This is a genomic window from Streptomyces sp. NBC_00503, from assembly GCF_036346895.1.
GTDB lineage: Bacteria > Actinomycetota > Actinomycetes > Streptomycetales > Streptomycetaceae > Streptomyces.
This window is the reverse complement of record NZ_CP107855.1, coordinates 684,778-799,112: the sequence shown is the minus strand read 5'-3', so window position 1 is coordinate 799,112 and position 114,335 is coordinate 684,778. Positions and strand designations below refer to the sequence as shown.

Annotated in this window: 97 protein-coding genes and 5 pseudogenes (2 of these 102 only partly in view); 52 read left to right on the top strand and 50 right to left on the bottom strand. The window is 70.7% G+C overall.

The genetic code is table 11. The features are described 5' to 3' along the window. From OG490_RS03710 to OG490_RS39105, 3 genes are all read left to right on the top strand, one after another. On the top strand, nt 1–727 hold the 3' portion of the coding sequence (locus OG490_RS03710) for a VOC family protein (RefSeq protein ID WP_330294835.1). It extends 62 nt beyond the left edge of the window; the window shows 727 of its 789 coding nt (coding positions 63–789); its start codon lies beyond the left edge, outside the window; it ends in the stop codon at nt 725–727. Nucleotides 728–1,591: 864 nt separating this feature from the next. Next, nucleotides 1,592–2,230 (top strand): hypothetical protein, encoded by a 639-nt coding sequence (locus tag OG490_RS03705; RefSeq protein ID WP_330294834.1) that lies wholly within the window; start codon nt 1,592–1,594, stop codon nt 2,228–2,230. Nucleotides 2,231–2,655: 425 nt separating this feature from the next. Then, on the top strand, nt 2,656–2,967 hold the full coding sequence (locus tag OG490_RS39105; RefSeq protein ID WP_443065744.1) for a DUF6296 family protein: 312 nt from the start codon (nt 2,656–2,658) through the stop codon (nt 2,965–2,967). A gap of 133 nt (nt 2,968–3,100) precedes the next feature. On the opposite strand, the gene OG490_RS03695 is transcribed toward OG490_RS39105, so the two are convergent. Continuing rightward, the gene (locus OG490_RS03695; protein WP_330294833.1) at nt 3,101–4,132 is read right to left on the bottom strand and encodes a chitinase; all 1,032 of its coding nucleotides are present in this window, start codon (nt 4,130–4,132) and stop codon (nt 3,101–3,103) included. Nucleotides 4,133–4,837: 705 nt separating this feature from the next. On the opposite strand from OG490_RS03695, the gene OG490_RS03690 reads away from it, so the two are divergent. Together OG490_RS03690 and OG490_RS03685 are read left to right on the top strand one after the other, a co-directional pair. Beyond that, complete coding sequence (locus tag OG490_RS03690) at nt 4,838–7,144, top strand: bifunctional polysaccharide deacetylase/glycosyltransferase family 2 protein (protein WP_330294832.1); 2,307 nt, start codon at nt 4,838–4,840, stop codon at nt 7,142–7,144. Beyond that, nucleotides 7,141–8,379 (top strand): acyltransferase family protein, encoded by a 1,239-nt coding sequence (locus OG490_RS03685; protein WP_330294831.1) that lies wholly within the window; start codon nt 7,141–7,143, stop codon nt 8,377–8,379. Before OG490_RS03690 ends, OG490_RS03685 begins: the two co-directional genes overlap by 4 nt. A gap of 92 nt (nt 8,380–8,471) precedes the next feature. Here OG490_RS03685 and OG490_RS03680 read toward each other — a convergent pair whose 3' ends face one another. The 11 genes and pseudogenes from OG490_RS03680 to OG490_RS03625 form a co-directional block, all read right to left on the bottom strand. Further along, entirely contained in the window at nt 8,472–9,344 is an 873-nt protein-coding gene (locus OG490_RS03680) for an intradiol ring-cleavage dioxygenase (protein ID WP_330294830.1), read from the bottom strand. A 116-nt stretch (nt 9,345–9,460) separates the two neighbouring features. Further along, nucleotides 9,461–9,775 (bottom strand): annotated as a pseudogene (locus OG490_RS03675) (hypothetical protein); the annotation flags it as partial. A 258-nt stretch (nt 9,776–10,033) separates the two neighbouring features. Beyond that, complete coding sequence (locus OG490_RS03665; RefSeq protein ID WP_330294829.1) at nt 10,034–10,627, bottom strand: MmyB family transcriptional regulator; 594 nt, start codon at nt 10,625–10,627, stop codon at nt 10,034–10,036. Nucleotides 10,628–10,647: 20 nt separating this feature from the next. After that, a complete protein-coding gene (locus OG490_RS03660; RefSeq protein ID WP_330294828.1) occupies nt 10,648–11,028 on the bottom strand; it encodes a hypothetical protein in 381 nt (126 codons plus the stop codon). 231 nt (nt 11,029–11,259) lie between these two features. Further along, on the bottom strand, nt 11,260–11,601 hold the full coding sequence (locus tag OG490_RS03655; protein ID WP_330294827.1) for a MerR family transcriptional regulator: 342 nt from the start codon (nt 11,599–11,601) through the stop codon (nt 11,260–11,262). Nucleotides 11,602–12,354: 753 nt separating this feature from the next. Then, nucleotides 12,355–12,600: a hypothetical protein gene (locus OG490_RS03650; protein WP_330294826.1), complete on the bottom strand. Its 246-nt coding sequence runs from the start codon at nt 12,598–12,600 to the stop codon at nt 12,355–12,357. Between the two features lie 216 nt (nt 12,601–12,816). Then, nucleotides 12,817–13,128: an SCO5918 family protein gene (locus OG490_RS03645; RefSeq protein WP_330294825.1), complete on the bottom strand. Its 312-nt coding sequence runs from the start codon at nt 13,126–13,128 to the stop codon at nt 12,817–12,819. 57 nt (nt 13,129–13,185) lie between these two features. Beyond that, nucleotides 13,186–13,590 (bottom strand): CBS domain-containing protein, encoded by a 405-nt coding sequence (locus OG490_RS03640; protein WP_330294824.1) that lies wholly within the window; start codon nt 13,588–13,590, stop codon nt 13,186–13,188. Nucleotides 13,591–13,636: 46 nt separating this feature from the next. Next, nucleotides 13,637–15,151 carry a DEAD/DEAH box helicase gene (locus OG490_RS03635; RefSeq protein ID WP_330294823.1) on the bottom strand — a complete coding sequence of 505 codons (1,515 nt, stop codon included), beginning with the start codon at nt 15,149–15,151 and terminating at the stop codon, nt 13,637–13,639. 313 nt (nt 15,152–15,464) lie between these two features. Then, on the bottom strand, nt 15,465–15,668 hold the full coding sequence (locus OG490_RS03630; RefSeq protein ID WP_330294822.1) for a cold-shock protein: 204 nt from the start codon (nt 15,666–15,668) through the stop codon (nt 15,465–15,467). Nucleotides 15,669–16,095: 427 nt separating this feature from the next. Beyond that, nucleotides 16,096–16,560, bottom strand: a pseudogene (locus OG490_RS03625) (CBS domain-containing protein); the annotation flags it as partial. Between the two features lie 799 nt (nt 16,561–17,359). Here OG490_RS03625 and OG490_RS39100 point away from each other — a divergent pair. Next, on the top strand, nt 17,360–18,010 hold the full coding sequence (locus OG490_RS39100; RefSeq protein ID WP_443065743.1) for an Rv1733c family protein: 651 nt from the start codon (nt 17,360–17,362) through the stop codon (nt 18,008–18,010). A gap of 9 nt (nt 18,011–18,019) precedes the next feature. Further along, nucleotides 18,020–18,244, top strand: a complete 225-nt coding sequence (locus OG490_RS03615; RefSeq protein ID WP_330300758.1) for a dsRBD fold-containing protein — start codon at nt 18,020–18,022, stop codon at nt 18,242–18,244. Nucleotides 18,245–18,411: 167 nt separating this feature from the next. Here OG490_RS03615 and OG490_RS03610 read toward each other — a convergent pair whose 3' ends face one another. Continuing rightward, nucleotides 18,412–19,404: an Acg family FMN-binding oxidoreductase gene (locus tag OG490_RS03610; protein WP_330294820.1), complete on the bottom strand. Its 993-nt coding sequence runs from the start codon at nt 19,402–19,404 to the stop codon at nt 18,412–18,414. A gap of 232 nt (nt 19,405–19,636) precedes the next feature. Continuing rightward, nucleotides 19,637–20,287: a CBS domain-containing protein gene (locus tag OG490_RS03605; protein ID WP_330294819.1), complete on the bottom strand. Its 651-nt coding sequence runs from the start codon at nt 20,285–20,287 to the stop codon at nt 19,637–19,639. A gap of 281 nt (nt 20,288–20,568) precedes the next feature. On the opposite strand from OG490_RS03605, the gene OG490_RS03600 reads away from it, so the two are divergent. The 3 genes from OG490_RS03600 (at nt 20,569) to OG490_RS03590 (ending at nt 23,403) form a co-directional block, all read left to right on the top strand. Then, complete coding sequence (locus OG490_RS03600) at nt 20,569–21,474, top strand: universal stress protein (RefSeq protein ID WP_330294818.1); 906 nt, start codon at nt 20,569–20,571, stop codon at nt 21,472–21,474. 352 nt (nt 21,475–21,826) lie between these two features. Beyond that, nucleotides 21,827–22,732: a universal stress protein gene (locus OG490_RS03595; RefSeq protein WP_330294817.1), complete on the top strand. Its 906-nt coding sequence runs from the start codon at nt 21,827–21,829 to the stop codon at nt 22,730–22,732. Next, nucleotides 22,729–23,403, top strand: a complete 675-nt coding sequence (locus OG490_RS03590; RefSeq protein ID WP_330294816.1) for a universal stress protein — start codon at nt 22,729–22,731, stop codon at nt 23,401–23,403. The genes OG490_RS03595 and OG490_RS03590 overlap by 4 nt, the downstream gene beginning before the upstream one ends. A 362-nt stretch (nt 23,404–23,765) precedes the next feature. Here the strand turns inward: OG490_RS03590 and OG490_RS03585 are convergent, their stop codons facing one another. Next, a complete protein-coding gene (locus tag OG490_RS03585) occupies nt 23,766–24,689 on the bottom strand; it encodes a universal stress protein (RefSeq protein ID WP_330294815.1) in 924 nt (307 codons plus the stop codon). 288 nt (nt 24,690–24,977) lie between these two features. Beyond that, entirely contained in the window at nt 24,978–25,562 is a 585-nt protein-coding gene (locus OG490_RS03580) for a DinB family protein (protein WP_330294814.1), read from the bottom strand. 367 nt (nt 25,563–25,929) lie between these two features. On the opposite strand from OG490_RS03580, the gene OG490_RS03575 reads away from it, so the two are divergent. The 7 genes from OG490_RS03575 (at nt 25,930) to OG490_RS03545 (ending at nt 30,061) form a co-directional block, all read left to right on the top strand. Further along, nucleotides 25,930–26,271: an ArsR/SmtB family transcription factor gene (locus OG490_RS03575; RefSeq protein WP_330294813.1), complete on the top strand. Its 342-nt coding sequence runs from the start codon at nt 25,930–25,932 to the stop codon at nt 26,269–26,271. Nucleotides 26,272–26,345: 74 nt separating this feature from the next. Beyond that, nucleotides 26,346–27,998 (top strand): SulP family inorganic anion transporter, encoded by a 1,653-nt coding sequence (locus tag OG490_RS03570; protein WP_330300757.1) that lies wholly within the window; start codon nt 26,346–26,348, stop codon nt 27,996–27,998. Next, the gene (locus OG490_RS03565) at nt 27,995–28,417 is read left to right on the top strand and encodes a pyridoxamine 5'-phosphate oxidase family protein (RefSeq protein WP_330294812.1); all 423 of its coding nucleotides are present in this window, start codon (nt 27,995–27,997) and stop codon (nt 28,415–28,417) included. The genes OG490_RS03570 and OG490_RS03565 overlap by 4 nt, the downstream gene beginning before the upstream one ends. Then, the gene (locus tag OG490_RS03560) at nt 28,414–28,839 is read left to right on the top strand and encodes an ATP-binding protein (RefSeq protein ID WP_330294811.1); all 426 of its coding nucleotides are present in this window, start codon (nt 28,414–28,416) and stop codon (nt 28,837–28,839) included. The genes OG490_RS03565 and OG490_RS03560 overlap by 4 nt, the downstream gene beginning before the upstream one ends. A gap of 22 nt (nt 28,840–28,861) precedes the next feature. Next, nucleotides 28,862–29,272, top strand: a complete 411-nt coding sequence (locus OG490_RS03555; protein WP_330294810.1) for an STAS domain-containing protein — start codon at nt 28,862–28,864, stop codon at nt 29,270–29,272. Nucleotides 29,273–29,327: 55 nt separating this feature from the next. After that, on the top strand, nt 29,328–29,549 hold the full coding sequence (locus tag OG490_RS03550) for an alkylphosphonate utilization protein (RefSeq protein WP_330294809.1): 222 nt from the start codon (nt 29,328–29,330) through the stop codon (nt 29,547–29,549). 176 nt (nt 29,550–29,725) lie between these two features. Further along, complete coding sequence (locus OG490_RS03545) at nt 29,726–30,061, top strand: ArsR/SmtB family transcription factor (RefSeq protein WP_330294808.1); 336 nt, start codon at nt 29,726–29,728, stop codon at nt 30,059–30,061. Nucleotides 30,062–30,197: 136 nt separating this feature from the next. On the opposite strand, the gene OG490_RS03540 is transcribed toward OG490_RS03545, so the two are convergent. The 3 genes from OG490_RS03540 to OG490_RS03530 are packed head-to-tail and all read right to left on the bottom strand — an operon-like array spanning nt 30,198 to nt 30,930. Next, a complete protein-coding gene (locus OG490_RS03540) occupies nt 30,198–30,356 on the bottom strand; it encodes a DUF6126 family protein (RefSeq protein WP_167745551.1) in 159 nt (52 codons plus the stop codon). Continuing rightward, entirely contained in the window at nt 30,356–30,553 is a 198-nt protein-coding gene (locus tag OG490_RS03535; RefSeq protein WP_330294807.1) for a hypothetical protein, read from the bottom strand. Before OG490_RS03535 ends, OG490_RS03540 begins: the two co-directional genes overlap by 1 nt. After that, nucleotides 30,550–30,930, bottom strand: coding sequence for an ATP-binding protein (locus tag OG490_RS03530; protein ID WP_330294806.1), 381 nt, complete (start codon nt 30,928–30,930; stop codon nt 30,550–30,552). Before OG490_RS03530 ends, OG490_RS03535 begins: the two co-directional genes overlap by 4 nt. On the opposite strand from OG490_RS03530, the gene OG490_RS03525 reads away from it, so the two are divergent. Next, nucleotides 30,896–31,243, top strand: a complete 348-nt coding sequence (locus OG490_RS03525; RefSeq protein ID WP_330294805.1) for a hypothetical protein — start codon at nt 30,896–30,898, stop codon at nt 31,241–31,243. The two genes, OG490_RS03530 and OG490_RS03525, sit on opposite strands and share 35 nt — an antisense overlap. A gap of 92 nt (nt 31,244–31,335) precedes the next feature. On the opposite strand, the pseudogene OG490_RS03520 reads toward OG490_RS03525, so the two are convergent. From OG490_RS03520 to OG490_RS03510, 3 genes and pseudogenes are all read right to left on the bottom strand, one after another. Next, nucleotides 31,336–31,594, bottom strand: a pseudogene (locus OG490_RS03520) (arginine deiminase family protein); the annotation flags it as partial. Between the two features lie 313 nt (nt 31,595–31,907). Next, the gene (locus OG490_RS03515) at nt 31,908–32,789 is read right to left on the bottom strand and encodes a universal stress protein (RefSeq protein ID WP_330294804.1); all 882 of its coding nucleotides are present in this window, start codon (nt 32,787–32,789) and stop codon (nt 31,908–31,910) included. A gap of 57 nt (nt 32,790–32,846) precedes the next feature. Next, entirely contained in the window at nt 32,847–34,439 is a 1,593-nt protein-coding gene (locus OG490_RS03510) for an oleate hydratase (RefSeq protein ID WP_330294803.1), read from the bottom strand. 389 nt (nt 34,440–34,828) lie between these two features. On the opposite strand from OG490_RS03510, the gene OG490_RS03505 reads away from it, so the two are divergent. Further along, nucleotides 34,829–35,449 carry a hypothetical protein gene (locus tag OG490_RS03505; RefSeq protein ID WP_330294802.1) on the top strand — a complete coding sequence of 207 codons (621 nt, stop codon included), beginning with the start codon at nt 34,829–34,831 and terminating at the stop codon, nt 35,447–35,449. Nucleotides 35,450–35,703: 254 nt separating this feature from the next. On the opposite strand, the pseudogene OG490_RS03500 reads toward OG490_RS03505, so the two are convergent. Further along, nucleotides 35,704–35,993, bottom strand: a pseudogene (locus tag OG490_RS03500) (CBS domain-containing protein); the annotation flags it as partial. A gap of 44 nt (nt 35,994–36,037) precedes the next feature. Continuing rightward, nucleotides 36,038–36,238: a hypothetical protein gene (locus tag OG490_RS39095; RefSeq protein WP_443065742.1), complete on the bottom strand. Its 201-nt coding sequence runs from the start codon at nt 36,236–36,238 to the stop codon at nt 36,038–36,040. Nucleotides 36,239–36,616: 378 nt separating this feature from the next. On the opposite strand from OG490_RS39095, the gene OG490_RS03490 reads away from it, so the two are divergent. Further along, nucleotides 36,617–37,156, top strand: coding sequence for a hypothetical protein (locus tag OG490_RS03490; protein ID WP_330294801.1), 540 nt, complete (start codon nt 36,617–36,619; stop codon nt 37,154–37,156). Between the two features lie 9 nt (nt 37,157–37,165). On the opposite strand, the pseudogene OG490_RS03485 reads toward OG490_RS03490, so the two are convergent. Further along, a pseudogene (locus OG490_RS03485) lies at nt 37,166–37,824 on the bottom strand (hypothetical protein); the annotation flags it as partial. Nucleotides 37,825–38,061: 237 nt separating this feature from the next. On the opposite strand from OG490_RS03485, the gene OG490_RS03480 reads away from it, so the two are divergent. Continuing rightward, entirely contained in the window at nt 38,062–38,937 is an 876-nt protein-coding gene (locus OG490_RS03480) for a universal stress protein (protein ID WP_330294800.1), read from the top strand. Nucleotides 38,938–39,000: 63 nt separating this feature from the next. Here the strand turns inward: OG490_RS03480 and OG490_RS03475 are convergent, their stop codons facing one another. Further along, a complete protein-coding gene (locus OG490_RS03475) occupies nt 39,001–39,708 on the bottom strand; it encodes a response regulator transcription factor (protein ID WP_330294799.1) in 708 nt (235 codons plus the stop codon). A 261-nt stretch (nt 39,709–39,969) separates the two neighbouring features. Here OG490_RS03475 and OG490_RS03470 point away from each other — a divergent pair, with 261 nt between their 5' ends. Then, nucleotides 39,970–40,296: an STAS domain-containing protein gene (locus tag OG490_RS03470; protein WP_330294798.1), complete on the top strand. Its 327-nt coding sequence runs from the start codon at nt 39,970–39,972 to the stop codon at nt 40,294–40,296. Between the two features lie 126 nt (nt 40,297–40,422). Further along, on the top strand, nt 40,423–40,923 hold the full coding sequence (locus OG490_RS03465) for a pyridoxamine 5'-phosphate oxidase family protein (RefSeq protein WP_330300756.1): 501 nt from the start codon (nt 40,423–40,425) through the stop codon (nt 40,921–40,923). An 8-nt stretch (nt 40,924–40,931) separates the two neighbouring features. Here the strand turns inward: OG490_RS03465 and OG490_RS03460 are convergent, their stop codons facing one another. Continuing rightward, a complete protein-coding gene (locus OG490_RS03460) occupies nt 40,932–42,614 on the bottom strand; it encodes a sensor histidine kinase (RefSeq protein WP_330294797.1) in 1,683 nt (560 codons plus the stop codon). A gap of 173 nt (nt 42,615–42,787) precedes the next feature. Between OG490_RS03460 and ppk2 the strand changes: the two genes are divergently transcribed. Further along, entirely contained in the window at nt 42,788–43,582 is a 795-nt protein-coding gene (gene ppk2 / locus OG490_RS03455) for a polyphosphate kinase 2 (RefSeq protein WP_330294796.1), read from the top strand. Nucleotides 43,583–43,636: 54 nt separating this feature from the next. Then, the gene (locus tag OG490_RS03450) at nt 43,637–45,334 is read left to right on the top strand and encodes a SulP family inorganic anion transporter (RefSeq protein ID WP_330294795.1); all 1,698 of its coding nucleotides are present in this window, start codon (nt 43,637–43,639) and stop codon (nt 45,332–45,334) included. Nucleotides 45,335–45,340: 6 nt separating this feature from the next. On the opposite strand, the gene OG490_RS03445 is transcribed toward OG490_RS03450, so the two are convergent. After that, entirely contained in the window at nt 45,341–45,538 is a 198-nt protein-coding gene (locus OG490_RS03445) for a hypothetical protein (protein ID WP_330294794.1), read from the bottom strand. Here OG490_RS03445 and ppdK point away from each other — a divergent pair. Beyond that, complete coding sequence (gene ppdK / locus OG490_RS03440; RefSeq protein WP_330294793.1) at nt 45,537–48,245, top strand: pyruvate, phosphate dikinase; 2,709 nt, start codon at nt 45,537–45,539, stop codon at nt 48,243–48,245. The two genes, OG490_RS03445 and ppdK, sit on opposite strands and share 2 nt — an antisense overlap. A 513-nt stretch (nt 48,246–48,758) precedes the next feature. Then, nucleotides 48,759–49,769 (top strand): quinone oxidoreductase family protein, encoded by a 1,011-nt coding sequence (locus OG490_RS03435; RefSeq protein ID WP_330294792.1) that lies wholly within the window; start codon nt 48,759–48,761, stop codon nt 49,767–49,769. 507 nt (nt 49,770–50,276) lie between these two features. On the opposite strand, the gene OG490_RS03430 is transcribed toward OG490_RS03435, so the two are convergent. Both OG490_RS03430 and OG490_RS03425 read right to left on the bottom strand, forming a co-directional pair. Then, a complete protein-coding gene (locus OG490_RS03430) occupies nt 50,277–51,944 on the bottom strand; it encodes a peptidase M23 (RefSeq protein ID WP_330294791.1) in 1,668 nt (555 codons plus the stop codon). Nucleotides 51,945–51,981: 37 nt separating this feature from the next. After that, nucleotides 51,982–53,499 (bottom strand): hypothetical protein, encoded by a 1,518-nt coding sequence (locus tag OG490_RS03425; RefSeq protein ID WP_443065741.1) that lies wholly within the window; start codon nt 53,497–53,499, stop codon nt 51,982–51,984. A 302-nt stretch (nt 53,500–53,801) separates the two neighbouring features. Here OG490_RS03425 and OG490_RS03420 point away from each other — a divergent pair, with 302 nt between their 5' ends. Next, nucleotides 53,802–54,875, top strand: coding sequence for a BTAD domain-containing putative transcriptional regulator (locus OG490_RS03420; protein ID WP_330294790.1), 1,074 nt, complete (start codon nt 53,802–53,804; stop codon nt 54,873–54,875). A gap of 91 nt (nt 54,876–54,966) precedes the next feature. On the opposite strand, the gene OG490_RS03415 is transcribed toward OG490_RS03420, so the two are convergent. Beyond that, nucleotides 54,967–55,986, bottom strand: a complete 1,020-nt coding sequence (locus tag OG490_RS03415; RefSeq protein ID WP_330294789.1) for an alpha/beta hydrolase — start codon at nt 55,984–55,986, stop codon at nt 54,967–54,969. An 80-nt stretch (nt 55,987–56,066) separates the two neighbouring features. Beyond that, complete coding sequence (locus tag OG490_RS03410; protein WP_330294788.1) at nt 56,067–58,526, bottom strand: penicillin acylase family protein; 2,460 nt, start codon at nt 58,524–58,526, stop codon at nt 56,067–56,069. 299 nt (nt 58,527–58,825) lie between these two features. Between OG490_RS03410 and OG490_RS03405 the strand changes: the two genes are divergently transcribed. The 5 genes from OG490_RS03405 to OG490_RS03385 all read left to right on the top strand — a co-directional run bounded on the left by OG490_RS03405 (nt 58,826) and on the right by OG490_RS03385 (nt 66,208). Beyond that, nucleotides 58,826–59,812, top strand: a complete 987-nt coding sequence (locus OG490_RS03405) for an alpha/beta hydrolase-fold protein (RefSeq protein WP_330294787.1) — start codon at nt 58,826–58,828, stop codon at nt 59,810–59,812. Further along, nucleotides 59,809–61,317 (top strand): peptidoglycan DD-metalloendopeptidase family protein, encoded by a 1,509-nt coding sequence (locus OG490_RS03400; RefSeq protein WP_330294786.1) that lies wholly within the window; start codon nt 59,809–59,811, stop codon nt 61,315–61,317. The genes OG490_RS03405 and OG490_RS03400 overlap by 4 nt, the downstream gene beginning before the upstream one ends. 87 nt (nt 61,318–61,404) lie before the next feature. Continuing rightward, complete coding sequence (locus OG490_RS03395) at nt 61,405–63,462, top strand: family 43 glycosylhydrolase (RefSeq protein ID WP_330294785.1); 2,058 nt, start codon at nt 61,405–61,407, stop codon at nt 63,460–63,462. 488 nt (nt 63,463–63,950) lie between these two features. Continuing rightward, nucleotides 63,951–64,760, top strand: coding sequence for a serine/threonine protein kinase (locus tag OG490_RS03390; RefSeq protein WP_330294784.1), 810 nt, complete (start codon nt 63,951–63,953; stop codon nt 64,758–64,760). Then, on the top strand, nt 64,757–66,208 hold the full coding sequence (locus OG490_RS03385; RefSeq protein WP_330294783.1) for a serine/threonine-protein kinase: 1,452 nt from the start codon (nt 64,757–64,759) through the stop codon (nt 66,206–66,208). The genes OG490_RS03390 and OG490_RS03385 overlap by 4 nt, the downstream gene beginning before the upstream one ends. Before the next feature lie 318 nt (nt 66,209–66,526). On the opposite strand, the gene OG490_RS03380 is transcribed toward OG490_RS03385, so the two are convergent. After that, nucleotides 66,527–66,946 (bottom strand): MarR family winged helix-turn-helix transcriptional regulator, encoded by a 420-nt coding sequence (locus OG490_RS03380; RefSeq protein ID WP_330294782.1) that lies wholly within the window; start codon nt 66,944–66,946, stop codon nt 66,527–66,529. Between the two features lie 62 nt (nt 66,947–67,008). On the opposite strand from OG490_RS03380, the gene OG490_RS03375 reads away from it, so the two are divergent. Beyond that, nucleotides 67,009–67,809: an alpha/beta fold hydrolase gene (locus OG490_RS03375; protein WP_330294781.1), complete on the top strand. Its 801-nt coding sequence runs from the start codon at nt 67,009–67,011 to the stop codon at nt 67,807–67,809. Between the two features lie 148 nt (nt 67,810–67,957). On the opposite strand, the gene OG490_RS03370 is transcribed toward OG490_RS03375, so the two are convergent. From OG490_RS03370 to OG490_RS03355, 4 genes are all read right to left on the bottom strand, one after another. Continuing rightward, nucleotides 67,958–68,788, bottom strand: coding sequence for a hypothetical protein (locus tag OG490_RS03370; protein ID WP_330294780.1), 831 nt, complete (start codon nt 68,786–68,788; stop codon nt 67,958–67,960). A gap of 124 nt (nt 68,789–68,912) precedes the next feature. After that, on the bottom strand, nt 68,913–69,503 hold the full coding sequence (locus OG490_RS03365) for a DUF5994 family protein (RefSeq protein ID WP_330294779.1): 591 nt from the start codon (nt 69,501–69,503) through the stop codon (nt 68,913–68,915). Nucleotides 69,504–70,040: 537 nt separating this feature from the next. Further along, entirely contained in the window at nt 70,041–70,904 is an 864-nt protein-coding gene (locus tag OG490_RS03360; RefSeq protein WP_330294778.1) for a slipin family protein, read from the bottom strand. A 159-nt stretch (nt 70,905–71,063) separates the two neighbouring features. Continuing rightward, nucleotides 71,064–71,678: a CBS domain-containing protein gene (locus OG490_RS03355; protein WP_330294777.1), complete on the bottom strand. Its 615-nt coding sequence runs from the start codon at nt 71,676–71,678 to the stop codon at nt 71,064–71,066. A 384-nt stretch (nt 71,679–72,062) separates the two neighbouring features. Between OG490_RS03355 and OG490_RS03350 the strand changes: the two genes are divergently transcribed. Continuing rightward, a complete protein-coding gene (locus OG490_RS03350; RefSeq protein WP_330294776.1) occupies nt 72,063–73,799 on the top strand; it encodes a sensor histidine kinase in 1,737 nt (578 codons plus the stop codon). Between the two features lie 34 nt (nt 73,800–73,833). Here OG490_RS03350 and OG490_RS03345 read toward each other — a convergent pair whose 3' ends face one another. The 3 genes from OG490_RS03345 to OG490_RS03335 all read right to left on the bottom strand — a co-directional run bounded on the left by OG490_RS03345 (nt 73,834) and on the right by OG490_RS03335 (nt 77,534). Next, the gene (locus OG490_RS03345; protein ID WP_330294775.1) at nt 73,834–74,523 is read right to left on the bottom strand and encodes a response regulator transcription factor; all 690 of its coding nucleotides are present in this window, start codon (nt 74,521–74,523) and stop codon (nt 73,834–73,836) included. A 44-nt stretch (nt 74,524–74,567) separates the two neighbouring features. Further along, nucleotides 74,568–75,053: a Crp/Fnr family transcriptional regulator gene (locus OG490_RS03340; RefSeq protein ID WP_330294774.1), complete on the bottom strand. Its 486-nt coding sequence runs from the start codon at nt 75,051–75,053 to the stop codon at nt 74,568–74,570. Nucleotides 75,054–75,170: 117 nt separating this feature from the next. After that, the gene (locus tag OG490_RS03335) at nt 75,171–77,534 is read right to left on the bottom strand and encodes a phosphoketolase family protein (RefSeq protein ID WP_330294773.1); all 2,364 of its coding nucleotides are present in this window, start codon (nt 77,532–77,534) and stop codon (nt 75,171–75,173) included. A gap of 428 nt (nt 77,535–77,962) precedes the next feature. Between OG490_RS03335 and OG490_RS03330 the strand changes: the two genes are divergently transcribed. From OG490_RS03330 to OG490_RS03315, 4 genes are all read left to right on the top strand, one after another. Next, complete coding sequence (locus OG490_RS03330) at nt 77,963–78,643, top strand: helix-turn-helix domain-containing protein (protein WP_330294772.1); 681 nt, start codon at nt 77,963–77,965, stop codon at nt 78,641–78,643. Then, nucleotides 78,640–79,395 carry an HAD-IA family hydrolase gene (locus OG490_RS03325; protein WP_330294771.1) on the top strand — a complete coding sequence of 252 codons (756 nt, stop codon included), beginning with the start codon at nt 78,640–78,642 and terminating at the stop codon, nt 79,393–79,395. Before OG490_RS03330 ends, OG490_RS03325 begins: the two co-directional genes overlap by 4 nt. A gap of 796 nt (nt 79,396–80,191) precedes the next feature. Beyond that, nucleotides 80,192–80,779 (top strand): pentapeptide repeat-containing protein, encoded by a 588-nt coding sequence (locus tag OG490_RS03320; RefSeq protein ID WP_330294770.1) that lies wholly within the window; start codon nt 80,192–80,194, stop codon nt 80,777–80,779. Nucleotides 80,780–80,899: 120 nt separating this feature from the next. Then, a complete protein-coding gene (locus OG490_RS03315; RefSeq protein ID WP_330294769.1) occupies nt 80,900–81,187 on the top strand; it encodes a hypothetical protein in 288 nt (95 codons plus the stop codon). Between the two features lie 507 nt (nt 81,188–81,694). Here the strand turns inward: OG490_RS03315 and OG490_RS03310 are convergent. Further along, complete coding sequence (locus OG490_RS03310; RefSeq protein ID WP_330300754.1) at nt 81,695–82,210, bottom strand: SDR family NAD(P)-dependent oxidoreductase; 516 nt, start codon at nt 82,208–82,210, stop codon at nt 81,695–81,697. Nucleotides 82,211–82,935: 725 nt separating this feature from the next. On the opposite strand from OG490_RS03310, the gene OG490_RS03305 reads away from it, so the two are divergent. From OG490_RS03305 to OG490_RS03280, 6 genes are read left to right on the top strand one after another with little or no spacing between them, the layout of a single operon-like run. Then, nucleotides 82,936–83,622, top strand: coding sequence for a 2OG-Fe dioxygenase family protein (locus OG490_RS03305; protein ID WP_330294768.1), 687 nt, complete (start codon nt 82,936–82,938; stop codon nt 83,620–83,622). Beyond that, the gene (locus OG490_RS03300) at nt 83,619–84,485 is read left to right on the top strand and encodes a class I SAM-dependent methyltransferase (RefSeq protein ID WP_330294767.1); all 867 of its coding nucleotides are present in this window, start codon (nt 83,619–83,621) and stop codon (nt 84,483–84,485) included. The genes OG490_RS03305 and OG490_RS03300 overlap by 4 nt, the downstream gene beginning before the upstream one ends. Next, nucleotides 84,482–85,867, top strand: coding sequence for a diaminopimelate decarboxylase family protein (locus tag OG490_RS03295; RefSeq protein WP_330294766.1), 1,386 nt, complete (start codon nt 84,482–84,484; stop codon nt 85,865–85,867). The genes OG490_RS03300 and OG490_RS03295 overlap by 4 nt, the downstream gene beginning before the upstream one ends. Further along, nucleotides 85,864–87,189 carry an MFS transporter gene (locus OG490_RS03290; protein WP_330294765.1) on the top strand — a complete coding sequence of 442 codons (1,326 nt, stop codon included), beginning with the start codon at nt 85,864–85,866 and terminating at the stop codon, nt 87,187–87,189. Before OG490_RS03295 ends, OG490_RS03290 begins: the two co-directional genes overlap by 4 nt. After that, nucleotides 87,186–88,466, top strand: a complete 1,281-nt coding sequence (locus tag OG490_RS03285; protein WP_330294764.1) for an ATP-grasp domain-containing protein — start codon at nt 87,186–87,188, stop codon at nt 88,464–88,466. Before OG490_RS03290 ends, OG490_RS03285 begins: the two co-directional genes overlap by 4 nt. Beyond that, complete coding sequence (locus OG490_RS03280) at nt 88,463–89,656, top strand: GNAT family N-acetyltransferase (RefSeq protein ID WP_330294763.1); 1,194 nt, start codon at nt 88,463–88,465, stop codon at nt 89,654–89,656. Before OG490_RS03285 ends, OG490_RS03280 begins: the two co-directional genes overlap by 4 nt. Nucleotides 89,657–89,782: 126 nt before the next feature. Here the strand turns inward: OG490_RS03280 and OG490_RS03275 are convergent, their stop codons facing one another. From OG490_RS03275 to OG490_RS03250, 6 genes are all read right to left on the bottom strand, one after another. Next, nucleotides 89,783–91,960 (bottom strand): protein kinase domain-containing protein, encoded by a 2,178-nt coding sequence (locus OG490_RS03275; RefSeq protein WP_330294762.1) that lies wholly within the window; start codon nt 91,958–91,960, stop codon nt 89,783–89,785. An 88-nt stretch (nt 91,961–92,048) separates the two neighbouring features. Then, on the bottom strand, nt 92,049–94,421 hold the full coding sequence (locus OG490_RS03270; RefSeq protein ID WP_330294761.1) for an outer membrane protein assembly factor BamB family protein: 2,373 nt from the start codon (nt 94,419–94,421) through the stop codon (nt 92,049–92,051). A 38-nt stretch (nt 94,422–94,459) separates the two neighbouring features. After that, nucleotides 94,460–96,487: a serine/threonine-protein kinase gene (locus OG490_RS03265; protein ID WP_330294760.1), complete on the bottom strand. Its 2,028-nt coding sequence runs from the start codon at nt 96,485–96,487 to the stop codon at nt 94,460–94,462. A 94-nt stretch (nt 96,488–96,581) separates the two neighbouring features. Next, the gene (locus tag OG490_RS03260; RefSeq protein WP_330294759.1) at nt 96,582–97,673 is read right to left on the bottom strand and encodes a PP2C family protein-serine/threonine phosphatase; all 1,092 of its coding nucleotides are present in this window, start codon (nt 97,671–97,673) and stop codon (nt 96,582–96,584) included. Between the two features lie 74 nt (nt 97,674–97,747). Then, entirely contained in the window at nt 97,748–100,228 is a 2,481-nt protein-coding gene (locus OG490_RS03255) for an ATP-binding SpoIIE family protein phosphatase (protein ID WP_330294758.1), read from the bottom strand. A 146-nt stretch (nt 100,229–100,374) separates the two neighbouring features. Beyond that, entirely contained in the window at nt 100,375–102,351 is a 1,977-nt protein-coding gene (locus tag OG490_RS03250; protein ID WP_330294757.1) for a hypothetical protein, read from the bottom strand. Between the two features lie 200 nt (nt 102,352–102,551). Between OG490_RS03250 and OG490_RS03245 the strand changes: the two genes are divergently transcribed. The 5 genes from OG490_RS03245 to OG490_RS03225 are packed head-to-tail and all read left to right on the top strand — an operon-like array spanning nt 102,552 to nt 108,451. After that, nucleotides 102,552–103,907: an ABC transporter substrate-binding protein gene (locus tag OG490_RS03245; RefSeq protein ID WP_330294756.1), complete on the top strand. Its 1,356-nt coding sequence runs from the start codon at nt 102,552–102,554 to the stop codon at nt 103,905–103,907. Continuing rightward, complete coding sequence (locus OG490_RS03240) at nt 103,904–104,827, top strand: carbohydrate ABC transporter permease (protein WP_330294755.1); 924 nt, start codon at nt 103,904–103,906, stop codon at nt 104,825–104,827. The genes OG490_RS03245 and OG490_RS03240 overlap by 4 nt, the downstream gene beginning before the upstream one ends. Further along, entirely contained in the window at nt 104,824–105,654 is an 831-nt protein-coding gene (locus OG490_RS03235) for a carbohydrate ABC transporter permease (RefSeq protein WP_330294754.1), read from the top strand. Before OG490_RS03240 ends, OG490_RS03235 begins: the two co-directional genes overlap by 4 nt. A 2-nt stretch (nt 105,655–105,656) precedes the next feature. Then, on the top strand, nt 105,657–107,441 hold the full coding sequence (locus OG490_RS03230; RefSeq protein ID WP_330294753.1) for a glycoside hydrolase family 36 protein: 1,785 nt from the start codon (nt 105,657–105,659) through the stop codon (nt 107,439–107,441). Next, nucleotides 107,438–108,451 (top strand): LacI family DNA-binding transcriptional regulator, encoded by a 1,014-nt coding sequence (locus tag OG490_RS03225; RefSeq protein ID WP_330294752.1) that lies wholly within the window; start codon nt 107,438–107,440, stop codon nt 108,449–108,451. Before OG490_RS03230 ends, OG490_RS03225 begins: the two co-directional genes overlap by 4 nt. 54 nt (nt 108,452–108,505) lie before the next feature. On the opposite strand, the gene OG490_RS03220 is transcribed toward OG490_RS03225, so the two are convergent. Continuing rightward, nucleotides 108,506–109,315: a DeoR/GlpR family DNA-binding transcription regulator gene (locus OG490_RS03220; protein ID WP_330294751.1), complete on the bottom strand. Its 810-nt coding sequence runs from the start codon at nt 109,313–109,315 to the stop codon at nt 108,506–108,508. Between the two features lie 125 nt (nt 109,316–109,440). Between OG490_RS03220 and galT the strand changes: the two genes are divergently transcribed. Both galT and galK read left to right on the top strand, forming a co-directional pair. Then, nucleotides 109,441–110,490, top strand: a complete 1,050-nt coding sequence (gene galT / locus OG490_RS03215; protein WP_330294750.1) for a galactose-1-phosphate uridylyltransferase — start codon at nt 109,441–109,443, stop codon at nt 110,488–110,490. Beyond that, entirely contained in the window at nt 110,487–111,695 is a 1,209-nt protein-coding gene (gene galK / locus OG490_RS03210) for a galactokinase (RefSeq protein ID WP_330294749.1), read from the top strand. The genes galT and galK overlap by 4 nt, the downstream gene beginning before the upstream one ends. A 39-nt stretch (nt 111,696–111,734) precedes the next feature. On the opposite strand, the gene OG490_RS03205 is transcribed toward galK, so the two are convergent. Both OG490_RS03205 and OG490_RS03200 read right to left on the bottom strand, forming a co-directional pair. Next, nucleotides 111,735–113,285, bottom strand: a complete 1,551-nt coding sequence (locus OG490_RS03205) for a glycoside hydrolase family 31 protein (RefSeq protein WP_330294748.1) — start codon at nt 113,283–113,285, stop codon at nt 111,735–111,737. A gap of 67 nt (nt 113,286–113,352) precedes the next feature. Continuing rightward, nucleotides 113,353–114,335, bottom strand: partial view of an ABC transporter substrate-binding protein gene (locus OG490_RS03200; protein WP_330294747.1) — the 3' portion only. It continues 367 nt past the right edge of the window; the window shows 983 of its 1,350 coding nt (coding positions 368–1,350); its start codon lies beyond the right edge, outside the window; it ends in the stop codon at nt 113,353–113,355.

Below are 114,335 nucleotides of genomic sequence, written 5' to 3'. Positions count from 1 at the left end.
CCCCGTCTCGGCCCAGCGGTTCTACGGGGCAGTGATGGGCTGGGATTTTCGCAACACCCCGCTCAGGGAGGGGTTCGCCGTGGCCTTCCGCGAGGGGACGCCGGTCGCCGGCATCGGCCCGCTGGCCCATCGCCCGGCCCTGCCGGTGGCGTGGACGCCGTACTTCGCCGTCGACGACGCGGACGTGACCGCCGCAAGAATCCGCGAGCGCGGGGCCACCGTGGCGGTCGGCCCTCTCACCTTCGGCACGGGACGCGCGGCGCTGGCGGCCGACCCGGACGGAGCGGTCTTCGGATTCTGGCAAGGGGAGGTGATCCCCGACTGGACGGTCGGCCGAGGCGGGGCCGCCGCATGGCTTGAGCTCCGCACCCGCGACGCCTTCACCGCCGCCATCTTCTACGGTGAAGTCCTCGACTGGGCCGGCGAACGCCCCGGCTGCTGCGACGTCGCCTACGAACACGACCACGTCGTCATCCGCCACGGCAACGACACCGTCGCACAACTCAGCGGCGGAGCACTCGAATCCGACCCCGACCCACAAGTCCGGCCACGCTGGCACGTCCACTTCCATGTACCCGATCTCGAGACGGCCATAGAGACAGCCACTCGACTCGGAGGGAAGGTCGTCTCACCCGTCCAAACCTCGCCAGTCAGCCGCTGGATCGCTCTGAGCGACCCCGACGGCGCGCTGTTCACCATCCTCGCGCCCCAAGACGCACCGCGCTGAGGTCGGCATCGACGTCTCCGGGAAGAGATCGCTACCCCGGCCGTCGTACCGAGGAGAGCGGAATGCCATCGGCCAGGTCCGTGAGCGGCAGCGTACGGGCAGCCGAGCCTGTCCCACAGTGCCGCGGCGCCGGCCCAGTCGCCGGCCAGCTCCGAGTAGGCAGTCGAAGACCTCATCGGTACGGCAGGCGCCAGCCAAGGCCACCGGTCAGGGCAGTGCGTACGGGGCCCGGGCCCAGGCCCGCGGGCCAGGTCCATCAGGGGGCCGAGGGGGCGAATGTGGGAATCGGCCAACTGTGCGTCCAGGGCCACTCTCGGCCGCTTGCAGGTGACCGACGAGGGCCTGGAGCGCGGCCGCTCGCTCTAGCAGGTCCGTCACCGTGGCCGGAGCCGCGCAAAAGATCCAGACCGAGCGGGACGGGTTGGCTACGGGGGGTGTTACGGGAGCCCACAGGGGGATGTGGGGCGTTACGGCGGGGAATCTGGGGTGTGCTGGGGTGAAATTTGGGGTGTTTGCCCGATGTGTCGCCCGCTAGTGCGGTGCATCCTGGCGGAAGAGTTCCAGAACCCGGGCCTCTCTGGTTCGTATGTCCAGCGGCCCCCGAGCGGGGCATGCCGTTTGGCATGCCGTCGAACCCGCCTGCGAGATGACTTCGGCATTGAATCCGGTGTCCGAGCGCCGCGGGCGGGGCTTGCGAAGCCGAAGTCGGGCTGCTAACCGACAGGGTTCATACGGAAAGGAATCGTCATGCTCAACAAGTGCGCAAAGCGTGCGGTGATGCTGGCGGCATCGGCCGCTCTGGCCGTGGGGGGCGCCGCGGTGCCCACTGTCGCCTTTGCTGCTACGACGCCCACAGTGGCTCACGTGGCGGTGCCGAATGACGACGGCCCGAACAACAACAACAACAATAATAACGGTGGCGGTGGAGCGAACAACAATAACAATAACAACGGTGGCGGCGGAGGAGCGAACAACAACAATAACAACAACGGCGGTGGCGGGGCGAACAACAATAACAACAACAATGGCGGTGGCGGAGGGGCGAACAACAATAACAACAACAACGGTGGCGGCGGAGGGGCGAACAACAACAACAACAATAACAACAACGGCGGCAAGGGTGGGAACAACAACAACAATAACAACAACAACAAGTGCAAGAACAACAACAATAACAATAACAACAACAACAAGTGCAGGAACAACAATAACAACAATAACAACAACGGCGGTGGCGGGGCGAACAACAATAACAACAACAACAATGGCGGTGGCGGAGGGGCGAACAACAACAACAATAACAACAACGGCGGTGGCGGGGCGAACAACAACAACAATAACAACAACGGCGGTGGCGGGGCGAACAACAATAACAACAACAATGGCGGTGGCGGAGGAGCGAACAACAACAACAATAACAACGGTGGCGGCGGAGGAGCGAACAACAACAATAACAACAACAATGGCGGTGGCGGGGCGAATAATAACAACAATAACAACTGAACTTCAGAGTCCGGCGGCCGACGCTTCGAGTCACCTGGCCGCCGGATTTTCACGTGCGCGCCCTGCGATGCGGTGCAAAGGGCGGCGAAGGCAGTTGGTGCTCCCAAGGTATGGCCGTACCGGGCACCATCAGCCTCTGGAATCAGTGGGTCCGCAGGGGCGGATCCAGTAGTGGATCGACAGGGAGCGGCCGCCCGGGACCGGGATCCCCGTGCCTGAACCCGCCGATATGTGTTCGGTGGTCGCCGGGAGTCACGGCAGGGCAGGGCTGTGGGCCGCAGGTCGAGATAGGCCTGGACCGTAGTTCCCGGGGGACCGGTGTGGATGCGCACCAGCGTGGCGCACTCGTTGACTAGGAGCAGTCCGCGGCCTCTCGGCCGCCGATCGACCAGGAGCGCGTACGCAGAGCCAACATGGGAGACCGGATGCCGCGAAGGTACGAGCTGGTGTTCCCCGGCGGCCTTGAAGGCGGCCAGGACACCGTCGAGGTGACCGTCACCGGCCGGACGGGACCAGGAGGCCACCCCATCTACGAGGACGCCACTGGCATTGTTCAGGCGGAGATCAGCGACCGGTCGGAAGTGCGCGTTCTGGCCGGGACCCTTGCCGACCCGTTGAGAGCGGACACGGCCAGTTCTGGATTCCGGCGAGTGCCTTGGTGCCCGGGGAGAGCAGGACTGCGAGGGCGAAGACGGTGCTGGATGGGCCCAAAGAGAGCCAGAAGCCGATGGAGGTAGTCCTCGCCGTGGAAATGGACGCTCCTGCCGTTTCGGTAGGTGCGGGCTTCACCCCGTTATGTAGACGGCGGATTCAATTGGTCGTCGCAACATCGGCATTGACCGTCCGGCCGGCCAGGCCCACTGCAGGGCCTCAGCCGGAGAATACCTCCGAGAAGGCCCCGGCGCTCTGCGGTACCCCACTGCAGTTCGTTGCCGCGTCGTCCGACGAGGTGTCACCGTCTTCGCACTGCTGGTCGCGGAAGGTTGACCACATCGACACCCAGGCGATGCCCTTGTCTTCGGCGAAGGAGCGGACCCGGGCCGCGTCGGCAAGGGTGAACGTCTCGCCGGTGATGTCGTTGTCGCCGATCATCGAGGTGAGGGCGAGGCCGTGCCAGGCGCCGTCGGAGGAGAGGCCGAAGACCTCCTGCAGTTGGTTGTGGGCGGCCTGGGCGGAGGCAATTGCATAGTCGCCCATATCGCCGGTGTACGTGGAGCCGTAGTTCATCGTCATGATGTTGACGGTGGCCACTTTCACGCCGTTGTCGTTGGCGGACCGCAGTAGCGCCAGGCTGTCGTCGTCGAGCCCGGAGGGCATGACGGGCAGGGTGAAGGAGACCGCCAAGTCGGTGCGCTCCTGCTGGAGCAGTGCGATGGCCTCGGAGCGCATCGCGACCGCGTCGGAGTCGGTGAGGTCGTCGCCCTCGATGTCGAAGTCGGCCTGTGTCGACCCGGCGGCGTCGAGCGCTGCTGCGTAGGCACCGGCAAGCGCGGACACGTCGGCGCAGACCGATGCGAGCTCCGTGCCGGAGGCGCCGCCGAACGATACGCGCACGCTGCTGCCGGACGATGTCAGTGCCGAGATACGGGACTTCACTGCGGGGTCGTCGATGGCATGGCTCCCGTCCCATTTCGGTGCGCAGCTGCTGCGGTCCGAGATGACGAAGGACAGGTTGTACGCGGACGGGGAGCCGGCGGTGTCGTTGGCGGAGGCCGTGGTAGCGCTGACGTAGGGGGCGTAGGACGTGCCGGGTGCGGCGGCCGTCGAGGGCGACGCATCCGGCGGGGACGGGCTCGACGCAGCGGCTGCGTCAGTTGACGCGGTCCTGCCCGAGGAACATCCGGTACAAGTCAAAGCCACCAGGCAGACGAGCCCGGCGAACGGCCCCAGAAAATTCCGCATTGCACACGCTCCTGCTCTCGTAATTTCTGCCTCAGGTCGAAAACTAGCCGTGTTTTCGGAGTGCAAATGTCTCATGCGCGGCTGGCCCTCATCGCGGCAGAAGGTGTGCAGGTGATTCATGAAGCCTGGCGAAAGTTGGATTTCCGAAGGTGGATATTCGGGCAATCTACCCCTTTCTACCCTCTTGGCCTGGGCAGACGAGTATGGATTCACTCAGGGAATTCACAGGTTGAGCCGTTTCTCATAGGCACCTCATAGGAGTCTCTTGGTTTTGTCTCAAGAAGCAGCCTTAATCTGCAGTAATGCATTCTGAGTCTCGCTCTGAAAGACGTTCCGCATCCCACGGTCGACGCAAGTCCCGCAACGAACAGGCGGAGGGGCCTGTATTCGTCGACAACTCCGGGCGCAGGGCGAGATGGCTGCGCCGGATCGGTCTCGCCGTCGGTGTCGTCTGCGTCGGCTACACCGTCGTCCTCGGCATGGCCTTCATGGGCTGGGGTACATCCCTCGCCCCGTCATCGCTCCTGCCCTTCGGAGGCGGTGGTCGGGCTCCCGGCGCCCAGGATCCGGGACTCGGTTACGGCGGGCCGCAGGGCGGCATGGGCACGCCGCCCGCGAAGCCTGCCGGCGCCCCGCAGGCAACCGCCCCCGCCCCGACTTCCCCTGCCTCCCCAAGCGCCAACTGACCGGAGCTCGAAGAGACCCATGACGACCACCACCTCATCGCGCGGCCGCAGGCGCGCCCCCTCCCGCATGACGCGGGCCGCCGGCAAGGCGGCGAACCTGCAGAAACCGCGGGTGATCCTTGCTCTGCTGCTCCTCGGCGTGCTCACCAGCGTGATGTTGCTCGACGGCTATCTCCGCGCCGAGGTGGGGGGCGACGAGCGCATCCGTACCGGGGCCGGCTCCGACGACGTCTCCGAGGAGGTCCTCGGCGGTGGGCCGATCCTGACCTTCCGGGACGGTCAGGCACGGTCCGCGTCCGTGCCGGACAAGACCATCGTCCTGACCTTCGATGACGGTCCGGACCCTACGTGGACCCCCCAGGTCCTCAAGGTCCTTGAGGAGAACGGCGTCCCGGGCACCTTCTTCCTGGTGGGCTCGATGGTCGCCCGGAATCCGAGCATCGTGAAGGACTTGGTGGATCAGGGCAGCGAGGTGGGCATCCACACCTTCACGCACGTCGATCTCTCGTATCAGAGCAGTGCCCGGGTCACCCGCGAGGTGGAGCAGACCCAGCTCGCGCTGGCGGGCGCGGCGGGTATCACGACGACACTGTTCCGTGCTCCGTATTCCTCTCAGCCGGACGCCATCGACGACTACAGCTGGCCCGTCTACAAGCAGCTCGGCGAGCAGGGCTACACCAGCGTCTTCGTGGACACCGACAGCGACGACTGGAAGACCCCGGGTGTTACGAAGATCATCGAATCGGCCACGCCGTCGTCGGGCAAGGGTGCTTCCGTCCTCTTCCATGACGCGGGCGGTGACCGCAGTCAGACGGTCAAGGCTCTTCCCGAGTACATCAAGAAGATGAAGGCGCTGGGCTACACGTTCACCACCGTCAGCGGTGCGACCCAGGAGGCGAGGAGCGGCACCCAGGCGGCGGACGTCGGGGCTGCGGGGGCGGAGCGGCAGGCTAACAGTCAGCAGCCTGGCGGCGAGCAGACGGGAAGCCCGCCCTCGGGGGCCGTGCGCCCCGGGGCGGCGAACAGCCTCCAGGCCGCCCATCGCACCGCCACGGGTGCGACCCTGTACGAGGGCAAGGCCCTCGTCGCGGCCGTCGCGGTTGCCGAGTGGACCGTGCCGGGGCTCGCGATCGGGCTGGCGGTCGTCGGTGTGGCCGTCATCGGCCGGTTCGGAATGATGCTGATCCTTGCCCGGCGCCACTACAGACTCCGTAACAGGCGCCGGTTCAGCTGGGGGCCGACGGTCACCGGGCCGGTGAGCGTGATCGTGCCCGCGTACAACGAGAAGGAATGCATCGCCAACACCCTCAAGTCGCTGGCGCAGAGCACCCATCCGATCGAGATCATCGTCGTGGACGACGGATCGACCGACAACACGAGCGAGATCGCCGAGTCGCTCGGCATGGCGAACGTCCGTGTCATCCGCCAGGAGAACGCGGGGAAGCCGGCCGCACTCAACAACGGGGTGCGCAATGCCCGTTACGACATCGTCGTGATGATGGACGGCGACACGGTCTTCGAAGCGGACACCGTGGAGCAGCTGGTACAGCCCTTCGCCGACCCGAAGATCGGCGCGGTCGCGGGCAACGCCAAGGTCGGCAACCGCGACACGGTCATCGGTGCCTGGCAGCACATCGAGTACGTCATGGGCTTCAACCTCGACCGCCGCATGTACGACCTGCTGCGCTGCATGCCCACGATTCCGGGCGCGATCGGCGCGTTCCGCCGCGAGGCGGTGCTGGAGGTCGGCGGCATGAGCGAAGACACCCTCGCCGAGGACACGGACATCACCATCGCCATGCACCGCGCGGGCTGGAAGGTCGTTTACCAGGAGCACGCCAAGGCCTGGACGGAGGCGCCCGGTTCGCTGAAGCAGCTGTGGAGCCAGCGCTACCGCTGGAGCTACGGCACCATGCAGGCGCTCTGGAAGCACCGCAAGTCCCTTACGGACAAGGGCCCATCGGGGCGCTTCGGCCGGGTCGGCATGCCGCTGGTCGTGATCTTCCAGATCATCACGCCCGTGTTCGCCCCGCTCATCGACGTGTTCACCGCCTACTCGATGATCTTCGTCGACTTCAAGTCCGCTCTGATCGCCTGGCTGGCGGTGCTTGCCGTTCAACTCGTCTGTGCGGCCTACGCGTTCCGGCTCGACCGCGAGCGTTACCGGTACCTCCTGATGATGCCGCTGCAGCAGCTCGCGTACCGCCAGATGATGTACCTCGTCCTCATCCACTCCTGCGTCACCGCACTCACCGGCGGCCGCCTGCGCTGGCAGAAACTCAAGCGCACGGGCGAAGTCGGCACGCCTGCGGGGGCCGGCCGATGAGCTGGGAGGCCGAGCGGCAGGGGTACGGGCCCGAGTGGCCGGCTGCGCCGAACGACCCTCAAAGCCCGTACCGACAGCAACTCCGTCAGGATGCCCCGGCGGAGCCCGGAACGGACGTGCACACACTCCGGCTGGCCCGGGTGCCGGCGGCGCCGTCCGAGCCGGACCCCGAACCGCTGGAAGCGCAGAGCCGGCGGCCTGCCGGAGGACGTGACCGTTACTTCGACGTGCTGCGCGCCGTTGCTCTCGTACGCGTGGTGACCTATCACGCCTTCGGATGGGCCTGGGCGGGCATGGTCTTCCCGTCCATGGGGGTGATGTTCGCACTCGCAGGCACGCTCATGGCGAAGTCCCTTGAGCGTCCGGCGCTACAGGTGATCAAGGGTCGGATGCGCAGGCTGCTCCTGCCGTTCTGGTTCTGGGGCTTCTTCGTCGTGGCCGCGATGGTGGTCCACGGCTGGGTGCCGGGCCCGGACGCTCTCTACTGGGTGCTGCCCGTCGGTGACCCCCGGGGCGACGAGTGGGGTATCCAGGCGTGGGAGGTCCTCTGGTACCTGCGTGCGTACCTGTGGTTCGTGCTCCTCTCTCCGCTCCTGATCCGAGTGTTCCGCAAGGCGCCGATCCCGGTGCTGCTGCTCTCCCTGGCTCCGATCCTGATCTTCCAGTTCCTTTGGGAGCCACCCGACAGCCGCTTCGGCGGCGGCCTCATCGACCTCGCCACCTTCCTCTTCTGCTGGCTCCTCGGCTTCGCGCACCACGACGGGGTCCTGCGGAGGATGAAGCCGGGCCCCGTGGCCACCGGGTCGCTCGCGGCGCTGGCGTTCGGCGCCTGGTATGCGCTCACACACCAGGCGGAGACGGGTAGTTACGACCTCGACGACATCCCCCTCGCCCAGACCTTCTACTGCGCCGGCTTCGTGACGCTGCTGATGTACTTCAAGGCGTACTACAAGGTCGACTTCGCGGGCCTTGCGCGTTTCAAGCGACTCGACCGGATCGTGACGGTCTTCAATCGCCGTGCCGTGACCGTCTACCTATGGCACGAGATCGCGCTGATACTCGCGGTCCCCCTGATCGACCGTCTCTGGGACGTTCCCGCCCTGGAGGCCCACCTGCCGCTGGAGAGCCAGTGGTTCCTGTTCGGCATCGGGTGGCTCCTGCTCGCGGTGGCCGTCCTGCTGTGCGGCTGGGTCGAGGACGTGGCGGCGAGGAAGAGGCCGCGGCTGTTGCCGTAGCGGGAATTGCGTATGGCCAGGGAGCGGATGGTTCCGCTCCCTGGCCATGTCACATGCTCGGCGCACCACGGGCGTAGTTCACGGCGTCGCCGCTACGGGGCGTGCCCTTCGCCGGGAGCTCCGCTCGGCGGTTGGCCTCCTCCTCCCGGCGCTCCGCCGCCCCCGTTCTCGGCGTCGGGGTCGATGCCGAGGGTGAGGGTTCCGGTGTACCCCTGGGTGGTGTCGCCGGTGACGGTCATCAGCCCGTCCCGGGCGCCGCCTCCGGGGTAGACCATGTCGTCGGCGAGTTTGGTGGGGGTGCCGGTGTGCTGCGTGTACGGGGACAGCGCGTATACGGCTTCCCCGTACTTGTCGTCGAAGAAGAGTTGGCCGGTGTAGTTGACCTTGCCGCCCTCGTAGGAGCCGTCGGCCGTCTGGCCTCCGGTGTGGACCTTGAGGTGGATATGTGTGACGCGCGGGGTGTACCAGCCGGGGAATATGGTGGTGAACTCGACGACTCCGTCCTCGTCGGCGATCTGGTAGCCGCGCAGATAGGTCTTGTCGTCGGCGCCGCTCTTGTCCTCACTCTCCGCCGGCGCCTTGCCGCCCGGATTGGCGGTGGTCCACCCGGAGTAGTAGCCCCAGGCGTCGCAGTGCCAGATCTCCACAGCCGCGCCCGGAACCGGGGCGCACGACTCCGTGGTGTCCTGCACCGTAAGTCGCACGGTGAGCGGAACGCCCTTCTTGCCCTCCGCGATGTTCTTGCGTACCAGGGCGCCATCGAGGTAATACGGCCCCTGCGTCACATTGGACATGAGCACGCACTGCCCCGTCCCCGTGGACACAGCACCCGACGAGGACGCGGAGGAGGGAGCCGCAGCGCTGCCGCCGGAAGTCCCGCAGCCGACCATCGCCGCTCCCGCCACCCCTACGGCCGCGCCGCCGAGGATCAGTACTCTTCGCCTGTCAATGCTCTTTTCACCCATGTCCGGCACGCTAGGCGGGATCCCCAGGCGCGGACTGTCCTGTGCCTGTGGCACGGCTGTGAGACCCGCTGTCGGCTTCTTCGCACCGGCAGCCCCGTGCCACCCGGAGCGCTGATCGGCAGCCGGAACCGGAAGGCGCCGCCGCCGTGGGGTGCTTCGTGCACGGTCAGGGTGTCGCCATGGCGACAGGCCGCGTTCCGGGCGATGGCCAGGCCGAGACCCGCGCATGCCGCTGCGCGTTGTTGCGGAGGTTGGCGAGCAGCCGGGCCAGTCGCCACGGTGATCCCTCGATTTCCGGGGCTTTGGCAACCTCAGTCGTACGGTCTCGTCCACGGCGCCTGGCAGGTCGAGCAGTTGCGGGTGTGCGGGGCGACTTCGAGCTGCATCCGGAGGCTGGCGATCGGACTGCGCAGTTCGTGGGAGGCATCCGCGAACGCCGTCGCCGTGGGGGCGACCGGGCCGAACACCTCGTGCTGGTTCCGCAGAACGACCAGTTCCGTGAGCGTATCGCCGCCGTCGGCGAGCATCACCGCGAGATCGACGGCGATCCGGCCCGGTGCCGCGTGGCCGAGGCGGTCTGAGCGCGGTGGAGTACGCGGTGGTCAGCCCGGTGGCATCGGCAAGATCCACCAGCGACCGTGCCCCGGCGTGACCAGGAAATCGACACCACGCCAAGTGAAATGGCGAGGCTAGGGTGTCGAGGGCGGGGGCGTGGTGCCAGGGGGCTTGCCACCGGGGGCGGCTGTCGTGACCGTGAGGCCGTCCGGCCGAGGGCCCAGTTCGTGGCGTCCCCGGTCGAGGAGGGTCAGTTTGTCGTGGTCGGGACTGCCCGGCTCGGCGAAGAACACGACGAAGCGCTGCCTCATGCTGTGCTCCAGTGGCATCGACTCGTAGCCGAGGTGGAGGTCGCCGACGTCGGGGTGGTGGAAGGTCTTGGGGTCCGGGGCGTGCGGTTTGACGTCGAAGCGGTCCCATAGGGCGACGAAGTCCCGGCTCTTGGCCAGGAGTTCGTCGACCAGGTCGGCCAAGTCCGGTGCGTCAGGCTCGGTGCCGGCCAGCGCGCGGAGCCTGCCTACACAGGCTCGGGCCTGCTCGTCCCAGTCGTCGAGTACGGCGCGGGCGAGCGGATGGAGGAAGGCGTACCGGGCGAAGTTCCGCTGCTGCGCGGGCCATTCGTCCAGGCCGGCGAAGAGTCGGAGCGCACCTGGGTTGAAGGCGAGCAGGTCCAGGGTGCGGCTGACGACGTAGGCCGCGTTCGGGCGCACGGACTCGAGCAGCAGCATCAGCCGGGATGCTCGCGGAGTCAGGTGGTGATGGTCGCGGCCCGCGGGTCGGGCAACACCTCGACCCGCTCGCCAGTCTCGGCATCGATGATGATCGTGGTGTAGCGGCCGCCGTTGAGCAGAGCGAACTCGTCAATCCCGGCAACCCCGGGCACTGGCCGGTCCGGCAGCGTGATCCGCATCAGGCAGTTCGGCACCGTTGCCCCGGACAGTCCGTGATGCAGGACGGTGAGCAGCAGGTCGCCGGCCGAGCCCGCCAGAGCCACCGCCTCGACCACCCGCCGCGGCGCCGGGGTACGCCGCTGGTAGGGCTCCGTCGGACCGTCGGCCTGCTCGACGAAGGTCGGCTTCGGGCAGTCCGGGTTCTCGCAGTCCAACCGCCGCACGGACAGGTCGATCACCAGCGGACGCCCGCCCGGTCGCGGCGGTGATCCGCAGCACCTCCGGGCCGGTCTCCACCCGCTCGATCCGTAACCCGGCCAGCTGCGGCAGTGCCTACGAAGATCTTGGAAGAGCCAACTTCCGGACGGCCCCGGAAGAGGTCGAGCGTGGCCCAGGTGCGGCACACGGCCTCTGGCGCTCCACCATGGGAGGCCCCGGCCCGCCTGACCGTTGCCGCGCAGATGCAGTTGTCACACTGCGGCCGACGGAGCGGATGATCCGGCGGCGCGGCGGTATTCGGCGTTGATGCGCTGGGCTTCTTCGAGTTGGTCTTCGAGGATGATGATGCGGCAGGCGGACTCGATGGGGGTGCCTTGGTCGACGAGTTCGCGGGCGCGGGCGGCGATGCGCAGTTGATAGCGCGAGTAGCGGCGGTGTCCACCGTCCGAGCGGAGTGGTGTGATGAGGCGGGCTTCGCCGAGGGCGCGGAGGAAGGCTTGGGTGGTGCCGAGCATTTCTGCGGCTCGGCCCATGGTGTAGGCGGGGTAGTCGTCGTCGTCGAGACGGCCGTCGAACGAGTTGTGTGCGGTCATGGAACCTCTCTGTGGAACGCGTGGAGGGGCCCTGGTGCCGTATGGCACCAGGGCCCCGAAGGAACTACTACACCATCTGCCGACCCTGGTACTGCGTCGGCCTACTGTTTCCGCGGACCTGACCTGAACTCGGCCTGGGGCGCGGGGATCGCGGTTGCTTGACCGGAGACCACCTCACTATCGATGTCCTGCGGTACCCGGGCTCAGCCTTTCGACCCGGGCGATCCTGATGGCGCTCGGCTCCTCCGTTCTTCCCTCGGTGATCAACTACTTACCCAGCGGGGGACTGCGTACTGCTGGTACTGCTGGTACTGCTCTCCTGCGTACTGCTGGTGATGCGAACTGCTCAGTGGCCTGGAGTAGCGCCACTCTTCGGCAGCCAGCCCCGTCGCCCGTCCTGCGTCTGCTCTGGCTTGGAACCCCACTGCCGAACCTCCCGGTACGCGCGCCCGCAGCCGACGCCTTCACCGAGGTACCACTCACTGACTTCACTGCTGGTACTGCGCACTGCGTTATCTGCGGTACTGCTGCCCGGCAGTTCGTCTCTGCCGGGCCCTGCTGTCTCTCTGGGCTACGAGAGAAACCATACCTACGTCACCATCCAATGTCTACTCTGACCGTCGTAGATTTTCGGGTGTTCGACGTTGAGGTAATCGACCTCGAACGGCACCGGGGTGAGGGGGCGAGGCCACAGCGGGCGCTGGACGCCCGCCACGGCTCGGCGCCGTGGCCGATAGGGGGATCCGCGCGTGATCAGCCGGACAGGATGAGCGCCAACGCCGCAATCGGCGTCCCGTTGAACGGCGCGATCGTGGGGCCGAGCCGGTCAAGGTCGACTACGGCCGGTCGCTGGTGAAGAAGTGCCCGGGGATCGGGACGGGCGATGTCCTGCCAGTCGAAGACGCCGAAGGGCTGTTCCACCTGCTGATCATCGGCATCGTGGTGTTCGTCGCCGCCCTGGTGCACCTGGTCCTGCACATCCGGCGCTCCGGTCGGCATCACCGCACACTGCGCTGAGACCTCGCCTTGGGGAGCGGGCGGGATGTACCGCGTCTCGATCGCCGATGTCAGCGCCTGGACCGTAGGCGATTTCAGCTACTCCGACCACTGACACAGCGTCGCGAAGAGAAACCCGTAACTACGCGGGATGGCCCGACCGGCGTGCCGGTCGGGCCATCCTTCATGTTCGGGTGCCGGCTCGCACCGGTCCGTCGGTCAGACGGCCATCGGGACCCCGAGCATCGCGGATGCGTGCTGGAGCGGACTGAGGACGCCCGCGGGCGCGGCGGCCCGGGGAAGGCCGCGGCAGGTGAAGCCGAGCTGGGTCATGGCCCGGAGGACCTCGCCGACGCTGAAGTCGCGCCTGTCCTGGCGGGTGATGACCTGGCCGACCTGCTTCACGGGGTAGACGCGGCGGCCGATGATCACGGAGTCGCCGACGACCTCCTCGGGCTTGATGCCCTTCATCGATTCCAGGACGCCGCTCTTGGTCAGGTCGAACGGGAAACGGGCGATGACGCAGCGCATGATGCCTCGCAAGAAGAAGGAGAAGGGGCGGTCGTGCCGCGGTGAGGCGGTTCAGGGTCAGCGTGCGAGGGCGAGGACGCCCAGAGCGCTGCCTTGTTCGTCGACGACGGGCAGGGCGTCGAGCCGGCGGTAGCTCATCGCGTGTTCGGCCTCTGCCATGGTGGTCATCGGCGAGGTGAACGGCCCGCGGTCGCCGAGGGCGTCACGCAGCCGGACCCGGTCCGTGTACGCGCTGCCGTCTCGGATGGCGGTGAGCTGGGCCTGGGTGACCAGCCCGGTGCACAGGCCGTCCTCGTCGCAGACGAGCAGATGACCCGCGCGGGCACTGGTCATGACGGACAGGGCCACTTCGACCGTCATGTCGTCACACACCTGCGGGCCGGCCGCCTCCATGGCATCGTCCACCGTCCGGTGCAGGAGATTGGCACGTACCGAGCGGGGCTGCATCTGGACCAGCGTCAAAACGTGCCTCCTGCAGAGATGGGTCAGTTTCCTGATCACGTGGTTCTCAGGCCGCCGCATCAAAGGCGGACTGCCGCACGTTCACGCGCCGAGTGGCCGAAGCGGGACTGCGCCGGCCGCGGGAGGCCGTTCTGCGCTTGGGCCGCTCGGACACCGGTGCGGCGATGGTGACGGGGATGCCGGAGGGGGCCTGGGCACCGGTGATCCGGCTCAGTGCCTCCTCACCCGAGTGGACCTGAGTGGTCTGGGGAACGATGCCGGCGGCGGACATGAGCCGGGTCATGTCGCGGCGCTGGTTGGGGGTGACCAGGGTGACGACGCTGCCGGACTCGCCGGCGCGGGCGGTGCGGCCGCCGCGGTGGAGGTAGTCCTTGTGGTCGGTCGGCGGGTCCACGTTGACGACGAGGTCGAGGTTGTCCACGTGGATGCCGCGGGCGGCGACGTTCGTGGCGACCAGGACGGTGACGTGTCCGGTCTTGAACTGGGCCAGTGTCCGGGTCCGCTGCGGCTGGGACTTCCCGCCGTGCAGGGCCGCGGCGCGGACCCCGCTGTCGAGGAGGTCCTGGGTGAGTCGGTCCACGGCGTGCTTGGTGTCGAGGAACATGATCACGCGGCCGTCGCGGGCGGCGATCTCCGTCGTCGTCCGCTGCTTGTCGGCGCCGTGGACGTACAGGACATGGTGCTCCATCGTGGTCACCGCGCCTTGCGAGGGATCGACGGAGTGCACGACCGGGTCCGTCAGGTAGCGGCGCACCAGCAGGTCGACGTTGCGGTCCAGGGTGGCGGAGAACAGCATCCGCTGGCCCTCGGGGCGCACCTGGTCGAGCAGGGCGGTGACCTGCGGCATGAAGCCCATGTCGGCCATCTGGTCGGCTTCGTCGAGGACGGTGATCGCGACCTGGTTCAGGCGGCAGTCACCACGGTCGATGAGGTCCTTCAGACGTCCGGGGGTGGCAACCACGACTTCGGCGCCGCCGCGCAGGGCGCCCGCCTGGCGGCCGATGGGCATGCCGCCGACGACGGTGGCAAGGCGGAGCCTGACCGCACGGGCGTACGGGGTGAGGGCGTCGGTCACCTGCTGGGCCAGTTCGCGGGTGGGTACGAGGATCAGCGCGAGCGGCTGGTGGGGCTCGGCGCGCTGCCCGGCGGTGCGGGCCAGCAGGGCGAGGCCGAACGCCAGGGTCTTTCCCGAGCCGGTCCGGCCACGCCCGAGGACGTCCCGGCCCGCGAGGGTGTTGGGCAGGGTGGCGCCCTGGATCGGGAAGGGCACCCTCACGCCCTGCGCGCCGAGGGCGGCCAGCAGCTCGGCCGGCATGTCGAGATCGGCGAAGGCTTCGACGGCGGGCAGCGCGGGAGTGATCGTCTTCGGCGGCGCGAACTCGCCCTGTACCGCGGCGGGCCGGCGGCCCGAGCCGCCCGAGCGGCTCGGACCTGCGGAACGGCTCCGGGCCGGGGAGCCGAATCGGTTGCCCCGCTCCGAACCCGCGCCGTTGCCGAAAGCAGGGCCGCCGGTGCGGCTGCGGGTACGGGAGGATCGGTCGTGCGTACGTGTGGGGTTCATGTAGAACCTTCCTTGATACGGCGCGTATCAAGGAATTCCCGCAGTGGAAGTGCAGTGCGGGGATCGCGAGAACGGGCCGAATGGAACGTGAATGCGAAGCTGGTGAGCGCACAGGAAATCCGTACAGGCTCAGTCGCCGAAATGGGTGATGTCGTATGGATGCGAAATCCAGTACATCAACCTGGGTGCGGCTCCGAGGGAGCTGCACGCCTGAAGAATGTGGTCCCGCAGGTGAAACCACTACGGGAGATGTGCGCAGCTGGGGCCCGCACCCCGAGGGATGCGGGCCCCAGCTACAAAATGTGCGTCAGCGTCAGACCGGAACGATGTTCTCGGCCGTCGGGCCCTTCTGGCCCTGCGCGATGTCGAAGGTGACCCTCTGGCCTTCGAGCAGCTCCCGGAAGCCCTGAGCGGCAATGTTCGAGAAGTGGGCGAAGACGTCGTCGCCGCCACCCTCCTGCTCGATGAAGCCGAAACCCTTTGCCGCGTTGAACCACTTCACGGTGCCAGCAGCCATGTCGTATCTCCTTTGGGGCAGTACACCAGCATCCGCACTGTGCGGACACCGTGTCGCCGCGATGATGCCCGGCCCGGAGAATGGCCCGGAAATGTAAAGCGCTTCACCGTGGCGCGGAGGCCGACTGAAAGCGCTTGGAGTTTTTGGGTATCAAAACTGCAACCGAGATCGACAGTAGCACGCTGCAGTGGCTTGTGTACGTAAAATAATTCCACCCTAGGCGCTGCGGTAAAAACTCTCGATGCGGGACCCATTAAACTCTCGAGTCGCGGGCATAGATATTGATTCACCCCGAGTGCAGCCTTCCGGAAGGCTGCACTCGGCGGAAAGGTGCGGTGGGTCGGCCGTGGCCCAGATGTGGACGGCGGGATCATCCGTGTCCGGCCGCTCGGCCGGAGTGTCCTGCCCAAGGCCACTGACTTCATCCGGCGAGCGGGAAGAGGCGTTCGACGACTTCGCGACGGACTTCGGTGGCGAGGTCGTCGTCCGTGCGGAGGAAGACCTTGAGGAGGTCAGCGCGGCTGACGATGCCCTTGAGGGTGCCGTCGGTGTCGACGACCGGGAGGCGCTTGATGCGGCGCTCGGCCATGAGGCGGGCGGCTTGGGGGAGCGTGGCGTCGGGGCGGATGGTGACGGCGGGGCAGGTCATCAGTTCCTCGGCGCGGACCGAGCCCGCCTTCGAGGTGTCGCCGAGGCGGCGCATCTGCTCGATGAGGCCCGGGCGGTGTGCGTGGAACTCCTCCTTCGGGAGGAGGTCGGCCTCGGAGACGACGCCGACGACACGACCTTCCCCCTCGATGACGGGGACCGCGGTGACCTTCCAGCGCTCCATCGCAGCGACGATCTCTTTGAACTCGGTGGCGGGCGTGACGGTGGTGACGGGCTTCGTCATGACATCGCTGACGGTGCAAGGGGTGGGGGTCACGGCTGGTCCTTGGGTGCTTCGGGTTTCGTCTCGGCCTGGAGCGGGTTTATGGGGTCCTTCCAGCCTTTCCCTCCCGGGCTCCCGCCGCATCCCCGGACTCAGGTGGGGACTCGCGGTCCGCGAAAGCCTGGAACGGGCCGCAGCCCACCAGGACGCGGGCGTGGTCGCTCCCGATCAGGAGTCCGCTTCCGGGGAGCGTGTGCAGGCCTCCCAGGAAGTGCAGGAGCCTTCGGAGCCGGTATTCACCATCGCATGGGGAGAGGCCCGGCCGGATGGGCCTGACAGGCCCTGTGGGGGACCGACCGGCCCATGTACGAGGGGCGGCACCGGCCGCGGCCTTCACAGCCTGGGCCGAACGGCCCCAGCCGGGGCCCGATGGCCCCAAGCGGAGTGGCCGTCCCCCTCGCGACAGTGAAGGCAGACAGCAGCAAACCGACACCAGGGGAGATCGTCATCACTGCCAAGCGGGTCATGGTCGCCTACGGAACCAAACACGGTGCGACCGCCGGTATCGCGACGGAGATCGGCAAGGCCCTGCGGGAAGGGCCAGGGAAATGCAGAGGCTCGGCGCACGCGAGCACAGCACCTTCGGCGGCAGCGTCAGCGTCGGCACGCCGGGGTTCATCGCCCGGGCGATGGTGCGCGCGGGCAAGGGCGGCGACTTCCGCAACCCCGAGCGGATCCAGGCCTGGGCCCACCGCATCAGTGCCGAACTCGGCACCCCCCCGCTGAGAGCCCGCCCGACGACACGAAGTGGAGGTGCGCGATGTCCGAGGCGAGTACGCCCCGTCCTCGACGGTCCGGGGCCGGCACTATGGGACGGCTGCGCCGCCTGCCCCGCCGTCGCCCGAATGAGCTGCGGCGCCCCGCCGACCACGTGCGGGCCCATTGGCTCGCAGCCTTTGCGTTCTCCCTGCTCGTAGCCGCGTTCCTCGGAACCCTCATCGGCCTCAGTACCTGGGAGACGGAGCACCGTAGCGTCGAGAAGGAGGATGCGCACCGCCACCGAGTGACGGTGACAACCGTGGCGCGGGCCGAACCCGCGGCCCCCTCCCGCTTCGCCAACCACCCGGAGGCAACGGCGCGGGCGGCCTGGGAGTATCCGGTCGGCCACCGCCGCACCGGGACCGTCGGAGTCCCCCTCCGGACCCCCCTGGGCGCCACGGTCACGATCTGGGTCGAAGACACGGGCGCCGAGACGACGCCCCCACCGTCCGGCGACGAGGCCGCCTCGACCGCCGTCGCTGCCGGATTCGGTTCCTTCGCCCTACTGGCCCTGTCCGCCGGCGGCATCGTCCACGTCCGGCTACGCCGCGTCGAGGCGCGCAGCCTGGGGCAATGGGGCCGTGAGTGGGAGCGCCTGGAACCCCACTGGTCTGGTCGGCTGCGCAAGGAACACGGAGTCGATGGGGACTGAACCGTCCCCCTGGACACCGATACGAACAAGCTCACCGGCCGGGGGACCGTCGGCTCTGCGCCGCGGGACACCGGGATTGCGGAGATCGGCGCCGAACTCGCCGCGGCCCGCGCCATGGAAGACCTGGCCCTCCAGCTGAAGCGGGCTGCCTACGGGGACAAGGAGACCGTCGGTGGAGATCGGGACCTGGACACGAGGCAGGTAACCGGCGTGCGTCCTACGCTTGGCACCTGACCGGCTGGGAGCGGCGTACGGGCGGGATCGAGAGGGCACGTACCGAGCTGCGGCAGGGTGCCTGCGGTCCGGCTGAGGACCTCGCCGGCGCCATCATCACCTGCCGGACGGCGGAGATCGCGGAGATGCGCACCATGCTCGGCATCCGGTGACGGAGCGGCGGGCCGTCACCGGACATCGAGGACTTCGGCGACCGGGCGGCGAGGTGTAGCCGGCCCCTGGGGGCCGTAGCCGAGTCGGATGACCATCTGGACATGGCCCATGCCGGCGAGGGGATCGCGGGCCGTCCAGCGCAGCTCGGGCCATTCGAGGGGCTGTGAGGTCATGGAGGTGGCCAGGCCGTCCGCGGTGGCCTGGAGCAGGATCCGTTCCAGGGCCTGTCCGGCCCGCAGCCAGTCCTCCGGGGTGTCGCCCGACGTGCCCAGCAGCCCGATCTGCGGCCGCTGCTCGAAGGCGGCCCAGGCCCGGCCGGGTACCGGCTTGTCGCGGCCGAAGTCACGCACGGTGGCTCCCGGGCCGGAGGGGAGGGGGCCGAACGCCTCGGCCGGGATGCCGTCGGGCCGGGGCTCCTCGGCCGGTGCGCCGGTGTGGGTCCAGGCCGTGGTCTCCGCCCGCGCGGCGGGGTCCATGTCCTCCCGGTGCTCCGAGTCGTGCACCAGGCCGAGGAGCGTTTCCGTGTGCCAGGCGTCCGGGACGACGAGGCGGCAGCCTTCGAGGAGGGCGGCGGACCGGAGGCCGTCGAGCAGCGCGGTCGGAATCGCCTCGTCCGTGAACGGGAAGCGGCTCGTGTGACGGCGCCGCAGGGCCGGGTGCAGGGTGGCGAGTCCCTCGTCGGTGGCCGCGGCGGGTCCGAGCCGGACGGCGGCGAGGAACCACGGGTCACCGTCGGCGGGCAGCGTCTGCACGAGGGTCTCCCAGCCTGCCTGGGCGGCGGACACGCGCAGGTTGAACAGTGCGGCGGCGCAGCCCAGGTGGAGGGCCCGGCGGTCAGGGTCGGTGTGCGGCATGGCCCGGCCGGGATCCCCGTGGAGTTCGATCGTCCCGGAGTCGGAGCGGTGGACGAACCGCCAGGGCTGGGCGTTGTGCATGGAGGGTGCGGTGACGGCGTCTTCGACGAGGCGGGTGACGGTTGCGCTGTCCGGGTGCGGGGTGGTGGCCATGGGACTTCCTGACTGCGAGGTCGGCCTCGGCCGTGGGCGACGACCGCGACCGGTGCGGCCGCGTGGTGCATGGCGGCGTGGCTGACGGGGCCGATGTGGGTGCCGAGCGCCGACCAGCCGGGGCGCCCGGGGTGATCCGGATCGAGGTGAACTGTTCCCGCCCGCCGTGACGCTCTGTGCTGGTCCGTCGAAGCCGATGACGGCACGACCGTTCACGGGACCTCCCCCACGCCTATGCCGAGTCGTCGATGGCACAGCCGAGGTGCTGAGTCACGGAGACAACGCCGTCCACGGTCCGGCAGAGCCGCTCGATCACCTGGATGAGGCTCTTGAACTGCACCGTTCCGTGTACCTCGACCTTCCCGTCGGTCACGTCCACGGTCACGGCGGCCGGGTCCAGATGCAGTGTGCGGTCGAGGATGTCCCCGGCGATCTCGTGGCGGACGGCGTCATCGTCCCGCAGGAAGATCCGCAGCAGATCCCGTCGGCTGACGATGCCCACCAACGCGTCCGCCCCGTCGACGACGAGCAGCCGCTTGACTCCCTGGGCCTCCATCAGCCTGGCGGCCTCGGCCACGGTCCAGTCGGGGCCGGCGCACACCGCGGGGGCCGACATCAGCTCCTCGGCCCGCTGCCCCGCCGCCTTGTCCTCCTGCAAGGACTCCCGCTCCGGCAGCGACCGGAAGTAGTCGCCCTGGCCCTCGGATTTCGGAAGCAGATCACCTTCCGAGATCACGCCGAGTGGACGGCTGGCCGGGTCGATGACTGCAACTGCCGACACCTGGTGCTCGACGAGGATCCGGACGATGTCCTTGAACGGGGCGTTCGCGGCGACGGTGACGACTTCGCGGGTCATCAGCTCGCGCAGTTCTCGATGTCTCACGGTCTTCTCCTACCGCTCGCGGCGAAACCGAGTGTCTGGTCGACGCCATTCCCCCCCGTACGGAGACGGGGCGGCGCGGTGCAGGTGCACCGGGCCAGCCACTTGGTGCTTCATCGCGGAAACCTCTTGCGTGCTGTGGTCCGCCTCCAGGTTTGCCGACTGGCGGACGGTGGAGGGAGGGGCCATGTGGTCCCTATCCGGTCCTGAGCGGCCCTCTTCGTGTCGGGGCCGAAGTGCCAGCGTGAGAGTCGTCCCCCAGTGGTTCTGGGCGAGGAGGAATCATGGAAGGCGCCATCAGCCGTTCGGAGCTCGGCACCGTCATCGTCGGAGTCGACGGCTCCCAGTCGGCCCGAGGGGCGGCGCTGTGGGCGGCGGCCGAGGCCGTACGCCGTGAGTGCCCCTTGCGCATCGTGTACGCGGCCGACACCGACGGTCGGGCCCCGTACCTCTCGGCGCAAGCCATCGAGCGCGTCCGCGGTGCGGGCCGCGAACTGCTCCAGGACACGGCCGACGCCCTCGCGCAGCGGTATCCGGCGCTGCAGGTCACATCGGAGTTCAGCCGCAGTGGCCCCGCCACGAGCCTGCACCGGGCCGCCGGTCGCCACGGCACGATCGTGGTCGGCAATCGCGGCCTCGGCGGGTTCAACTCCCTCATGCTCGGCTCCGTCGGCCTGAAGGTCGCGGCAGACGCCAAGACACCCGTCATCGTGGTCAGAGGAACCGACCAAGACCGGGAGGAGACCGGTGTGGTGCTCGTCGCCGTCCGTGACGAGCACGACCTGGGCGTTGCCCGGGTCGCGGCGCGCGAGGCCGAGATCCGCAAGGGCTCGTTGCGGCTGCTGCACGTGTGGAACGTCCTGCAGTCCGTCGGCAGCGTCGTGAGCATGCTCGACGACATCGAGGAGATCGCGGGCGACCACTCCCAGCGCCTGACCGCCGTCGCGGACCGGATCCGCGACGAGTTCCCGGACCTGGCCGTCGTGGCCGACGCCGAGAAGAGCGTGTCCGTGGCCGGGGTCCTCGTAGAGGCGTCCCGCCATGCGGACCTGCTGGTCATGGGCGGCCGACGCGCGCCCGCCTACCTCGGCCCCACCCTGGGACGGGCCACCCACAGCCTCGTCCACCACGCGCACTGCCCGGTCCAGCTCATCCCGCGCGAAGCCCGGGCACCCGGGGACGAGGAGTGATGAGCAGCGCCGAGCACCGCGGCATGACGCACACCAGCCCGCGGGCTTCCGCAGCATGCGCGTGCAAGGCCGTGGGCTACTGCTGTGAGCAGCCAGAGCGGATGGTGAAGGGTTTTGGGGCGGGCGCCCCCACCGTGCCGAGCTGGTCCGCCCCGGGCGGACCAGCGGACGAACGGGCCCGATGCGGGACCGGTCGACCGCCTTTCGGGGACCGACGGGCTGCCTGAGCCTTCGGCAGGGACCTTCGGCAGGGACCTTCGGCCCCCTACGAGGTCCACAGGGACCCTCTCCTGCCGGGAGCCGCGCTGTCAGCGTGGAGCTGTCCCCAAGTGGTGCTCGGCAAGGAGGAATCGTGGAAAGCAACAGGAGTGGTCCGGAACTGGGATCGGTCGTCGTCGGCGTCGACGGGTCCGAGCCGGCCCGGCGGGCGGCGCTCTGGGCCTCGGACGAGGCCGCAAGGCGCCGACGCCCCCTGCGCATCGTGTACGGGTCCGACGTCGACGGCCGTGTCCTGGACCTCTCGGCCGCGGATGCCGAGCGGGTCCGCTCCGAAGCCCGGGAACTGCTGGAGGGCACCGCCACAGCCGTGCAGGAGCGCCATCCCGCGCTCTCCGTCTCGACGGAGTTCAGCCGCAGCGGGCCCGCGATGAGCCTGCGCCGGGCAGCCGGCACCAGCGGGACCCTTGTCGTCGGCAATCGGGGTCCGGGCGGCTTGAGCTCCCTGGCGCTGGGCTCGGTCGGCCTCAAGGTCGCCGCGGAGGCCCGTACGCCCATGATCGTCGTGCGGGGGAGCGAGGACGAGGCCGACCACGGGGTCGTCCTGGCCGCCGTACGGGACGAGCACGACCTCGGCTGCGTCCGCCACGCCGCCCGTGCGGCGGAGCTGCGCAAGGCCACGTTGCGGCTGCTGCACGTGCGGAACCTGCTCGAGGCCGTCGGCTCGGTGGCGAGAACCCTCAACAAGTCGGACGAGGTGGCCGACAGCCACGAGCAGAGCCTGGCGGCCGTCGCCGAGCAGATCAGGGACGAGTACCCCTCGCTGATCGTCCAGACGGACGCACTGGAGGGCGTGTCGGTCGCCGGCGTCCTGGTGGAGGCATCGCGCCACGCGGACCTGTTGGTCATGGGCGGGCGCCGGTCGCCCGGCTACATCGGCCGCACCCTGGGGCGTGCGACCCACAGCCTCGTGCACCACGCGTACTGCCCCGTCGAACTCATCCCGCGCCATGGCGACGAACACCGGAACGAGGCGTCATGACCACCACCGAAGGCCGCGAAATCCTCGTAGGAATCGACCCCGGAAGGAATTGGTACCCGTCCCTCGCCCAGGCAGCCGACGAGGCCGGGCGGCGCGGTCTGGGGCTCCGGATCGTCGTGGCAGTGCCCTCGCGGCAGGAGGCACCCCAAACGGACGGGGCTCCAGGCGGGACCGTCTCGCGCCAGGTGGAAGGGAAGACCGGTCCGGAGTCTGCGCACTCGGCCCGCGACGACGCGCACGCCCCCGGGCAGCCGCCCTACCTGGTCGTCGGCATCGACGGCAGCGAGTCCTCGAAGGCGGCGCTGGCGTTCGCGTTGGAGGAGGCCGACGTGCGAGGAGCAAGGCTGCGGGCCCTGTCGGTCCGGCAGCCGCCGGCCGTCGTGACCCAGGGCGAGGAGGCCGCTCTCCAGGAGCAGCGGCGGATGCTGTTCGAGACGACGGCCGACTGGTCGCAGAAGTACCCGGAGGTCGTGCTGACCCACGAACTCCCGGTCGGGCAGCCGGTGGAGGAGCTCGCCAAGGCCTCCGAAGAGGCCCTCGCACTCGTCGTCGGCCGCCGTGCCACCGGAGCGCACGCGGACATGCGGCTCGGCTCCGTGGCCGATGGTCTGCTGCACCGGGCGCACTGCCCGGTGATCATCGTTCCGCAAGGTGAGCCTGCGGGACGGTGATTGATCCGAAGGCGTCCGGCGACACCGTCGCCGCCACCCCCGCGGTTTGTTTCTTGGCCCCCGGTGTCCCTCGCCGGGGGCCACTTCGGGTTACGGCCCTCGGGTGGATGGGCGTCCGTGCCTCGCGACGGCGTGGTCTGGACGCGTCGTTCGGGGATCCGGGCCTCCCTGCCAACGGCGGAACGGGCAGGGACCAACCGCCTGGCGGCCGATCCCCGCCCCGTAGGCATCGGGGAGCGTGCGGGCCGCGGCCATGACGAAGGGCGCCCGTTGGCTCGTCTGTGAGGACGAACCCGGACGCCTTTCGGGGGAACGGATGTTGGCCGTCCGGTCCGGTGACACCGGTCCGGAGCGGCACCGTCTCAGGGGTGCGGAACGACCGCGACCGGGGCGGCCGAGTGGTGGAGCACGGCGTGGGCGACCGGGCCGAGGTGGGTGCCGATCGCCGAGCGGCGGATCCGTCGGCCGACGACCACGAGGGAGGCATCGTCCGAGGCCTCGACGAGGTGGCCGGCGGCCTGCCCCACCGATGATTCCTCCTCGACCCGGACCTCGGGGTACTTGCCCCGCCAGGGCCGCAGCGCGTCCCCGAGCGCGGTGGCCGTGTCGGCCGCCATGCCGTCCCGTACCTCGGGGGCGATCAGCGCCGGGTCGAAGTTGTAGGCGGGCGGCATGCTCCAGCCGTGGACCACGCGCAGTGGGGCCCGTCGCGCGACTGCCGCGCCGAAGGCGTAATCGAGGAGCTCGTCACACGGGCGCGAGAGGTCCAGCCCGAGAACGACCGGCCGGTAGGCGCCTTCCTGCGGCCCGCTGCCGTCGGGCGCCGACAGGTAGGCGCTCTCCATCCAGGAGCCCGTCCGCACGACGACCACCGGGCGCTCGGCGTGGGCGAGCACGGCCTGGGAAACGGATCCGACGAGGAATCCCGTCATCGCCCCCAGCCCGCGGGAACCGAGGACCAGCACCTCGGCCTCCTGCGCGGCCCCGGCCAGGACCGTGAGGGGCTGCCCGTCCACCTGCTCCGTGGTGATCTCCAGGCCGGGGTGACGCTCGGTCAACTGCTGGAAGACGTCCCGCGGGATGCGCTCGCCCCAGTACTCGGTCGGGGCCGAGGCCGGGGCGGAAGCCCCGGCGAGTGACGCGTACCCGTAGGGCGGCGTCCAATACTCCACGGCGTGCAGCAGCTTGAGCGGGAGTCGGCGGATCCGTGCCTCGCGGGCGGCCCACTCGGCGGCGGCCAGCGATGCGGGGGATCCGTCCAGGCCCACGACGACCGTACGTGACATGGCGTTCCTCCAGGAAGGTGTGCGAGAGCGCGACCGCTGACGGCGGTGCGTGTCCCACCTTCCCGCTCCGTGCAGTGGAGGGAGGACGGGCCGGGCGGCCCTGGGCGGGGGCCGAACGTCCCCCTGGTGCGTGGTCCGGCCAGGAATCCGCCGAACGCCAGGAGCGAACGACGGCAGCAACGGGGCGGCCAGCTCCCAGAGTTCGTCAGGAACCAGTCGCTTCGATGGATCAGCACCCACGACCGGCATCGTGCCGCAGCACGAACATCACGTCACGTGAGGCAGTCTCTAAGCTTTGATTGGTGCGGCCGACCTGGCGGCCTGCTCGATCTTCGCGCAGTGGGCTGCACGGGCTTCCTCGTCGATCTGCTTCTCGTGTTCGGCGCGCAACCCGGTCCGGCCGTCGAGGCCCTCGCGCAGGATATCGGCGTGCCCGGCATGCCGGATGGACTCGCTGAGGACATGGACCATGACGGCGAACAGGTTGGTGTCGGCATGAGGCTCCGGCCACCACGGCACGTGGCCGGGGGCGTCGAGGGGAAGCTCGTTGATCGTCGCGTCCGAGTGTTCCCACGTGCGCCGGTAGAACCCGATGATCTGATCGCGGGTCTCGTCCTCGGCCGCCCACTGATCGCTGCCGTCGGAGTCCTGCCACCGGGGCAGCGGTTGCGGGGAAGGGCGGTCGAAGACTTCGCCGAAATACCTGGCCTCGACGGTCGCCACGTGTTTGACCAGGCCGAGGAGGTTGGTCCCGGTCGCTGTCAAAGGCCGGCGGGCGTCGTATTCGGACAAGCCGTCGAGTTTCCAGAGCAGCGCCTTGCGGTCCCGCCGCAGTCTCCCGTGCAGGTCGTCTTTCGCGAATTCGTCGATCATGGGGCACGAGCCTGCCATGGGCTGCTCGTGGTCTCAAGATCCCGTACGTGGTCCGCAACGACCGGCAGAGCCAGGACCTGGCCATGGCCGCCGCCCTGACCTGCTGCAAGAGGCTCGCGGAACCTGCCACGTGAGACGACTCCAAGTCAGCGATCGGCCGCCGGAGGCCGGGTGGGCCTCGCCGACGGGGGTTGCGGCGAGGCCCGCGCCAACCGTACCGCCACGCTCGGCCAGCGGGACGCAGAATCATTGAATTGCAGAAGTCTGCAATTTCATAGATGCTGTGGGTGCTGTGCTCGTAGGTAGCCGCAGGCACAGCACCAGCCGTTCGCCCCGGAGCCCGGGGTGGTGAGAAGGGTGCGCGACCGTGCCGGTACCGCTGTATCAGGCCAAGGCCGAGTTCTTCCGGATGCTCGGGCACCCGGTGCGGATAAGGGTTCTGGAGCTGCTGCAGGACGGTCCGATGCCCGTGCGGGCCCTGCTGGCCGCGATCGAGGTCGAGCCCTCCGCGTTGTCCCAGCAGCTCGCGGTGCTGCGCCGCTCGGGGATCGTCACCTCGGTCCGTGACGGCTCGACCGTGGTGTACGAGCTGGCGGGCGGTGACGTCGCGCAGCTGATGAGGGCGGCGCGGCGGATCCTGACCGAGGTGCTGGCCGGGCAGAGGGAGCTCCTGGAGGAGCTGCGCGAGTCCGAGGTTCCGGCGCCGTGACCGTGAAAACCTTCCCGACGTCCGTACTCGGCCGGATCCGCTCCGTGCTGCCGGCCCGGGCCGACTTCGCGGTCATGGGCCGCAGCCCCCGCCGGGATCTGCTGGCCGGCCTGACCGTCGCGATCGTGGCCCTGCCGCTGGCGCTCGGGTTCGGGGTCTCCTCCGGGCTGGGCGCCGAGGCGGGACTGGCCACCGCCGTGGTCGCGGGCGCGCTCGCCGCGCTGTTCGGCGGTTCGAACCTCCAGGTGTCCGGCCCGACCGGCGCGATGACTGTGGTGCTGGTGCCGATCGTCGCCCAGTACGGGCCCGGAGGCGTCCTGACGGTCGGGCTGATGGCCGGCGTCTTGCTGATCGGTCTGGCTCTGCTGAGGGCCGGGCAGTACATGCGGTACGTGCCGGCGCCGGTGGTGGAGGGCTTCACCTTGGGGATCGCGTGCGTGATCGGCCTCCAGCAGATACCCAACGCGCTCGGCGTCGACAAGCCCGAGGGTGAGAAGGTCCTGCTGGTGGCCTGGCGGGCGCTCGTGGAGTTCGTGGCCTTCCCGAACTGGACCGCGATCGGCCTCTCCCTGTCCGTGGCGGCGGTGATGCTGACCGGGGCCCGGTGGAAGCCGACGATCCCGTTCTCCATCGTCGCCGTGATCGCAGCGACTGTGATCGCGCAGGTCTTCCACCTGGACGCGGCGGCCCCGATCGGTGACCTGCCCTCCGGGCTCCCCGCCCCCTCCCTCGCCTTCCTGGACGCTTCGGCGTTCGGTTCACTGCTGGCCCCGGCGGTCGCCGTGGCCGCCCTGGCCGCGCTGGAATCTCTGCTTTCGGCGACCGTGGCGGACGGGATGACGGTCGGGCAGCGACACGACCCGGACAAGGAGCTGTTCGGGCAGGGCATCGCCAACCTCGCGGCCCCCCTGTTCGGAGGCGTCCCGGCCACGGCCGCGATCGCCCGTACGGCAGTCAATGTCCGTACCGGCGCCACCTCCCGGCTGGCCGCGCTCACCCACGCCGCAGTGCTCGCGGCAATCGTGTTTGCCGCCGCCCCTCTCGTCTCCAAGATCCCGCTCGCCGCGCTGGCCGGTGTACTGCTGGCGACCGCGATCCGCATGGTCGAGGTCGGCTCGTTGCGTGCGATGGCGAAGGCGACCCGCTCGGACGCGGTCGTACTCGTCCTGACCGCAGCCGCCACCCTGGTCCTCGACCTCGTCTACGCGGTGATCATCGGCCTGGTCGTCGCGGGAGCCCTGGCTTTGAAGGCGGTGGCGAGTCAGGCTCGGATGGAGCAGGTCGACTTCCGCCCGGACCTGCCCGGAGAACACAGCGAAGAGGAACACGCCCTGCTGGCGGAGCACATCGTCGCCTATCGCATCGACGGACCCCTCTTTTTCGCCGGCGCCCACCGCTTCCTCCTGGAGCTGTCCGAGGTCGCCGACGTGAAGGTGGTGATCCTGCGCATGGCGAGGGTGACCACCCTCGACGCCACCGGCGCACTCGTCCTCAAAGACGCGGTCGAGAAGCTGAACCGGCGCGGCATCGCCGTCCTCACCTCCGGCATCCGGCCCGGCCAGCGCCAGGCCCTGGACGCCGTCGGCGCCCTGGACCTGCTGCGCCTGGAGGGCCGCGAGTACACCACCACTCCGGAGGCGATTGCCGGGGCCCGCAAGTACCTGGAGCAGGCGGGCCTGCTGCCGCTCAAGCACCGACCGCACCGTATCCGGAAGGCCGCACGATGACCGTCCCCGCCGACCGCCGCATGATCGAGGTCTCCGGCACCGAGGCCCTGTGGCTCCTCGAAGGCTCTGCCCAGGGCCGGCTCGTCTACATCCAGCGGGAGCTGGCCGTCGTCCGCCCCGCCGCGCACGTGATGGAGTACGGGCGCCTCGTCGTCCGCTCGCCCGTCCAGGCGGCCACCGTCCCCGGGCGCGCGCTGCTGACCTATCAGGTCGACGAGATCCGAACCCCTGCCGGTACCGGCTGGACGGTGAGCGCGCACGGCCCGGCCGATGTCATCGCCGACCCGGACGAGGCTGCCCACTACCGGCGCACCCTGCCCGGCTGGGCGCACGGCCCCCACGACACCCTGTTGCGGCTTCACCCGCAGCAGGTGTCCGGGTTCCGCCTGGCCCGCACGGTTTCGGAGGCGGGCCGATGAGTGTCCGGGTCGAGACGATGCCCTACCGGCACGTGCTGGACGTACCCGCCATGGGCTCGGCCGTGCGCATCGCCCGCGAGACCACTGAACTCGTCCTGGTGGAGTGCGGAGTAGGGCTTCGCCATCCGAGTGTGGGTCCGGCGCTGCTGATCCTGGCCGAGCTGGTCACCAACGCCGTCCGCCACGCAGCCGTCCTGTCCCCGACCATCACGGTCACCTACGCGCACGGGCCGGGTGCGTTCGCGTTCGCCGTCCACGACCGCCACCCCTACCAGCCCCCACTGTTCGGGGCGCTCGGCACAGCCCCGGGCAGCGGCCTGGCCATGGTGGTCGCGATGACGATGGAGCTGGGCGGCACGGCCCTTGTAAGGCCGGACGCGGACGGGCGCGGCAAGGCCATCTGGATCACCCTTCCCCTGTGATGAGCGAGCCGAGGAACTGACGATGACGATCGAATGGCGCTACACCACCCGCCAGGACCTGGGTGTGCTGTCCCTGGCCGGGTATCTCGGCGCGGACGCGACCGACCGGTTCGCCGGCGCGATCGGTTGGGCGCTCGCCCGGGGCGCCGGCCCAGTCATCCTCGACCTGACCGGGCTGCTGGGCTGGTCGGCCGGCGGGCAGATCGCCGTCGCCCAGGCCGCCCGCCGCCTCGCCGAAAGCGGACGAGGACTCGAGCTCGCGGCGATACCCGCGGACGGCTCCCTGGTCCCCGACGCCACGTGCCCGCCCGTCGCCGTCCACTGCGACCTCGCCGCCGCGCTGGCCGCCCACGGAGCCCACGGGACGGTCAAGCAGTGGCACACCGATGACTGGCCCACCCCGCAGTACCCCGAGGAACCCGCCCTCACCTGAAACCAGCAACAGCACCAGTACGAGCACCTACGAGAACGGCAAGGACACCGGCACCATGAGCGACATCATCGTCAAGGACTCCAACGGCACCCCGCTGGAGGACGGCGACTCGGTCACCCTGACCAAGGACCTGAAGGTCAAGGGGACCTCCGAGACCCTCAAGCGCGGAACCCTGGTCAAGAATATCCGCCTCACCTCCCGCCCCGGCGAGGTCGAGTGCAACACGAAGCAGGTCAAGGGCCTGGTCCTGAAGACCGAGTTCCTCAAGAAGGCCTGACCGGCAAAGGGCCCGCTCTCAGGGCCCGAACGTCATGAAAGTGACCCGCCGGGTCCCAGGAGTTGCAGGGATCTGCAATTGTGGAGGTCGCAAGGTGTGGAGAGGGGCGGATGGATGCCCCTGTGAAGGAACGGTTCCGGGTGGATGAGATGGGCAGTCGAAGCAGGGGTACCCAGGTGAGCACGCCGCTGTACCAGCTGAAGGCGGAGTTCTTCAAAACGTTGGGGCACCCCGTCCGCATCCGAGTCCTGGAACTCCTGTCCGTACGCGAACACGCGGTCGCCGAGATGCTGCCCGAGGTCGGGGTCGAGGCCGCGAGCCTCTCACAGCAGCTCGCCGTCCTGCGCAAGGCCAACCTGGTGATCACCCGCCGCGAAGGCTCCAACGTGTACTACAGCCTCACCCACCCCCAGATCGCCGAACTCCTGAAGGTCGCCCGCGGCATCCTCTCCGGCGTCCTTCAAGGACAGGCCGAACTCCTCGCCGACCTCCAGGCCACCAGCCACACCTAGTGCTGTGACCTTTCCGGCCACAGCACTGGGCAACGCCGACGGCGCCGGCCCCGCCAGGGCCGCGCCTCACACACGGCGGCCGTCTTCCGTTAGTGCGGGTTCACCTGCGCTTCTGACACCGGAAGACGGCCGCTCTTCATTTCTGGGCGTGCTGGCCGAGGTAGAACAGCAGCCAGATGAACCCGGCGAACACGTGCGTGCCGAAGATGTAGAAGAAGGCGCGCAGGGCGACGCCCTTCTCCTTCCACTTCTCCTGGTCCGCCGCCGTGTTCTTCTCGGGCGGGTTGTCCGTCATCACGCTTCCTTCTCGGTGTCCGGGTTCTGGAGCGGGTGGGTGCATGGGCGGATGTGTAGCTGCACGCCGTGCTCGCCGGCGTGCTGGATGACGGCCGCGACTTCCCCGGCCTCGATCGTACGGACATCCTGGTCGGGGCCGGTGCCGAGGTAGGTGATCTCGTACAGCTGGACGGCACCTTGGTCGCTGCTGGTCACGGTGTGCCTTCCGGCAGGATGAAGCGGACGACGACCGTCTTGCCGCGTCCGCCGGGGGCGGGCTCGATGTGGACGTCGCCGCCGAAGGTTCGTGCCAGGTCGGCCACCGTGCGCAGCCCCTGCCCGGAGGCCCGGGCCGCGTCGCCCAGCGTTATCGGGCGCGGGTCCAGATCCGCGACGGCAACCGCGAGCATGTGGTCGCTCATGTGGACGGTGACCTCGGCGTCCGGCGACTGCTGGGCGTGGCGCACTGTGTTGGTGACGAGCTCGCTGACCACGAGCAGCACCGCCCCAAACAGCGCGGAGCCACTCTCCAGGCCGAAGAGGACCAGGGAGCGTTCGGTGCGCTCGCGCGCGGCCCGCACCGAGCCCGGCACCAGCGGCACCGTCCACGCGTGCCTGCGCACCTGGACGGCCGACTGCCCGCTGGGGTACCGGGCCATCACCGACGCCTCGGACACGCCGGTGACACCATCCGGCTCACCGACCGTCTCCGACGTCGGTGGCCACGCCGTGATCGTGGGCCACGCGCAGCGCGTCCTCCAGCTCCTCCGCAGCCTGCGCCTCCTCGAAGGCATCGTCAGCCTCCCGCGCAGCCGCAAGACGAGCCCGAACCACACGGACCCGTTCCAGCGCCGCTTCCTCGAACCCGGCCATACCGCAACCCCCGCCCACCGAATACAGAACTAGTAAATTGCATAACTCTGCAAGTCTAGCCGGTGCGGGCCTGTAGAGAAGTTCACGATGGGCAGGGGGCAGCGGATCGGGTTGACCCGCTGCGGTCAGACCGCTTCGCGTTCGACGGGGCAGCTCATGCGGCGCGGACCGCCGCGGCCCCGCCCGAGCTCGCTGCCGCGGATGGTGATGACCTCGATCCCGTTCCTGCGCAGGTGGGTGTTGGTGGTGGCGTTGCGTTCATGGGCGACGACCACACCGGGCTCCCGCGGCGAACATGCGTAGCGCGAGCTGTTCGACGGCCTGCGGCGTGGTGCGCTCGCTCATGCCGATCAGTACGGCGCCGTTGCCGATGACCAGCACGTCCTTGTTCGTCGGGGTGAGCCGTTTGAGCTCCACAGATCGGGCTGGTACAGGATGATCGAACCGTCAATTCGGTTGCGTCGGCGTCCAGTTCTCGACAGCGGGCGATGTGTGAACCCTGTCGCCGCGTACCCGGCGTGGCGGTCGCCGATGGTCCCTGCCGTTGGGCTCAGCGGCCCTGCTCCGAGGGGCTCTTGGCCCGTCCGTGGGAGGGCTGGTCGGCCCACGATCGGGCCTGTACCGGCCACGGTCTGGGAACACGCCACTGTGCCGGCGGCCTTGCGGGCCGTCGGCACAGCCGCAGGCGGCGGGGCGGTCAGTCGTGCGGCACGACCGCCATCGGAACGCGGCAGTGGTGCAGCATCGTGCGGTTCACGACGCCCGTGTGAGGTCCGAGCCGGGAGTTCCGGTTGCGGCGGCCGATGACGACGAGGCCGGCCGTGCCCGACGCCGCCAGCAGTTGGCGGGCGGTCCGTCCCGGGCGGATCTCCGCCGTAACGCGTACACCCGGGAACGCGTGCTGCCACTGGTCGATCACCCGGGCCAGGCGATGCGAGGCGGCCGCCGTGTCGGCGGGAATACCTCTCCCCGCCGCCTCGGGCCCGTGGTCACCCGAGGGATGCGGACTGTGGACGACGCGCAGCGGCGCTCCCCGCAGGTTGGCGTGAGAGAAGGCGAACTCCAGTACTTCGTCACATGGGTGTGAGAGGTCCAGACCGAGAACGACATCGCCACCCGTCATCGGCACGGGATCCCGGACCAGGACGATGGGGCGTCGGGTACGGGCGACCACGGTCAGGGCCACCGAGCCGACGGCGAACCCGGCGGGCCCGCCCAGCCCGCGCGAGCCGAGCACCAACATCTCGGACGCCCCCGCGGCCCGGCACAGCACCGAGGCGGGCTCACCGCACCGATCCAGCGTGAACACCGACAAGCCCGGGTGGTCGTGGCGTACCCGCGCTGCCGTCGCGCGGGGATCCGCCTCGGGCACGCCGTGCCCGACGAGCGGTGAGTGGACGTCCGGCCCCAGATCCCATACGTGCAGGAGCCGCAGTGCCACGCCGCGTCGGCGGGCCTCGGCCGCGGCCCACGAGACGGCGGCCAGGCTCGCACGAGAACCGTCGAAACCGACGGTGACCGTTCGGGCCGGGGGCCGGGGGCTGCACCTCTGCGGAGGAATGAGCGACTGGTCGAGCATGGCGAGGACCTCCGGGTCCGTGGGCCGGGACGGGGATCGAATGCGCCGGGGCGCGGCTCAGGCGAAGACGGCCCTGAGGGCCCGCAACGCAGTCATCGGGTCGGACAACGCGTGGTAGACGGCCGGGATCTCCTTGTCGACGCCCAATAGCCCGTACACCGCGTGCATCGCCCCGCGGACGGAGTACTCGACGGTGAAGACGACGTCCTCGGGGATCTCGGTGAACTGGCCCAGGAAGGCGAAGTTGACCGAGCCGCGGGGGATCACCAGCGGCCGGTCGCGGACGTCCCGGCGCTCGAACTGGCTGGTGATGTACGGCATCATCACGGTGGTGACCGCCGTAGTGGCGTGCACCTCGTCGGCGATGTCGTCGAAGCCGAGGTGCCCGAGCAGTTCGGTGAGGATCTCGTGCCCGGTGGCCTCCGACATCCTCTTGCCCGTGATCTCGCCGGGCTCGTCCACGAACAGCCCGTACCCCCAGAGGGTGTGGACGCCTTCGGGCTGGCCGTCGAAGTGCGGCTGGTGGGGTACGGCCACCGACATCAGCCAGCGGGAGTCCTTGAACGTCATGAGCCCCCCGGTGCCTGGGGCGTTGCCGGAGAACTCCTCGATCCGCTTGAGCAGGGCCGGGCTGCGCATCGTCAGCGTGAACGACTCCCACTTCGCCTCGTCCACGTTGCCGTTGAAGGCACCGGGCCGGCCGAAGTCGGGGGCCTCGCGGGCCAGGGTCTCCCACAGGTTCCAGGCGCCGTCCCGCTTGTCGCGGACCAGCTCGGGGACGGTGTCGTCGCCCCCGTAGCGGGCGTCCGCGGTCATCGATCCCACGGTGATGAACGCGTAGTCCCGGGAGGTGAGTTCGTACACGCCCGCAGCGCCCTCCCGCTCGAAACAGATCCGCTCGGCCCGGTGCTCGCCGCCCTCACCGATATCGAACTCCACGTCGGTGACCCGGACTCCGCGCTCGATGCGGACCCCCTGCCGCTCCAGCCACGCCTGCACCGGCCGCACGATCGAGTCGTACTGGTTCAGCCGTGTGCGCCGGACACCGGCAAGGGTGTGGATACGGGGGAGTTCCTGGAGGAAGCGCAGGAAGTAGCGCTTGAGCTCGGTGGCGCTGTGCCAGTTCTGGAAGGCGAAGGTGGTGCGCCACATCGTCCAGAAGTTGGTGGTGAAGAAATGCGGGGAGAAGAAGTCCTCGATCCGGCGCGCCCCGATGACGGACTCGGGCAGTGCGAGCAGCCGGGCCATCTCCACCCGGTCGGCGGTGGTGAAGCCCAGCTGGGAAGCGTCCAGGATGTGGCCGTCGGCGTCGATCAGCCGGGCGTTGGCATGTGTGAGCCAGCGGGCGTTGAACTCCTCGGTCTCCTGCAGGACGGACACGGCGTCGTCGCCGAGCGTGGGGATCGTCTCCAACAGGTTCCACAGGCAGACGTAGGCCTCGTCCTCCAGCATCCGGCCGCCGCGGGTGACGTAGCCCGTCTCCGGGGCGCCGCCACCGTCGAGCGCGCCGCCCGCCGTCGGTAGCTCCTCCAGGATGCGGATGTTCTCTCCGGACATCCCCGCGTCCCGTACGAGGAAGACCGCCGCGGCCAGCGAGGCGATTCCGCCACCGACCAGATACGCCCGGGAGATCTGCGCGTCGTCCGTCATGGCCGTCCCTTCGACGGGCGGGGTGGTTCCCCGCCGTTACGGTCAGTCAACTCCCGTGTCGGCGTGGCCCGCAGGGGCCGACGGGCCTGATGGCGAGGTCCGTTGGTCCCTGCGGAGTGCTCCGGCCGGGGCTCGCGTCCACTCACACGCCGTTCGTCGTGCCGTACCTCTGGCCTGACCGGCCCCGCGGGCCTCAGGAGCGGAACGAGGGTGTGGCCGCCGCGGGGTGTTGCCCTGTTGGCGGCCGGGGAGAGCTACGTCCCGTGCACCGAGGGACTGTTGGCCGCGGGGCGTGGGCCGTTCGTCCCCGTGGCCCGAGCTCTCCACCAAGGGACATTGGCCCTGGGCGGGCAACACGGCCTGTCCGTGAGAGAAGAGGTTTCTACGCCATGGCTCTGCATCAGCACCGTCAGTCGGGGATGTCCTTCGCCGGCTGGCGCAAGACCGCCTCGGCCACAGCATCCGGCACCGCGGCCGATGAACTCACCGCGCCTGTGGCCGTCGCGCGCATCGCGGCCGGAACCCGGCTGCTGACCGCCTTCACGTTCCTCTGGGCCTTCGGGGACAAGACGTTCGGCTGGGGATACGCGACCCAGGCGGGCAAGGGGTGGATCGACGGAGGGTCTCCCACCAAGGGCTTCCTGAGCCACGTCGCCGCCGGACCCCTGGAGGAGACGTTCCACGCCTGGGCAGGAACCGCATGGGCCGACTGGGCCTTCATGCTGGGACTGCTCGGCATCGGCATCGCCCTGGCGAGCGGCGTCGCCCTGCGGGTCGCGGCCGCCGCGGGCACGGTGATGATGGCCCTCATGTGGGCCGCCGAATGGCCCCCCGCCAGACACCTGTCGGACGGTCACCTCAGCATGTCGACGAATCCGTTGGTGGACTATCACGTCCTGTACGCCGCCGTGTTGGTGATGCTCGCCGCGGTCGCCGCCGGGCGCACCTGGGGCCTGGGCGCCCTCTGGCAGACCCTGCCGTTCGTCCGCCGCAACCGCTGGTTGGTGTGACAGCCGTCGGGGAATCCGGGGCCGCCCTGCTGAGGCGGCCCCGGATAGGACGACCAGCTGGGCCTCGTGGTTGCGCACGCCTTGCTGATGAGGCGGGACTTGGCTCCTCAAGGCTCCGTCGCCGGTGGAGGCCAGTGGGCTCGGTCGGCCGAACCCGCTGCCGTAGAGAAATAACGGATTCAGCGGACCAGCACGGCCTCTCCGGACTTGGGTACGACGGCCGTCCAGCCCAGCTCGTGGTCGATCCGGTCCCGGAGGGTCTCGGCCGGGCTCGACATCAGCTCTTCGGCCAGCACGCCGCCGGCCTTGGAGGCCTCCTCCAGCTGTTCCGGAAGGCGCGGTCGTCCCGCCGGAACTCCTCCTTCGGCAGGAGGTCGACCTCGGACACCACCCCGACGACGCGGCCCTCGCCCTCCAGGACGGGTACGGCGCTGACCTTCCACTGGTGCATCAACTCGACGATTTCTTTGTACGAGGCTTCGCGGCCGATGGCCACGGCCGTTTGGCTCATGACGTCGCTGACGGTGTACCGGGACGCGGGCATGGTCTGCTCCTTCGTGCCGGCGTTGGGCTGAACGGCGGTTCCGGTCAGATGCGGGCGCCGCTGCCGTGCGGGCCGTACAGGGCGAGCAGCCGTATCCGGGCGGCGTGCAGCCGGTGCGCGAGCACCTCCGCGACCCACTGGCCGACGGCGGAGCCGAAAGCCGGGTCGGCGTCCATCAGCCCGAGCACGGTGGCGGAATCGAACTCGCACGCACGTACGGGCTTCGTCGCTTCCGTACGATCCACAACCGGTCGGCCCGGCCGCCCTCGTTGAAGAGACGGGTGCCGTCCGGGACGTTGACCACGCGGTGGCGGCCTTGCTCCGTACCCCTCAGGTGGGACCGGGGGCCGGTTCCGCAACACATCGAGCGAACGATTGGTAGGAATGCCGGGTCGTGCCGCCTCCGAGCAGTTGGGCAGACCATGCGCAGTGCGAAGACCGCAGCGGTGGCAGGGATGGTCATCCTGTTCGGTACGGGCTGCTCATGGCTCTCCGTACCGCCGGATGACGAGAGCCGCTGTCCCCCGCAGGTACGCGCAGTCGCGGCCGCACCCTCATCAGGTACCGGCCCGCTGAACCAGGTCTGGCTCGGCCCGTTGAAATGCGTCGACCCTGAAACGGGCATGTCGCTCGTCGAAGTGAGCGTTCTCAACCCGCACGCCACCAGCGCTGCTTGGTACGAGGTGACGCTGGAGTTCACGACAGCGGACGGAGCCGTGTTTGCCACGCGGACGGCTTACTTCGGCAGGGCGGAACCCGGGAAGCGGGCGGAAAAGGGAGTGCCGGTCGCCAGGCCGACCGTCGGGGACGGCCTCGGCGTGAGCGTTGTCCACGTGAAGCAGGGTTTGCTCGAAGCGACCTCCGCCGTACCTTCGCCCTCCCCGCCGACAACGGCCATGGACTTCCTGGTGGGGGAGCTCGTACGGGCGGCTGGAGCTATTCCGTCCGGCACGCCGTACGGGGTGTGTCCCAGTGGATCCCCGCAGAGATATTGGCTCGACGACATCGGGAACTGCCAGCTACCTCCGCTGCTGTTCTCTCCCGCGCCGACGCCGGTGCCCGTACCCGGATACCCGGGCACGCTCTGCGGCGACGGCTGGACGTCCACGTCTGCAGGCAGGGGGACGTGTTCCCATCACGGCGGCATCGCACATGCGCGCTGATCAGTACGCCGGGTGTTCCTCGTGGGGCATCAGCCGGGCGATGTCGACGACGTTGACGACCCGGACGGCCAGCGCGGGGAGGTACTCGCGGAGCAGGGCCGAGGCGGCCAGGACCTCCATGGTGGGTACGTCGCCGGCGCAGGCGAGGACGACGTCCGGCTCGCGGGAGCCGTGGTCGGTTCCCGCCAGTCCCAGACTCCGGCGCCGCGAGCCACGTGCGTGCGGGCCTCCCCGATGGGCAGCCGGCCGCCGTTCGCGTACGGGACGGCGCCCAGGCGGCGTTCACCCTCGGGGACACGGGCGAGGACCTGTGCGGTGGGGCATCCGTCGGTGTCGAAGAGTTCTTCCGGCCGGGACGAGCGCAGCCAGTCCTCCAACTGCGCCTGGTGGACGAGGGCGGGGTCGCTGCCCGTGACGTACAGCGGGTCGTGGCCGTAGCCGCGCAGCAGGGCGTCGAGGGATCGCTCCTTGACCACGTGGTTCAGGTGGGTGTGTACGAGATTGAGGCCGGGGGAGGTGCCCCAGTGCCCGAGCGGCCGGGGCTTGATGTGCTCCGGGCGCAGGGGTTCGGTCAGGAGCGGGTTGTCCATGAGGTAGATCTGGCCGACTGCAAGGTAGTTGGCGGCGCGCCAGTGGGCGTCGAGCTCCGAGACGGGGTACGCGGTCATGTCCGCTCCTCCGTGCGGCGGTCCGGAACGTTCGTCGACTGAGCCGATGCCGACACTCTGCGCTCGCCCCGTCCCCGTCGCGAGGGGAGGACCGGCCCTAGGGGAGGGACTGTCGGCCCCTGTGTGGCAAGTCCCCTCGCGGCGAAGGTGGGTCCAGCGGCGCCGGCGCCCCCGGCCGGTGCCGCTTCCCCCGCCGGCCGACCCCGATGCCCTGGCATCAGTACGGAGGACAGACCCGTGAAGCGCACCCTCGTCGTCGGAGTGGACGGATCCCCGGAAAGTCGGGCCGCGGCCGACTGGGCCGCTCGCGAAGCAGTACGGCGCGACCTGCCCCTGCACGTTGTCCACGCCTGGCTGTGGCAGCCGCTCGCGCACCCGCTCGTCCAGGACCGGGACGCCGAGGCCCAGCGGGCCGACGACATCCTGAGGGAAGCCGAGGGAGAGCTCATCCACCGCTACCCGGGACTCGCTCTCACCGTGGAGTTCTTCTCCGACATGCCGGTGCCGGCTCTGCTGCAGGCTTCCAAGGGTGCCGAGATGCTGGTTCTCGGCACCCGCGGACACAGTGCCCTGGTGGGATTCCTACTGGGTTCCTACGGGCAGCAGTTGATCGCCGCGGCAGAGTGCCCCGTGGTCTCGGTGCGCTCGGCGCACGGCAGGCCGGTGGCCCTGCCGGAGCTGGGCGAGGTCGTCGTCGGTCAGCAGGGCGGGGTGGAGGAGTCCGCCGAGGTGTTGCGCATCGCCTTCGAGGCGGCCGCCGCGCGCAAGGTCCCGCTCCGCGCCGTACGTGCGTGGAGCCTGCCCCCGGTCTACGGCTACAGCCCCGGATCGATGTGGATCGCCGACCAGCTCGGCGGTCTGGAGCCCTACGAGAAGGCCGCGCTGGAACAGGCGCTGGAGCCGTTGCGGCTGAGGTACCCCGAGGTCGACGTCGTCGAGCACGTGGAGCAGGGCAGCGCCGGCCATGTCCTGCTGACCGCATCGTCGGACGCGCAGCTCCTCGTCGTAGGCCGCAGGGTCCGGGAGTCCTCCGTGGGGATGCACGTCGGCTCCGTGGCCCACGCCGTCCTGCATCACTCCGCCTGCCCCGTCGCCGTGGTCCCGCACCCCTGAGTCGATGGTGAACCAGGGAGGGCCGGGCACGCCGTTCGGGGTGCCCGGCCCTCCCTCCGTCGGCTATTCGGCAGCCGGGACCGGGTGCTGGCTGGGCGGGATCAGTGTGTGGCTGGCGATCACCGCAGCCTGGACGCGACGCTCCACACCGAGCTTGGTGAACAGCCGCGAGATGATGTTCTTCACCGTCTTCTCCGCGAGGTACATCCGCTTGCCGATCTCCCGGTTGGTGAGTCCCTCGCTGACCATGACCAGGATCTCCTTCTCCCGGTCGGTGAAGCCGGGGAGGCCCGGGACCTGCTCCTCCTTGGGGACGTCGCCGCGCATCCGGGCCATCAGTCGAGTGGTGGCGCCCGGGTCCAGCATGGACTGGCCGGCCGCGACGGTGCGTACGGCCGTGACCAGGTCGGTGCCGGTGATCTGCTTCAGCACGTATCCGGAGGCTCCCGCCATCACGGCGTCCAACAGGGCTTCCTCGTCGTCGAACGACGTGAGCATCAGGCAGGCGAGTTCGGGCATGCGCGAGCGCAGCTCACGGCACACGCTCACCCCGTCGCCGTCTTGGAGCCGGACGTCCAGCACCGCAACCTGGGGGCGCAGCGCGGGAATCCGGATCAGCGCCTGCTCCGCCGTGCCCGCCTCACCGATCACGGTCACGTCGGGCTCCGCGTCCAGCAGATCGTGCACCCCGCGGCGCACGACTTCGTGATCGTCGAGGAGGAAGACCGTGATCGGCGTCTTCGTGGGAGTGAGGGCACCGCTGTCGGTCATGGACAACTCCTTCGCCGGGTTCGTCCTGGGCGCACGAACTCCAGCAGCCTGCCTCCTGGACGGGTCCAACGGACAGGGCCGATCGGCCCTCATTTCCCAGGCGCTCCGCACGACAGGCGCCAGGTCCGTGCTCTGAAGTGGGACCTTCGGCCCTGCCGAGGGGCCGGCCGGACCTTCCCCGGTGCCCTCGGTATCGCGTGAACTGATGCCGCACGGGGAACGACGCGGCTCGCCTGAGCCGCATACAGCGCGGAGGGCTCCATGACGACCGCCTTGATCGACCTGAAGGCCGTGGCCCACGACGACCGGGGACTGCGAGTCGCCCTGGCCGGAGAGCTTGATGTCCACACGGCAGGACGGGTGGAGCCGCGCCTCACCGAACTCGCCGGGGCGGGTCACCAGAACGTGGTCCTGGACCTGTCCGGAATCTCCTTCTGCGACAGCTCGGGCATCGAGCTCTTCCTCCGGTTCCACCGGTCCTGCGTAGCAGGGGGCACACGGCTCGTCCTCTGTGACGTGCCGCCCCTCCTGGTCAAGTCCATGCGGGTACTGGGAGTCGACCGGAGGCTGCAGCTCGTGGCGACGTAATCGCGACGGCGTCCGAGACCGGTGCCCGGTCGGGACCATTCGGCCCTGGCCGTCGTGTTGATCGCGATGGAGGCTGGTGGCTCGGAAGCGGCGAAAACCGATGGCAACGGGACGAAGGTGCGCATCATGGACCAGAACGGCACACTGCAGGCCGACGGTCAAGTGCGCGATGCGACCACTGCCCGGCGCATGCGGGAGCTGGACAGGGACGAGGCCCTGCGTCTGGTGGCGACGGTGTCCCTGGGGCGCATCGTCTTCACGCAGCACGCATTGCCCGCCGTCCGTCCGGTCAACCACCTCGTCGAGGACGGGGAGATCATCGTACGGATCCACGACGACGGCGCGCTCGCCTCTCTGGTGGCGCCCGCCGATGTTCCCGGTGTGGTGGTCGCCTACGAAACGGATGCGATCGACCCTGACACCCATCTCGGGTGGAGCGTGGTCATCACGGGTTACGCGAGCCCGGTAGCCGATGCCGACGAGGTCGACCGCTACGCGGTACTACTGCGTCCGTGGGTGGATCACCCCATGGCCGGCGCTCTCCGGATCCGTCCCGATATCGTCACCGGATTCCGGCTGGAGACGGACAGGACGCCACCCGTCTCGGCCGCCCGGGGCCCGTCGTGACCGTGGCGTCAGCTCCCGGTGGGCAGCGGTGCCCGCCAGACGAGCCTGCTGCCTCCCTCGTCGGGGGTGTCGATGGAGAAGGTTCCGCCCAGTCCCTCGGCCCGTTCGGCGAGGTTGAGCAGGCCGCTCCTGCGCCCCTGGGCCGGAATCCCCCTGCCGTTGTCCGAGACGGTCAGCATGATCTCCCCCGGTCCGGCCTTGAGGGTCACGCCGACCCGGGTCGCCTGCGAGTGGCGGGCCGCATTGCTCAGGAGCTCTCCGAGCACAGCCATGACGTGGTCGGCGATCTGTGGCGGCACGTCCGTGTCGAGCAGGCCCTCCATGCTCAGACGCGGCGGATGGCCGAGGGCGGTGGCCGCGTCGCCGACGGCTCGGGCGGCGCGAGCCCGCAGCCCGGGGCCGCTCTCGCGATCCTTCGTGCGCAGCCCGAAGATCGTCGATCGGATGATCTTGATGGTCTCGTCCAGATCGTCGACCGCACGGCTGACCCGCTCCGCGGCCTCCTCGTGTTCGACGAGGCGAGCGACGCTCTGCAGGGTCATGCCGGTGGCGAAAAGCCGCTGGATGGCGAGATCGTGCAGGTCGCGGGCGATCCGGTCGCGCTCCTCCAGCAGGGCGATCTGCTCGGCGTCCCGCCGCCGCTCCGCCAGCTCCAGGGCCAGTGCCGCCTGACCGGCGAAGGCGACGAGCGGCTCCAGTTCCCCGTCGCCGAACGCCGGATCGCCCACCGGGCGCGCGAGCAGCAGGACGCCCCTGCTCTCTCCCGCGGTGGTTCCGAGCGGCACCGCCACAGCAGGGCCCAGCCCGGCCTGTACCTGGACATCGGCGGGATACCGGTCATCGTCGGAGGCGTGCAGGGACGCGACGGGCTGGCCAGTCTGGTGCGCGGCCCCCGAGAGCGTTCCGGCGAAGGGGACGACGAGTCCCTGCCGTGCTTCGCTGTCCGCGCCGACCGCGAACTCGACGACCAGCCCCTCGGCTCCGGCCACCGGCATGGAGATGTCCGCGAGCCGCGCCGCGGTGATCTCCTGCGCACGGCGGGCGATGAGCTCCAACACCGCCGGGCGCGGACTGCCGGACAGCAGGCTTCCGGTGATCTCCGCATTCGCCCTGAGCCACCGCTGCTGGCGCTGCGAGCCCTCGTAGAGCCGCGCGTTGTCGATCGCCACGCCCGCCGCCACGGAGAGGGTGGAGATCACCGTCTCGTCCTCGGTGTCGAAGTCGATCCCCCCGCGCTTGTCGGTGAGGTACAGGTTGCCGAAGACCTCGTCGCGGACCCGGATCGGGACGCCGAGGAAGGTCCGCATGGGCGGGTGGTGGGCCGGAAAGCCGTAGGACGAGGAGTGCGCACCGAGCTCGGTGAGGCGCAAGGGCTCCGGGTGGTGGATGACCTCGCCGAGCAGGCCGTGGCCGGCTGGCAGGGGGCCGATCTCGGAGATCTCCTTCTCGGTGAGTCCCACGGTCAGGAACTGTGAGAGCGTCCGTCCGTCGGGGCCGATGACACCCAGCGCGCCGTAATCGGCGTCGACGAGAAGTGCGGCCGCCTCCACGATCCGCCGGAGCACCTGGGCGAGATCCAGCTCCCGCCCGACCGACACGACGGCCTCCAGGAGGCTGTGCACCCGGTCGCGGGTGCCGCGCACCGCGTCGATGCGCGCCTGGAGCTCGTCGAGCAGCTCGTCCAGCCTCATCCGCGGCACCTGAGTCAACGGATCCCCCACACTCACGCGCTTCTCCTCCGTCTACCTGCCCCGCCTGGTGTCAGCGTATCGACACGGACAGCCACGGAGGGACATCGTTGCGCGCCGATGCCGGCCGTGACTGACTTGACCGCAGCACAGGCCGACGACGAGAGGGGACGGCCATGGGTCTCAAGAAGGCGGCGTACGAGAGCGAGCTGTTACGGCTCCAGACGGAATTGGTCAAGCTTCAGGAGTGGGCGCGGGCGGAAGGCGCCCGCCTCGTCGTCGTCTTCGAGGGCCGTGACGCGGCGGGCAAGGGAGGCACGATCAAGCGCGTCGCCGAACACCTCAACCCACGCGTCGCACGCATCGCGGCCCTGCCCACTCCCACGGAGCGCGAGCGCACACAGTGGTACTTCCAGCGGTACGTCGAACATCTGCCCGCAGCCGGTGAGATCGTCCTGTTCGACCGCAGTTGGTACAACCGTGCCGGCGTGGAACACGTCATGGGCTTCTGCGCGCCGGCAGAGCACCAGCGCTTCCTGCGGCAGTGCCCGGTCTTCGAGCGCATGCTGGTCGAGGACGGGATCCTGCTCCGCAAGTACTGGTTCTCCGTGAGCGACGCGGTCCAGGAGGAGCGTTTCCGCCGCCGGGCGCAGGACCCGTTGCGGCGGTGGAAGCTCTCTCCGATGGATCTGGAGTCCCTCACCCGCTGGGAGGCGTATTCGCGGGCCAAGGACGAGATGCTCGTCCACACGGACACCGCCGACGCCCCGTGGTACGTCGTCGAGAGCGACGACAAGCGCAGCGCCAGGCTCAACATGATCGCTCACCTGCTCGCCTCGGTCCCCTACAAGGACGTGGCCCCGCCGTCACTGACCCTGCCGCCCCGACCCGCTTCCACGGGCTATGAGCGCCCGCCCAAGGAGCTTCAGACCGCCGTACCCGACCATGCGGCCACCCTCGGGAACGGCTGAAGTGCGGAGGGTGGCCGACGCACACTGCGGGGAGCACCTTCAGTGAGGAGACCGATGTCCGTGCATGGAGGATTGTCCCTACGGCCGCCTGGCCTCCGGGGGTACGACCGGTCCTGGATCGGGCGAGACGCGCTGGCCGGAGTCACCGTCGCCGCCTATCTCGTGCCGCAGGTCATGGCCTACGCCGCCGTGGCCGGGCTCCCGCCGGTCGCGGGACTCTGGGCCGTGCTGCCCGCCGTCGTGCTCTATGCCCTGATCGGTTCCTCGCGGCTGTTGTCGGTCGGACCCGAGTCGACCACCGCGCTGATGACCGCCGTCGCCGTGGGACCGCTCGCCGGCGGAGACCCGGGCCGGTACGCCGTGCTCGCGGCGGCCCTCGCTGTGGTCGTCGGCCTCCTGTTCCTGGCGGCCTGGGCCGTGCGGCTGGGCTTCCTCGCGGATCTGCTCTCGAGGCCCGTACTCGTCGGCTACCTGGCCGGGGTAGCCCTGGTCATGGTCGTCGACCAGCTGCCCAGGCTCACCGGAGTGCGCACGACAGGCGCGGGCTTCCTTCCGAAGCTGTACTCCTTCCTCCGGAACCTCGCGCACATCCACTGGCCGACCGTCTGGCTGGCCGTGGCCGTCCTTGCCGTGCTCTTCGCCCTGCCGAGCTACTGGCGCTTCCTTCCGCGTCCGCTGATCGCCCTGGTCCTCGGCACTGTCGTAGTGGCGGCGTTCGGACTCGACCACAGGTACGGGATCCCCGTGATCGGAGCCGTACCCTCCGGGTTGCCGATGCCCGAGCTTCCACCGCTCGGCGACCTGCCCCGGCTGATGGTCCCCGCGCTGGGCGTCGTCCTCGTCGGATACTCGGACGTGATCCTGACCGCCCGAGCCTTCACCAACCGCGATCCGCAATCGCTGGCCCCTAATCGAGAGCTCCTCGCTCTGGGGGCGGCGAACCTGGGAGCGGGGGTCCTGCACGGATTCCCCGTCAGCAGCAGCGCCAGCCGGACCGCCCTGGCCCAGTCCTCGAAGGCCAGGAGCCAGGCCTACTCCCTGTTCGCCGCGCTCGCGGTGCTGCTGGTCCTGCTTTTCCTGGGCCCCCTCCTGGCCCACACGCCGAGCGCCGTCCTCGGCGCCATCGTCGTCTATGCCGCTGTCCGGCTGGTCGAAGTGAGTGAGTTCCGACGCCTCGCGGCCTTCCGGCGGCGCGAACTGCTGCTGGCCCTGGGATGTCTCCTGGGCGTGCTGGCCCTCGGCATCCTGTACGGCGTCCTCGTCGCCGTGGCGCTGTCCGTCGTGGAACTGCTGGCCCGCGTGGCGCGTCCGCACGATGCCGTGGAGGGGATGGTCCCCGGGCTCGCCGGCATGCACGACGTGGACGACTACCCGACGGCGACGACCGTTCCGGGGCTGCTGATCTACCGCTACGACTCACCGCTGTTCTTCGCCAACGCGGAGGACTTCCGCCGCCGGGCCCTGGCCGCCGTCGACGAGCAGAAGCCTCCGGTCCGATGGTTCGTCCTGAACACCGAGGCGAACGTCGAGGTGGACATCACCGCCCTGGACGCCGTGGACGCACTCCGCCAAGAGCTGGAGCACCGCGGAATCGTCTTCGCTCTGGCCCGGGTCAAACAGGAGCTCCGCGAGGACCTGGACGCGTACGGGCTCACCGCCTCGGTGGGCGCGAGCCACATCTACCCGACCCTGCCCACGGCCCTGGAGGCCTACCGGGCCTGGAGCAGGGAGGCCGGGACCGAGCAGGCCTGATCGGATCTACCGGCCGGTACCGGCCTCACCGGCGGCGCTGTCGCCCGGCTCCGGGGCCGGCAGGTGGAACCGCGCGCCCGCTGGATCTGCGGCGTGGGGCCGGGTGTCCCCAGGAAGGGCCGTCCGGCCCCTCTGGAGCGTGGCGCCGGTCAGCCAGTGTGGGAGTGAGAGCAGGATTCCGCCGAGGAGGCTGGTGGCAGTCATGGGTTCCAGGGGTTCCTACGTGTACGACTTCGCCGAGGGCAGCCGTGACATGGCCGACCTGCTCGGCGGCAAGGGCGCCAACCTGGCGGAGATGGCGCGCATGGGACTGCCCGTTCCGCCCGGCTTCACCATCACCACCGAGGCCTGCCGCGCCTTCCTGGCCACCGGCGAGCCGCCCGAGGTCCTCGACCGCCAGATCGGCGAACACCTGGCGGCGCTGGAGCGGGCCACCGGCAAGAGGCTGGGACAGGTCGACGACCCGCTGCTGCTGTCGGTCCGCTCGGGAGCGCGGTTCTCCATGCCGGGGATGATGGAGACCATCCTCGACATCGGCCTGAACGACCTCTCGGTCCTGGGACTGGGCAAGACGCCCGAGCGGGAGCGCTTCGCCTGGGACTCCTACCGTCGACTCGTGCAGATGTTCGGAAGTGTCGTCATGGGAGTCGACGGCGCACTGTTCGAGGGTGTGCTCCAGCGCGTCAAGGAGCAGCATCACGTCACGGACGACTCCCGGCTGGACACCTGCGACCTCATCAGGATCGTCGAGACCTTCAAGGACCTCGTCCTCGAGCGGACCGGTCGCACGTTCCCGCAGGATCCGCGCGAACAACTACGAGAGGCGGTCCTCGCCGTCTTCACCTCGTGGAACGGCGAGCGCGCCCGCCTCTACCGCAGGCGCGAACACATCGCGGATGACCTCGGCACGGCGGTCACCGTCCAGCGGATGGTGTTCGGGAACCTCGGTACGGACTCCGGCAGCGGCGTCGCCTTCACCCGCGACCCGGCCACCGGCCGCCGCGGCCTCTACGGCGACTATCTCCCCAACGCACAGGGCGAGGACGTCGTCTCGGGCGTCCGCAACACCGTGCCGCTGCACGAGCTGGCCACCCTCGACCCGACCTCGTTCCATCAGCTGCGCGCACACATGGAACAGCTGGAAAGCCACTACAGGGACCTGTGCGACATCGAGTTCACCATCGAACACGGCACGCTGTGGATGCTCCAGACCCGGATCGGCAAGCGCACCGCTCAGGCCGCCTTCAGCATCGCCTCACAACTGGCCGACGAGGGCCTCATCTCCGCGGACGAAGCGCTGGGTCGTGTCGACGGCGCCAAACTGGCCCGCCTGATGTTCCCCAGGTTCGACACCGACACCGCGACTCCCGTCATCGCACGGGGCGTACCCGCGTCGCCCGGAGCCGCAGTGGGCGCCGTGGTGTTCGACTCCCCGGAAGCGGTCCGAAGGGCTGCCGCCGGCGAGAAGGTCGTACTGGTACGACAGGAGACCACCCCCGATGACCTGCCGGGCATGCTCGCCGCCCAGGCGGTGCTCACCAGCCGGGGCGGCAAGACCAGCCACGCGGCGGTCGTCGCACGAGGCATGGGGAAGGTCTGCGTCTGCGGCGCCGACGCACTGTCCGTGGATCCGCACGCGCGCCGGTTCGTCGCCGGTGAAGTAACCGTGTCGGAAGGCGAGATGATCTCCGTGGACGGCTTCGACGGCACGGTCCGTCTGGGCGCCGTACCACTGGTCGAGTCCGAGGTCGTGCGCTACTTCGACGAGGGTGGAGAGCTGTCGGACGACACCGGACAGCAAGCCTGCGCCGAAGTTCACCGGCTCATGGAGCACGCCGACGGCATCCGGCGGCTGGAAGTGCGGGCGAACGCCGATACTCCGCAGGACGCGGCCCGCGCCCGCCGTTTCGGCGCGCAGGGCATCGGCCTCTGCCGCACCGAGCACATGTTCCTCGGCGACCGTCGTCCGCTGGTGGAGGACATGATCCTGGCCCGCACCGACGCGGAACGGGACGCGGCGCTCGCCGTACTCCTGCCCTTGCAGCGCGAAGACTTCACCGGCATCCTCGCCGCCATGGACGGCCTGCCGGTCACCATCCGGCTGCTCGACCCGCCCCTGCACGAGTTCCTGCCGGACCGCACGGAGCTGGCCGTACGCCTGGCCCGGGATGAAGCGCTCGGCCGGGCGGCCACTCCGCGTGACCGGGAGCTGCTGGCCGCCGTCACGCGTACGCATGAGGAGAACCCCATGCTCGGCCTGCGAGGGGTCCGGCTGGGCCTGGTGGTACCGGGACTGGTCGCCATGCAGGTGCGTGCGATCGCCGAGGCCGTCGTGGCGCGCAAGCGGGCGGGTGGCGATCCCCGAGCCGAGATCATGGTCCCGCTCGTCGGGGCGGTCGAGGAGCTCCACCTGGTGAAGGAGGAGGTGGCGGCGGTGCTGTCCACGGTGGCACAGGAGACGGGCGTGACGGTGGAGTGCCCGGTCGGAACCATGATCGAACTGCCCAGGGCTGCCCTGACGGCCGGCCGTATCGCCACGGAGGCGGAGTTCTTCTCCTTCGGAACGAACGACCTGACACAGACCACTTGGGGTTTCTCCCGCGACGACGTCGAAGCGGCGTTCTTCTCCGCCTACCTCGACAAGGGCATCTTTCCGACCTCCCCGTTCGAGACGATCGACCGGGAAGGCGTCGGACGCCTGGTGGAGATCGCGGTCCGCGAAGGCCGCGCCGCTCGGCCCGACCTCAAGATCGGCGTCTGCGGGGAACACGGGGGAGACCCGGCCTCCGTGCACTTTTTCCACAACGCAGGCCTTGACTACGTCTCCTGCTCACCGTTCCGGGTCCCCGTCGCCCGCCTCGAAGCCGGCCGCGCGGCCTTGTCCGACCGCTCGGCGGACGAGACGGAGTAATGCCGTCGACGCGGATCCCTTCCCATACTCGCTACCGGTGGTCAGCAGCCCGGTGAGGTACGGCCTGCCGAATCCGAGGGCCACACCACACGCCACGGGCGCGGCGGCCCCAACTGGGACGAGCTCGTCTTCGCGGCGGAGTGGGTGTCCAAGTATCTGAGCGACCTCCCGGCGAACGCGGTAGTGGGAGTGTCTGCCGCAGGGAAGCACCGCCGGAACCGAGGCCGACGAGGTGGTCGACCGATTGAAGGCAGACCCTGGCGCCACCGGTACGGGATGCCTTCGATCGGGCGGACTGCGTATCCGCGGTTCAAGCGGCTGGTCAGTGCGCATGAGCTGCATCTGTTCTTCGCGCCGACGCGGGAGGAGGCGGCGTGGGCGGCGGAGCGGACCTACGGCGGTGCGGAAGCGGCGGGCTGGAATGCTTGCCGGGAATCGGATCGCCATCAACGGGGTTGGTGGGGGACGAGCCATCAACGGGGTTGGTGGGGGACGAGCCGTTATTGGAGGGTCATGCGAGCGATTCAGGTGTACGAAGTGGGCGGTCCCGAGGTGCTGCAGGAGGTCAATGTGGACCAGCCGCGGCCGGGTCCGGGCGAGGCGGTCGTGGAGGTCGCCGCATCCGGGGTCAACTTCCTCGACGTCTACCACCGCGAAGGCCGGTACAGCCTTCCGCTGCCCTTCACCCCGGGCGCTGAGGGCGCCGGCACGGTCGTCGAAGTTGGACCCGGCGTCGCTGACGTCGCAGTCGGGGACCGGGTCGGTTGGGTGGAGATTCCCGGCACGTATGCCGAGCGGGCCGTCGTGGACTCCTCCCGGCTGGTGCCGCTGCCCGACGACATCGGCTTCGAGACAGCCGCCGCCGTGCTCCTCCAAGGCATGACCGCGCACTATCTCATCAAGGACGCCTACCCGGTTCAGGGGGGCGACACGGTGCTCGTGCATGCGGCTGCTGGTGGCATGGGGCTGCTTTTGACCCAGCTCATCACCCATCTCGGCGGCAGGGTGATCGGCACGACGTCGACCACGGCGAAGGCCGAGCTGGCGAAGCGTGCCGGGGCCGCTGAGGTGATCCTTTCCTCCGCAGTCGACGATCTCGCAGCCGAGGTGAGGCGGCTCAACGGCGGTCAGGGACTGCCGGTTGTCTTCGACGGTGTCGGCGCGCACACCTTCGATGCGAGCCTCGCCAGCCTGCGAACCCGCGGCCATCTCGTGCTCTTCGGCGCGGCAAGTGGTGCCGTGCCGCCGTTTGATCCGATTCGGCTCGCCCACGGCGGTTCGCTGACCCTGATCCGGCCCAGCCTCGGGGACTTCATCGCCGATCGGTCCGAACTGCTCCGACGGGCCGCCGATGTGTTCGAGTGGGTGCGCTCCAAGGCGCTTGAGGTCACCGTAACGGGCCGCTACGCATTGTCCGAGGCGGCCCAGGCCCACAGCGATCTGGAGGCTCGGCGTACCACCGGCAAGCTGCTCGTCATACCCGATGCGGCCGCTATGGGACGCCGCGAGGAGACGCAGAGCTGATCGCGGGTGACGAGGTCGGGGATCTTGGAGATTGAGATGTCGAGGGCATGGCCGACCGTCATCGCCAAGATCCCCGACAGCGTCAGGCACTCAGCAGGCCAAGATCAAGTTCTCTGGCGGCGACGATCCGTCTGATGCCTGACGGGGCCTTCGGGGCGGCTGCGGGGGAGACCATGTACACCACTTCCAGGCACCACATGACCTGACCCTTGCCTCTCATCCCCTCCGGAATAGGGTCGTGAAGCCCTGTCGGAATCGCAGAGTCAGAGCTCTTCTGGGTAGGCGGTGCTGACTACTGTGCTGGTTTGGTCTGCAACTACCGTAGGTGAGCAAGTCTCTGGCGTGTTATCGCCCCACGACAAGGACGCCCGGAGCACCGACGTGTGAGGCCGTGGAGGAGCGCCGAACGCCCGCCTCCGTCCGGCGCCTGCCGCGGGTGCGGTCGGCGGGACGACGGCGGGCGCCCTTCGGAGCTCCCGTCCGCGGATCGGATCCCCGTAGGAGCGGCTAGTTGATCGCCGGTCCGGAATTGTTCAGCCAGGCCCAGTCCGACCAAGTGGCAAAGCCGGTTTGCCACTTGTGGTAGATACCGGCGCTGCTGGTCGCGAAGACTTCGATGCGCCCGTCGGCGTCGTTGCCCGTGGCGATCTCGGTACCGCCGCCGCCGAAGGTATCCCACTCCGAGTACGGCGCGTTCGGGCGGGTCTGCCAGGCGTGGCTCGCGGCGGTGGCATTGATCGCGAAGACCTCGACCCGGCCGTCGGCCGACCGCGAGAGGGTCAGCTCGGCGTTGGAGATCCCGCCCATACCCGCCCACTCCGACCACGAGGTCGGGCTGGTCTGCCAACGGTGGAACACACCGGTGGCGTTGGAGGCGAACACCTCCAGCCTGCCGTCCTGGTTGTAGCCGGCCGTGAGGTCGTGTCCGCCGCCGCCGAAGTTCTCCCAGGCGGACCAGGCGCCGTTGACTCCGGTCTGGTAGAGGTGCTGGAAGGTGGTGTCGGAGAGGGCGAAGACTTCGAGGCGTCCGTCGGGTGCGGTTTCGAGGGCGAGGCGTGAGGTGGCCGGACTGCCGCCGGTGCCTTCCCAGTTGGCCCAGTTGCCGCTGGGTGCGGTCTGCCAGCGGTGGAAGACGCCGGTGGTGTTGGAGGCGAAGACTTCGATGCGGCCGTCGGCGTTGTTGCCGGTGGCGAGTCGGTATCCGCCGCCGCCGAAGTTGGCCCAGGTGGACCAGGCGCCGTTCACCGCTGTCTGCCACATGTGGTCGAAGGTGCTGTCGGAGAGGGCGAAGACCTCGAGTCGTCCGTCGGCGTTGGCGGCCACGGAGAGTTGCGCGTTGCGGGGTCCGCCTTCGAACCGCCACTGCGACCAGGCGCCGTTCACCGCGGTCTGCCAGGAGTGGTACACACCGTCGGCACCGGCGGCGAAGGCCTCGAGCCGCCCGTCCGCAGACCGCCCGGACACCACCCGACCGGCGCCGTACGGGTGCTTGGGGCCCGAACTCGTACCGGACCACAGCGCGTTGGCCATGACCACCGCGTCATCCGCCTCGACGGCGTAGAGGCCGCGCAGGTCCTCGCGCGGTCGCTGGACGTGCCAGCACACCTCGCCGATCGCCTCGTTGTTCCACGAGCCGCCCGGATACATCCGTTCCACCTCGTCGAAGAAGGCGTTGGTGGCGTGGGCCGGGTTCAGTCGCTCCTCGCGGGTACCCCACCAGTCCTGCTGCTGGAACAGCCCGAGGCTGGTGTAGTCGACGGCCTGGGCGTAGTTGTTGACGCTGGACTCCACGATGATCGTGGCGATCGCGATGGCCGCGGCCCTCTGGTTGAGGCCCCGGTCCTTGACCGCCTGCGTGACCATCCGCACGCAGGACACCTTGTAGGCGTCCATGTAGCCGGCCATCTTCGCGTGCAACTGCGGGTTGAGCTGGTCGGCCATGATGCCGTCGGCGGCCGACGGGCCGGCCGGATCACACGGCACGGTCGGAATGGCGAAGCCCTGCGGGCCGCTGAAATACCGGGAGACGCCGGACCGGTCCTTGCCCGGAACCGGAACCGGAACGGGCGCGTGTGCGGCGGCAGCGACCGAGGCGGTCATCCCGACGACCAACGCCCAGATCCCGGCCACGAAGGCCAGTCTGGTGAACACGCGGCGTAAACCATTCATCGCCATTGTCTGCCCTTCTGTCGTGAAGTGAAATGTGCGGAGTTCACGCAATTCCCGGCCCTGCGGTAGTGCCCACCCAGCCCCATTCGGACCAGGCGGAAAACCCGGTCTGCCAGCGGTGGAAGACGCCGGCGCTGCTCGTGGCGAAGACTTCGATGCGCCCGTCGGCGTTGTGGCCGACGGTGATTTCGGTGCCGCCACCGCCGAAGTTTTCCCAAGCCGAATAGGGGGCGTTCGGATCGGTCTGCCAGATGTGGGCGGCGGTGCTTCCGTTGATCGCGAACACCTCGACCCGGCCGTCCGCCGAACGGTCCGACGTCAGCTCGGAGTTCGCCGGGCCGTTCATCCCCTCCCAGCCGGACCAGGCGGAAAGGCTGGTCTGCCAGCGGTGGAAGACGCCGTTGGCGTTGGAGGCGAAGACCTCCAGCCGTCCATCGGTGTTGTGATTGACGGTGAGGTCGTGTCCGCCGCCGCCGAAGTTCTCCCAGGCGGACCAGGCGCCGTTGACTCCGGTCTGGTAGAGGTGCTGGAAGGTGGTGTCGGAGAGGGCGAAGACTTCGAGGCGTCCGTCGGGTGCGGTTTCGAGGGTGAGGCGTGAGGTGGCCGGACTGCCGCCGGTGCCTTCCCAGTTGGCCCAGTTGCCGCTGGGTGCGGTCTGCCAGCGGTGGAAGACTCCGTTGGTGTTGGAGGCGAAGACTTCGATGCGGCCGTCGGCGTTGTTGCCGGTGGCGAGTCGGTATCCGCCGCCGCCGAAGTTGGCCCAGGTGGACCAGGAGCCGTTCACCGCTGTCTGCCACATGTGGTCGAAGGTGGCGTCGGAGAGGGCGAAGACCTCGAGTCGTCCGTCGGCATTCGCTGCTACGGAGAGCTGTGCGTTGCGGGGTCCGCCTTCGAACCGCCACTGCGACCAGGCGCCGTTCACCGCGGTCTGCCAGGAGTGGTACACGCCGTCCGCTCCGGCGGCGAAGGCCTCCAGCCGCCCGTCCGCAGACCGCCCCGAGGTCACCCGGCCCGGGGCGTACGGGTGCGGCCGCGTCGCGGACTCCTCGACGATGTTGTCGTACCGGAGTGCCTTGTAGTCGCCGTTGGGGTGACCGTCGATCGTGGCGTTGTTGATGTTCGTGCGGAAGTGCCCCGGAGGCTCTACGCCGCTGGAGCCTCCGCCGAAGCTGTAGTAGGAGAACCCGCCGTGATCGTCCTCCCACTTGTGGAAGATCAGGGTGTGGTCGTAGAAAGAATTGAGAATGTCCCCTGCGCGCAACTCGTCCCGCGCGATCTCGTGCGAATAGCCGGGCAGCCCTTGGGTATTCGGGCTCGCGTTCAGATGCCACGCCATGGAGACGTAACCGGAACAGTCGGTGCGGTAGCGGAAATCGCCGCCGGCGTCGGGTGCGGACCCCTGCTGGTTGTACGGGGGATGCTGGTCCATCCAGTACTGGGCCCGCCAGATCACCTCGCTACGGGTGATCGGGCCGCCGCGGTCGGATGAGACGGCCGCCATCGCGGCAGTGGGCGCGGTCGCGGCGATGGCGGCCGCGCCGGCTATCAGCAGCAGGAGCACTCTGCCGCACCATGATCTTAAAGTCGTCACCGGAACCTCTCCCGTCGTCGGCGGCCGACAGTAGGGCGCACCGATGAAATGCCGATGGAATCGGCAACTCCCTTGACTGGCAGGGCAGATGGCGGACCGTCCTACGCCGCGGGGGCGGCGCGGTGCAGGGATGCCGGGGGCTTCGCGTCTGTCACTCCGGATCGTTCCGGATGCCCCGCCCGGTGCTCTCCCCCCTACTTTGTCGACGGCTTCCGCCAGACCTGCGGAACCGACCGACCGAACCGATCAGCCCGGAGCCCGGGGGAGCAGCGATGCCGACGACCGCCACCACCTGCCGACCGATCGCCACTGCGCTCGGGCACCAGGAGCGCAAGGTGCTCCACGCGGTCGGCTGCGGCCTGCGGGACGACGAGATAGCTGCCGCTCTCGCCCTTTCCGAGGACGCCGTCGCCGGACACCTCGCGCGGGTCCTCGTGAAACTCGCGCTGCGCGACCGGGCCGCCGCCATCGTCCACGCCTTCGACAGCGGCCTGGTCGTCCCCGGCAGCGGCCCGCGTACGCAGGCTGCGAGCCCGGCGCCGCGGGCCCCCACCCGCCGGGATGCCGGACCGACGATGCAGATTTCCCTGCTCGGACCGCTGCAGGCATGGCAGGACGGGCGGCCGCTGAAGCTGGGGCACCTGCGCCAGCAAGCCGTTCTGGCGGCGCTCGCGCTGTGCGCGGGCCGCACGGTCGGTCAGCAGGAACTGCTGGACGGAGTATGGGGGACGGACTCGCCGGTCACGAACGTGGTGCCGGTGTACATCTACCGGCTGCGCAGGACCCTGCGCGCCGGGGACGGCCGCCCCGACGCGGTGATCGAGCACGACCGGTTCGGCTACCGGCTGGTCTCCGGCCTGGTCGACGTGGACGTGTCCCGCATGGAGGAGCTGGTCACCGACATCGCGACGGCCGACCGGGCGGGAGAACCGGCGGAGGCGGTCCGCCTGTGTTCGCAGGCGCTGGACCTGTTCCGCGGGGAGCCCCTGGCCGGCCTGCCCGGGCCGCTCGCCGAGCTGGAGCGGTTGCGGCTCACCGAGCGCCGGATCACCATCGCGCAGCGGAAGCTGGAGTGGCAGCTGCGGCTGGGGCAGCACTCCGAAGCGGTCGCCGAACTGTTCGCCCTGTCCGCGGCCCACCCCCTGCACGAGCCGGTGGCCGCGCTGCTGATGCGGGCGCTGTACCTCAGCGGCCGACGGGCCGACGCGCTGACCGTGTTCGACCGGGCCCGCCGTCGCCTGGCCGACGAACTCGGCGTTCCTCCGGGCCGGCTGCTGCAGCGGACGCGCCAGTTGGTCCTGCGCGGGGACGAAGCGGGCCTCGGCCTCACCGCGGCGCCGAGGTGACCGGGTCTCCGTGGTGACCGCGCCACCGTGGTGACCGCGCCTCCGTGGTGACCGGGCCGCCACCGGATCGGGGCGGCCCGGCGCCGCGCGGTCAGGAGGCGAAGGACCGTTCCAGCCGGGGAATCAGGTCCTGGAGGTCCGCTTCCCAGCACCAGGCGTTGTGGCCGCCGTTGCAGTTGGTGCCCCAGCCGGCACCGTCGCCGTAGTCCACGTAGTGGTAGGGCATGCGCAGGGCGTCCATGCTGTCCTTGACGTGCTTGGACGCGCTCTCCACCCAGAACTCCAGGTCGGTGGCGTCTCCGCGTCCGTTGCCCACGTAGATGGAGACCCCGACTCCAGCGAGCTTGTCCATGTGCGCCGCCGGGTCCACCTCGTTGAACCTCCAGTCGGCGTTGAACACCGGGTAGGGCGAGCCGAACGCGGCGTCACTGTCCACGCCGGGGGAGTAGCCGACGAGGGAGGCGACGACGGCCATCCGCAGGTCCATGGACCGGACCGACAGGTCGATGTCACCCGACAGGGACGCGGTCTGGCCGAACAGGTCGGGGCGGACCTGGGCGTAGTGCAGGGCCCCGAACCCGCCCATGGAGACACCGGCGACGGCCCTGGCCTTCTTGGCGGCGATGGTCCGCAGGTTCGCGTCGATGAACGGAATCACCTGCTTGAGGTGGAAGTTCTCCCAGTTCTGGGCACCGGCCGCGGTCCTCTGGTTGAGCCAGTTGGCGTACCAGCCCCGGGCACCCCCGTCCGGGATGACGGTGATCATCTCGTTCGAGGTGGTCAGCGCCGGGTAGTTCTGCTGGATCGGGTCGTCGGGCGAACCGTGCAGGAAGTACAGCACCGGGTAGCGCCTGGCCGGGTCGTCGTAGTAACCGCTCGGCAGGATGATCTTGATGTGGTGCTTGCCCGAGACCTCAGGTGTGGTCACGGTGATGTAGAAGTTGGTGGGACCGCCCACCGTCGTGTCGACCTGGGTCAGGCCGAACCCGTCCGTCATCCTCGGCGGTTCGGTGCCTTCGGCGGCCTGTGCCGAACCGGCAGGCAGCGCCATTCCCACTACGGCGGCCATCAGGGCCACCACCATTCGCCACCGACTCGATGTCCTCGTCACAGCGTGCTCCCTCGTGAGCCTTGTCGTTGCGCGGGTGCGGGACCGATCGGGAGACCGGTCCCGGTTCAGGACCTTCGGTCTCAGTTCAGGACCTTGACCTCCAATGCCGGCGAGGCCGCGATCTGCTCCTCGGTGAACCGCTCGGCCACCCACTGGCCGGCCGAGAACAACTTGGTCTGGTCGGCGTAGTGCGGTGAATTCGGGTTGGCCGACTGGGAGTAGGTCAGTACGGAAGAGGTCTGCGGCGGACCGTCGGCGGTGAACAGCACCTGCTGGACGAAGCTGGAGCCGAAGGTGATGTCCATCTTGCCGTCGACCGAGCCGGGGGTGACCACGTTCAGCACGCCCAGCTCGTGGACCGCCCCGTGGATCGGGATCTGCTCGCCGTTGCGCGTGATCTTCTGTACGTCCGACAACGCCGCGTTCAGCGGAATCCCCGCGTTGCGGAAGGCGATGACCGTCCGGCCGAACGCGTCGCGGACGGCGGAGCCCCCGGAGTCCAGCGAATTGGGGGTGTGCACCGGATCGTTGGGGTCGAAGGGGATCCGCCACGGCAGCTTTTCCACCGACTGGCCGCCGAGCAGGGCGTACCAGTAGTTCTCGAACAGCCAGGAACCCCGGCTGTCGGCCGTGAAGTCGTGGCTCTTCCAGGCGGCCAGGATCGGGCACGCCTCGCTCACGTTGACCAGCTGGCCGTCCACCAGGATGAGACCGAAGGGCTGGGCCCGGCACATCGCCACCGTGGCGTCGAGGGCCAGATCGGCGGCCCGGCTGTTGTCGGCGAACAGCAGCTGCCGCATGTTCTCCGGCGTGAACCCCCGGCCGGGCAGGCCGTCGGTGCCGTTGATCCGCTTCTGCGCGGTCAGGATCAACTCCTGGGTGCGCAGCGACCGGGGCGCCGCCGTGTCGCCCATCACTCGCGGGAAGGACAGTGGTTGCTCGGGGTTGGCCAGCCAGGCGCTGTCATTGGCGTTGCCGACGAAGTCCTTGCGGATCAGCCGCGGCTGCTTGTGCGGGTCCAGCAGCCCCGGGGCCACCGCGTTCGGATCGGTGGGCCAGTCGCACGCGCTGCGTTTGCCGTCGAAGATGGAGACCGGCGGCACGTTCGGCAGCCGCAGCACCTGATTGAACAGAGCCTGGCCGGTCAGGGTCAGGCACGACTGGGCGTGCTCGTCGGTGATGTTCGGGGTGGCCTGGATGTCCGCGTACAGGGCGTTGCCCTTGCGGTCGGAGGCGACGGTGTTGAAGAAGGGGACGCCCTGCGTGGTCTCCAGGGTGTTCACCACCTCGTCGACGTCCTTGGCCTGGTCGAGGTGGAACCAGGTGTTCAGCGCCCGCAAGTTGTCCATGTTCGCATCGCGCACCGCGTGCGCGCTGACCACCCACGGCAGTGGGACGGTCAATACCTGATTGGTGATCGGGCCGTAACGGGTCGCCCACAAGGTCCTGTTGACCCTGCCGATGGAGCCGTCCGCGTTCAGCACGTCGACACCGACCTGCTGTGAGGTCATCGCCTCCCAGGCGCCGTCGACCAGGTAGTTGGTCGGGTTCAGCACATCGACCTGTACGTCGAAGAGCCCGAAGGGGGCCACCGTGGCGACGGTGTGGCTCCAGGCGACATCGTCGTTGTGCCCGATGTTGACCGCGGGGAAGCCGAGCAGGCTGGCGCCGGAGACGTTGATCCTGCCCGGGATCGTCAGCTGGCTCTGCCACATCCGGTTCTTGCCTTGCCAGGGGAAGTGCGGGTTCGCGAGCAGCATGCTGGTACCCCCGGACACGCCCTGCGAGCCGACCGCCAGTGCGTTGCTGCCCATGCTCTGCTGCCGGTTGACCGCCATCGCGTCGCGGATCTTCGCCGCGGTCTCCGTAGCCGAGGAGGCCGGCGCAGCGGCGGCAGAGGCGGCGGCCGAAGCCCCCGGGGGAGCCGCGTTCACCTGGCCGTCGAGCAGCACGTCCGCGGTGCCCATGATGATCTCGGCGTGTGCGTGCCGGTAGACGTCCAGCTCCGTGATCGGCCGCACCCACGCCTTGCCGCGGCAGGCCGGGTCGGTGATGTGGTCCACGCCCGTCTCGGCCAGGTACCGGTTGTACCCCTGGACGTAGCCGCGAATGGCCTCCTTCACCTCCGGCTCCGGCCCGCCCGGCGCGGGCAGGTCGATCAGCCGCTCCACCACCCGGTTGTCGTTCATCCGTTGGAAGTAGATGTCGCTGTTGAGATTGGTGGTGGTGTTCTGGTGCTCGCCGGGACTCGTCTTGCCGTCCGGCCCCAGATAGCGGGACCGCTGGGCGTTGACCATCAGATAGGTGTCGGCCAAGGTGCAGATGTTGTCCTTGGCCGCGGCGTATCCGTAGCCGGTGCCCAGTCCCGCCCAGTCGGAAGCGATGATGTGCGGGATTCCGTACTCGGTGTAACGGATGGTCGGCTTGTCGGGCGCCTGTCCCGGATCCGGCGCCCCGGTGGCCGCCATCGTGCTCAGCACCGCCGCCACCGCGGCCGTGGCCACCATCGGCAGCCTCGCTCTGAATCTCCTCCGCGCCATCGAGCCGTCCTTCCCCTGTGGTCCGGGCCTTCGTCTGACCGCGGCCACGCTAGGGAGGAGCGATGAAATCCCGATGACGCCGGCGTCGGCTCCGGCCGTTCCCGATGCCCCCGCCACAGCCCTTAGGCCGTCTCTTCCGGATCTTGCCGGGACGACGCGGGCTCGACCGGCAAGATCCGAAAGAGACGGCCTAGCCGACGCGCCCGCCCCTGTCAGTCCGGAATCTTCCGGGGTCTCCCGGCCCGGGCACCGCTGCTACCTTCCGGACGCATCGTCAGGCTCCCGACCAGGAGGACACAGTGAGCGCGCAGCACCCCAGCCGCAGGAACATCCTGAAGACCGCCGGAGGCCTCACGGCCGCGATGGCCATGGGCGGCGCAGGAGTCCTCGCCGCCGCGTCGACCGCTTCCGCCGTCGGTGACATTCCCGGCCTGCACATCACGGAACGCGGCGAGCAGGATCCCCGGATGTGGTACTACCGGTTCCAGACTTCCGCCATCGGCGGCTGGACCCCGGCCGTCAACGTGCTGCTCCCCGACGGCTACCACACCAGCGGGCGCCGCTACCCCGTCCTCTACCTGCTCCACGGTGGCCTGGAGGACTTCATCACCTTCGACCGGTTCCACGACATCCGAGGTCTGACCGCCTGGAAGGACCTCATCGTCGTGATGCCCGACGGCGGGCGCGCCGGCTGGTACTCCAACGCGGTGAGCTCCAACATCGGCGCCCGGAACTGGGAGGACTTCCACATCGGGCAGCTGATCCCGTGGATCGACGCGAACTTCCGCACCTACGCCGAGTACGACGGCCGCGCCGTCTCCGGGTTCTCCATGGGCGGCTTCGGCGCCCTGAAGTACGCGGCCAAGTACTGGGGCCACTTCGCCTCGGTCAGCGCCCACTCCGGCCCGGCCAACCTGCGCGGGGGCAATGGTGACCTGGTGACCCACTGGGCCAACGCCTCCTCCGCCGCGGTGGAACTGAACGGCGGCAGCGTCTATGGCGTGCCCTTCTGGGACCAGGCCCGGGTCAGCGCGGACAACCCGTGCGAGCGCATCGAGAGCTACCGGAACAAGCGGGTCTTCCTGGTCGCCGGCACCAGCCCCGAGGACATCCAGGGTTATGCCAACGAGACCCTGGTGCTGGCCACCCAGCGGGAGTTCAAGTGGAACCTCGACCGCGCGGGCATCCCCTATGAGCAGCACGAGGTGGGCGGCGGTCACTATGTCCGCCGGGATCTGCTGCAGGACGACATCAATGGCATCATCGATCGGCTGCGCAAGGCGTGAACGGCCCCCTGAGCCGTGTCCTCGCGGCGACTGCCGTACTCCTTTCGGCGCTGTCGGTGCTGGCCGCCACGGGTTCGGCCGAGGCCCGGCCCGCCGAGCTCACCGCGGCCTGCCCGACCACCGGCTGGGTGTCCCAGCACTTCCACAGCGGCCACAACGGCGTCGACATCGCCAATGACGTCGGGACGCCGATCTACGCCGTCGGCGATGGAGAAGTAACCATCTCCGGATACACCGGCGACTACGGCCAGTGGATCCGCGTGCTGCACCCCGACGGGCGGATCTCCGAGTACGGGCACATGTCCCGCCGCGACGTCTCCGTGGGCGACCACGTCGTGGCAGGCCAGCAGATCGCCCTGATGGGCGCGGAGGGCACCAACGTCGACGGCTCCCACCTCCACCTGCGGATCTGGGGGGACCGGTCCACCTCCTACGGCATCGACCCCGAGGTCTACCTGGCCGAGCGCGGCGTCGTCCTGCCCTGCACCCCGGGCAGCGGTCCGAGGCCCGAACCGCCGGTGCATCCCGCGGAGTCGGGCCGCGTGGTGTCGGCGCGGTCGGCGGACGGACGGCTCGAGGTGTTTGCCGCCGGCGCCGACGGGGTGCACCACGCCTGGCAGCAGGAAGTGAACGGCAACTGGTCGGCCTGGGAACCGCTGGGCGGGCCGGGCAACGCCGAACTGGCGATCGCGCCCAATGCCGACGGGCGTCTGGAGATGTTCGCCCTGTCGGGCAGCACCTTCCAGCACCGCTGGCAGCTCTCCCCCTCCGGCGGCTGGTCGAACTGGGAGACCTTCGGCGGTGGCGGCCACGACACCGCGGCCGGTGTCAACGCCGACGGCCGCATCGAGGTCTACGCCTCAGGTCCGGTCGGCCTTTTCCACCGGTACCAACTCGCCCCCAATGGCGGGTGGTCGGAGTGGGAGGCCACCGGCGGCGGCCCGGCCGACAGCCGGGTGGAGATGGAGAAGTCGCCCGACGGCCGCCTGGAGGTGTTCGCCCTGGGCGCCGACACCTTCCAGCACGCCTACCAGACGGCCCTCAACGGCGGCTGGTCTCCGTGGGCGACCTTCGGAGGCGGCGGCCACGACCTCACCGTCGACCACAATGCCGACGGCCGACTGGAGGTGTTCGCCTCCGGCCCGGTCGGCGTGTTCCACAAGTACCAGACCGATGCGGCCAGTTGGTCGAACTGGGAGGGGATGGGCGGTCCCGCCGACGCGCAACTCAGCAGCGAGCGCACACCGGACGGCCGGGTCGAGGTCTTCGCCATGAACGGCAGTACGGCCATGCACACCTGGCAGCGCGCCGTCAACGGGGCGTACGGCGACTGGGACGCCTTCGGCGGCGGCGGCACCGAGGTCACGGCGGTCACCAACGCCGACGGTCGGATGGAAGTCTTCGGCACCAACCAGACCGGCACCTTCCACACATGGCAGACCGGCTTCTCCACCTGGTCCGAATGGACCTGGCTCAACACCACCGCCGGCCCCACCCAGGGCTGACCGGTCTCCGACCGCCCCACACGCGCCCCGTGGTCGGCCGCGCCCAGCCCGGGCACGGCCGACCACGCGGCCTCCCTGGAGAGACTCATGCCCGCGATCAGTAGACGCACCCTCCTGCGGGGCGCCGCCGGGGCGGGCGCGCTCCCGTTCCTGGACACCGGCCGGACCGCGGCCGCGGCCGCAGCCTCGGCCGGCGCCGCCCACGCCGCCGACGCCCAACCGCCCGCCCGGTGGGTCGGCGCCGGCCCCTTCGCGTACGTCTACGATCCGTCCACCCCCGCGGGCCCGCGCTACCTCAACGACCACACCCTGATCAAGGCCCAGGGCCGCTGGCACCTGTTCAGCATCGTCGGGGACAGCGCTCCGCGCGGCGAATCCCCGGACAGCACGGGGGAGACGTCCTTCGTCCATGCCTCCGCGCCGAGCCCGAACGGGCCGTGGACCACCCACGCCGACGCGCTCACCGTCGACCCCTCGTACTTCGGCGAGGAACACCTGTGGGCGCCCCACGTCGTCGCGGCGGCCGGCAGGTTCTGGATGTTCTACGCCGCGGGCGGCGCGGGCGGCGCCGCGATCAGCCTCGCCACCTCGCCCGACCTTTTCACCTGGACGCGCGAGCCGTCCGGCCCGCTCTTCCGCGGGCTCGCGGCGCGCGACCCCATGGTGCTGCGGGTCGGCGACGAATGGGTCATGTACTACACGGAGCTCTCCAGCGCGGGCGGCCACCATGTCGTGGCCTTCCGCCGGTCCGCGGATCTGCTGCACTGGAGCGAGCCGGGCGTCGCGTTCACCGACGCGACCACGGACACGACCGTCTCGGTCACCGAGTCGCCGTACGTCGTCGAACGGGACGGCTGGTACTACCTGTTCACGGGACCGAGGGGCGGCTACGAGGGTACGGACGTGCTGGCGTCCCGGGACCCGTACCGCTTCGACCTCGCCGGGTACGCGGGCCATGTGGCCGGCCACGCGGTCGAGGTGTTCGCGGACGGGGACACGTGGTACGCCAGCGCTGCGGGCTGGTTCCGGTACGGGCTGCACGTGGCGCCCCTGGAGTGGCGGGACACGCCGCCGCCGTGGCAGAGCGCGGACAATCCGGTGGCCGGCCTCGACGTCGGCGGGCGCCTCACGGTGTTCGCGCTCGACGCCTCCGACCGCTCGATGCTGCGGCGCGTCCAGCTCGCCCCGGACACCGACGCCTGGTCGGAGTGGGAGCCCTTCGGAGGGCCGGCCGGGGCCGTTCCCACCCTCGGCCAGGGCGCCGGCGGCAGGCTCGAGGTGTTCTCGCTCGCCCCGGGGGGAGCCAACCTGCACCACCGGGTGCAGCAGCCGGACGGAGGCTGGTACGACTGGGAGGAGTTCGGCGGCCCGGCCGGCGCCGCCCCTGCCGTCGCCCGTAACGCCGACGGCCGCCTGGAGGTGTTCGCCCTGAGCCCCGGCGGCGCCTCCGTCGCCCGGCGACGGCAGCGGTCACCCGGATCCCCGGCCTGGGACCCGTGGGAGCCCGGCTTCGGCGGGGCCGCGGGCGCGCCCCCGGTGGTCGCGGCGAACGCGGACGGCCGCCTGGAGGTGTTCGCCCTCTCGCCCGGCGGCTCCGGGATCTTCCACCGGTGGCAGGAGACCCCGGGCGGTGCCTGGACCGCCGCATGGCACCGCTTCGGCACCGCGGCGGGCGCCGCACCGCGGGTGGCCCGGGACGGCAGCGGCCGGCTCACCGTCGCCGCGATCGGACCGTCGGGCGTGGGAGCCTTCGGCCGGCGTCAGTCCGCGGCGAGCGGCGGCTGGGAAGACTGGCTGCCCCTGTTCGGCTGGAGCGCCGCCGCCCCGGCGTTCGCCGTCAACGCCGACGGCCGCCTGGAGGCCTTCTCCCTGACCCCGGGTGGCGCCCGGCTCAGCCACCGCTGGCAGACCACCCCGGGTGGAAGCTGGGATTCCGGCGGGGAGTTCGGCGAGCCCGGCATCAGGCTCGCCGCCACGCCGACCGCCGCGCTCGATTCCACCGGGCGGACGCACGTCTTCGCCGTCACCGCCGAAGGCCGGATGCGCACCCGCGTCCAGGACCGGCCGAGCGGCGGATGGCGGCCGTGGACGGCCTTCGGCGACCGGGCGGTCGCACCCGTCGTATCGGGCAGCCCCGCTCTCTGAGCGCGCAGGGCGGGCGTGGAGGACGGTGTGTGGAGTGTGGATTTCGCCAAGTGAAAGGGGAAAACGGGCGGGCGGGCGGCGCCGTAACCCCCCGGGCGCGGTGACCTTTCCCACCCTGCCGGGGCCGGGGCAGGCCATCGGCGGCCACGGCCGGAGGGACGGATACCACTCCGATGCACCTGTACCGGTCGCACCGTCTGCTGCTCCGATCCGCTCGGCAGAGAGTCGAAAACAGCCCCAAAGTGCCACTGTTGACACGGAGTCGACGTGACCCGGCACACAACGGGCGGCCCTTGGGGGAGGGCTGGTGAGTCGGATGGGAAGGGAGACCCGGGAGGCTTCCATGGCCGCCGGGGTGGGCGTCCCGACCCGGCGGAAGCCGGGCAGGCGCCGCCCTGCCGAAGTGGCCGAAGTACGCCGATGAACTCCCTTGAGAGATGAGTATTGTTCCACTCGTCCGAGCAGCGACGCGTGGAACAGGGGGAACCGTGAGCGGTGTAGTCGTCCATCTGCCGCAGGGGTGCAGTGGCGCCGACGGCGGCGAACCGTACGGTGACCCCGTGACGCTGCGGCTCGGACCGGGCGAGGCCGCCCGCTTCGGACGGGGCTCCGCGACGGTCCCCGTCGAACTGCGCCTCGCCGACCCGGCGATCTCCCGGCTCGCCGGGGAGATCCGCGTCGCCGACGACCACTGGCAGCTGACCAACCACAGCGCCACCCACAGTTACCTGGTGGAGAACCCGGAAGGAGCGGGGGAGTACCTGAGGGTCCCGCCGCGCCGGGTCGGTGCGCCCGTCCCGTTCGAGTTCTCACGCGTGGTGCTGCCCACCCGCAGCGACGTCACCGTGTCCTTCCAGGTGTTCGCGCCCGACCACGTCTATCTGGACCCGGACGCCATGGGCGCCCCCTGGGGCCGCCTCACGGTCACGGCGTACTCCCTGGACGAGACGGCCGCCTACTTCCTCGTGCTGGTCGCGCTCTGCGAACCGCGCCTGCGCGACCAGTCCCGCGTGGCGGTCCCCACGACTCCCCAGATCGTCGAGCGGCTCAGGGGACACCCCGCCTGCGGCACGCTGACCGCGCGTGCGATCAGCTCGCACATCGACTACCTCGCCGAGGAGAAGCTGCGCATCGGCGCCCCGGACCTGCGCGAACCCGGCAGGAGCGAGCGCCGCAACGGCAAGCGGGAGGAGATCGTCGGGCTCGCGCTGCGGTTCGGGCTCGTACGGGAGGAGCACCTCACGCTGCTGCCGCCCATGACGGGGGCCGGCGGGCGGGAGCGGCAGAGCACGCGATGACGCCGCCGAACGGCCTGCGCGACACCACGGAGTGCGAGCGCAGGGACCTCCTGCCGCCCGGCTACCGGGTGCGGGACTGGACGGTCACCGACTTGGTCGGGTCCGGGGGCTGGTCCACGGTCTACGCGGCACGGCCGGCCGACGGGTACTCCGGGCGGACCAGGCGGACCGGCGGGGTGGCCCCTGCGGGCATGCCGGCGGGACCAGCCGACGTCGCGCTGAAAATCATGCCGACCGCCGGGTACGCCCCGCGCCAGACGCGCAGGATCGTGGAATCCGCGCGCCGCGAGGTCGAACTCGGGCGCAGGGCGGGCCACCCCCGGCTGATTGGTCTCCTGGATTCCTTCGTCCTCGCCGCACCCGACCGCCCCTCGCTGGACGGCGCGATCGTGCTGGTCATGGAGCGGGCGGCGGGCAGCCTGCGCGAACTCCTCGACGCGGGGGTGGTCGAGGCCGATCGCCCCCGGCTGATCGCGGGGATCTGCGAGGGACTGGCCCACCTCCACCGCTCGGGCTGGGTCCACGCCGATCTCAAGCCGGAGAACGTCCTGTTGGGCACCGACCGTTCCGTGAAGCTCTCGGACTTCGGCCTCGCCACCGAGATGACGGGCACGCACGGGTACGCGCCGCCCATGGGCACCCTGGACTACCTCCCGCCCGAGCGCTGGCGGGCGCCGCTCGGGGAACTCGGCGTACAGGTCCGGCCGAGCGCCGACATCTGGGCCCTGGGCATCATCATCCACGAGGTGTTCGCGTCCGGCGCCTCCCCGTTCTCCGGCGCCACACCCATGGCCCGGGGCGCCGCCGTGCAGGGGTACGGCGAAGGGCGGGTGGCGCTGCGCATGGACCACGCGGTGCCGCCGTTCTGGCGGGCGCTGGCCGCCGACTGCCTCGCCCCCACTCACGCGGCGCGTGCCCCGCACACCGCCGAGAGCCTGCTCGCCCGTATCGCCGCCGAACAGGGAGCCCGCGGGACGGGGGCGGGACGGCTGCGGGGCCGGGCCCGCGCCGCCGTCCTGGCCACCGCGCTGTGCGGGATCGCGGGCGCGACCCTGTGGTCGGACGCGGTGCGGGCGAACCCGTCCGCACCGCCCGGTGGCGCGGAGGCGAAGGCCGGCGCGATCCGGGTGTTCAACGCCGAGAAGGGGTGTCGGGAGCGGGCCGACCGGGACCGGCAGTGCAGTCTGGGCCTGGCGATCGACCCCGGGCGGCCCTACGCGGCGGACAACGTCGTGGCGACCCGGGTGTGGCACGGCGACGTCCTCGCCGCCGACTGCCAGGTGTCCGACGGGCAGCCCATCATCAACGAGGAGGACCAGCAGTCCACCCGCTGGTTCCGCGTCCGCCTCCCTCCCGGCTCCACACCCCCCACGGCCTGGCTCCCCGCCGTACGTACGAAGGACCGGCCGGCCCTGCCGGGGTGCCCGGCCCCCACGACCGCGCGCTGATCCGCGGGGGCTGCCGCCCCATGCCTGCGTGATCGTGGCTATGCAGCGCTGAACATATGTGGCCGGTCATCACAATCGGCGCCAGCCAGGTGTGTCCAGCCACGCAGCTGCGCCTCCAGTCCGTCCTGTTCTGACAGGTGCCTCCCTCGCCCGCTTGTCGCCGCCCAACTGCCGTGAAAGGCATTGCATCAGCCGGCCAGGGTTCCGGGGGTCAACGTGGAGGTTGTTGCTGGACGGGTGAGCCGTCCGCGCCGAAGGGCCTCTCGTGCGGCACTGTCGGGCGGCCGGCGGGGCCGCTGCGGACCCGGCGGAGGAGGGCTATGTGCCGGCGCCGCCGTCGATGCGTTGCAGCAGGGCGAGCAGTGTGGTGCGGTCCGAGGGGGACAGGTGCGAATAGCACGAGGCGAGGACCTCGTCGGCGATCTGGTGCCCCGTGCTCAGGACCTCCTCGCCGGAGGGGGTGAGGTAGTGCTCGATGCGTCGGCCGGTGCCTGGCCTGCGGTCGATCAGACCCAGCGCCGTCAGTCGACCGGCGAGCGTGCCGAAGGCTTGCTCGCTCTGGAAAGTCGCTCCGGCCAGGATGCGGGCCGATGCCCCGGGTGTTCTGCTGATCGCGCGGAGAGCGTCCCACTGCGCCAGCGTCGTACCGGCGGCGGCGAGGCGACCGTCCAGGGCCCGGTGCTGCTTGTACTGGGCTTGCTTCACCGCTCTTCCAAGGACCTGCAGTTCATCGGACATGACCCCAGCCTAAGGCATGACTAAGCTTGTTTATATCAACAAGCTTAGTTACGGTTCAGGGCATGACAGCAGACAAGAGCGTCGCCCTGTACCCGGACCTGTCCCTCACCCTGACCGAAGCCGGAACAGGCAGGCCCTGCCTGATCCTGCACGGCGGAGGGGGGCCGGCCACGGTCGCCGGACTGTCGGCCCACCTCGCACAGACCATGCACACCATCACGCCTGTACACCCCGGATGGGACGGCACCCACCGACCGGAATGGCTGACCGGCATCGACGATCTCGCGCTCGCCTACTTGGACCACCTGCGAGACCGGCGGCTGCGCGACGTCCTTGTCGTCGGCTCTTCGATCGGCGGCTGGACCGCTGCGGAGATGGCTGTACGGGACGCGGGTGCGATCATCAGCGGACTCGTGCTGATCGACCCCGTCGGAGTCCACGTCGAGGCAGAACCCATCAGGGACTTCTTCGCCCTCGACGCCCTGGGTATCGCCGAGTACGCCTGGCATGACTCGGCGCGCTTCTATCGTGACCCCGAGAAGCTTCCCGCCGGTCAAGCCGCCCTTCAGCGGGACAACATGGCCGCCCTGCAGGTCCTTGCCGGCGACCCCTCCATGCACGACCCCAAGCTGCTCCGCCGGCTACGGCGTGTCGATGTTCCCGCTCTTGTCCTGTGGGGCGAGAGCGACCGGATCGTCACTCCCGCCTACGGTGCCGAGTACGCCGACGCCCTCGGCAGCGGCAGACTTCACGTCATTCCCGAGGCAGGCCACCTGCCGCAGCTGGAGCAGCCTGAGGCGACGCTTACCGCAATCGACGCGTACCTCCGGGAGGGGAACGCAGGCCTCGTCGACGCCTCGTAGCCCGGTAACGTGCGCCGAGGCCTATGGCTTCGGAGACACGGGTGGCCCCATGGGCGGAATCAGGAGGGATGCGATGGCCATGGTGGGGTGCCCCGGAGGGCGGGCTTGGTGTGCCGCAGGACGACCAGGCGCCGGGAGCTGCCTGACGTCATGGCGTCGCCGGGTGCTGGTGCCCCACCTCGCGCGCGAGATCCAGCCCGAGGATCCGGTCGAGAAAGGCGAACGTCTCGAATTTGGCGCCGGCCGGGACATCGGCGTGCCCGGACACACTGCGCAGCATGTCCAGGACGACAGGGACGCCGAGATCGTCGGCGAGGGCGGCCTGTGCCTGTCGCAGCACGTCGGCGGGGATCGGCCTGGAGGGCTCCTGCGCCCAGTCGGCCACCTGTTGCCGCCAGTGCCGCAGGGTCTTCCGGGCCTCGGCAAGCGCTGCGCCGGTGACCGTGACCGGCGTGCGGTGGGCGTGCCCGAGCAACAGCATCCTCACAGCCAGCGGATCGGTCCCCGCCGGGGCGACATCGTCCAGAAGACCCGAGGCGAGGAGAGGGGCTCCGTCCGGGACGTCCCCGTCCGGAGGCGCCGGGCTGACCTGGCCCACGTCGACCATGATCCCGCCGACCCCGTCCGGAGCGGCAGCGCCGTAGGCGAGAAGGTGCACGTCGGCAGCGGCGCACAGTGTCTCGGTGAGTTGGTGTGCACCGACGGTGGCGGGCGGGTGGATGCCGAGATCGGCCATGGCACGATCGAGTGCCTGGCTTTGCTCATGCGGCAGGTCCGGTGTGATGAGGACCGTGAGGGCCTGCAGACCACGCAGCTCCGCGGTACGCGCCAGCACGTCACCGACCAGGGGCGCGCGCAGGTCCACCGCGCCGACCCGGGCGCCGATGGCCGGCAGGTGGACACAGATACGCAGCAGGTGGCGGTGTCCGGAAGGAATCGCAACGAAGCGGCCGGTCCGGGTGTCGGCAATACGCAGCATGATGCGAAGGCTAGTCCTGAAAACCACGGGTAGCGGGGAGGACCTGAGCGGAGCGCCGACGTTGCCGCTGCTCCCGCCGTCACCACCCTCTCCCGTCGCTACGGCGACATCCTGCGGACGAGGCTCACCACCAAGCGCCGGCGGACAGCGGGCCGACCGGCAGCCTGGCGAGGGAACCGATGTCGGACATGCGCGCCCCGCCTTCGCTCTCCCAGGCGTCTTCCCGGTTCCGAAGGTCGGGCCTTCGACCGATGACGGCTTCGGCGGCGATCAGTGCGCGGGCGGTCAGGACGCTGCCGGGGACGGCGGCGGCGGCCATCAGCCGGGCCGCGGCGGCGGGCTCGGTCTGGGGCGGGACGACGAGGAGGTCCCAGCGGCCGACGGTGTAGGAGAGCAGGATCAGCTTGTCGGGGTCCTGTTCGGTGAACCAGCCCACGTGCAGGGTGTGTCCTTCGGCGGGGACCTTGTGCGGGATGACGGGCCAGCGAGTCGGGTTCACGGTGACGCGGGTGATGCGCCCCCACGGCTCGGCCAAGGCGGCGACGAGAACGGGGAGTTCGGCTGCGAGGTCACGGGAGCGGGGCCACCAGGCACCGTCCAGCTGCCCGGAGAGGGTGGTCTTCGGCGTGAGCACGAGGCGAGCGGGGCGAGGAGGCGCGGCAGCGGCTGGTGCGGCTGGCGTGGCAGGTGTGGTGCGTTCCAGGATGACGGTCATGGTGGAGACCTGTCCCCGGGCCGCCCGCAGTTCGACGGTCCGGCGTATTGATCGCCGGAAATGACACCTGAGTTGCATCCGATGCGCGAAATACTCCCGGTATCCCCATTCTACTCCGGTGCGGAGATCGAAGGGGTTCTGATCAGGCTGACGTGGGGGGCCGGTCGGCCCCCCACGTCTGTCCCCGTCGGCCCTGCCGAATGAACGTCCCAGCAGGTGATTCTGGAGTGCGGACCCGTCCCGGGTTCCGCTCCCGAAGAGGTGATCCACCATGCCTCGGATCCAGATCTCGGCACCCCGGCCACGGCCGCACCGCCCCCTGCCCCTCGACCTGCGCACGCCGTCGGGGCGCGTCCTGCCGTACTGAGAGAGCAGGAAAGTACGACGGCGTGCTCCTGGGTGGTGCGCCGTACGTCCGCCCCCTGGAAACACAGGGCCCGGCACTGCGCCGAACTCGCGGCGACCCACTGAACGCCCCCACAACAGTTGGCGCCGCCGTACGGAGGACGTCCTCCGCACGGCGGCGCCAACCTTCGGTCACACGGTCTTGACCGCTCGCGCTCCGTTCGGCGGGGACGGGCTCGGGAGCGGCGTGGTGATCTCCGCCGCACTCGTTGTCTGGCGCGTCGCGGCCGCGGTTTCGCGGGCGAGGAAGGCGCCGAGTTCGCCGATGGTGCTCATGAGCGGTGCGGGGAAGACGACGGTGGTGTTCTTGTCGACGCCGATCTCCACGAGGCTCTGCAGGTTGCGCAGTTGCAGGGCGAGGGGGTGGGCCATCATGGTGTCGGAGGCGTCGCCGAGCGCGGCTGCGGCCAGCGATTCGCCCTCCGCGTTGATGATCTTGGCCCTCTTCTCCCGTTCGGCCTCGGCCTGGCGGGCCATCGCGCGCTTCATGCTGTCGGGCAGCTGGATGTCCTTCAGTTCGACCAGGGTGACTTCGACGCCCCATTCGGCGGTGGTGACGTCGAGGATTTCGCGGATGCCGAGATTGATGCGGTCGGTCTCCGAGAGGGTTTCGTCGAGGGTGTGCTGGCCGACGACCTTGCGCAGGGTGGTCTGGGCGATCTGGTTGATGGCCGCGCCCACGTTCTCGATGGCGATGACCGATTTCACGGCGTCGACGACGCGGAAGTAAGCGACCGCGGAGACGTCGACGCTGACGTTGTCCCGGGTGATGATGCCCTGGGACTGGATGGGCATGGTGACGATCCGCAAGGACACCCGGTGCAGGACGTCCGCGAACGGCACGATGACCCGCAGGCCCGGCGCGCGGGTCCCGGTGAGCCGGCCGAAGCGGAACAGCACACCCTGCTCGTACTGCTTGACGATCTTCAGGGCCATCGGCAGCCCTATCAGGGCAACGATGGCCATGGCGATCAGCGCGAAGATCAGGACTTCCATGAAGATGCTCCTCACGAAGTGCGGTGGCGGAGCAAGGGGATGACCCGGGTCCGTCTGCGGGGCTCGGCACCGGTGTGACCGGGGCGGCGGGCCTGCTTCGCTTCCATGGTCGCGCGGTGCGGGTCGGGCGGGCAGGGGCCGAACGGTCCACATCCCGCGTCAGCGGGGATGATCCGGCGGAGCGGTGCGGGCGCGGGTGTCGTTGGAGTGGGCCGTGAGCCGGTCGACGACCGCGACTACACCGTCCAACTGTCCCGAGAGCCGGAGCGCGACGGGAATCTGGCTGCTCCTGGGCAGTTGGCCGTCCAAGGTGACGACCCCGTCCACGACACGCACGCTCACGGCATCGGCTCCGATACCCATCGTGTCCGCCAGCACGTCCTCGACCAGCACCCGATGTATCTCGTGGTCCGGGCGGAGGAACACGCGGAGCAGGTCCCGGCGGGTCACGATGCCGACCAGGCGGTCCTCGTCGTCGATCACCGGCAGCCGCGTCACGCCGCGTCGGGTGATGAGGCGGGCGGCCTCGGTGACGGTCTGTTCGGCGTGGACCGTGACGGCCGGCGCGGTCATCAAGTCCTCAGCAGTGAGGCGGTCTCGGGCGAGCAGATCGGTCCGCGAGATGACTCCGAGGACGCGCTCGTCCGCGTCCAGGACGGGCATGCCGCTGATGTCGTGTTCGACGAGCAGCGCGGCCACGTCCGCGGACGGAGTCCTCCCGAGGACCGAGACGACCTCGTCGGTCATCAGGAAGCCGACCTTGGCGTGCTTCATCTGTGGCCCTCCTGTCGGCTTCGGCCAGCGAGCGCGTCTTGCGGAGCGCCCTCACCAGCCACCATCCGCCGCGTCCGCCTGTGGTGCGAGGGCCGAACGGGCCCTGTGCCAGGACTGACCGGCCCGCGGCGGCGTGCGTTCGATGAGGCGGTGCGTGGCGGTCAAGGGACCTTCGGTTCCTTGACCGCCACCTGCGGCCCAATCCTCGCGCCGAGAGCGGCGTGGTACTGGCCGCGGTTCGCGGTTCGCGACGAGCACGACGACGCGGAAACCTCGCATGACCGTCACCCACGGTTCCGACCGACCGGGACCGGCCGGCCGGCGGAGGGCTACGCTGAAGACCGGGCGGGTGCGCAGAGCCCCTCGCCGCCGCCGGAGGTGTCCATGGTCGGGGACGATCGGGATGCTTCGGCGAGCCGGATTCCGCAGCCGGGGCCGGACGCGCTCCGGGAACAGATCACCGACGCGCGGGATACCCGTGACCGGCTGACGGGCCTGCTCGAGGCGGTCATGTCGCTGGGGCAGGGGCTGGACCTGGCCCAGGTGCTGCGCGGCATCGTGGAGGCCGCAGTGGTCCTCGTGGACGCGGAGTACGGTGCGCTGGGCGTGGTGGGGGACGACGAGAAACTCGCCGAGTTCCTCCCGGTGGGCATCAGCGACCAGCTCCGGGCGCGGATCGGGGCCCTGCCCACCGGACACGGACTGCTGGGCGAGCTGATCAGGCACCCGCGGCCGCTGCGCCTGGGAGATCTCTCGGAGCACCCGGCCTCCGCCGGGTTTCCGGAGCACCACCCGCCGATGCGCTCCTTCCTCGGTGTACCGATCCGGGTCCGGGACGAGGTGTTCGGCAACCTCTACCTGACGGAGAAGCGGGGCGGGAAGGGCTTCGACGCGGAGGACGAGGGGGTCTTGTCGACCCTCGCGGTTGCCGCCGGCGTCGCCGTGGACAACGCCCGTCTGTACGAGGAGGTCCGGCTCCGGGAACGCTGGCTGGCGGCCAGCTCCGATTTCACGAGCGCGCTGCTGTCCGGCTCCTCCGAGATCGAGGTGCTGGAGGGCATGCTGGAGCGGGCCCGGGACATCATCTCGGCCGACATGTGCGTCTTCTACCAGGTGGGGCCCGGCGGCGAGCTGCGCGGCTCGCTGGCCCTGGGGGAGGGCGCCGAAGCGCACCGCGGGATCGTGCTGCCCGGCAGCGAGGGCATCCTGGCCGCCGTCGTCCTGGCGCGGGACGGACTGGTCACCTTGGCCGATGTGGCCACCGACGCCCGGGCCCTGGCGCAGCCGGACACGTGGACGGGCTTCGGGCCGGCCGTGGCGGTCACGGTGGGCACGAGGGCGAAGCTGCGGGGCGTGCTGATGCTGGCACGGTGTACGGGGCGGCCGGCGTTCGCGGGGACCGAGGTGGCGCCCCTGCCGGGCTTCGCGGGGCAGGCCGCCCTGGCGCTGGAGCTGGCCGACCGGCGCCGGGACACCGAGAAGGTGAGCCTCCTGGCGGACCGTGACCGGATCGCCCGCGACCTGCACGATCTCGCGATCCAGCGGCTCTTCGCCACGGGAATGACCTTGCAGAGCGCGCAGCGGTTCGTGGAGCACCCCGAGGCGTCCGAGCGGCTGAGCCGGTCGATCGACGACCTGGATGAGACGATCAAGATCATCCGGTCGACGATCTTCGGACTCCGCGACCACGAGGCGGCAGGCGGTACCCCGAGACTTCGGGTCCGCGCGGTTCGGTCCGTGGGTGAGGCGGCGGCGCTGCTCGGTTTTGCGCCCGCCCTGCGCATGGAGGGGCTGATCGACACCGATGTGCCGGCCCCGGTCGCCGACGACGTGGTGGCCGTGCTCGGAGAGGCCCTGACCAATGTGGCCCGGCACGCGCGGGCGGCGCGGGTGGAGGTCGCGATCGTCCTGGCGGACGGCGTGCTGAACGTAACGGTGAGTGACGACGGTGTGGGTGTCGCGGACGGTGGCCGTCGCAGCGGTCTGCGCAACCTCGCGGAGCGCGCCGAGGCCCGCGGAGGCGGGCTGTCCGTCTCACCGCGCCCGGACGGTGCCGGAACCCGTCTGGACTGGCGGATCCCGATCGGACCTACCCGGCAAGATCCGAAGGAGACGGCCTAGTGCCGCGACGGGGCGAACGTTGCCTGACGCGGCACTAGCGGCCGGTCTCGTCGTGCTCGCGCACCTCGGCGGCGATGACAGCGGCCTGCACGCGGCGTTCGACGCCCAGCTTGGCGAGCAGTCGTGAGATGTGGTTCTTGACCGTCTTCTCGGAGAGGAAGAGGCGTTTGCCGATCTGGCGGTTGGTGAGGCCCTCGCCGATCAGCTCGAGAACCGCTCGCTCGCGCTCGGAGAGCACCGTCAGTCGCTCGTCCCCGGGCGGCTTCCCGGCGGTCGGGGCCCGGAGTGAGCTCATCAGACGGGCCGTAGTCGCGGGGTCGAGCATCGACTGACCCGTCGCCACGGTCCGGATGGCGGCGACCAGGTCGGAGCCCTTGATCTGCTTCAGTACGTATCCGGCGGCGCCCGCCATGATGGCGTCGAGCAGGGCGTCCTCGTCGTCGAAGGACGTCAGCATGAGACAGGCGAGATCCGGCATGCGCGAGCGCAGCTCACGGCAGACGGTGATCCCGTCGCTGTCCGGCAGCCGTACGTCGAGTACCGCGACGTCGGGCCGCAGGGCGGGCCCCCGGGCCAGCGCCTGGGCGGCTGTGCCCGCCTCGCCCACGACCTCGATGTCGGGCTCGGAGTCCAGCAGGTCGTGCAGTCCGCGACGGACGACCTCGTGGTCGTCGAGGAGGAACACCCGGATGGGCGCCGGGGCGGCAGCTGCTGCATCGGACATCCACGCCACACCCTCGGGTCGGGACACGTCTCGGGTCGATTGTCTCAGATGCGGCTTCCGCTGCCGTGGGGCGCGTACAGGTCGAGCAGCCGGATCTCGGCGGAGATCAGCCGGTGGGCGAGCACCTGCCCCACCCATTGCCACATGGCGGAGGTGAGCGCGGGATCGGCGTCCATCAGCGCCCGCACGGCGGCGGCATCGAACTCGTCGGTGCGCACCGGCGTCATGGCCTCGGCGCCGAAGTGCCATGTGTAGGGACGGAACAGCCAGGACCAGCCGACGAGCTCGCCGGGGCCGATCGTTTCGACCACCGCCGCCTGCCTGCCGGGTACGTGCACGTCCATGCCCACGTTGCCCGACCGGAGGACCCAGAACCGGCCGGCGTGCCCGCCCTGGTTGAACAGTCGCGTGCCGACGGGGAAGTCCGCCTCGTGGGCCAGGGCCAACAGGCTGGTGCGGTGCTCCGGGGACAGGGCGCGGGAGAAGACATCGGGGGAGGAGGTGAGCCTGTGGAAGGAGGAGGTGCTCATGGCGGTTCTCCGTTCGGGTGCGCCTACCACCCTCCGCCGGTGGCGGCCGGCCCGGGAAGGGCCGTTCGGTACCCTCTCCGACCCGGACGGCCCACCCGCATCGGCCCGGACAGGCGATCAGTAGGGCCAGGACCAGTTGGCGACCTCCGGCAGGTCGGTTCCGTGGGCGCGGATCCAGTCGTGGTGGCGGATGCGCTGATCGCACATGCTCTGGCGCAGGGCCGCCGCGCGGTCGGCGAGTCCGGGGACGCGGTCGATGACGTCCATGACGAGTTGGTACCGGTCGAGGTCGTTGCGCACGACCATGTCGAAGGGGGTGGTGGTCGTGCCGGACTCCTTGTACCCGCGGACGTGCAGGTTCGGGTGGCCGGTGCGGCGGTAGGCGAGGCGGTGGATGAGCCACGGGTAGCCGTGGTAGGCGAAGACCACGGGCCTGTCGGTGGTGAAGAGGGCGTTGTACTCGGTGTCGGTCATGCCGTGGGGGTGTTCCTCGTGGGGTAGCAGCCGGGCGATGTCGACGACGTTGACGACCCGGACGGCCAGCGCGGGGAGGTGCTCGCGGAGCAGGGCCGAGGCGGCCAGGACCTCCATGGTGGGTACGTCGCCGGCGCAGGCGAGGACGACGTCCGGCTCGCGGGTGCCGTGGTCGGTTCCCGCCCAGTCCCAGACTCCGGCGCCGCGAGCCACGTGCGTGCGGGCCTCCCCGATGGGCAGCCAGTCGAAGCAGGGCTGCTTGCCCGCGACGATCACGTTCACCTGGTCACGGCTGCGCAGGGCGTGATCGGCCACCGCGAGGAGGGTGTTGGCGTCCGGCGGCAGGTAGACCCGTACGACCTCGGGGCTCTTGTTGAGGACGTGGTCGACGAAGCCGGGGTCCTGGTGGGAGAAGCCGTTGCTGTCCTGGCGCCAGACGTGCGAGGTGAGCAGGTAGTTGAGGGAGGCGACGGGCGCGCGCCAGCTCAGCGCGCGGGCGCTCTTGAGCCATTTGATGTGCTGGCCGACCATGGAGTCCACGATGTGGGCGAAGGCCTCGTACGTGGAGAAGAGTCCGTGGCGGCCGGTGAGGAGGTATCCCTCCAGCCAGCCCTGGCACACGTGCTCGGAGAGGATCTCCATGACCCGGCCGTCGCGGGCCAGGTTCTGGTCGGTGGGCTCCGTCACGCCCTGCCAGGCCTTGCCGGTGACGTCGTACAGGTCGTCGAGGTGGTTGCTCGCCGTCTCGTCCGGCCCCACGACCCGGAAGTCCCGCCGTCCGGCGGTGTCCCTCATGACCTGCGCGAGGTAGCGGCCCAGGACGCGGGTCGGCTCGTGCAGGGTGCTCCCGGGCTTCTCCACGGGGACGGCCCACGCGTCGAGCCCGGGCAGCGGGAGCGAGCGCAGCAGCCGGCCGCCGTTGGCGTACGGGCTCGCGCCCAGGCGGCGCTCACCCTCCGGTACGCAGGCCAGGACCTGAGTCCTCGGACGGCCCTCGGCGTCGAAGAGCTCCTCCGGCCGGTAGGAGCGCATCCAGCTCTCCAGCTGCCTCAGGTGTTCGGGGTTCTCGCGGACTCCGGCGAGGGGCACCTGGTGGGCGCGCCAGGTGCCCTCGACCGGGTCGCCGTCGACGACCGCGGGGCCCGTCCAGCCCTTCGGCGTCCGCAGGACGATCATCGGCCAGCGTGCGCGCTCAGCGCCCGGATCCGTGCCCGCGGCCCGCGCTTCCCGCTGGATGGCGTGGATGCGGTCGAGGGCCCGGTCCATGGCTCCGGCCATGGCCGGGTGGACGAGGGCGGGGTCGCTGCCGGAGACGTAGAGGGGCTCGTGCCCGTAGCCGCGCAGCAGCGCGTCGAGCTCCGCCTCGGGGATCCGTGACAGCACGGTCGGATTGGCGATCTTGTATCCGTTGAGGTGCAGGATCGGCAGGACGGCGCCGTCGTGGACCGGGTCCAGGAACTTGTTCGAGTGCCAGGATGCGGCCAGCGGCCCCGTCTCGGCCTCGCCGTCGCCGATGACGCAGGCGACGAGCAGGCCGGGGTGGTCGAAGGCGGCCCCGTACGCGTGGGCCAGCGAGTAGCCGAGCTCGCCGCCCTCGTGGACGGAGCCCGGTGTTTCCGGCGCGACGTGGCTCGGCACTCCGCCGGGGAAGGAGAACTGGCGGAACAGCCTGCGCATCCCGTCAACGTCACGGCCGATGTCCGGGTAGGTCTCGCTGTACGTGCCCTCCAGCCAGGAGTTGGCCAGTACGGCCGCCCCACCGTGGCCGGGCCCCCAGACGCACAGGGCCTCCAGCGAACGTTCCTTGATCACCCGGTTCAGGTGGGTGTGGACGAGGTTCAGGCCGGGGGCGGTGCCCCAGTGGCCGAGCAGCCGCGGCTTGATGTGCTCAGGCCGCAGCGGCTCGGCGAGCAGCGGGTTGTCCATGAGGTAGATCTGGCCGACGGCCAGGTAGTTCGCGGCACGCCAGTGGGAGTCCAGCTCCGCGATCCGGTACGTGGTGGTCATGAGCGCTCCTTCAAACCGCAGGCCGAAGCATGCGCCGGTTGAGCCGATGGGTGAACCGTGGTCCTACGGGGCCGGAGGCGGGAAGGGCAGGACCGGCCCCCAAATGGGGCCGGTCGGCCCCTTCTGTGCCGTCGGCCCGGGGGAGTGCGGGCGGTCGGGTCGTTGCCGGGTCACGCCGCCGCGGCTGACGGCGAGCGGGCCGGCCGCGCGGCTTCCATCTGGAGGTGCGCGCTGTCACGGAGCACGGTCTCGGCGAGGCGGGCGGTGTGCGCGCTGGTCGGAGGGGGCCGTATGGGCCCGACAGGCCCCGGTAGGGGACCGTCCGGCCCTGTGCCGTGCACCCGCAGCGGGTACAGCCTGAGGTCGGCGCCCAGTGCGTCGCCGACCTCAGGCTGTACCGGCTACGAACCGCAAAGGGTGTGACGATCATGGGAGAGACCTCGGCAGATGCGTCCTCTATCAAGGTTCCCGCTGCCCGTGGCGACCTCGGACGACGTGTGGCCGCCCGCCGCGAAGAGCTGGGGCTCACGCGCGAAGAACTCGGGGAGCGTTGCGGGGCCGCCGAGTCGTACATCGCTTATGTGGAGGAGCGGGCGGCAGCGCCCAGCATGGGCATGCTCGTGGGTCTCGCGGACGGGCTGGGGACCACCGTTGCCGAGCTGACCGGGAGAACGACGGACAGTCCCCCCGGCATGGGGACCGCGATGCGGGATTCCGCGTCGACGGTGCTGAGCGAGGCCGAGTGCCACCGCCTGCTCTCCACCCACGGCATCGGCCGGGTCGGGTTCTCCGGCATGGAAGGACTTGCCGTCTTCCCCGTCAACTATGTCGTCGCAGGAGACGAGATCGCGTTCCGTACGGCGGCCGACTCGCGGCTCGCCGAGGCAGCCGGGACCGAGGTCGCCTTCGAGGTGGACCACATCGACGACGCGATGCGAGAAGGCTGGAGCATCATGGCCGTCGGTGAACTGTCCGGCGTCACGGACGGGGCGCGCGTCAGCCACCTGTTCTCGGTCGCCCGCTCGCTGCCCTGGGCCGGCGGACCCCGCACGCACTGGATGTCCATAGCCCCCACCCGGATCAGCGGCCGCCGTGTGGGTTCCGGGTGAGCGCCCCGCATGCCGTCGTATTCGACACCCACGGGGTACTCCTCGACTCGGCCCTGCTGCACGCCGCAGCCTGGAAGACCGCCTTCGACAGCTGTCTGGACGCCTGGGCCGCGTCCGGGAACGGGAGGCAGCCGCCCTTCGACGCGGACCGTGAGTACCGCCAGTGGGTCGACGGCAAGCCCCGGCTGGACGGGGCGAGTTCCTTCCTGAACTCCCGTGGCATCGACCTGCCGACCGGCAGTCCCGACGACGCACCGGGCGACGACACGGTCTGGGCGGTCGCCGGGTGCAAGGAGGCGGCGTTCGTACGTACGCTGGAGTCCGGGGCTGTCGAGGCCTTCGCCGACGTCGCTCCGGCGCTCGCCCGGCTGCGGGCGCACGGCGTGTACTGCGCTGCCGTATCGGCCTCCCGGCATGCCCGGCCGCTTCTCGGATCAGCCTCCCTATTGAGCTGCTTCGACGCGGTGGTGGACGGCACGGACGCCGCCGAACTGGGACTGGCTGGCAAGCCCGACCCCGCTCTGTTCCTCGAAGCGGCCGTACGGCTCGGGATGGACCCCGCCCGCTGCGCGGTGGTGGAAGACGCCCTCGCGGGTGTCGAAGCAGGCCGGCGCGGCCACTTCGGCCTCGTCATCGGCCTCGACCGGGCGACGAGCCCCGCCACCGCGGGGGCACTACGGGAACGTGGGGCTGACCTGGTCACCGCCGAACTCCTCACCGTCGCCGACCTCGTCTGCGGGGCAGGACCGTGACCGCCTCGTGGACCTGGGAGTACGACCACTACGATCCCAACAACGGCAGGTTCGCCCGCGGTGCGGCCCCCGAAATCCCGGCGGGCCCTGGTCGCTAGTGCTGTGGCCGGAAAGGATCACCGGGTCGCGGCGCCCGGCACGGCACCTCGCCGCGTTGTCGGACCGCGGCGGTACGTCCAGTACGAGCCGCAGTCCTCCGCCTTGCGATGCACCGCACCGGACGCCGCGACCCGGCAAACCTTTCCGGCCACAGCACTAGGATCGCCTGCCGCACCACCTCCTCCGGCACCGAAAGCGCCCTCGCCGTCAGGACGGCCGCCGGACCTCGGACACCCACCAAGACGGGCCACACCGCAGCCCTGTACACCTCCCTCGACAAGCCGAGCGGACACCTCCTGCCGCGCGCGATCGAGCACGCTTCGCGGGCCCCTGGACACCGCCTCGCCCCATTCGAGAACCCGGCACGCGTGTCACCGACGTCCCGGGACAGCGCACCTAGCCCTCTCGCCATGTGGACAGAAAAACGGTGTCCTTAAATCGAATTTCGTCAAGCAATTCCACTGTGGCGCATTTCCCCTTTTAAATGCGCAGTAGTAGTCGCAGCGGGCCGGCTCCACGACCCACCCTTACTGCCGACGGAGTGCGAGCTGCTTGTCATGCATTCGCAGGCGGAACATGGCCGCGACCAAAAGAGTGCCTCCCATCCCTCCAAGGTGAGAGGGACTCTTACCGGGGGCAGGATTGGAGTTGCTCACGTCACCCAATGGGAACCTCGCCCAATCGAAAGGAATTCAGGATGCGAACGAACACCACCGTCCGCCGCACCCTAATCGCCGCGCTCATCCTCTCCGGTTACGCGCTGACCGTCCCCGCGGCCTACGCCACCCCCACCCTCAGCACGGCCGTCGCCTCCCAGCGGGCCAATGCCGACCAAGTCGCTCTGCTCAAAAGGAGCGTGGCGGAGTGGAACCAGTGGCGTACGGACAACCCCGGTGCCAAGCCCGACCTCACTGAGGCTGACCTCGCCGGAGCGAACCTCCTCGGGGCCAACCTCTCTGCTGCGGACCTCACCGACGCCACCCTCACCGAGGCGAACCTCACCGAGGCGAACCTCGCCGACGCCAAGCTCAAAGGCGCGAAGGCGACGGGGGTCCTCCTCTTCAGTGCCAACCTCGACAACGCCGACGCCCAGAGCGCCAACCTCGAGGGCGCCGACCTCTCCAACGCCAAGGCCCGCCACACCGTCTTCGCCAGCGCCAACCTGATGCGCGCCAAGCTCCATGACGCCGACCTCGCCGAGGCCGACCTCACCGGCGCCAACCTCGACGGCGCCGATCTCAGCTGCATCAACCACCCCCAATGCACGTCCACCCCTGCCGGGTGACCGTAAGAGCTCGTATACACCGGTCCGTCGCCGGTCGACCGGCGGTCCTGAAGCGTGGGCGGACTCGCCTCCGTGACCGGCCGCCCCTGCCCTTGCCAACTCCGCCCGAGCGCCCGGACCATGGAGGGAATCGAGCGCTGGAGGGGGAAACACGTGGGCGGCAACGTAGGAGTCAGCCGGTCCGTCCAGCAACTGCTGGAACAGCGGGGGGTCTCGCTCAGCTACGTCGGGAAGGATCCTGACGACTGGATGGAATACGAGTGGTGGAACCTGCTCAACAGGTCCGGCGTGTGTATCGGACGGGTCGCGTCCGTCGGCCACGGGCTCTGGCTCGCCATCGGCGACGACGACCACGGGGGGCTGCCCAGCATGGACGTCGCCGTCCTTGCCGTCCTCGGCACCTACTAGGCGTGGCGCTGCTGAAGCGACCTCACTTGGACCGGGGCGAGGCCACCGTGTACGAGGGCCACGTATCGGGCGGCTGTCTCGTCGTACCGCGTGACCTGCTGGACCAGCGGCTGCGGGACCGGGCCGGGGCTGCGGGCGCCGAGGTGCGCTACCGCAGCCGGGTCACGGTGCTGCGAAGGATCCCGGGCGCCCGCTCCGGAGTGGAGGTCGAGCTCACCTGCCGAAGGCATTTCGGGGGCCCTGATCACCGGACTCCGGGCGGGAACAGCGGCAGCCGCCCACGGCACGGGCGACTCCCAAGCCCTGCGGGGATACACCGACTGGCTCTCCGACTGGGCCCGTACCCGCTACCGCCCGGCCCCCTGGAGCCGACTGGCAGAGGAGGACTCCTGAGCCGGGCCCGGTCCACGCCCGCCTCGACGAAGGCGGTCGCGGCCGACAGCCCCGCGATGCCCGCACCGACCACCACCGCATCGCGCATCTGCCCGGCCGTGCCCTCGTCCCCGCTCAGTTGCGGCCGGCCATCACGCCGCCGTCCACGTCCCAGATCGCCCCGGTCACCCAGCCCGCTTCCTCGGAGAGCAGCAGTGCGACGGTCGCGGCGACGTCCTCGGGGGTGCCGACCCGGCCCAGGGGGTGCAGGCCGCCGAAGCTGTCGATGGCGGCGTCCACCTGGTCCTTGGGGATGAAGGCCTCGTAGATGGGGGTGCGCACGACGGCGGGTGCGACCGCGTTGACCCGGATGCCGTGCGGGGCCAGTTCCATGGCCAGGTGCTGGGTCAGCGAGTGCAGCCCGGCCTTGGCCATGGAGTACGCGGAGGACGGGGTGGCGGCGATGGCCTGGTGCGCCCACATCGAGCCGATGTTGACCACGGCCCCGCCGGTACCCTGCGCCACCATCCCGGCTGCGAGGGTCTGGCTGAGGAAGAAGGTGGCCCGGTTGATCGCCTGGTAGCGGTCGTAGTCGGCCTCGGTGTGGTCCAGGAAGGCCTTCGGGGCGAACACGCCGGCCGCATCGACCAGCAGCCTTGGTTGGTAGGTAAAGGTGAGAGCGGAGCGGCGGCGCGCTCACCAGGCGATACACGGGGACCAGCTCGGCCGTCAGACGCTCGACGTGCGGCGGCCCACCGCGTTGCCCTTGATCGGCCGGTTCCTGCGGGCGAAGTGCGTCGACGGCGACAGCCGCAGCACTAGGCAAAGGGGGTCGTCCCCGAGGTCTTTGTGGCGCAAGTGGTCTGTCACCCGCTCGGCCTCGTCCCAAGAATCCAGGAGCGATCTCGCCACGAATTCACCTGGCGGCGACACCGTCGAACTGCCGGGCAACGGGGACGAGTCGAACGACGGCGGAACCGGGTTCGTCCCCAAAGGCCCATGCGGGGCGCGTATTCGGCATGTGCGCGGAGTGGATCGGCACACGTGAATGGTCAAAACAGGACCCTGGTCTCGCCAACGCCCGTCGGGTGCAGGGGTATCAGGTAGATGCGCGTGTGGCCGTTTGGCTGAAAATGGCCGTTATGATGAAGGCGGCGTGCCTGCCCTGTGAAGGGTGTGTGGGGTCGGCTTGGGTGCAGTTCTTGCGCATTATCACGAGCGCCCCCCCTTCGGAACCCTACAGATTGTCGAAATCTCCATCGCGGGCGTCAGGAATTGGATCTTGTTCCTGCTCTCCAGGCGCTCATAACCTCGCCGCAATCACCTGTTCACCAGGGCGAGGGGAGATCCCCTGTGCCCAAACGCCGGAGGATTTCATGGGGTTGAACGCACAAGGCTTCACGATCATCGATACGCCGCCGCTCGACGAGCACACCCTGTCGCAGTTCGAGAGCCTGCCACTCGACCCGTACACGGGGTCCAAACAGCGCTACCGCCGGTTCTCCCAGTTCCGCCTCGTCCACGAGGGGGAGTGGAAGCTGGAACTCCTGCCGCACCGTCACTTCGCACAGCCCCGCCAGTACAACGACCTGGTGGGCGGGCAGTTGCGGACCCTGGAACCGCTGACGGTGGATCCGGCTCCGCTCATCGCCGCCGGGGCGGAGGCTCTGGACCTCGACAAGGCCACCGTGTGGCAGCTCAACATCCACCAGTGCCGGGTCGTGTCCACCCCGGACGTCGAGGGCGTGGCCGCTCCCGAAGGCCCGCATCGGGACGGCCACCGCTTCGGCATCGTCGCCGTCACCCACCGCCACAACATAGAAGGCGGTGAGACCCAGTTGATGCCGCTCGGCGGAGGCGAGCCCTTCTTCCGCACCACTCTCCAGGAGGGCCAGGCCATCGCTTTCGACGATCAGGCGATGTTCCACCACGTGACCGACATCGAGCACGTCACGGACGAGGGCGGCCACCGGGACGTGTGGCTGGTGGCGGTCAACCCCTGGGAAGACCGCCGGTACGGCGATGAGTACGAGGCAGAAGTCCTCGCGAGCAACGCGTCGTGACCGCCGTGACTCAGATCGCGCTCACCGCGCCCACAGGTCCTACTTCTTCCTCTTCCGCGCGCGCCGCCGAACCGGTCTACGACCGCATCGGTGTCGGCTACTCCTCCGTGCGCCGGCCCGACCCCCGGTGGGCACGGATCATCCGGGCCGCCTTGGGCGATGCCCGCACCGTCTTGAACGTCGGAGCGGGCTCGGGTGCCTACGAACCGACCGACGTGCAGGTCGTCGCGGTCGAGCCCTCGCTCGAAATGCGCGCACAGCGCGACCGGACCGCCGCCGCCCCGTGCGTCATCGGCAGGGCGGAGAGTCTGCCCTTCGACGACCAGGCGTTCGACGCAGTGCAGGCCGTCCTGACCGTGCATCACTGGTCCGACCTGGAAGGCGGGGTCTCGGAACTCCTCCGGGTCGCATCCCGCTTCGCGGTCGTCACGTACGACATGGACGTCCAGGCGGGCTTCTGGTTCACGCGGGACTACGTTCCGGAGATCGCCGAGGCAGAACGCTCCCGGGTCCCGTCACTGGAGCGCCTCACCTCGCTGCTCGGCCCCTGCGAGGTCGCCGAACTGCCCGTCTGGCACGACTTCACCGACGGCTTCATGACCGCGTTCTGGCGCCGGCCCGAGGCGTATCTCGACCCCCTCATGCGACGTGCCTGCTCGGCCTTCGCGCTGACCGACGCGGAGGCGGTCGAGCGCGGAGTCGAGCGGCTGCGCGCCGACCTGGCGTCGGGTGCCTGGCACCGCCGGTACGCCGACATGATCACGCGCGACAGCATGGACGTCGGATTCCGGCTGCTCACCGGAACATCGCCGCAAGCGGCAGGAGACCGGCGGACCACGGCGGGGGAAAGGGCGGGCGTATGAGCGGCGCACCGCCGGACCCGGCCTGCGCGCCGGGCTGGGACTACGACCGCCTGGTCGCCCTGGCTGCCCGCCACCCCACCCCCTTCCACGTCCTGGACACCGCCCGGCTGGACCGGGCCGTGCAGGACCTGTTCGGTGCCCTGGGCGAACTGGCGAGGCCGACCCGGACCTACTACTCGGTGAAGACCAACTACCTGCCCCATCTGACGCGCAGGCTCGCGGGTCACGGCATGGGAGCCGACGTCGTGTCGGGGTACGAGCTGGAGGCCGCGCTCGCGGCCGGGTTCGCGCCGGCGGAGACGGTGTTCAACGGCCCGGTGAAGACCGAGGAGGAGCTGGGCCTCGCAGTCCGGCACGGAGTACGCGTCAACATCGACGGCGAGCACGAGATCGAGGTGCTGGAACGCCTCGCGGAAGCGGCCGGGCGAGGCACGGTGGAGGTGGGGATCCGGGTATCTCCCGGAGTGCCGGTCTCGACCTCCTCCGACCCCTCGTACCGGCTCCAGGCCGAACGGGCAGCCCTGCGCAACCGGTTCGGCTGGCCGACCGGATCCCCGCAGCTCGCCCGGCTCGTCGAGCGCATCGCGGCGTCCCCGTACCTGAAGCTCACGGCCGTCCACGCCCACCTCAGCAGCCAGATCGTGCACCAGGAACTGATGCTGCGCGCTCTGGAGACGGTGCTGGGCGAGGCGGCCGAGCTGCACCGACGGTTCGGACTGCGCGAGGTCAACATCGGTGGCGGGTTCGGTGTGCCGGGCATCCGGCGTCCCCGCTCCGGGCCGCTGTCCGCGGTGTGGGGCCTGCACGGCGGCGCCCCGGTGGCCGATGAGGAACCGTTCCTGGACGCGGCGCTGCTGTTGTCGGACGTGGACAAGCACATGCGCGAGCTGGGCCTGGACGGAGTGACCCTCGCCTGCGAGCCCGGCCGCTGGCTGGTCTCGGACGCGATGGCCATGGTGACCCGCGTGATGTCGCGGAAGGAGCTGCCGGAGTCCCGCTGGCTGATCGTGGACGGGGGCAACAATGTGGCCCCGTGGACCGGTAGCGGTGAGGTGCACCGGCTGGTTCCGATCGGCCGCGTGTTCTCGTCGGACCGGTCCACTTGGTCGGTGGCCGGGCCGCTCTGCTACGAGAACGACATCCACTCCCAAGCCGTAGCCCTGCCCGACGACGTGCGGACCGGCGACCTGCTGTGCCTGCACGACACCGGCGCCTACTCCCTCGGCAGGAGCAACAACTTCATCCGGACCCGGGCCGCCGTCATCGCCATCGACGGGGACCAGGACCAACTGGTGTGGCGGGCCGAGACCGGTGAGGACGTGTTCCGCCTGGCCGACCCGGAGCCCCCGCCTGCCGACGAGCACACGGGACCTCCGCGGTGATCAGGAGCTACGCGGAGCTGCTGAGGCTCCCGGGCGCGAGCGCGGCAGCGGTGCCTGCCGCGCTCGCGCGCCTGGCAGGGACGATGGTGCCGCTCGCCCTGCTGCTGACCCTGGTGCGGTCGGGGCATTCCATTGCAGCGGGCGGCGCCGCCGGCGCGGCCTACGCACTGGGCGGCGCGGTCGCGGGCCCGGCCCTCGGCCGGCTGATGGACCGGCTCGGCCCGGCCCCGGTGCTCCGGGTCACCGGCCCGGTGGCCGGGCTCGTCCTGGCCTGGGCCGCGTTCGGCGCGGACGGTGCGTCGGCGGCAGTGCTCATTGGTGCGGCGGCCACCGCCGGGCTGGCCACAGCGCCGGTCGGGGCCTCCGTACGGGCCATGTGGCCCGGGCTCACCGAGGACGCGGCGCTGCGCCAGCGGGCGTACTCCTTCGAGGCGACGCTCAGCGAACTGCTGTTCATCCTCGGGCCGACGGCGGTCACGGTGCTGGGCTCGCTCGTCGGAGCCCGCCCCGCCCTGCTGGTCACCGCGGTCCTGCTGGGCACCGGTGCGCTCGGATACAGCCAGGCCGGCGTCGTACGCCGACGGCGGCCGCAGCCGAGGCCACCGGCTCCCGAGGGCTCCGGCGGCCCGGCGGGCACCGGTGCACGCCGGTCGGGACCGAGTGCCGCCTCGCTGTCCGTCCTTGCCGCCATCGCCCTGACAGCCGCACTGTCCAGCGCGCTGGCGGTCGCGGTCACCGCCGCCCTGCGCGACCAGGGCTCCGCGGCGGAACTGGCAGGGAGCATGGTGGCGCTGCAGTCGGCGGGCAGTGTGCTCGGCGGTCTGCTCTACGGCGCCCGCACCCCCAGGGGGAGCACCTTCCGGCGGTACATCCGGCTGCTCATCGTGCTGGCCGTCGCCCTGGCCGCCCTGCCGGCAGTCCAGTTGGCGCACCGTGCGGGCTTGCCGTCTTCGTGGACGCTGGTCGCGTTGGGCGCCCTGCTGGTGCTCACCGGCCTGCCCATCGCCCCTGCCGGGGCCGAGGAGTTCCAGCTCATCGGTGAGATGACGGCCCAGCAGAAGATGACCCAGGCGTTCGCCGGGGTCGGCAGCTTCATCGCGGTCGGCGCCGCGGTGGGCTCTGCGGTGGCAGGTCTCGTAGCCGAGACCCTCGGCCCGGCCGTCGCCCTGTGCCTCCCGGCCTTGTTCACGGCTCTGGCGCTGCTGGTGTCCCTGGCAGCTCGGCGACCGATCACGGCGGCCCTCGCCCCGGCCGAGCAGAACGCTCCGGGCGCCCGCCTCACCCCACACCCCACCCCCGACATCGGAGACTCGCACGCATGAGCACTTCACCCGGCGTACTGGCCGTAGTCGAGAGCCAGTTGTCGAACTTCGGCCTGACCCCGCTGCGGGCCGCACACGAGCTCGGCTTCCACACCGTGCTGATGAGCAACAACCCCGACCGATACCGGGCGGTCAGTCTCGCCGAGGAGGTCTACGCCAAGCACATCGACGAGATCATCCAGGCGGACACCAACTCCGCCGACGCGGTGGCCACGGCGTTGGAGCCGATGCACGCCGCGGGCCGGCTCAGCGGTGTGATGACCGTGACGGACTACAACATCCCGATCGTCGCGGAGGTCGCGGCCCGCTTCGGTCTGCCGGGACTGTCACCCGCGGCCGCGCGGAACTGCCGCGACAAGCTGCTGATGCGCCAGGCCTGCCAGGCGGCCGGAGTGGCGGTGCCCGGATTCCACCAGGCCACGAGTGAGGACGACGCGCTCGCCGCGGCCGACCGCTTCGGCTACCCCTGCGTGGTCAAGCCGATGACCGAGTCCGCGAGCATCGGCGTCACCCTGTGCCGCACCCCGGACGAGGTTCTCGGGGCCTACCGGGACATCAGCTCCTCCTCGACCGACTTCCGGGGCCAGCCCCGCCGTCCCGGTGCGCTCGTCGAGGAGTACCTGCTGGGCTTCGAAGTGAGCGTCGAGTCGGTACTGGTCGACGGCGAACGGCGGTTCCTGGGCGTCACGGACAAGGCGCTCGGCCCCCACCCGTACTTCGTGGAGATGGGCGACACCTTCCCGTCGATGCTGTCGGAACCGGTTCGCGAGGAGTGCATCGAGCTGGCCCGCCGGGCCCTGGAAGCGGTCGGGCACGACTTCGGCGCAGCCCACGTCGAGGTGAAGATGACCGCCGACGGGCCCCGGATCGTGGAGGTCAACGGCCGGATGCCCGGCGCGGAGATCACCCAGCTGATCCGCGAGGCGACCGGGGTGTACCTGCAGCGCGAGGTGGTCAAACTGCACACGGGCCGGTCCGCCGACCTCACGCCCACCCGCAACCGCGCCGCAGCCTCCCGCTATCTGGCGGCCCGGCAGTCCGGCACACTGTCCGGCATCGACGGAGCCGTCCTGGCCCGCCGGGTTCCCGGCGTCGTCGAGGTGGACCTGGAGGCCCATCCGGGCGACCCGGTCCGCCCGGCCGAGAGCAACCTGGACCTGCTGGGATACGTCGTCGCGGCCGGCGACACCACCGGTGACGCGGTGCGCCGGGCCGAAGCGGCCCTGGGCCAGCTCACCCCGCGGATCGACACTGCCGACGGGGCGGAGCCGCGGTGAGCGCGGCGCGCGGGGCCGACGGACCGGGGCTGCTGGAGGTGACCGCACACCGGGACCTCGCCCACCTCTCCCACCTCTCCCACCTCTCCCGCGCCGACGGCCTCGGTACGGAGCGCTGGGACGCGCTGTTCGGACCGCGCGGCTTCTACTCGGCGAGCCCGTGGCTCCGCCACGCGCAGGCCACGGCCGCCACCGCGCCGTACTACTTCACCGCAGCCGACGGACCCGAATGGGTCTGCGCCCTGCCCGCTTACCCGCTGGAGCAGGACACCCCCTACGTCTTCTGCAGCCCGGGCACGGTGGTCGACACCCTGTACCGGCAGGCCACCGGGGACGACGCCCCTTGGGCGGCGGGATTGATGCCGGCCCTGGCCTGTGGCGGCCGCAACCCCTCCCACACCAAGGCGGGCGTGGCCGCCGGGCTCGGCCCGCGCCGGCAGCGCGAAGCGGTGGAGGCGGTCGTCGAGGCGGCGGAACGGCAGGCGTGGGCAACGGGGATGGAGTCGGTCTCGTTCCTCTACGTCGACGAGGACGACGAGCTGCTGCGCGGAGTCCTGCGGGACGCGCGGTACGTTGCGCTGCCCGGGCAGACGGCCTACTCGTTGACCGTTCCGCAGGACGGCTCCTTCGACAGCTATCTGGCACGGTTCGAGCAGCCGCGCCGGGTGAAGATCAAGCGGGAGCTGCGAGCCCTGGCCGAAGCAGGGGTCTCGTACCGGACCCGGCCGCTCACCGAGGAGTTGATCGACCAGGTCGCCCCGCTGGAGATGGCTCTCTACGCCAGGCACGGCACCACGGCGAACCCGGCAGCCTTCCGGGCCGTGTTCGACAGCATCGCGGCGAACGCCGCAGATGCGGCCCGGGTGACCACCGCCCACCGCGACGGTGCGCTGATCGGTTTCGTCCTCACCTTCACGCACGGCGGCGAGATGTACGCACGGCAGGCGGGCTTCGACTACGAGGCGCAGGGGAAGCTCCCGGTCTACTTCGGGCTGGTCTACTACGAACTCCTGCGCATCGCGCTCGCCGAAGGGATGTCCCACCTCCACTACTCCACAGGATCCGACCGCGTGAAACTCTCCCGCGGCTGCACCCCCCGGCGCCAGTACGCCTACCTCAAGGCCCGCCGCCCAGAGCAGGCGGAACACCTGGCCCGCCTCGCCCGGCTCGCCGGCCCCGGGCACAACTGACCCCGGAACCCGGGGCCCGGGTTCGTCGTGGCGGAGGCCGTCCCCCGAGCCGGGGCCGGCGTCCGCCCCCGCGGACGGCCATCAGGACGTGACCCCGGCTGCGGCCCGCCGGGGTCGCGGCGGATGTCAGTCGAGCGGTACGGCCGCGAGCCGGTCGACGGTCTGGGGGTAGAGGCGGTTGCCGTGCTGGACGATCATCGTCGGGCCGTCGGGCATGTTCACGGCCCCGGCGGCGAGCGTCCACGCGACGCGGCGGGCGGCGACGTCGACCGCGACGACCGCCTGACCGTCGCCGCCGACCGCCGCGTAGAGCTCCCCTCGGAACGGGGCGGGAGCCGCCAGCATGGAGACGTACGCGCCCGGGTCGTGGGTCCACACCTTCTTCCCGGTCGACTCGTCGAAGGCCTGGAGCGCCCCGTCCGCGACGTACACGGTGCCGTTCACGCAGACGGGCGCGCTCAGCAGTTTCTTTCCCTCCGGCTCCAGCTTCCAGGCCACCGCTCCCGTCACCAGGTCCACCGCCGTGATCCGCTCCTCGAAGTCGAAGACGTGGCGGTCCGAGGCGACCGGGGGGTTGATGCCTCCCGACTGGTCGGGTGACGCCGCCTCCTGGTCGGTGCGGACCCGGCAGGCCCACAACACGCGGCCGTCGCGCAGGTCCACGGCGAAGACGCGTGCGGGATCCGAGCAGATCAGGCGGCCGCCGGAGATGACTGACGACATCATGAGGGATCCGAGCGAGTCCAGGACGGCGCCCTCGATGCGGGTGCGCCAGCGCAGTTTCCGGGCGGCCGGCTCGTAGGCGAGCAGCCAAGCCTGCTCCTGCTGTTGCCGGTCACCCGATCTGAAGTACGCCTTGAGGTAGAGGCATTCGGCGTCCGCGGCCAGGAGCTGCGTGGTCTGGGTGAGATCGCCCAGGACGGCCGGGTTGGCCGCGTCGGCGGCGAGGTGGCCGGTGCGCGGGTCGAGGTATCCCGCGCTCGCGATGCCGTCGTCGTCGAAGACGAAGCCCACGAGGCGGTCTCCCGCCACGGCCACGTCGGCCTTGGCGCTCTGGGTCTCCCACAGGATCCGGCCGTCAGCCGTCGAGATGCCGCGCAGCACGTCGCTCGTGTGGATGAGGACCTCGTCGGACGCGACGGCCGCGGAGGCGGAGAACGGGGACGGAACCGACCACAACGGGCCGGGAGGGGTGCCGGGCGGGCGGGAGGACCGGCCGGGACCGGGCGGCGTCGTACGGGTCCCCGAGCCGGAGCCGGAGCCGGAACCAGGGCCCGAGCCGGGGAAGTTCCCGGTGGCCCAGAGCGCCGCGACGCCGCCCACGGCGGTGAGCGCGGCGGCTCCCGTGCCCGCGATCAGGGCGCGTCGGGAGAGCGCGCGGCGCGGGGCGGGGGCGCGCAGCGGTTCGGGGGCCACGCCGGCGACGTCCCCGATCCGGCGGGACAGGTCGGCGAGGAGCGCCTGCGGCAGCAGCTCGGCGAACTCCTCGGGGTCGAACGGCCCCCACGCGTCCCGCAGTCGGCCGGGGGCGGGCCGGTCGCCGGGCTCCGGCGACAGGCAGGCGGCGAGTGTCCCGCGCAGCCCGTCCGGCAGGCCCGTCAGGTCGGGGTCGGCGCCGTCCCGCAGCAGTTCGAGGGTGCTCTGCCGGCCGCGGGCGTCGTAGGGGCCGTGCCCCGTCGAGGCGAACACCAGGACCGCCGCGAGGGCGAACACGTCGCCTTCCGGGCCGGGCGGTCCCCCGCGGGCCTGCTCCGGTGACATGTACGCCGGTGTGCCCGCGAGTCCCCCGGCCTCCGTGAGGCGGGGGCTGCCCGGGGCCTGGGCGAGCCCGAAGTCGATGAGCCGGGGGCCCTGCACGGTGATCAGTACGTTCGACGGCTTGACGTCCCGGTGGACGAGCCCGGCACGGTGCAGGGCGGCGAGGGCGCCGGCGAGCCCGGAGCCGAGTCCGCGGACGACCGCTTCGGACAGCGGCCCCCCGGCCGCCACCGCCTCGGTCAGCGAGGGCCCGATGAGGTACGCCGTAGCCAGCCAGGGCCGCGCCGTGTCCGGGTCGGCGCCGAGGAAGGCCGCGGTGTGCTCCGCTCCCAGGGCCCGCGCGGCCTCGGCCTCCAGGGTCAGCCGCTGGCGGTAGCCGGGCCGGTCGCGCAGATCGGACCGGACGGTCTTGACCGCGGCGAGGCGGCCACCGGCGGCACGGGCCAGGAAGACGGTCCCCATGCCGCCGCCGCCCAGCCTGCCGAGGAGGGTGTACTGCCCGAGCCGCTCGGGATCGTCGGGCAGCAGGGGCAGGAGCGTGGACATGACCGGTGGACTCCTTCGGGGCGGACGGGCGTATCTGTCGGTAGGTGTCTGTGCGTGCGTCAGCGGGCGCGGGAGCGAGGGCGTGGGGTCAGTCCGCCGGGAGGGCGACGACGGCGGACGGCCGGGCGACGAGGAGGGTGCCGGGGAGCGCGGCGAGTTGGAACGGTTCCCGGGCTTCCACCCCCGCGAGCCCGGTCTGCCACAGCCGTTTGCCCGAGGGGATGCCGGTCGCGGTGACCTGGTGCAGGGTCGCGAGGTAGAGGGTGCGTCCGGTGGCGCTCGCGGTCATGCTCCCGAGCTCGTTCCACGCCAGGTTCTCGTTGAGCGTCTGCTCCCACAGCGTCCGGCCGGTGTCCGGGTCGACGGCGACGATGGGCCCTGTGCCGTCGTCGGCCAGGTACAGGGTGCCGCCGCTGAAGAAGGGCGGGGCGTTGGTCCCGGCGACCAGGGCCTGCGACTCCCACAGCCGGGTGCCGGTCTTCAGGTCGTAGGCGTGGGCGCGACCGCCGGAGAGCAGGAACAGCCGCCCGCCGCCCGCCGGGTCCACCACGGAGGCCGGGCCGGCGTGCACGTCGGGATAGGAGCGGTTCCAGAGCATGCGTCCGCTGCTCCGCTCGAAGCCCGCGATCGCGAGGGTCCGGACGGCCGTGACGTCCCGGAACACCGGCCGGGGTACCTGCACCTCCACGACGACCGTCTCCGGGCCGACCGTGGTGGCGAGTTGCCCGTTGCCGAATCCGCTCGGCAGCGGGCTGCGCCACAACTCCTTGCGGTGGTCCAGGTCGAACGCCGCCAGCAGGTATCCGCCCGTCGCGCTCCCGTCCGCCATACGCAGCCACGCGGTGGCGCCGTCGGCGGCGAGCACCCCCGCGAGCTGCTCGTCGCGCTGGAGCCACTGGGTACGGCCGTCGCGCATCGAGCAGAGCGACAGCCCTTCGCGCGTGGCCGTCAGGAAGCGGTCGCCGGGCACTTGTACGGGCGGGGTGCTGCCGCCCGTGGGCAGCTGCCACACCTCCTTGCCCGTGCGCAGGTCGTGCCCGTACAGGACGTCGCCGCGCGTCATCAGGCAACGATCGGCGCTGCCCACCGGGAGGAGCCGGATGCGGGCCGTCGGGTCGTCCAGACGCCACAGGGCGGCCGGCGGCATGCCGGGCACGCGGGGGCTCGTACCGGCACCGCCCCCTGCCGCGGACGGCCCGGTGCGGCCGTCCCCGTGGGTCAGCGCGGACCGGGCGAGGGTCCCGCAGACCCCCAGGGCCGCGCCCGCCGCGCCGGTCAGCAGGCCGGACAGCACCCGGCGGCGGGTGGGCGGGGCGGACGCGTCGGGGGTGGTCGTCGGGGCCGGAACCGGGCCGGGGGCCGGGGGCGTCGCCGCCTGGGTGGCGGGGTGCGGGGGCTCGTGCGCATCGGCGCCCGCCGGGGCCCGGTCGTCCGGATGCCCGTCCCCGTCCCCGTCCGCGTCCGCATCTGCATCGGCGATCTCCAGGTCGGCGATCGCCTGCGTGCGTACGGCCAGTGCGGCGACGACCCGGCCGGGCAGGGGCTCCGGCGGCCGCTCCACGTCCAGCCCGCCGGGGGCCAGCGTCCGCCGCAGCTCCGCGGCGGTCGGGCGGTCCTTAGGGGAGGCGGCCAGCGCCGCGGCCACCACCTCGCCCAGCTCGCCCGGCAGGTCGGGCAGTTCGGGCCGGTCGTGGACGGCGCGGTAGGCCAGCACGGGCGGCGGGCCGTCCCCGAAGGGGAGCCGCCCGGTGGCCGTGTGGAGCAGCAGCACCGCCAGGGAGTACACGTCGCCGGCGCTGGAGGAGGGTCGCCCCGCGGCCACTTCCGGGGCCATGAAAGCGGCGGGCACGGTCGACACCCGGCTGTGCGGTTCGGGCCGCCGGGGCCCCGCGTCGGGTCGGGGCCCCCGGCCGGGCCCCTGCCCCTGCTGTGGCCCCCGGTCCGGTTCCCGAGGCGGCCGCTCGGACGGCATGCGGCAGGCATGCAGGGCCATCAGCAGCGGGCGGGCCGTGGTGAGCCAGACCCCGTCGGGTGCCACCGCGCCGTAGCTGATGCCCCGGGCGTGCAGGGCGGCCAGGGTGTCGGCGATCTCCGCGGCGAGCCGCACCGACTGGTCCAGGGGCAGGATCCCGGACTCCGTTCCGGGCCGCCGCCCCACGTCGGAGAGGGACACGGCAGGGGTGTGTACGAGAGCCACCCACGCGGGCTCGGTCCCGGTGTTCAGGTCCAGTACGGCCGGCACCCCCGGCACGGGCCCGCGGCTCAGGGCCTCGGCAGCCCGGCACGCGGCCGGGGGCAGCAGGCACACCACGGCGTGCCCGTGGTTCCGGTCGCGGCCGAGGTACATGCCGCCGCGCGGCGGCACCGGCCGGGGGCCGGGCCAACGGGCCAGCAGCCGGTACGGCCCGGCCGACCGCGGGTCCTCGGGGCCGAGGCCCTCCTCCAGACGTCCGCCCCCCACGCGTTCCCCCCTCGCCTCGTGGCCCCGCCCGGGGCCGGTCACATGCCCGGCAGGGCGCGGACCGCGCTGCCGCGTTGCCAGATGGCGCTGCCGCCGGCGACCACGCCCCGCCAGGGAGCGTCGGCCCGGCCCCCTCCGGCCGGGGCCGGTGCGAACACGTACTGTTCGGCCGCCCGCCCGCCGTGCACCACGAGGATGCCGAGCTCGGGCTTGCGCAGCGGCGCGAAGATCCCGGATCCCGCCACCAACGGGGCCTGGTCCTGGGCAAGTTCCTCGGAGGCCAGCACGGTCCAGACGGAGGTCCCGGTCTTCGCGTCGATGCTCCGGAGCTGTCGGCCGTCGGCGACGTACACGCTGTCGCCGGACGGCGTGGGCATGCCGAAGCCCGCGCCGTCGTCCGCGGTCAGGGTCCACAGCTGTTCGCCCCGCCCCCGGTCCAGGCAGGTCAGCGTCCGGTCTCCGGCCCCGCCCAGCAGTACTCCGCGCGCGGAAAGGGCCGTCCACGAGCTGTCGGTGCCGGCGGGCCGCCGCCACACGGAGCCGCCGTCGGCGGCGGACAGGGCCGCCACCCCGCCGGTGGCGGAGGCCAGGAGCAGCAGCCCGTACCCCGCGGCCGCCGAGAGCACCTTCCCCGACACGGGGACGGGCACGCGCCAGCGCACCCCGCCGTCCGCCCCCTTGAGCGCGGCCACGCGGCCGTCGGCGTCGAGGACGTACACCTGGTCCTCGGCGGCGGCGAGCAGCCCGGTCACTCCGTCACCCGCGCGGTGGCGGACCGTACCGCTGCCGGGGTCCAGGAACAGCAGGGCGCCGTCCGGGGCCAGGGCGACGGGCCGGCGGCCGCCGACGAGGTTGCGCACCACCGGGCCGCGCCAGCGCCGTTCGCCCGAGACCGGATCGTGGAGGAGGAGCTCACCGCCGCCGTCCGCGAAGCACACCCGGCCGTCGACGTCGACCGGCCCGAAGGCCGACTGCGCCGCGGCGCCGTCGTACGACCACAGGGGCCCCGGCACCGTGCCGGGCGGGCCGCTCCAGCGGGGGGCGGGGGTGCGGCCGGGGCCGTCGTCCCCCTGGAGGGTGCGCAGGGCGGTGGCACCGGTCGCCGCGAGGAGCACGGCCGCGCCGACGCCGGTGAGCACCCTGCGCCGGGTCTGCAGCGTCGGGCCGGCGCCCAGGGCGGCTGCGGCCCGTGCGATCTCGGCGGCGTCGGCGAGCGCCGTGGGTGGCAGCCAGCGGGTGGCGGCGCGCAGGGCGATGCCCTGCGGGTCGAGTTCCGCGGCCACCTCCGCGGCGGCGGGCCGGTCTTCCGGCTGCTTTTCGAGGCAGCCGCGGATCACGGGCGTCAGCTCGGCCGGTACGTCCGTGAGGTCGGGGGCCTCGTAGGCGATGCGGAAGTCCGAGCGGACCGGGTCTCCGTCGTAGAAGGCGTGCCGGCCGGTCAGTGCGAAGACGAGCAGCGCGCCGAGGCAGAAGACGTCGCTCGGCGGTCCGAGAGGCCCCTTCACCACCTGTTCGGGCGACATGTAGCCGGGCGTTCCGGGGCGCTGCCCGGTCGTGGTCAAAGTGGCGTCGCCGGTGACCCGGGCGATGCCGAAGTCGACGACGCGGGGGCGGTCGGCGCCGAGGATGACGTTCGACGGCTTCAGATCGCGGTGTACGACCCCGGCCGCGCCCAGGGCCGTCAGGGCCCGGCCGAGCGCCCCGGCGAGGACCCGCACGGCGGGCGCGGGCAGGGCTCCGTGCCGCAGTACGGCGGCGGCGAGGGTCGTGCCGGGTACGAACTCGGCGGCGATCCAGGGCACTTGCCCGGCGGTCGAGGAGCCGAGCACGTTGGCGACGAAGGGGCTGCGGACCGCCGCCGCGGCGGCGGCCTCGCGGGTGAACCGCTCGCGCAGGTCCGCGTCGCGGAAGAGTTCGGGCCGGATGGTCTTCAGGGCGACCGGACGCCCCCGGCGGCGGGCGAGGTAGACCGTCCCCATGCCTCCGGCCCCGAGCACACCGAGGATCCGGTGACCTCCGAGCTGCGCGGGCGTACCGCCCGGCAGTGGGGCGATCACTGGTGTCATGCCGTTGATCGTATGCATGCGTCCGTCAACCATCGCTGGAATCAGCAAAGTTGACGTACGGCGCTCGCCGAGCAGCCGTCTTCGGTCGCCCGCCTCAGGGCTCGCACAGGCGTACGGCGAGGGCGGCGACGTCGTCGTCGAGGCTTCCTCTTCTGTAGCGCAGAAGATCGCGGTGAAGAGCCGTGAGCAGTTCGCGGGGCGGTGTCGGCGGTTGCCGGAGCATCCAGGCCGCCAGGGGAAAGAATTCGCCGTCGCGGGCGCGGGCCTCGGCGATCCCGTCGGTATAGAGGAGCAGCAGGTCGCCGGGGGCGAAATCGTAGGTGTCGACGTTGTAGTGATCGCCGACGAGCTCCGCGAGGCTGATCAGCGGCGACGGAGTGGCGGACTCCAGGACACGGAGCCTTCTGCGGTGCAGGAGCATTGGTGGGGGGTGTCCGCAGTTGAGGATGTCGATACGGCGGCCCTCGTGCGGGATCTGGACGAGAAGGGCCGTGGCGAAGCGCTCCATCGCCCCGTCCAGGGGGAACGCGGCGTTGTAACGGGTGCTGCTGGCGTCCAGCCTGCGTGCGACGTCGACCATGTCGGCCTCGCTGTAGGCCGCCTCCCGGAAGGCGTTGACGATCGTCGCGGCCGCCCCCACCGCGGGCAGGCCCTTGCCCCGCACGTCACCGATGAGCAGTCTGATCCCGTAAGGCGTGTCGACCACCTCGTAGAAGTCCCCGCCGATGCGGGCCTCCGCCGCAGCGGCGAGGTACAGCGACTCGATCTCGAGGTTGCCCAAGCGGTGCGGCATGGGGCTCAGCACCACCTGCTGCGCGGCGTCGGCGACGAGCCGCACCTGGAAGAGGGTGCGCTCGCGCTGGAGCCGGACGTGGCTTCCGTAGGCGGCGGCCACGGTGACCGCGATGATTCCCGCGGCCGTCCACCACGTTCCCAGATCGGGGAAGACGAGGCTGAGGCCGATCATCAGAAGGAGGCAGACCGTCCCGAGCAGGACGGTGGGCAGGACCGGCCACATGGCGGCGGCCAGGGCCGGCGCCGCAGGAAGGAGGCGGCTGAAGGCCAGGTCCGGCGGAGTGGTGTAGGCCAGGCTGGCGATGACGGCGGTCAGGATGACCGGCGACAGCCGTACAAGTCTTCCCGGGCCTGGGCGCCTACGGTGCCGCGGTGGTCCGGACTCGATCACACTTCCCAGGGTATCCACCTAATGGAGGCACGGCACTCCGGCGAGCCGGCTCGGTGAAGGGCTCCGCCGGGCCGTCAAGGAGGGGGCAGGTCCTGTTCGGACCAGACGGTCTTGCCTCCCGCGGTGTAGCGGCTGCCCCAGCGGTGCGAGAGCTGGGCGACGATGTACAGGCCGCGACCGCCTTCCTCGGAGTTCCTCGCACGCCGCATCCTCGGCTGCGTGTTGCTGGAGTCCGAGACCTCGCACGTCAGGGTGTCCGCCCGGATCAGCCGGAGCCGGACCGGGCCGCCGGCGTGGCGAATGGCGTTGGTGACCAGCTCGCTGACGATGAGCTCCGTGCTGAAGGCGAGTTCGTCGAGGTCCCAGGCGGTCAGCTGATCCAGGACGAGGTGGCGCGCGTCGCCGACGATCGCCGGGTCCGCGTCGAGCTGCCATGTCGCGATGGAGTCGGCGTCCACCACCCGGGTACGGGCCAGCAGGAGGGTGACGTCGTCCCTCAGCCGGCCCGGCGGCAACCCTTCCACGATGTCGTCCCGGGCTTGACGCAGCGGCCGGCCGAGCACGTCCGCGCGCAGCAGGCGGTCCGCCAGGTCGCGCATGCCCTGGTCGATGTCCCCCTCTCCGCGTTCGATCAGGCCGTCGGTGTACAGGGCGAGGACGCTCCCCGGAGGCAGATCGCGTTCGACCGGCTCGAAGGGCCAGCCACCGACGCCCAGGGGCGGGCCGGGGCTCAGCTCGACGTACTCCACGGTTCCGTCCGGGCTGACCACGGCCGGCGGCGGGTGTCCGGCGCTCGCCATGACGCAACTTCGGGTGATCGGGTCGTAGACGGCGTACAGGCAGGTGGCACCAGCCGGTCCGCTGCGCAGCGGCGTACCCGCGTCGCCGTCCTCCATGTCGTCGCTCTCGGCCTCGGCGGCGACCTGCAGGACCATGTCGTCCACGTGGGCCAGCAGTTCCTCGGGTTCCAGTTCCAGGTCTGCCATCGCGCGTACGGCGCTGCGCAGGCGGCCCATCATGGCCGTCGCGTGCAGGCCGTGACCGGCGACGTCCCCGACCACCAGGGCGACACGGGCCGAGGACAGGGGGATGACGTCGAACCAGTCGCCGCCCACTCCGCTGTCCGCGTCGGCGGGCAGGTAAAGGCTGGCGGCTTCCACTGCCGGCGTTTGCGAGGTGGTCGGCGGCAGAAGGCTGCGCTGCAGGCCCACAGCGGTGCGGCGTTCCTTGGTGTACCGCCGCGCGTTGTCCACGGCTACGGCCGCACGGGCTGCGATCTCCTCCAGGAGCGCCAGATCGTCCTCGTCCAGCGGGGAAGCGTCCCCCGTGCGCCAGACCGTGATCCTTCCGAACGCGATGCCCCGTGCGCACAGCGGCGCCGTCATCGCCGAATGTGCACCCGGGACACCGGCGGCCCACTCCGGGGCGGCGTCGCCCACGGGCCCCGCGGAGCGGGTTCCGAGGCCGGTGACCAGCTCTCCCCGGCACTCCCGCGCCGCGGGCGCGGCCGGTTCGGACTTCGCCGCCGCGGGCGCAGGTTCAACGGGCGCCGCGGGAGGAGCCGCGAAATGGACCGTAGCCCTACGCAGCACGTCCGCTGCCGCTCCGGCGGCGGCCATGCGGATCAGCGGCTGCGCGGGATGCCCGTCAGCATCGGGTTCACCGCCGGTCAGAACGGTCTCCACGAGATCCGCCGCGGCACAGTCTCCGAGCGTGGGCGCCAGGATCTTGACCAGGTCCTCGACGGTGCGCAGGACGGACAGCGAACCGCCCAGTGCTCCGGTCGCGCGGTACAGGAGGTCCAGGCGCCCACGAGACCGCTCGTGGTCGGTGACGTCGGTGAACACCGTCGCCACACCCATCGGACGTCCGCCGGGTCCCTGCAGCCGGAACGCCTGGATGGTCACGACCCGGCCGCCTCTGGGGTCGTCCAAGGTGCGCGCGGTCGTGTTGAAACCGATCAGGGGGTCCCCGCTGTGCAGGACCTCCCGCAGCCGGTCGTCGATGATCCGCGCGTCCTCGGCCCACAGGAAGTCGGCCAGGCGCCGGCCGTTCAGTTCGACGGGCACCCCGGTGTACGGCAACAGGTGCGTGTTCGTCCGAAGCAGGCGCAGGTCCGGATCGAAGACGGCAAGGCCCACGCGTCCCTGGAGGAAGAGCTCCTGCGTGAAGGCGTGGTCCTGCCGCCATCGGGCGACCAGCTCCAGGGGTGAGCCGAGTACGAGGCAGCGGGCCGCGTTCCCCCGTACGCCGTCGTTCAGCGGGACGACGCGGAAGCCGATCTCCAGATCGCGTCCGGAGCCGTGCCGCAGGGTGGCCCGGCCCTCCCACCCCTCCGGATCTCCCTGCTTGCCCTGGGCCAGAACCGCTTCCCAGCTGCTCGCGTCTGCCAGGAGGTCCCGTGCCGGTCGGCCGCACACGTCCGCGGACGGGCGTTCCAGAAGGGCTTCGGCGGCCGGCGTCCAGGCGACGATCGTCCCGGCATCGTCCAGCAGCGCCGCGGCCGTGTTCGTCACGGCGAAGGGATAGTCCTGGTTGCCATCAGTGGCGCGCATGCGTGCCCATCTCGTCCGCCGGTCCCTCTGTGCTCATGCTGGTCGATGTCCGGAACGAGAGCCAGAGGCGTTACGCCATCCGGTGCCGGTGTCGGCACCGGATGGCCTCGGCGGCCGACGCGGGAACGGCCGGCCCTGCCCGGACCTCAGCCCACCTGGACCGTGACCGTGCGGCCCGGAGCCACGACCGGGGTCACGTAGGTGTACGTCGCCCCGTCCACCACCTCGGTGCGGGCCGGCTGGGCCACGCCGTCGACCGTGACCGTGGTGTACGTACCGGGGAAGCGGGCCTCCCAGGTGTAGGAGGAGCTGCCCGAGGTGTGCGTGAGTGAGGACTTCGTCGCCCCGTCGTGGCGCAGCGAGAAGACCGAGTCGCCGACCTGGAGGTCGTCGATCCGCAGCCAGTCCATGCCCGAAGGCAGCCGGGACTGGGTGCTCAGGGCGTGTGCGGGCGCGTTGGGAGTGACCCCCATGAGCCCTTCCACGGTCTGGCCGAGCAGGGTGAAGGAGACCTCGGGGTAGTCCCCGTTGGTGCCCTGCTTGGTGTTCACGTGCTGGATGTCCTTGTGGTCGTAGACGTCCTTCATCCACTTCCACCCGGTGTCGCTGCGGTTGTTCCGGAAGAAGGTGTCCGGCAGGTAGGTGAGGGCCTCGATGTTGGAGGGCCGGCCCGGGCCGGAGGCCTGCTGGTCGATGTAGTCCAGGTAGGCCTCGCGGCGGGCGCCGGGTTCGATGATCTGCTTCATCGGCATGAACCAGCTGTTCTCCTTGCCCCAGCCGGTCAGGGCGCGTCCGTCCGTGGTGTAGCCGCGCACCATGTCCGCGCCCGAACCGGTCCCGCTCCAGGTGGAGTTGAAGTAGGTCTTCAGGTCCCGGGCCTTGGCCTCGTTCCGGTCGGCGAGGGCGCGGTCCCCCTTGGAGCGGGCGAGCGAGGCCACCGCGAGGTACGCCTGGTACTGGGAGCCGATCGCGTCGCCGGCCTCGGCGAGCGGCTCGCCGCTCTGCTCGTTGTAGCTGGCGGTGCCCTGGAAGATGCCCTGGCCGGTGCCCTCGGCCACCTTGACCGCGCCGTTGTCCTTCAGGCCGTCGTGCAGGGTGACGAACTCGTCGGTGGCGTGCTGGTAGAAGTTCCACAGCGCCGGGTCGTCGACGTAGGCACGGTCCCCGCTCCAGCGGTACGCCTCCTCGGACTTCTGCACCAGCTCGAAGGTGGCGGGCACCTCGCGGACGAAGTTGGTGGGGCTCCTGTAGTCGATCGAGAGATAGGTCTTCGCGTCGAAGTTGAAGGCCCACGCCGGGTAGTACTTGTGCGCGGGGGTGGCGGACGCGGCGAAGGAGCGCAGCATCGCCTTGTTCTCCGCGTTCAGGCCGAGGACTCCGGCGCCGGCCAGCTGGTGGGCCATGTCGCGCGAGTAGTAGCCGGTGCGGTTGGCGTAGCCGGCCCAGTAGGAGGCCGCGTAGGTGCCGCTGCCGGTGCCGCCGGTGTGGTTCTCGTCCACGTTGAGCGGGCCCTGGGTGCCCGGCAGCTGGACCCAGCTGTTGGCCTTGCGCTTGGACCAGTCGAACATCTCGACGATCTTCGGGTCGGAGGAGCTGATCCTCGGATCCGCGGGGGAGGCGGGGGAGAGCATCACGTCGTCGGCGTTGACCCAGCCGTTCCCGGACTCGAAGGCGATCTCCAGTGTGTCGCCGGGGGCGAGGGCGATCCGGCTCAGCGTGTAGCGCCGGTAGTTCGTCGCGCTCGGCAGGGTGAGTGCGGCGGCGACCGCGCCGTTGACGCGGGCGACGTACCGGCCGTTCGGCCCGCCCGTCGCGACCCAGGCGGATATGTCGTACGCCCCCCGGCCCGTGGCCGTCACGGTCTGGGACACCTTCATTCCCGGCCCGGCGTCGAGGTAGACGAGGCGGGCCCCACCGTGCGGGTAGTTCGTGGCGACTCCCGTACCGGCGGTGAACTGCCAGCCGGTACCGCCCTGTTCGAACCCCGGGTTGGTGACGGCGAGCGGGGCGGGCGGGGGAGGCGCGACCGGTGCGGCCGCGGCCGCCTGGCCGCCGAAGGCGAGCGGGGTGAGCGGGAGGAGGAGGGCGAGGGCGGACAGGAGCGACACACGGGAACGCGTCATCGGGTTCTCCCTGAAGGGGCGGACGGAGCAGGGCGGGCGGCACGCTAGCAATCCCCTCGGAAGTTTTGCAATGAACTTGTCAGAAATGAATGCTGGATCGGACTGAAAGATTTCATTGAACTCTTGCAAGTGACGAGTGTGGCTGGTTACAGTCCTGGCCAGTCGGCTACGGCAACGCTGCGAGCAGGGGTGGGTCAGGCATGGAACTGGAACGTCGGAGAGTGCTGCAGATGGGTGGCGCGATCGCCGCGGGAGCCGGGCTCACCGGCCTGACCGCCTGTTCCGGAACGGGCGGCACGGGCGATACGGGCCAGGGCGGGAGCGCGGGGGAGAAGGACAAGGGCAAGATCGCGGTCTGGTCCTGGCAGGGGCCGGCCGCCGAAATGAAGGCCCTCGTACCGGAGTTCAACAAGAAGTACCCCGGCATCGAGGTGACGGTCGAGGACATCGGCAACCCTGCGATCTGGGACAAGATCACCACCGGGCTCGCGGCCGGCGGCCAGGGCCTCGCCGACGTCCTGCACATCGGGGTCGACTACCTGCCGGGCTACGTGGAGAAGTTCCCCGGCGGCCTCGCCGACCTCGGCCCGCTGGGAGCCAATGCCCACCGGGACGCCTTCGCGCAGGGCATGTGGCAGACCGTGTCCCCCGACGGCAAGCGCGTCAACGCCCTGCCGTGGGAGGCGAACTCGGCCGGCTTCTACTACCGCGCCGACCTCTTCGAGAAGGCCGGGGTCGACGCCGGCGCCCTCCAGACCTGGGAGGAGACCATCGAGGCGGGCAAGGAGATCAAGGCGAAGACCGGCGCCCACCTGCTGGGCATCGACAAGCCCGCCTCACAGGCCGACGCCGCCAACTTCTTCCAGATGCTGCTCCAGTTGCAGGGCGCCTTCTACTTCAGCCTCTCCGGGGACATCACGCTCGACTCCCCGGAGGCCGTGAAGGCCATGACCCTCATCAAGACGATGAACGACGCCGGCCTGGTCAGTGATCTCGCCGGCGGCTGGAACGCCCTGATGAGCTCTCTGAAGCAGGGGACCGCGGCCGTCCTGCCCATGCCCACCTGGTTCGGCGGCATCATCCAGGAGCAGGTCCCCGAAGAAGCGGGCAAGTGGAAGGTCCGCCTTCCCCCGGCCGTGCGCCGGGGCGGCTCCACCGCGGCCACGGTCAACTCCACCCACCTGGCCGTCGCGGGCAGCAGCAAGCATCAGGCCGCAGCCTGGTCCTTCGTCGAGTTCGTCCTCACCCGCCCGGCCTCCCAGGTGCAGATCTACAAGGGCAAGGGCATCGCCCCTGCCCTGATGGCGGCCTACGACGACGCGGTCTTCCACGAGCCGTCCGCCTTCTTCAGCGGCCAGAAGAAGGGCGAGGTCTTCCTGGAGGCCCTCAAGGCCCCCTCGTCCGCCTTCAACTACACCGCCGACTACGCCCGCGCCCTCAAGCTCGTCACCGACGCCCAGTCCAAGGTGCTGCTGACCGGCGCCGACCCGGCGAAGGTGCTGAAGGACGCCGCCGACCAACTCGCCCAGCAGACGGGACGCAAGGTCTCCCGATGACCGTCACGCTCACCGGCAGCACGGCGCGGGCCGTCCCTTCCGAGGGGGTGGCCCCGCGGCCGCGGCCGCGCCGGCGCGTGGCACCGTACCTCTTCGTCCTGCCCGCGCTGCTCCTCTTCGCCGTCTTCAAGCTCTACCCCATCGGCCGTTCCTTCGTGATCAGCCTGCACAAGACCGTCGGCGGGACCGAGCGGTTCGTCGGCGCCGACAACTACGCCCGGCTGCTCCACGATCGGCTGTTCTGGACCGCCCTGAAGAACACCGCGGTGATCCTCGTCGTCCAGGTGCCGGTCATGCTGGCCCTCGCCACCGGGCTCGCCGTGGCCCTGAACTCCACCCTGCTGCGCGGCCGCACGGTCTTCCGGCTCGGCTTCTTCCTGCCCATGGTCACCGGCCTGGTCGCCTACGGGATCATCTTCTCCGTCCTGCTCAACAAGGACTACGGGCTGGTCAACTGGGCGCTGGGACTGGCCGGCCTGGACTCCGTGCCCTGGCTGACCGACCCCCTGTGGGCGAAGGTCTCCCTCGGCCTCGCGCTGACCTGGCACTACACCGGGTACAACGCGGTGATCCTGCTCGCCCGCCTGCAGTCCGTGCCCGCCGAGCTGTACGACGCCGCGGCCGTGGACGGGGCCGGCGCCTGGACCTCCTTCCGCCACGTCACCCTGCCGGGCCTGCGCCCCGCGCTGCTGCTCACCACGGTGCTCTCCACCATCGGCACCCTGCAGATCTTCGACGAGCCGTTCGTGCTCACCGGCGGCGGCCCGGACAACGCCACCCTGACCATCGGCGTGTACCTGTACCAGAACGCCTTCAAGTACTTCGACTTCGGATACGCCTCCGCCATCGCCTACGCCCTGGCCGTCCTCATCGGCATCCTCGGCGTGATCCAGTTCCGCTTCCTGGGGGAGAAGTCATGACCGTCGCCCGCCACCGCGGCCGGAGCATCCTGCTCACCTCCGGACTCGCCATCGCCCTGGCCGTCGTCCTGATCCCCTTCTACTGGCTCGTGGTCGCCGCCACGCACAGCTCCCGGGAGATCTTCGACAGCCCGCCCCCGCTGCTGCCCGGCGGCCACCTGGGCGCCAACCTCAACACCCTCCAGGACACCGCCCAGTTCGGCCGGGTCGTCCTCAACTCCCTGCTGATCGCGGTGGTGTACACCGTATGCGCGGGCGCCGTCTGCGCGCTCGCCGGATACGGCTTCGCCAAGTACCGCTTCCGGGGCAGGGAAGCGCTGTTCGCGCTGCTCATGCTCGGGCTGGTGATCCCCGCCCAGGTCACCCTCGTACCGCTCTTCCAGATGATGGCCGAGCTGCACTGGCTGAACACGTACCAGGCCGTCATCATGCCCAACCTGGCCCTGCCCTTCGGCATCTTCCTGATGCGCCAGTCGATGGCCGCGCTCCCCGACGAACTCCTCGACTCCGGGCGCATGGACGGCTGCGGCGAACTGCGGCTGTTCTGGAAGGTGGTGCTCCCGCCCATGAAGCCGGCGCTGGCCGCCCTGGCGATCTTCCTCTTCCTCTACCAGTGGAACGACTTCGTCTGGCCGCTGATCGTCCTGCGCGACAGCGCCTCGTTCACCGTCCCGGTGGCCCTGGCCTCCCTCCAGGGTCTCGACGAGACCGACTACGGAGCGATCCTCGCCGGAACCGCGGCCGCGGCGATCCCCATGGCCCTCGTATTCCTGGCGCTGCAGCGCCACTTCGTGTCCGGCCTGCTCGCCGGCGCCGTGAAGGAGTGACCGTGCACACCACCACCGCCCCGACGGACGCCGCCGAGGCCGTGACCACCGCGGGCCTGGCACCCGCCCGGGGCGAGCCGCTGCTCGACGGGGTCTCGCTCGCCGTCCTCGCCCACGCCCCAGGCGTCCACGCCACCTGGACCCTGGGCGAACTCCCCGGCGGAATGGGCCTACTGGAAGTGCGGGCCGACGGTGCCCCCGTCGAGATCCGCTTCTCCGTGCCCCTCGGCGACGCCGCCGGATACTGGCACCCGCAGGGCGGCTGGCGGCGCACCCTCCTCGCCGACTGGGAGGGCCGCTCCCGGGTCTCGCTGGTCGACGGGCACGCCGCCGGATGCCTCTACGACCACACCGGCGCCACCCTGCTCACCTTCGCCGCCGCCGACCCGGTACCCGAGGCGGCGCTCCGCTTCGGTGTGTCCGAGGAGGACGACACCCACGTCGTCCACCTCCGCCTGCCCGCCTCGCGGCAGGCGCACCGGATCCTGCTCGTCCCCCGCTCGCCGTCGGTGGCACGGGCCATGCGGACCCTGCGCGGCTGGTTCGCCGCCGAGTCCACCCCCGCGCCGGTGCCCGACGCGGCCCGCACCCCCGTCTACTCCACCTGGTACGCCTTCAACCAGGACGTCAGCGCGGCCGCCGTCGAGACCCAGGCCGAACTGGCCGCCGGACTCGGTTGCGGAGCGCTGATCCTCGACGACGGCTGGCAGGAACTGGGCCACGGGCGCGGCTACGCCGGCTGCGGCGACTGGGAGCCCGACCGGGCAAAGTTCCCCGACTTCGCCGCGCACGTGGCCAGGGTCCGTGCCCGCGGGCTGAGCTACCTGGCCTGGGTCGCGCCCCTGCTGCTCGGCCCCGGAGCCGCCTGCCACGCCCAGTGGGCGGCCACCGCGTCCGTCCCCGCCACCGTGCCCGGTGCGCACGTGCTCGACCCCCGCCGCCCCGAGGTGCGCGCACACGTCGTAGGGCTCTGCGTCCGGCTGGTCCGCACGTACGGGCTCGACGGCCTCAAGCTGGACTTCCTCGACCAGGCCATGGTCTACGCGGGCGACGGCGCGGGTGACGTCGGAGAAGCCATGGTGGACCTGCTGACGGAACTGCGCACGGCGCTGGAAGCCGTCCGCCCCGGGGTCCTGCTGGAACTGCGCCAGCCCTACACGGGACCCGGCATGGCCCCCTTCGGCAATATGCTGCGCTCCTTCGACTGCCCGGCGGACGCGACTGCGAACCGGGTCCGCACCCTCGACACCGCGCTGCTCGCCGTCGGCGGCGCCGTCCACTCCGACATGCTCCTGTGGTCGCCGGACGCCCCCGTGGCCGCGGTGGCCAGGCAGCTGATCGGGGCCCTGCACTCGGTGCCGCAGATCTCCGTACGGCTGGACCGGGTACCGGCGGCGCACCGGGAGGTGATCGGCTTCTGGCTGGCGCAGTGGTGGGTCCACCGCGAGCTGCTGCTGGACGGTGAAGTGGAGCCGGGCCGCCCCGATGAGCTGTACCCGCTCGTGCGCGCGAGCGCCGGGGACCACTGCCTGCTCAGCGTGCACGGCGACCGGGTCGTCCCGCTGGACTTCTCCGCCCACAAGCACTTCCACCTGGTCAACGGCTCCGACCGGGACCGGGTGATGGTCGAGGTGCGGGGCGGCGGGGGCGCCGTCCGCGGAGTGGTCCACGGGCCGGACGGCCGTATCATGGACGGTCCGCCGACGTATCTGCCGGAGGGAGCACGCTCGCTGTCCGTGCCGCGCGGCGGTCTGGCATCGCTCACGATCACGGAAGGACCGCGATGAAGGTCGGGATCACCGAGGTCGCAGCCCGCGCCCAGGTCAGCGAGGCCACCGTCAGCCGGGTGATCAACCGGCGCCAGGGCGTGTCGAAGAAGACCCGGGACGCGGTCGAGCAGGCCATGGCCGAGGTCGGCTACGAGCGGCAGACGCAGGGCCAACTGGTGGCCGTCATCACGGAGTTCGTGTCGAACCCGTTCTTTGCGGACGTGGCGGAGCGCATCGAGTCGGCGCTCGCCCCGCACGGGCTGAAGACGGTCCTGTGCCCCGCCTTCCCGGGCGGAGTGCAGGAGCGGGACTTCATCTCCGCGCTCGTCGACAAGGGGGTCGCGGCCGTCGTCTTCCTGTCCGCGTCCAACACCGTCGAGGGCGCCGACACCGAGACGTACGAACTGCTGCGCCAGCGCCGGGTCCCCTACGTCGGGATCAACGGCGAGTTCGCGGACGGGGTGCCCACCCCGGTCTTCTCCACGGACGACGCGCTCGCCGCCGAACTGGCCGTGGACCACCTCCACCGCCTCGGCCACCGCAGGATCGGGATGGCCTCGGGACCGGCGGGCAACCAGCCCGCCGACCGCCGGGTACGGGGCTTCGTGGAGTCCATGGCCAAGCGGGGCATCGAGGACCCGGAGCGCTGGGTGGTACGGCAGTCCTACACGGTGGAGGGCGGCCAGGCCGCCGTCGGTCCGCTGCTGGCGCTGGGCGCCACCGCGATCGTCGCGGCCAGCGACTACATGGCGCTCGGCGCGATCCGGGGCGTCCGCCGCCACGGGCGCTCGGTCCCCGGTGACGTGTCGGTCGTGGGCTACGACGGGTCGGCCATCACCGAGTTCACCGATCCGCCGCTGACCACGGTGCGCCAGCCCGCCGACCGGCTGGCGCTGGAGGTGGGCCGCAGCGTGCTGGCACTGGTCAGCAACCGGGACGTACCGACGGGGGAGCTGTTGTTCGACCCGGAGCTGGTGATCCGGGCCACGACCGGGCCGGCTCCCGAGGAGCCCGGGGCCGGGGCCTGATCCGCAGCGTCCTGCGAAGCCTGCTGCTGCGTCCTTCGGTCCTGGCCGGGGCGCTCAGTGCTCCTCGCCCGCGATCAGGAGCTCTCCCACCGTCTCGGTGAGGACGGCGCGGGCCGGGGCCGGCATGCCCGGATCGGTCACGAACCAGTCGGCCTGCTCCAGCGCCGCGAAACCGCTGAGCCCGACCACTCCCCACTTGCTGTGGTCGGCCACGACGGCGATCCGGCGTGCCGAGGCGACCAGGGCCCGGTTGGTCTGGGCCTCCGTGAGGTTGGGGGTGGTCAGCCCGGCCCCTTCCGCGACTCCGTGCGCGCCGAGGACGAGCAGGTCCACGTGGAGGGAGGCGATCGCCAGCTCGGCGAGCGGGCCGACCAGCGCGGCCGAGGGGGTGGGGGAGCCGCCGGTGAGCAGCAGGGTGGGGGTCGCTCCCGCGCCCTGCCCGGCGGCGGCGCGCACCAGCTCGGCCACGGGCAGGGAGTTGGTGACGATCGTCAGGCGCGGGATGCCGAGGAGCCGGGCGGCGACGGCGTACGCGGTGGTCCCGCCCGAGATCGCGACCACACTGCCCGGTTCCACCAGGGTCGCGGCGGTTACCGCGATGGCGGCCTTGGCGGCCGCGCCCTGATCGGACTTGGCGTCGAATCCGGGCTCGTGCGCGCTGGCGTGGGCGGTGGCGACGGCCCCGCCGTAGACCTTCTCCACGGCGCCGCTCCGGGCGAGGGCGTCGAGGTCCCGACGGATCGTCATGTCCGAGACGCCGAGCCGTCCGACCAGGTCCGCCACGCGTACGGTGCCGTCGCGCCGGACCGCGTCCAGGATCAGCACGCGTCGCTGGTGGGCCAGTTGGGCAGCCTGCTCGGCCACGGTCACTCCTGGGATCGGCGAATCCGGTCAGAAGGTCGCAAGATAGCACAGCGATGTTGTTGGAGTCTGTGGAAATATCCGCCTGGCTCTGGTGAGTGATGTTTGAAGATGTTTATTCTTGGCGGGTGAAGAAGACCCTCGCGAAACTCGCGGACGGCCGCGAACTGATCTACTTCGACCACGACGAGAGCGCTGTGCGCGACGCACCCGATCTGCGCCCGCTGGACCCCGTGGACAGCCGCCCGGAACTGCGGCGGGACGAGGCCACCGGCGACTGGATCACGATCGCCTCCCACCGGCAGGCCCGCACCTACCACCCGCCCGCGGGCGAATGCCCCCTCTGCCCCTCCCGGGACGGCCGGCTCGGCGAGATCCCCGCCGCCGACTACGAGGTGGCCGTCTTCGAGAACCGCTTCCCCTCCCTCGCGGGCGCGGCCGGACGCTGCGAAGTCGTGTGCTTCACCCCGGAGCACGAGGCCGGTTTCGCCGACCTCACCCCGGCCGCCGCCCGCCTGGTCCTCGACGCGTGGACCGACCGCACCGAAGAGCTCTCCGCCCTCCCCGGCGTCGAGCAGGTGTACTGCTTCGAGAACAGGGGCGCCGAGATCGGGGTGACGCTCGCCCACCCGCACGGCCAGATCTACGCCTTCCCCTTCGTCACCCCGCGCACCGCCAAGATGACCGCCGCCGCGGCAGCCCACCGCGCCGCCACCGGACGCAACCTCTTCGAGGACCTGCTGGCGGGCGCCCGCGCCGCCACCGAGCGGGTGGTGACGGCCGGGGAACACTGGACCGCCTTCGTGCCGTACGCCGCCCGCTGGCCCTACGAGGTGCACCTCTACCCCCACCGCCGCGTCCCCGACCTGACCCACCTCACCGAGGCCGAGCGGGCCGAGTTCCCCGGCATCTACCTGGACCTGCTGCGCCGGTTCGACCGGCTGTTCCCCGTACCGGGGCAGCCCGAGGGCGCGGGCCCCACGCCGTACATCTCCGCCTGGCACCAGGCGCCCCGTAGCGACGGCCGGGAACTGGCCCTGCACCTGGAGCTGTTCACCGTCCGCCGGACCGCCGACAAGCTCAAGTTCCTCGCCGGCACGGAGTCCGGCACGGAGGCCTTCATCAACGACGTGGCGCCCGAGACGGCCGCCCGACGCCTCCGGGAGGCCCTGTCGTGAGCCCGACCACCCAGTGGGACGAAGAGGACAAGCGGGCGGACCGGGCCGCGGACACCTTCCGACAGCTCTTCGGAGCCTCCCCGGACGGGGTCTGGGCGGCGCCCGGCCGGGTCAACCTGATCGGCGAACACACCGACTACAACGACGGGTTCGCCCTCCCGATCGCCCTCCCGCAGACCACCCTGCTCGCCGCCCGCGGCCGCACGGACGGACTGCTGCGGCTGCACAGCGCACAGGGCGACGGCCGCATCACCGAGCTGGCGGTGGCCGAGCTGGCCCCCGGCGTCGTCACGGGCTGGGCCGGCTACCCGGCCGGGGTGGTCTGGGCGCTCACCGAGGCGGGACACCCGGTCGGGGGCGCCGACCTCCACTTCGACAGCACCGTGCCCACCGGCGCCGGGCTCTCCTCGTCCGCCGCCCTGGAATGCGCGGTCGCCGTCGCCTACGACGAGCTGTACGCACTGAAGCTGACCGGACCCGAACTGGCCCGCACCGCCCAGCGCGCGGAGAACGGCTTCGCCGGCGTCCCCTGCGGGATCATGGACCAGATGGCCTCCGTCTGCTGCACCGCCGGGGCCGCCCTCCACCTCGACGCCCGCACCCCGGCCCACCACCAGCAGGTCCCCTTCGACCTCCAGGGCCAAGGACTGCGGCTGCTGGTGATCGACACCGGGGTCTCACACGACCTCGCGGACGGGGCGTACGCCGCCCTGCGCGCGGGCTGTGAACGCGCGGCCGAGCTGCTCGGCCTGCCCGCCCTGCGCGACCTGTCCGCCGCAGAACTCCCCGGAGCCCTGCTCAGGCTGCCCGGGGAACTCGTCCCGCTGGTCCGCCACGTGGTGACCGAGAACGCCCGGGTCACGCAGGCCGTGTCCCGGCTCCGGGAGGGGAACGCCGCCGCGCTCGGGCCGATCCTGGGCGAAGGCCACGCCTCGCTGCGCGACGACTACCGCGTCTCCTGCCCGGAGACCGACCTCGCCGCGGCCGTCGCGCAGGGCGCCGGGGCGCTCGGCGCCCGGATGACGGGAGGCGGCTTCGGCGGCTCCGTCATCGCCCTGGTGCGTGCCGGGACGGAGAGTGCGGTGGGCGGGGCCGTCACGGCCGCCTTCGAAGCCGCCGGATACCGTGCCCCGCGGATTCTGTCGGTCACCCCGGCCGCGGGCGCCCGCCGTCTCCCGGCCGTCGGGGCCGCCGGGGCCCGGTAGTCGGGCCCCGGCAGCGGGGGCTGCCGGGCCTGCGGGGCCTCAGGCCTGCGGCGCGGCGGTCCTGCGCAGATACGGCAGCCGGGCCGGCGGTGCCTCGAACCACACCGTCGCCGGGCCCACGTAGGAACGGCCGTCGTCGGCCCTCCAGGTGCCGGGCGGGATGCGGACCTCGCGCCCGTCCGCGCCCTTGGCCACCACCGGAGCCACCATCAAGGCGTCGCCCAGCATGAACTGGTCGGTGACCGCCGCGTAGCCCTGGTGGGGGAAGGCCCACTCCAGGGGCCGCTGGATCGGTTCGCCCGTGGCGGCGGCGTGCGCGGCGAGGGAGAGGATCTCCGGGGCGAACTCCGTGTGGATCCGGGCGGCCTCGCGGACGATGGCGAGGTTGTCGGGGGAGAGCACCCGCCACGGGGCCATGGAGAACTGCATCATCGGGAACAGCGCGGCAATCTGGGCGTAGCGGACGAACAGTTCCTCGTCGAAACCCTCGCCGCCCTCGCCCGGGACGAACCGGAACTCGCCGCCACCGATCATGTCGGGACAGGTGAACGCATGGCCGGTCAGGGCCTGGGCCAGGGCGTTCGGGATCAGGCTGTCCAGCCCGAAGCGGCCCTCCCACAGGTGGTACTTGTCCTGCTGGCGCTGTGCGAGCGGCAGGCCGGCCGCCCGCCAGGCGTCGCGGAACTCGTTGAGCGGCCAGTCGACACCGAAGCGGTTCCACGCGTGGGTGTAAGCCTCCGGGTCCGCGCAGCCGAGCGAGCGCCACCAGGGCGCGTCCCCGCCGTCGAACTTGAACCCGTCGATGCCGATGTCGTCGCGCAGGGCTTCCAGGCGGCCGGTGAGCCAGGCCCGGGCCCGGGGGTCGAGCAGATCGAGTCCGGCGCTCCAGCCGTTCCACCACCGGGCGACCCCGGCCCGCCCTTCGGTGTCGGCACCGGCGCCGGTCTCGCGGACCAGCAGGCCCCGGTCGTTCAGCTGCCGCGCGGTGGGGGAGTCCGGGGTCACGTACGGCACGAGCCACAGCATCACCTTGAAGCCGAGCCGGTGGAGGCGGGCGACCATGGCCGCCGGATCGGGGAAGCGGCCGGGGTGGAAGGTCCAGTCCCCGTAGTCGTTGCTCCACCGGTCGTCGATCATCAGTACGCCGGGCGGGAAGCCCTCCGCGAGCAGCCGCTCCGCGTACGCCAGCACCTTCTCCTGAGTCGGCTCGAACACCGTCTCGATCCACAGGTTGTACTGCGGTGCGCCGAAGAGCAGGGGGTCCGGCATCGTGCCGGACGGAGGGTAGTGGCGGGTGACCGCGTGGCGGTACGCCCCGCGCAGATCGCCGTGCCCCTCGCCGTGCTCGAGTACCGCGTCGGCTTCGTGCGTGTGCGCGGTCAGCCGGGTGTCGGAGATCGTGAAGGAGAAGGTGCGCTCACTGTGCACCCAGCGGCCGCGGTCGGAGAGCAGGAGCGGCATGCCCTGGTTGGCCAGTACGTCCCGCAGGTCGAAGGTGTAGCCCTCGGGGTACGGCATGTGCCGCCCTTCGGCGACCGCCCCGCCCCACCAGCGTTCCCCGTCGAGGAGGGGGAGTTCGAGTGTCGTCATGCCTGTGGGTCTCTCCTCGTGAGGGTGCCGGGGTGGACGGGGCTGTCGAAGGCGGGGGCGCCACGCACTACTTGACGGTGAATCCCTGCTCCTTGCCGTAGAGCTTCAGTCGCTCCTGCCAGGTGGCCAGCGCGCCCGGCAGGTTCCCGCCCGGCTGCAGGGCCTGGCCGACGGAGTCCTTGAAGACACTGTTCGCGTACACCTGGAACGGCAGGTACTGCCAGCCGGGCCGCACCGCCTTCGACATGTCGGCGAAGACCTCGTTCGGCTTGCTGCCGGGGAAGAACGGCACCTCGGCGCCACGGAAACCGGGGTCGTCGAGCAGCACCTTGGTCGCCGGGAACAGGCCGACCTCGGAGTTGAGCGACTTGACCGCCTCCGGGTCGGAGTCGAGCCACTGGGCGAAGGCGACCGAGGCCTCCTTGTTCTTCGACTGCGTGGTGACCGCGACCGACGAGCCGCCGTTCTCCGAGCTGACACCGCCCGGCATGGGGGCGACCGACCACTGTCCCTTGCTCTGCGGGATGTTCTGCTCCAGTACCGCGGGCGCCCAGGCGCCGGCCAGCCAGGTCGCGTACTTCCCGGAGGCCATGGACTTCCACCACTCGTCGTTCCAGCTCGCGGTGGAGTCGACCAGCTTGCTCTCGATCAGCGGGCCCCAGGTGTCGGCGTAGGCCTTGGCGCCGGGGTCGTCCTTGAGGTCGATGGTGACGTCGGTGGTGCCGTTGACGGTGTACGGCTTGCCGCCGAAGTCCCAGATCAGACTGTTGGAGGTGCCCGCGTCGCCGGGGTCGGCGTAGGTGAGGTGGACGTTCGGATCGGCGTCGTGGATCTTCTTGGCCAGGGCGCCGAACTCCTCCCACGTCCGCGGAGGCGTCGCACCGAACCTGTCGAGGATGTCCTTGCGGTAGAACATGGCCATCGGGCCGGTGTCCTGGGGTATGCCGTAGATCCCGCCGGCGACGCCGACCTGGGACCAGGCCGAGTCGGCGAACTTGTCCTTCAGGTCGGCCGCTCCGTAGTCGGCGAGGTTGACGAGGGATTTGGAGA

Excerpts from the sequence above, each read along its gene's own strand:
- OG490_RS03665 (WP_330294829.1), bottom strand. The coding sequence starts at position 10,627 with ATGCTGCTGCTCGAGTCCGTGCGCCCGAACGCGGCCTACGTCGTCAGC.
- OG490_RS03315 (WP_330294769.1), top strand. The coding sequence starts at position 80,900 with ATGGAGGGAATCGAGCGCTGGAGGGGGAAACACGTGGGCGGCAACGTA.
- OG490_RS03285 (WP_330294764.1), top strand. The coding sequence starts at position 87,186 with ATGAGCACTTCACCCGGCGTACTGGCCGTAGTCGAGAGCCAGTTGTCG.
- OG490_RS03550 (WP_330294809.1), top strand. The coding sequence starts at position 29,328 with ATGAGCGACATCATCGTCAAGGACTCCAACGGCACCCCGCTGGAGGAC.
- OG490_RS03235 (WP_330294754.1), top strand. The coding sequence starts at position 104,824 with ATGACCGTCGCCCGCCACCGCGGCCGGAGCATCCTGCTCACCTCCGGA.
- OG490_RS03645 (WP_330294825.1), bottom strand. The coding sequence starts at position 13,128 with ATGCGCTGCGTCATCGCCCGTTTCCCGTTCGACCTGACCAAGAGCGGC.
- OG490_RS03540 (WP_167745551.1), bottom strand. The coding sequence starts at position 30,356 with ATGACGGACAACCCGCCCGAGAAGAACACGGCGGCGGACCAGGAGAAG.
- ppdK (WP_330294793.1), top strand. The coding sequence starts at position 45,537 with ATGGGTTCCAGGGGTTCCTACGTGTACGACTTCGCCGAGGGCAGCCGT.
- OG490_RS03460 (WP_330294797.1), bottom strand. The coding sequence starts at position 42,614 with ATGAGGCTGGACGAGCTGCTCGACGAGCTCCAGGCGCGCATCGACGCG.
- OG490_RS03335 (WP_330294773.1), bottom strand. The coding sequence starts at position 77,534 with ATGACCACCACGTACCGGATCGCGGAGCTGGACTCCCACTGGCGTGCC.
- OG490_RS03275 (WP_330294762.1), bottom strand. The coding sequence starts at position 91,960 with ATGTCCACGCTCCTGCCCCTGCTGCCCGACGATCCCGAGCGGCTCGGG.
- OG490_RS03450 (WP_330294795.1), top strand. The coding sequence starts at position 43,637 with ATGTCCGTGCATGGAGGATTGTCCCTACGGCCGCCTGGCCTCCGGGGG.
- OG490_RS03630 (WP_330294822.1), bottom strand. The coding sequence starts at position 15,668 with ATGGCTGCTGGCACCGTGAAGTGGTTCAACGCGGCAAAGGGTTTCGGC.
- OG490_RS03505 (WP_330294802.1), top strand. The coding sequence starts at position 34,829 with ATGGCTCTGCATCAGCACCGTCAGTCGGGGATGTCCTTCGCCGGCTGG.
- OG490_RS03365 (WP_330294779.1), bottom strand. The coding sequence starts at position 69,503 with ATGACCGTCATCCTGGAACGCACCACACCTGCCACGCCAGCCGCACCA.
- OG490_RS03475 (WP_330294799.1), bottom strand. The coding sequence starts at position 39,708 with ATGACCGACAGCGGTGCCCTCACTCCCACGAAGACGCCGATCACGGTC.
- OG490_RS03245 (WP_330294756.1), top strand. The coding sequence starts at position 102,552 with ATGGAACTGGAACGTCGGAGAGTGCTGCAGATGGGTGGCGCGATCGCC.
- OG490_RS03555 (WP_330294810.1), top strand. The coding sequence starts at position 28,862 with ATGACGATCGAATGGCGCTACACCACCCGCCAGGACCTGGGTGTGCTG.
- OG490_RS03375 (WP_330294781.1), top strand. The coding sequence starts at position 67,009 with ATGACAGCAGACAAGAGCGTCGCCCTGTACCCGGACCTGTCCCTCACC.
- OG490_RS03345 (WP_330294775.1), bottom strand. The coding sequence starts at position 74,523 with ATGTCCGATGCAGCAGCTGCCGCCCCGGCGCCCATCCGGGTGTTCCTC.
- OG490_RS03355 (WP_330294777.1), bottom strand. The coding sequence starts at position 71,678 with ATGAAGCACGCCAAGGTCGGCTTCCTGATGACCGACGAGGTCGTCTCG.
- OG490_RS03570 (WP_330300757.1), top strand. The coding sequence starts at position 26,346 with ATGGGCCGCAGCCCCCGCCGGGATCTGCTGGCCGGCCTGACCGTCGCG.
- OG490_RS03255 (WP_330294758.1), bottom strand. The coding sequence starts at position 100,228 with ATGCGCGCCACTGATGGCAACCAGGACTATCCCTTCGCCGTGACGAAC.
- OG490_RS03515 (WP_330294804.1), bottom strand. The coding sequence starts at position 32,789 with ATGCTCGACCAGTCGCTCATTCCTCCGCAGAGGTGCAGCCCCCGGCCC.
- OG490_RS03690 (WP_330294832.1), top strand. The coding sequence starts at position 4,838 with ATGACGACCACCACCTCATCGCGCGGCCGCAGGCGCGCCCCCTCCCGC.
- OG490_RS03295 (WP_330294766.1), top strand. The coding sequence starts at position 84,482 with ATGAGCGGCGCACCGCCGGACCCGGCCTGCGCGCCGGGCTGGGACTAC.
- OG490_RS03490 (WP_330294801.1), top strand. The coding sequence starts at position 36,617 with ATGTCGCTCGTCGAAGTGAGCGTTCTCAACCCGCACGCCACCAGCGCT.
- OG490_RS03380 (WP_330294782.1), bottom strand. The coding sequence starts at position 66,946 with ATGTCCGATGAACTGCAGGTCCTTGGAAGAGCGGTGAAGCAAGCCCAG.
- OG490_RS03650 (WP_330294826.1), bottom strand. The coding sequence starts at position 12,600 with ATGCCGACCGGAGCGCCGGATGTGCAGGACCAGGTGCACCAGGGCGGC.
- OG490_RS03470 (WP_330294798.1), top strand. The coding sequence starts at position 39,970 with ATGACGACCGCCTTGATCGACCTGAAGGCCGTGGCCCACGACGACCGG.
- OG490_RS03385 (WP_330294783.1), top strand. The coding sequence starts at position 64,757 with ATGACGCCGCCGAACGGCCTGCGCGACACCACGGAGTGCGAGCGCAGG.
- OG490_RS03510 (WP_330294803.1), bottom strand. The coding sequence starts at position 34,439 with ATGACGGACGACGCGCAGATCTCCCGGGCGTATCTGGTCGGTGGCGGA.
- OG490_RS03360 (WP_330294778.1), bottom strand. The coding sequence starts at position 70,904 with ATGGAAGTCCTGATCTTCGCGCTGATCGCCATGGCCATCGTTGCCCTG.
- OG490_RS03600 (WP_330294818.1), top strand. The coding sequence starts at position 20,569 with ATGGAAGGCGCCATCAGCCGTTCGGAGCTCGGCACCGTCATCGTCGGA.
- OG490_RS03420 (WP_330294790.1), top strand. The coding sequence starts at position 53,802 with ATGCCGACGACCGCCACCACCTGCCGACCGATCGCCACTGCGCTCGGG.
- OG490_RS03225 (WP_330294752.1), top strand. The coding sequence starts at position 107,438 with ATGAAGGTCGGGATCACCGAGGTCGCAGCCCGCGCCCAGGTCAGCGAG.
- OG490_RS03465 (WP_330300756.1), top strand. The coding sequence starts at position 40,423 with ATGGACCAGAACGGCACACTGCAGGCCGACGGTCAAGTGCGCGATGCG.
- OG490_RS03340 (WP_330294774.1), bottom strand. The coding sequence starts at position 75,053 with ATGAGCACCTCCTCCTTCCACAGGCTCACCTCCTCCCCCGATGTCTTC.
- OG490_RS03205 (WP_330294748.1), bottom strand. The coding sequence starts at position 113,285 with ATGACGACACTCGAACTCCCCCTCCTCGACGGGGAACGCTGGTGGGGC.
- OG490_RS03685 (WP_330294831.1), top strand. The coding sequence starts at position 7,141 with ATGAGCTGGGAGGCCGAGCGGCAGGGGTACGGGCCCGAGTGGCCGGCT.
- OG490_RS03635 (WP_330294823.1), bottom strand. The coding sequence starts at position 15,151 with ATGAACCCCACACGTACGCACGACCGATCCTCCCGTACCCGCAGCCGC.
- OG490_RS03560 (WP_330294811.1), top strand. The coding sequence starts at position 28,414 with ATGAGTGTCCGGGTCGAGACGATGCCCTACCGGCACGTGCTGGACGTA.
- OG490_RS03240 (WP_330294755.1), top strand. The coding sequence starts at position 103,904 with ATGACCGTCACGCTCACCGGCAGCACGGCGCGGGCCGTCCCTTCCGAG.
- OG490_RS03395 (WP_330294785.1), top strand. The coding sequence starts at position 61,405 with ATGCCCGCGATCAGTAGACGCACCCTCCTGCGGGGCGCCGCCGGGGCG.
- OG490_RS03410 (WP_330294788.1), bottom strand. The coding sequence starts at position 58,526 with ATGGCGCGGAGGAGATTCAGAGCGAGGCTGCCGATGGTGGCCACGGCC.
- OG490_RS03655 (WP_330294827.1), bottom strand. The coding sequence starts at position 11,601 with ATGACCGCACACAACTCGTTCGACGGCCGTCTCGACGACGACGACTAC.
- OG490_RS39100 (WP_443065743.1), top strand. The coding sequence starts at position 17,360 with ATGTCCGAGGCGAGTACGCCCCGTCCTCGACGGTCCGGGGCCGGCACT.
- OG490_RS03250 (WP_330294757.1), bottom strand. The coding sequence starts at position 102,351 with ATGACGCGTTCCCGTGTGTCGCTCCTGTCCGCCCTCGCCCTCCTCCTC.
- OG490_RS03430 (WP_330294791.1), bottom strand. The coding sequence starts at position 51,944 with ATGGCGATGAATGGTTTACGCCGCGTGTTCACCAGACTGGCCTTCGTG.
- OG490_RS03265 (WP_330294760.1), bottom strand. The coding sequence starts at position 96,487 with ATGACACCAGTGATCGCCCCACTGCCGGGCGGTACGCCCGCGCAGCTC.
- OG490_RS03350 (WP_330294776.1), top strand. The coding sequence starts at position 72,063 with ATGGTCGGGGACGATCGGGATGCTTCGGCGAGCCGGATTCCGCAGCCG.
- OG490_RS03305 (WP_330294768.1), top strand. The coding sequence starts at position 82,936 with ATGGGGTTGAACGCACAAGGCTTCACGATCATCGATACGCCGCCGCTC.
- OG490_RS03695 (WP_330294833.1), bottom strand. The coding sequence starts at position 4,132 with ATGCGGAATTTTCTGGGGCCGTTCGCCGGGCTCGTCTGCCTGGTGGCT.
- OG490_RS39105 (WP_443065744.1), top strand. The coding sequence starts at position 2,656 with ATGCCGCGAAGGTACGAGCTGGTGTTCCCCGGCGGCCTTGAAGGCGGC.
- OG490_RS03435 (WP_330294792.1), top strand. The coding sequence starts at position 48,759 with ATGCGAGCGATTCAGGTGTACGAAGTGGGCGGTCCCGAGGTGCTGCAG.
- OG490_RS03445 (WP_330294794.1), bottom strand. The coding sequence starts at position 45,538 with ATGACTGCCACCAGCCTCCTCGGCGGAATCCTGCTCTCACTCCCACAC.
- OG490_RS03320 (WP_330294770.1), top strand. The coding sequence starts at position 80,192 with ATGCGAACGAACACCACCGTCCGCCGCACCCTAATCGCCGCGCTCATC.
- OG490_RS03610 (WP_330294820.1), bottom strand. The coding sequence starts at position 19,404 with ATGGCCACCACCCCGCACCCGGACAGCGCAACCGTCACCCGCCTCGTC.
- OG490_RS03330 (WP_330294772.1), top strand. The coding sequence starts at position 77,963 with ATGGGAGAGACCTCGGCAGATGCGTCCTCTATCAAGGTTCCCGCTGCC.
- OG490_RS03585 (WP_330294815.1), bottom strand. The coding sequence starts at position 24,689 with ATGTCACGTACGGTCGTCGTGGGCCTGGACGGATCCCCCGCATCGCTG.
- OG490_RS03580 (WP_330294814.1), bottom strand. The coding sequence starts at position 25,562 with ATGATCGACGAATTCGCGAAAGACGACCTGCACGGGAGACTGCGGCGG.
- OG490_RS03565 (WP_330294812.1), top strand. The coding sequence starts at position 27,995 with ATGACCGTCCCCGCCGACCGCCGCATGATCGAGGTCTCCGGCACCGAG.
- ppk2 (WP_330294796.1), top strand. The coding sequence starts at position 42,788 with ATGGGTCTCAAGAAGGCGGCGTACGAGAGCGAGCTGTTACGGCTCCAG.
- OG490_RS03370 (WP_330294780.1), bottom strand. The coding sequence starts at position 68,788 with ATGCTGCGTATTGCCGACACCCGGACCGGCCGCTTCGTTGCGATTCCT.
- OG490_RS03590 (WP_330294816.1), top strand. The coding sequence starts at position 22,729 with ATGACCACCACCGAAGGCCGCGAAATCCTCGTAGGAATCGACCCCGGA.
- OG490_RS03680 (WP_330294830.1), bottom strand. The coding sequence starts at position 9,344 with ATGGGTGAAAAGAGCATTGACAGGCGAAGAGTACTGATCCTCGGCGGC.